Here is a 115,343-nt window from a genome sequence, read left to right as displayed (position 1 = left end):
ATTCCGGGCGTGATCGCTCGATGATCTGCGTAGTCGAAGAACCCAAAGACATCCAGTCCATCGAACGCACCGGCGAATACACCGGCCGCTATCACGTGCTCGGTGGTGCGCTGGACCCGCTGGCGAATATTGGGCCGAAAGACCTCAACATCAGCCAGTTGTTGCAGCGCATCGGCGGTGTCGTGCAGGATCGCGAGCTGGCGGATTCCACCCCGGAACACCCGCTTTACGACGACGCCCCGGAGATTACCGAGGTGATTCTCGCGATGGATCCGAATACCGAGGGCGAGGCGACCGCGTCCTACCTGGTGCGCCTGCTGCGGGATTTCCCGGATTTGAAAATTTCGCGGCTGGCCTCCGGAATGCCGCTGGGCGGCGATTTGGAATTCGTCGACGAGCTCACGCTATCCCGCGCGCTGTCCGGCCGCCTGCCCGTGCGCTAGCGCTGCCGCCATCCGTGTAGCGGCCGCCGCGGGCCCGCTGAGTGCCCGCCGAGGCCAACGATACTTTCGCGACTTAGGGCCGCGGTTTCCCCGCGATCCAATACACGCACCACTGGATCGCCGCGGAATCCAAGCCGAAGACCGTCATACCCAGTTTGCGTGCGGTTTTCGCCATCCCAGACTCCCCACTGGCCCACAGATACTCCGGCTGAAATTCCGGGTGTTGGCGGGCCAGTTCTTGTACGTGGGCAGCCAGTAGTTCCTGGTGCTGCGCATAAGGGCCCGTGACGACGTCCACGCTGGCCAGCGTATTCTGCCACTGTTGCAGCGCGGCAGTTTCAATATCCGCCTCGGTTTCAGCGAGTGCGATCACGCGGGTGGTGCGCAGTGTATCCGGGTGGAAGCGCTGGCAGTATTCCAGAATCGCCCACACCGACGGCAGTGCTGAAGGGTCCGCGATGAGTAGCTGCCTGCTACTGGGGTGGTGCCACAACCCGCGGGAAGCATAGATCGCGCATTCGTCACCTGCTTGTGCACGCAGCACCCAGTTCAATCCCGGGGCGGGGAAGGTGTGGTCGTCGGTGCTTTCTCGGCCCGTGCGTTTGCCGTGCGTGGCCACATCAAAACACGCGGTCGCATTCTCCCGGTCCAGTGCGCGGAAAGTGTACCAGCGCAGCTCTGGACGCCACGCGGAATCGCAGGAGGCAATGACGGCGCGTAGGTTCGCGCGGTCGCCGTCGGCAAGCGCGTTTTCTAAGCCGTCCAAGCTGTGCGCAGCTGTGGGCATGATCAGCCCGAAAAACTCATCAGGTCCAGTCAGGCGCAGATCCGCGAAAGCGGGGGAGTGCAGGTGCACCCGCAGGAGTTCGTCGGCAAGCACCTCCACAGACGTTACCCGGCAACGCACGAAATGATGGCGTGCGTCGCCGGGTGGGTTGGACAGGGTGGTGTCGAGAAACTCGTGGAGTTTGTCAGAGTGCTCGGCGGTATCTTGCGAGGTATGTCCATCAGCCATGTGGTTTATCTTAGGCTAGCGTAAGAATTATTGGCCAGTGGGTAGCGTCTGCGCGCCGCGGCTATAATTTTGCGGCGTGCGCTTAGCGCAGGCGTTCGGTGCGCAGCTGCTCGATGGCCGGGATCTCCAACGGTTCCAGCTCATCCAACGTGCACCCCAATGCCATGGACAACACCAGATCCGCCAACTGCGGATTGCGCGCCAGGGCAGGGCCGTGCATGTAGGTTGCGATGACCGATCCTTGCACCGCGCCTTCGGCTCGAGTTTGCGCAGCAACATCGTCGGCTGCGCCAGCACGGGCAGCATCGGCATCGCAGTTACCAATACCAGTGGTGATAGCACCCAAAGGGTGGGCATCCGGGCCGAGCACACTGGCGCCCATGTGGTTTTCGAAACCAGTCAGCGGGGAAGTCAGGCTACTGGTGACACCGGCTTGCGTTGGTTGCGAAGCGACCTCACCAATCGCACGCTTTTGCAATGTGACGGTCCGGGCGTCAATTAAGCCCAGCCCCTCGACTTCCCGGCCCGCAGCGCGGAAAGTCTCGCCGACCAGCTGAAAACCAGCGCAAATAGCGAAAACTGGCGCACCAGCGCGGGCAGCTTTGTGCAGGCCGCCGTCGGCAAGCAAATGCTCTACTGCCAGGATCTGCGCGCTATCTTCGCCACCGCCCACGGTATAGGCGTCGAGCTGGCTTGGCACTGGCTCGCCGAGCTTGATCGGGTGAATCTGCGCCGAAATCCCCCGCATGCGGGCGCGTTGACGCAGCACCAGCGCATTGCCGTCGTCGCCGTAGGTGCCCAACACGTCCGGCAGCACCAGACCAATATTCAGCTCTGCCTTTTTCGCTGACTCGCTGGCTTCGGCAGTGCGCTCAGCTGCGTTATGGTTGGCCGCAGCGTTGTGCTTATCGTGTGCCATATTCGCTGCTATCTCCTAAGCTTCCTCGGAACGGGCGGTGGAATTTTTCGGCGCGGAATTCTGTACCTGCGCTGCCTGGGATGCAGAAGAATCACCGCGCTCTAAAGCCTTCTTCAAATCCCGGAAGGCAGTGTAATTCGCCAACACCTCAATACGCCCGGCTGGGCACGCATCGATGGCTTTCACCGGATCAGCGATTAACTCGTGGCTGATATCGGCATAAACCAAACGCACCGCCAGGTCTGTGCCACGCTCACCGGAAGCCTTTACGGACTGCTCGGCGAAATCCTCAAACGTGACATCCCACAGCCAGGACAAATCCTCCCCGTCGGCGACTTGCCCGTTCACCGCGATCACCAAACCTTCGGCGCTGCGATCCACCATGGACAACGCCTCTTGCCAGCCAGCCGGGTTTTTTGCCAGCAACAAGCGAATTTCATGCTCGCCGCGGGTGATCGTGGAATAACGCCCGGCGACATCATCCACCTGCTCGGTGGCGGACACAGCCTGTTCGAAGCCGACGCCGAAGGCCTCGACTGCCGCGGCGATGGCCTGGGTAGCGTTGCCCCGATTGGCCCGGCCCGGCAGGGCCAGGTTCATCGGGTGCGCGGCGTCGTCCAGCGACGAGCTGCGCGTAATGCCCTCGTCCGTGATCGTCCAATCTGGGGTGGGGCGTTCGAAGGTGGAGCCGTCGGCAAGCTTTTTCGCTGCGTACCAATGCTCGCCGTCGCGCACAATCGCGCCACCCGTGCGCGGGCAGGTGGTGGATTCACCGAGCCAGCCGCCGCCAGCGGCTACCCACACCACGTTCGGGGCGTCATAAGCCACCGAGGTGATCAGCACGTCGTCGCAGTTCGCGATGACAGTCATGTCCGGGTGCGCCGTAATGGCGCCGCGCAAAGTGCGCTCAATCTTGTTGATCTCCCCGACGCGGTCCAGCTGATCGCGTGACAGGTTCAGCAGCACCAGCGCCTGCGGATTGATCTTGTCCGCAACCTGCGGCACGTGCAGTTCGTCCACCTCCAGGGCGAGGACTTCAGCATGACGGCCCGTCAACAGTGCAGAGATGATTCCGGCATCCATGTTGTCGCCGCCCTCATTCGTGGCGACGGAATACTCACTGCGCAGCGCATTCGCCAGCATGCGGGTGGTGGTGGACTTTCCGTTCGTGCCGGTGACCAGCACAGCCGGGCGATCGTCGGCAAGATTGTGCATGACGTTCGGGTCGATCTTGTCCGCGAGCAAACCGCCGATCATGCCACCCGCTCCCCGGCCGGTTGCGCGCGAGGCTACCGTCGCCAAGCGAGCGACGGTTGTGGCCACCCGCGTGCGGGCACGGGACACGATGGACACCGGCGATGACGGTGATGACGACGCAGAAGACTTAGTCATAGGCATCTAGGATAGTAAAAAGGCGTGGTTACTAGTGGGATGTGTGGTTTGAGCCACTCGCAGGATTCGGTGTTCCTTTGCGCGAAGAGCTGCGGCGCCGCCTATGGGAACGGGATTTTTTCCGTGGCTGCTTTCCTGTTTGATTTTCATTCTGTTTTTCTGCCTGCTTGGGGTGCTGTTTCACGGACGCTTTGCCGGATTGTTGCTTCCCGGATTGTTGTTTGCCGGATGCCTTCCCCGCAGGCTGGCTAGGTACCGCCCGCGGGTGCGTGGATTGTTCCACTGGCGCATCAGGATCCGGGTGTGGCTTCACGCGGGTGAGCGCATCCAAAAAAGCGGTATCCCCGAGCAGCGGAATGCCTTTGCGCACCGCGTGCATAGCCTTGCCCCGCAGGTCAGTGGTCTTATTGCACACTACTACCGATACCCCGCGGTGCAGATGCTCGCGATACACCAACCCGGCCTCAGTCAACGCGGTGACGATGGTATCGGGACTATAACCGATCTCATCAGCAACCACGACCTCCATGCCCTCGACCAAAGACCGGCCCGGCACGTATTTTCCAGGGTTGGCTAAGGTCAGCTCGGCTTCGGCGGATTCCACGCGTATGTGGCTGCGTTGCAAACCACAGCGATCCGCCCGCAGATCATCCGGGTGGTAGCTAGCGATCAGCTCATGGTCAGCGCCCGATGACTTCTGTGCGGCTTCGTGCTGATGCTGAAAAATATCCCACAATAAATGCGTGGTTTCGCGGGTGGTTTCTTCTTGGCTGCGCCCAGCACGCACAGCTGATGCCACCGGACTAATCGCTGACAAACCCATCGCGCGAGCCACGCCGGCAGGTCGAATATCCGTGAACGGAACTTCTTGCCGACGCGCAGTGGCCAGCGTGTCGACGATTGTGGCAGGCTGCGGAACATGCCCGACGCGCTGGCGCTTGCGGTTGCCCTTGCGGGAGCGCCGCCGGTTGGCACGTGCAGCAGCACTCATCGCGCGCTTGGCCTCGGAAACCAGAAAACCCCAGGTTAACGGCAGATCGTGGACGATCAGCGTGCGGTCGTCGATAAGCCGGTCGAGTGGCTTCAGGATCTTGGCAAAGCGCTGGCCGTTGTTCACTTCTTCGCGGGAAAGCCCGTGATAATGCCGGGGGCCAGGGTCTTCGCCCGGGTTGAGTACGGCGTGAAAAGCCTCTCCGGTCTCGCCATCGTCGTTAAAAGTCACGGCATCGACTGCCACCAGGCGAGCAGTCGATGGATGAATACCGGAAGTCTGCACTGTGAGCGCCAAAAAAGGATAGGCGGCAACTGCCTCGCGGCGAGCCTGCTCTTTAGGATGCAGCTCACCCGAGGAGTCCTGGGTATTCGTGACGTTGTTGTCGGTGTTGCCGGTGTCGTCGGTATCGGTATGCGAGGTCATTAGTACAGCAGTCTAGTGCACTCCACAGAGGCCTAGCCTAAGTCTTGCAGGTCTCGTCCTACTGGGAGCTGTCCTATTGGGGCTGCGTCCTGTAGCGGCTACGTACTACAGGCTGGAATGCGCGCGGTTGGCAGCCGAAACCAGTGCCTTCAGTGAGGCGTACGTCGTCGAGCCTGCAATACCCACGCCCCAGACGCTGGAGCCGTTGATCGTCGCCAAGATATAACATGCGGCTTCGGCATCATCACCGGCGGTGCGGGCGTGCTGGGAGTATTCCAATACCTCGATGTCCAAGCCCAAGTTACCCAGCGCATCGGCATAGGCGGCGATTGGTCCGTTACCGGAGCCTTCGATGGTGCGCTCGGTGCCTCCGTGGATGACCTTGGCAGTAACGCTGGCGTCTTTGTCTTCGGTTTCCGCGTTGTTCACGGTGACAGAAACCTGTTCTACCGGGGAGTGTGTCTCCAGGTACTCGTTGGCGAAGATATCCCACATGGCTTTCGAATCGACTTCGCCGCCCTCAGCATCAGTGACGGTCTGCACAACGCGGGAGAAATCGACTTGCATGGCGCGCGGCATGGCGATGCCGTGGTCGGTTTTCATGATGTAGGCGACGCCACCCTTGCCGGATTGCGAATTCACGCGGATGACGGCTTCGTAATCGCGGCCGATGTCCTTCGGGTCGATCGGCAGATACGGAACTTCCCAGGTGGTCTCGCGCAACTCTTCCCATGCCACGTCGGAGCTGCTGGCTTGGGGATGCACGTTGGCAGCCATCGCATCCAACCCCTTGTTGATGGCGTCCTGGTGGGAACCGGAAAACGCGGTAAAGACCAGGTCGCCACCGTATGGGGAGCGCTCGTGCACGCGCAGCTGGTTGCAGTATTCGACGGTGCGACGGATCTGCGCAATATCGGAGAAATCGATCTGTGGGTCCACGCCCTGGGTCAGCATGTTCAGGCCCAAGGTCACCAAATCCACGTTGCCGGTGCGTTCACCATTGCCGAACAAGCAACCTTCGATGCGGTCGGCCCCGGCCAGGTAGCCCAGCTCAGCAGCTGCGACGCCTTCGCCGCGGTCATTATGCGGGTGCAGCGAGATGATCAGCGACTCGCGGTTGTCTAAGTTGCGGTGCATCCACTCGATGGAATCGGCATAAACATTAGGGGTGATCATCTCGACTGTCGACGGCAGGTTGATGATCAGCGGGTTTTCGGGCGTCGGCGCCATGATTTCCGCGACCGCATCGCAGACTTCCTTGGCAAAATCCAGCTCGGTACCGGTGAAGGATTCCGGGGAGTATTCCCAGCGCCAGTTGGTGTCTGGGTAATCCTGCGCGATGGTTTTGATCAGCTCTGCGGCCTCGGTTGCCAGCGCCTTGATTGCCGGGCGGTCTTTCCGGAAGACGACGCGGCGCTGCAACTTCGACGTGGAGTTATAAAAGTGCACGATGACGTTTTTCGCGCCCTCACAGGCCTCAAAGGTCCGCCGGATCAGGTGCTCACGAGCCTGCACCAACACCTGGATGGTGACGTCGTCAGGAATTAAATCCTGCTCAATGATCTCGCGGACAAAGTCGAAATCAGTTTGGGATGCGGAAGGGAAACCCACCTCGATTTCCTTGTAACCCATGTTCACCAGCAGTTCGAACATGCGACGCTTGCGCTCTGGGCTCATTGGATCAATCAAAGCTTGGTTTCCGTCGCGCAGGTCCACCGCGCACCACTGCGGGGCGACGGTGATCTTTTTATCCGGCCATGTGCGGTCCGGCAGCTGGATGTCTTCGACTTCTTGGGCGAAAGACAAGTAGCGATCCACCGGCATAGACGAGCCTTTTTGCTTGTTCCACGCCGGTTGGTTCTCATTACGTGGGCCGTTGGGCTTGCGTACCTGGCGGGGTGCAGAGATGAAAGCGTCGTTAGGGGACATGGTGATTCCTTTTGGTTACAGCGGAGTTCGGATTGAGCAGAGTTCGGATTGAGCGGTGCCTGGTTTTCACAGGAGCTCTGTTCGGCCGGCATATGTGCGTGCCCGGGGCGAGGTGCAACAGCTACGCGAATAACCGCGACGGGGTGCCGACCAAACTGTCGTTGTTGGCTCTAAAACCCGCCGCGGCTGCTAAGGAGAAGAAAGCGTGCCCCGGAAATCATGTGGTACAGACTACACAAAATTTGTTGTGTGTGCGAAAGTCGCCGGATATTTCGGGATGCATATAAGTCTGGGACGCAGGGCACATACTATGATATGAATAAGCATTAACCTGCGTTTTTGAGCCGCAAAGACAGCAGAAACGAACGATCAGGAAGGGCAGCTGGCCTCATGGCACTAGTTGTGCAGAAATACGGGGGTTCATCCCTAGAAAGCGCGGAGCGGATCCGGGCGGTAGCAGACCGTATTGTTGCCACGAAAAAGGCTGGCAATGACGTCGTCGTGGTGTGTTCGGCGATGGGTGATACTACCGACGAGCTGCTAGACCTTGCGGCGTCGGTGAACCCAGTTCCTCCACAGCGCGAACTCGATATGTTGTTGACTGCCGGTGAGCGAATTTCGAATGCTCTGGTGGCGATGGCCGTGGATTCGTTAGGGGCGAAGGCGCAATCATTTACTGGTTCCCAGGCTGGTGTGCTGACAACCGAGCGGCACGGCAATGCCCGTATTCTTAACGTCACCCCGGAGCGTCTGCAGGAATCGCTGGACGAAGGCAAGATCTGCATCGTCGCTGGTTTCCAGGGCGTCAACAAGGACACTCGTGATGTCACCACGCTTGGGCGCGGCGGTTCGGATACTACTGCTGTGGCCTTGGCGGCGGCTTTGAACGCGGATGTGTGCGAGATTTATTCCGACGTCGACGGTGTGTATACGGCTGATCCGCGCATTGTGCCGAATGCCCGCAAGCTGGAACAGCTGTCATTCGAAGAGATGCTGGAAATGGCTGCCGTCGGCTCCAAGATCTTGGTGCTGCGCAGCGTCGAATATGCCCGCGCGCACAACGTCGCACTGCGTGTACGTTCGTCTTATAGCAACGACCCCGGCACTTTGGTGTCCGGTTCAATGGAGGATATCCCAATGGAAGATGCAGTACTGACTGGTGTTGCCACCGATAAGTCCGAAGCCAAGGTGACCGTGCTGGGTATTCCAGATAAGCCGGGCGAGGCTGCCAAAGTGTTCCGTGCCATCGCGGATGCCGAGATCAATATCGATATGGTGCTGCAGAATATCTCCACCGTGGAAGATGGCATCACTGACATCACCTTTACCTGCCCGCGTGAAGACGGCCCACGGGCGGTGGAGATCTTGTCGAAGCTGAGCCGTGAAGGTAACTGGTCGCAGGTGCTTTACGACGATCAGGTGGGCAAGGTGTCCCTGGTTGGTGCCGGAATGAAATCGCACCCAGGCGTGACGGCTGATTTCACCGAGGCATTGCGCGATGCTGGTGTGAACATGGAACTGATTTCGACCTCTGAGATCCGAATTTCCGTCCTGCTGCGCGAATCGGATCTGGAAAAAGCCACCCGTGCGCTGCATGATCGTTTTGATCTCGGCGGTGACGAAGATGTCACCGTCTATGCTGGAACCGGACGCTAACCGCCACCACAACTGCTCTGGGAGGAGACCTCAACTATGACCACACTCGCCGTCGTCGGTGCCACTGGACAGGTAGGCCAGGTGATGCGCCAAATTCTGGAGGAACGCGAGTTCCCCGCAGATAAGGTGCGTTTTTTCGCGTCTGCGCGTTCGGCTGGCACGGAGCTGGATTATCGCGGCGAGCGGATCACCGTGGAAGATTTGTCGAAGGTGACCGTCGAGTCCGTCTCTGACGTTGATATCGCACTGTTTTCCGCCGGTGGCGCCACCTCGAAGGAATGGTCGCCGGTGTTTGCAGAAGCTGGCGCGATCGTGGTGGATAACTCCTCGGCGTTCCGGAAGGACCCAGAGGTGCCGTTGGTGGTTTCTGAGGTCAACCCGGAGGCCGTGAAAGAGGTGCCGAAGGGCATTATTGCGAACCCGAATTGCACCACGATGGCCGCGATGCCGGTGATCAAGGCGTTGCACGACGTTGCTGAGCTGAAGCGGTTGAATGTTTCTTCTTACCAGGCGGTTTCTGGTTCTGGTTTGGCTGGCGTGCAGGCGCTGGCGGCCCAGATTTATGAGGCAGGAGAGCACGCAGTTGATCTAACGTACGACGGCAGCAAACTCAATGGTTTGGACACCGCCCCGTACGTGGCTCCGATTGCTTATAACGCGTTGCCGATGGCTGGAAATCTTGTCGACGACGGTTCTTTGGAAACCGATGAGGAACAAAAGCTGCGCAATGAGTCGCGCCGGATCCTTGGTCTGCCGGATTTGCGCGTTTCCGGAACCTGCGTGCGTGTGCCGGTTTTCAGCGGGCACACCATGACGGTGCATGCGGAATTTGCCCGCGACATCACTCCGGACAAGGCTGTGGAAGTACTGGAGCAGGCTCCGGGAGTGAAGGTCGTCGATGTGCCGACTCCGCTGGCCGCGACCGGCATTGATGATTGCTTGGTAGGACGCATCCGCCAGGATCAATCGCTGGATGGAAACAATGGCCTGGTGCTGGTGGTCTCTGGCGATAACCTGCGTAAAGGCGCAGCACTGAACACGATTCAAATCGCTGAGCTGCTGCTAGAGCGTTAGCGGTTGACACGGCCGCGGCCGACGGCTGTGGCTGAGGCTCGTGCTATTGCTTACGACAACCTAAAAGCAGGCACCCACTCGGTTTTCCGGTGGGTGCCTGCTTTCGTGTGTATTCCTGCTTCGTGCTTGCTCCGGATTAGTCTTTATTCCGGGTAAGTGTTTATTCCGGCTTGGTGTGTTCCACGTAGACCACGCTGCCAGCAGGCATATCGCGGTCGTAGTCAACGTCGGGATCGTTTTCTAGCTCGTCGTCGATTTCTTCTTTGATGCTGTGCAAGAATTCCTCGGAACCCATGTTGGACTGGGCTGCCAGGGTTGTCAGCTCGCGGTCGTTCTTTTTGCTGAAGCGCACGCGCGGGTCAACCTTGCGGGACATGAGTTCGCGGCCGCGGCGACGACGCTGGCCTTCGGTGCGCATGGTGCGGAAATTGCGCACCCAGGCCCAGATCAGTACGACGATCAACAGCATGCCGATATAGCCCAGCACTGGGTAGACGTAGCTGACCAGCTGGCGGAAGCCAACGAAGGACAGCACGAAACCGATCAAACAGGCCGCGACGTAGACGCGGAAGAATTTTTCTGGTGAGTTGCGTGTCAGCCGTTTCGCCAACGCATAGAACATACCGATGGCGGTGTTGAAGACCATGCCGTAGAGCACGACCGTCATGATGTGGCCCAATGCTGGGTGCAGGCTGATCATCAGCGCTAGCATCGGCATATCTGCATCTTTGGTGGTCTCGACTGTGAAGTACATGCTCATGACCAGCAACAGCAGCAACGAGAGGAAGACCGCGCCGCCGATGGCACCGCCGATACCTGCCTCGCGGGTGTCCATGAAGCTACCGCCGATCACAATGGCCATGGACACGGCGACGATCACCTGGAAGGCAATGTTGTTGATCGCAGAAATCCACCAGTTTGGCAGAGTGGTGTGTACTTCGGTGGAAGCTTGCTGAATATTATCCCAGTTCGGGTCTACCGTGATTACCGTGTAGATCGCGGTACCCAGCACCATGATGATCAAAAATGGTGTGATGACACCGATGACCGCGGTGGTTTTTTCGACATCCAGCAATCCCACCAGGATGGTCATGATCAACATCAAGGTCGCGCCGATCCACGTCGGCCAGCCCCAGGCTTCTGTGAGGTTGGAGCCACCACCGGCGAACATCACGAAACCGATGGAAAATAGCGTCGCGATGGTGCCCCAGTCCAAAATTTTCGCGATGATCGGGCTGTTGGTGATGCGGTCAATCACGGCAGTGTGCTCGCGGGCTTGGTAGTAGCTGCCGAGCTGCAAAATGGCGATACCACAGATGATCATGACGACGGAGCCGAGCAATGCTCCGACAATTCCCCAGTTTCCGAAGGCCACGAAATAGGTCATGGCCTCCTGCCCGGATGCGAAACCGGCGCCGGCCAGGGTTCCGACGAAGGCCATCGAGATGGCTAACGATCGTTTGAGCATGAAGACAACAACTCCGAATCTGTGAGCGCGCTGTGAACGCGCATCCGAAAAACTATGAACGTTCAACGGAATATAACAGTTTCTGTGATTAATTGTCGTATTCTGCGAGAATATCTTTCCGTGCCCGCGCCACGCGTGAGCGAATCGTGCCAATGCGAACGCCCGCGATTGCTGCGGCTTCTTCGTAGGAATAGCCCAACACTTGGGTAAGCACCAACGCTTCACGACGCTCATCGGGTAGCGATGCGATCATCTGGCGGGTATCGATCCAGTCGCTCCAGGTGGAGGAATCTTCGTGGGTGGGCTCTAGATCTTCTAATTCAGAGTGTGATTTCCGGGGACGGGCACGCTCGTGGCGGATGTTATCGATCCAGACTCGGCGGGCGAGTGAGAGCAACCACGTGCGCGCGGTTGAGCGCCCTGCGAAGCGGGGGAGTGCGCCCATGACGCGCACATAAGTGTCTTGGGTGAGGTCGTCGGCAAGCTCGGGGCCGGCCAGGTGGGCTAGAAAACGCCAGACGTCGTCATGAGTTTCTTTGATGAACGCGCTCAACGCTGCGCGATCACCACGGCCGGCTTGTAATGCCAGCTGCGTGGTGCGGGCGTCGCGGCTCGCAGGCGAAGGTTGGGCGTTCACTTAGATGAGGTTACCAGCGCCGATATTTATTCCTGAGTAGAGATTTGGGGTCTGCCAGTGTGATTGCGCACTCTTATGTATGCAAGTAGACTATCAATTGACCTCATCCCCATAAGAGTGTCTAATCAATTGCTAACAGGAGTGAGCATTCCATGACTAAGAACATTGATGACAAGCTGGATCAGGGCCAGCGGGAGGACGCCCCAGGCACCACCACTCGCCAGGGTGGCCAGCCAATCGCCTCGGAAAACATTTCCATCACCGCCGGCCCACAGGGTCCCAACGTTTTGAATGATTTGCAGCTGATCGAAAAGCTGCAGTCCTTCAACCGTGAGCGCGTTCCAGAACGCAACCCACACGCCAAGGGCCACGGCGCATTCGGTGAATTCCATGTCACCGAAGACGTGTCTGCATACACCAAGGCTGACCTGTTCCAGCCGAACAAGGTCACCCCAATGGGTATTCGTTTCTCCACCGTTGCTGGTGAGCAGGGCTCCCCTGACACCTGGCGTGACGTCCACGGATTCGCACTGCGTTTTTGGACTCAGGAAGGCAACTTCGACATCGTCGGTAACAACACCCCGACGTTCTTCCTGCGCGACGGCATCAAGTTCCCAGATTTCATTCACTCCCAGAAGCGCACCGGTGCTTCCGGCCTGCGCGACGCTGACATGCAGTGGGATTTCTGGACTCGTACCCCTGAGTCCGCACACCAGGTCACTTACCTGATGGGTGATCGCGGTACCCCGAAGACTTCCCGTCACCAGGACGGCTTCGGTTCCCACACCTTCCAGTGGGTGAACGACAAGGGCGAGGCTTTCTGGGTGAAGTACCACTTCAAGACCCAACAGGGTTGGGAGTGCTTCACTGACGAAGAAGCTGCCGAGATGGCAGGTCAAAACGCTGACTACCACCGTGAGGATCTGTTCAAGGCGATCGAAAATGGCGACTACCCACGCTGGGACGTCTACGTTCAGATCATGCCTTTCGACGAGGCTGAGAACTACAAGTTCAACCCATTCGATCTGACCAAGGTGTGGTACACCGAGGACTACCCACTGCAGAAGGTGGGCTACTTCGAGCTGAACCGCAACCCACGCAACAACTTTGCGCAGATCGAGCAGATCGCTCTGGATCCATCCAACATCGTTCCGGGTACCGGCCTGTCACCAGACCGCATGCTGCAGGCTCGCGCATTCGCTTACGCTGACCAGCACCGTTACCGCATCGGCACCAACTACCGTCATTTGCCGATCAACCAGCCAATCAACCCTGTGAACACCTATAATCACGAGGGTTCGATGCAGTACAACTTCAACGGCCCAGATCAGCCGGTCTACACGCCGAACCGCTTCGACAAGGGCGCTGGCTACCTGGATGATGGCGAGACTTCGTCGTCGAACCACACCAGCTACGGTCAGGCTTCTGACTACTACGTCAACCCAGACCCACACGGCACCGACTTGGTTCGTGCGGCATACGTCAAGCACGAGCAGGATGATGACTTCACCCAGCCACGCAAGCTGTACGAAGAAGTCATGAATGACGAAGAGAAGGACCGTCTGGCGCACAACATCACCAACGCCATGGCTGGTGTTTCCGAAGGCGTCGAGCAGCGTGTCTACGAGTACTGGGACAACGTCCACGAGGACTTGGGCGCAGCTGTACGCAAGAAGTTCGCTGAGAAGTACAAGAACTAATCTTCTCCAACTTCGCAGGCTCGGCTGCGGACGGAGGTCATACGTCTGCTAGCTAGCCCGCGAAACCGCTGAGGGGTCGCAACGCTTATTCGTTGCGGCCCCTTTTCGCATGCCGGATGGCAGGTGGAATCAGCTGGCTAGTGGGCAGATGAACCAGGAATAAGGGCTCGGGGCGTGTGCCTGCATGTGATTGTTGTTGTTTATGTGACTCGCCGGGGTAGCTGCCGCACGGGAAGCTGTTTCGGAACTAAAGTGCCCGGGTATGAACGATTCTTCGTCCACGGCGCACAACCAATTCCCTTCAGCACATGCTGCGGCAGCGGCAGCATGTAATAGTAGGTTTGGGGAACCACCTGCACGCGGGTCGCGTATGCGGGGGCTTGTGGCGCTGTTGGCGGTGGTCTTGCCGTTGGCGGTGGGCGCGGTGATTGCTGCTATTGCTTCGCTGGGTCCAGCAGATAGTTGGTCGTCGGCTGAAGAACCAACGGGAGCACCTGCGGTAGAGAATCCGGGTGTGGATACCAGCAAGTTGGTTGATGCACGTCGTGCCGCTGGACAAGCGTCGTCGCAGGCTGGAATCTTGCAAAATGCGATCGATGAGCTGATTGGTGAGCTCGAAGGCGTCGGGGGAGATACACAGGAATTAGCCGGGGCCGTAGGCGAGGCTGCGGATGGAGCTGACCGTCTGCGCCAGGGGTTGGTCGAGTTGCAAGCAGGTACTGGACAACTAGGCAACGGCGCCAGCGAGCTGGCCAATGGCGTCGGCCAGGCGGTGGATCAAGTCGTTGGTTTTGGTGCAGTGCAAGGCCAACTTGTGGAGGCTGCTGACCGAGCAATTACAGAACTGCGCGGTGTTGATGCGCCTGAGGCGAAACAAGCAATTTCCGATTTAGAAAGCCTGCGCCGGCAGGTGGAGAATTTTAATTTCCAAACCGAGGTAGCTGATGACCTCCTGGCGATGAAAAAAGGCTCACGTGATCTGGCGAATCAGCTGAACGTTCCTGGTTATGGTTTCCACGACGGAGTTTACGAGCTAACTAATGGCTCTAAGAACTTGTCGGCTGGGCTGCAAGAACTTCGTGCGCGCGTCGACGAGGCCACCGCCGGTCTTGGTGAATTCGATAGCGGCGCGGAGCGCTTGGAGACGATGGCGCAGAGCAACAAACAAAAATCTGATGCGGTAAGCCGTGCAATCCCGGCAGGCCCGCGTGGCGAGGAAGGTGCTGAGGAACAAGCAGCACACGGAGTGTTGCCACCAGTGGTGGCCATGTTGGTGGCCGCACTGGTGATGCTGGCAGGTGTTGTCATGGCTGTGATGAGCCAGTTCTTTGCAGCTGCTTGGGCAGTGCAGCTAGGCGGTGGTGTATTGGCCGCTGCCAGCGGCGCGGTATTGGTTGGTCTGCTGGGTGATGGACTCAGCGTGGCGACAGTCGCGATCGCTGCAGGCGTTTCGGCGTTAAGTGCGTGGGTTGCTGCCGGGTTCACCTGGGCCTTGATGCGGATTGCTGGGATGCGTGTGGGAATAGTGATAGCCGCTGTTGCGGGCATTGCGCAGGTCGGCGTGGTTGGCTGGGTTTGGCAGGCTGCTGCGAGTGCAGAGATTTCACAAGCATGGTCTGCGCTGGCTGGATTATTGCCGCTGCATTGGTCCACCACCGCGTTGAGCACAATTTCCAATGACGGCGATAGTCTGGGGCTGTGGATTGCGCTCGTGGCTTTGGCCGTCAGCGCGATGGTTGGGGTTGTTGCGGCGCCGCTGCTGAATCGGCGTCATATGAATTAGTGGTTTAAGTACGAGATGTAGCACTTAGGGCCTGTGCGTGTGAAGGTTATTTTTGCACCGCAGACCAGGTGCGCCACTTCGGGCACAGTGCTACAGCGGGACTATAGCGAGATTTCTTCCGGCTCACCGTAAAACTCTTCCGGAATGGAGAGTGGGGTGGGCCCTTCTTTTTTGAATGCTTCCAGCCGCGGCTTCCACTCCTTGGGCAGTGATCCGAGCTGTTCGAGCTCATTAGTTTTGCGGTTGACCATGATGGGCCCTTTGCCGGCTTCTGGGGTCGCTGGGGCAAAAAGCCACCAGGTTTCAGTTTCAGCAGCGCCAGATAGTTTGCCGCGGCGTTGGTGAACCCATTTGGCGGCGTCGTAAAAAGTTAGTGGTTCTAGTGAGCCTGCGGTATCCATGGGGATAGTCTAGTCCTGGATAGTGATATTGGATACATCGGGGTTGGTTGAGAATTTCAATAAAGCGATACACTGGGAAAGCTTTTCGCGAGCTGTATAAGATGCGAAAAATTGCATTTATGTAATGGATGTCATTATCAATTTTATTGTTTTCTGAATTGATTCAGTGTTTAGTTATTCCCGACTCTATTTCGCAGAAGAAAAATAGAGTTCGTGTACCCACAGAAGTGGTGTTGCACTCGGCTTTTGAAGAGAAACCCGGAGACCACATCGTGGCTAGAAAGAAGTCAGTTGGCGTAACTGCATGCGCAGTTTTCGCACTGAGCCTGGGGCTGCTGACCCCAATCAATACTGCTCATGCACAGGAGCAAGAACCAGCTAATTCAGCAACGCAACTGTGCCCAGTCGAAGATTTTAGAGTTAAATCAACTGGCATCTCTTGGGAAATTAACCCAGCGGCAGGAGATAAGTTTGACACAAAAGATCCTAAAATTGGCGTTGATGACAACCAGCGACCTGTTGCAGCCAACTTTCGTGGTGCCCTTGATGATGCGTCAGTCACGTTAGATGCAAACGATATCCTTATTGGGGGTGCTGTAGTTGGGGAAGGCCGAATCACTGTTGCAGGGACGACCATTGCCCGACCAACTGTGACTATTGGTTCAGGGAAAAGGGTAACAGTCTCTGCGCTGGTAGATGGTGTAGGAAGAACAGTTGCTACAGGAATTCTGGGTAACGAATACGCTGAAAAGCAACAGGTGCTGGATAGTTACACGACTCAGTTTGGAGCGCGCGTTACTAAGCTAATCTTTGCTAGCGACGTTCCTGATGGGGTTAAAGCTGCGTTGTCAGGCGACATTACGATTTATGGCGAGGTAGCGCCGATTCGTAAGGAGAATTGCACCGAAGACGAAAAACGCGGAGTTCAAGGGCCACGTGGCCCAATTGGGCCGCAGGGTAATCGTGGTCCAGCTGGTCCAGCAGGCCCTCCGGGTACCCCGGGTAAAGATGGAGAAACCGGCCCACAAGGTGATCGCGGACCTGCAGGCCCGGCAGGCCCTCCGGGCAGTGAGGGTAAGCCAGGCCCACAGGGTCAACCTGGTAAGCGGGGCCCGCAGGGTGAACCTGGACAGCGTGGTCCGGCAGGCCCTCCAGGTGAAGACCTGAAAATCAAAAAGCAGTACGACGATGCACAAGGCAATATCGTCGTCGAGTTCACCAACGGTCAAAAGATCGTCATTCCGAAGGGTAAGGATGGTGCTGCAGGCCAGGACGGAGCTGCCGGAAAAGACGGTGCAAAGGGGCAAGATGGCAAAGATGCCAAGCCACTGACCATCGTTGGTCAAGAGAGCAAGGACGGCAAAGTCATCGTTAAATTCTCCGATGGCAGCACCGTAGAAATCCCATTGCCGAAAGACGGTAAGGATGGGATGGATGGCAAGCCAGGTAAAGATGGAAAAGATGGCAAGCCAGGACCGCAGGGGCCAAAGGGTGAGCAGGGTGAAGCACCGTCGTCAAGCGTCGGAGGTATCTTCGACTCCATCATGAAGGCGCTGGCAAGCTTGTTCACCGGTCCATCGTTGTTGGGTGGCTTCTTCAGCAAAATTATGGATCTGCTAAAAACCTTAAGTGGTATGCAGAGCTAAACCACCGATTTCATCCCTCCTAGTGAAACACGGGAAGTGCGCGCCTTAAGGGCCTAGACCGAAAGCAACTAGGTCACCAGATGCACGCGCGGCCGCATCCTGCCTCAACAGGGGGCTGGGTGCGGCCGTTGGTGTTTAACCCTGTTTAACCCTTAACCCGGCGTTTGCGTTGGGTGGCACCCGCGCATAGCGAAAACCCGGGAAGAAAAATCTTCCCGGGTCTTCTTGTTGTCGGGGCGACAGGATTTGAACCTGCGACCCTCTGCTCCCAAAGCAGATGCGCTACCAAGCTGCGCTACGCCCCGCCATCGCGATGAAGTATTAATTTCTGCGACTTGGATATCTTATTATAGCGCGCATAAAGAACACAAATCGGGCTACAAAAGGCTAAGAAACCGCAGCGTACGCAAGGGAAACGTCGACAAGCGTTACGTGTCTTTTTCGGTAATGCGTAATAGTGTTGCTGATGGTCGGCAGAACAATCGCACCGGAGCATACTTCGAGGTGCCCAAGCCGTTAGACACATGCATCGCCATGCCATCGAAGTCATGCAACCCCTGTACACGATCGCGATCAATCCCGCAGTTGGTCACCAGCGCCTTGGACCCTGGCAAACACACCTGCCCGCCGTGCGTATGCCCAGACAGCGACAGCTGGTAGCCGTCGGCAGCAAACCGCTGCAACACCCGCGGCTCTGGGGCATGCAACAGAGCCAGCGCCAGATCCGCATCCGGGTTGGGCGCGCCGGCGATCTCGTCGTAGTCATCGAAATCATGGTGCGGATCATCCACGCCGGCGACCGCCAAACGTACATTGCCGACCCGGAACTCGTGACGTCGCTGATTCGCATCAAGCCAGCCGCGCTCAATAAACGCCGCACGCATATCGCGCCACGGCAAATCCACATACGAAGGCGTGCGCTTTTTACCCGTCAGATACCGGAATGGGTTGACCGGCTGCGGGGCCCAGTAATCATTCGTGCCCCACACGAACAACCCCGGGGTGTTGAGAAGCGGATCCAAGGCGCGGAGAACATCGGGAACCGCGTGCTCGTCGGAAAGGTTATCGCCGGTGTTGACCACCAAGTCCGGCTGCAGCCGGGCTAGATCGCGCACCCAGGCGATCTTCGTGGATTGACCGGGAATCATGTGTAGATCTGAGACGTGCAGAATCCGGAATTCGGGCTTCCCATGGGCGCTGCGTTTTTTGCCCAGTGTGCCTTTAGGTAGTAGTGGCAGCGTGTGCTCTTTGAGCTCGAAGCGGTTGAGCTCTGAGACCGCCCAGGCCAGCGTTCCAGCGCCGACCCCAATGGCGGCAGCGGTAGTGGTGGTCAGTGCAGTTTTCCACGTAATAGTCACTCCCCCTAGTCTAGTCAGACTCGGGTGGCGAGCTCATTGCCAAGCCCGACAAGGCGAGTATGTTTGAGCCTATGACTAACAACACCGCTAACAACACTGCTGAAAACACTGCACAGGCTCGTGACCCGCAGGGGTCGCTGAAAGAGCGCATCCGTCAGGACCTGACCACGGCCATGAAGGCGAAGGATAAACCAACGACGTCCGCATTGCGCATGTTGTTGGCTGCTATCCAGGCGGAAGAAACCTCCACCGGCACCCGCACGGAGCTCACCGATGATGACGTGCTGAAGGTCATTGCCCGTGAGATCAAAAAGCGCCGTGAATCCGCCGGGATCTACCGCGACAATGGCCGCGACGAGCTTGCTGAGGCCGAGGAAGCCGAGGTGGCAGTGTTCGAAAACTATCAGCCACGTCAGCTCAGCGACGACGAATTAGGCGAGCTTGTCGACGGCGTCATCTCCGAGGTTGCCGCCGATGCGGGGGAGGAGCTGTCCATGAAGCACATGGGCCAGGTGATGAAGGCCGCGAACGCGAAAGCCTCCGGACGCGCAGATGGTAAGCGCATCTCGGAGGCAGTGAAAGCTCGCTTGCAGGGCTAGAAGTTAAACAAGTTTCGCAATTCCTCGGCGGCGTTTTCTAGTTCCTGTTCAATATCGATGCCGGGTGCTGGTGGCGCCTGGTTGCCGCCGGGTGCTCCGCCACCGGTGCTATTCGTGCCGGATTGTTCGCTTGCCGACGGCGCGCGGCGGGTGGAACCGTCGGAGATGCGCAGAACAACCACGCTATTTGCGGGCCCGGTGAAATCCGCGCTGACCACACGGCCAGCGGGCATGCCGTTGCCGGCGACTCGTTCCGTACGCACTTCTAAACCGGACTCGGCCAAACGATTCCGTGCATCAGATTCACGCAATCCACGCACTTCGTCGAGCTTGGCGGCGTCGAGCCCTTGGTTAAAAGCCGGGTCAAAATTAGCGCTAACGCCGCCGTTTAATGCCGGTGGCAAATTATTCGCCATGTTATAGAACGAGCGCGCTGGTTCGGTACCGCCAAACAGATTGCCGTTTCCGCACTGGCGCACTGGGCTGGTGCACAGCGACATCGTGGTGGTGCTGTCGTTGAAGATATACGGAGCGGCCGCGATGCCGGAGTTGAATGCCAAGAAGGCAGCCGAGAAGTTTTCATTGGTGGTACCAGTTTTTGCGGCCATGGTGCCCGGGAAGCCTTCGGCAGCGCGCGCGTTGGCCGCGGTACCGGAGATTTCATCCTCGGTCATTGCTTGCGACAATGCGGTTGCGGCGTTGGAGTCCATGACGTTTTCGCATGGTGTCCGTTCCAGGTACACCTCTTGGCCATTGCGGTCATAGATCGCATCAATCGGGTTGGGTTCGCACCAGTTACCGCCCGAGGCCAGGGAGGCGCCGACGTTGGACAATTCCAGCGCATTAACTGGGGTGGAACCGAGCACGTAGGAGCCCAAGTTGGCATCTTTTTGGAATTGCGCGATGGAACGTTCACCATCATGGGTGCCTTCTTCGGCGTAGCTGCGCAGCCCCAAATCAACCGACAGGTCCACCACCGCTGGAACTCCCACGCGTTCCATGAGCTGGACAAATGGCGTGTTCGGGGAATGAGCTAAGGCGTCCCGCAGCGTCATCGACTCGGCAAATTCACCGAAGTTTTCCACACAGTAGCGGTTGGCCGGGCAGTTCGGTGCACCGCCATGGCCTAAGCCTTCGGCTTCGTAGCGGCGCGGCACGCTCATGTATTGCTCAATGCCCATGCCGTCTTCAATTGCTGCGGCAGCGGCAAAGACCTTAAAGACGGAACCAGCGCCGTGGCCGACTAGTGAATACGGCTGCGGCAGAATGGTTTCGCCCGCTTCTTGGTCTAAGCCGTAATTGCGTGACGACGTCATCGCCAGGATGCGGCGCGAATCCGGGCTTGGTTCTAGTACGTTCATGACCTCGGCGACGCCGTCGGCATGCGGGTCAGTGTAGGTTGAGACCGCGCGGCGTGCTTCGTATTGCACGCCCGGATCCAGGGTGGTGTGGATGTCGTATTTCCCGGCCAGTAGCTCTTCGGTGCTGATGCCGCGGTCTTCCAAGTATCGCAAGGCAAAGTCACAGAAGAAACCGGCATCACCCGCACCGATGCAGCCATTGGACAGGGTGTCGGGAGATTCCATCACACCAAGTGGTTCAGTTTTAAAGCCGTCGGCAGCTGCCTGCTCCAAATATCCGTGATCGACCATGGCCTGCAGCACGGTGTTGCGCCGATCGGTGGCACCATCCGGGTTGGTATACGGGTTCAGGTATTCCGAAGACTGCACCATTCCAGCGAGCATCGCCGCCTGCGGAACGGACAGTTCTGCCGCCGAGATACCGAAATACGTGCGCGCGGCAGCCTCAATACCGTAGGCGTGGTTACCAAAGGGCACCAGGTTCAAATAGCCAGCCAGGATGTCTTCTTTGCTCAGACGGTCATCCAAATCGGCAGCAACGCGGATCTCGCGCAGCTTACGCGCAATCGTTTGTTCAATGGCTTCTTGGCGCTCTTCGTCGGTGTCGGCGTCGACAAGCAAAGCCCAGTTCTTGGCGTATTGCTGGTGAATCGTCGACGCACCCTGCTGCACACCGCCAGCGGCAATATTGGTGGCTAAGGCGCGCAGGTAGCCCTGGAAATCAACGCCCTCGTGCTCATAGAAGCGGTTGTCCTCGATCGCGACGATGGCGTCTTTCATTGCCTGCGAGATTTCCTCCGGCGGAACCTCATGACGACGCTGGCTGAAGAAATTCGCCAACACATTGCCCTCACTGTCATACATTGTGGACACACCTGGTGCGCCACCTTCTTGAATATCAGTGAGGTCAGATTCCATCGCCTGCTCCGCGCGCGCTGCACTTGCCCCGGTAATGCCGACAACCGGCGCGATGGCCGCGGCGATAACCGCGGACACACCGAGTGTTGCCAGCATTATGGTGATCATCGATTTGGAATAAGACACGATAGATACTTTACGCAGTAAAGGTGTGTGGCAAAAGCACTCACTCCCCCTGGAAGTGTGACACATTCGACAAGAACTGTGTTGCGCCCTAAACTATCCGGAACATCTCAGCGGAAACTACACCCTCGCTGTCAACCTTGAGGAGTCACTTCATGCCTGCCACGCCTGGCAACCCCCAACGCAACTCGAGCTACCGCGGAGCCTACGGCCGGAAAACGGCAAAGATCTCTGCGGCAACTGTGGAGCGTGGTGAATGGGTAGCTCAGGCCAAGTGTCGCAACGGCGACCCGGACGCATTATTTGTGCGTGGAGCAGAGCAACGCAAAGCCGCCATGATCTGCCGACACTGCCCGGTGGTCATCGAATGCTGCGCAGACGCGCTGGATAATGAGGTGGAATTTGGTGTCTGGGGTGGGCTCACCGAGCGCCAGCGTCGGGCTATCTTGCGTAAGAACCCGCACGTGACGGATTGGGCCAGCTACCTTTCTAATGGTGGCGAGATTTAGGACCAACTATGCAGCTGTGGCGCGTTGGTGCTGAGCTCTCGGCGCTGAGCTCTAGTCGTCGGCACGGAGCAGACGGTAGAATTAAGCCCATGAAGAAATGGGAATACGCAACCGCACCTGTCCTTGTCCACGCTACCCAGCAGATCCTCAATACCTGGGGTGAAGACGGCTGGGAGCTGGTAACCATCATCCCTGGCCCGAACCCGGAAAACCTGGTTGCCTACTTCAAACGCGAGTTGGTCTAAGCATGGCTGCCAACATCAAAGATCGCTTGGCAGAACTCGGCATTACGTTGCCGGAGGTGGCTAAGCCACTGGCGGCTTATGTGCCAGCGAAGCGAGTGGGCAACCAGGTGTGGACGTCTGGCCAATTGCCGCTTGTCGACGGCCAGCTGCCGATAACCGGGCTGGTTGGCGATGAGGTCTCAGCAGAAGAAGCTTATTCGGCTGCGCGCACCTGCGCATTGAATGCTTTGGCCGCAGTGGATGCCGAAGTTGGTCTGGACAATGTCGCCAGCATCTCCAAACTCGTTGGTTTTGTTGCGAGCGCTCCGGGCTTTTACGAGCAGCCGGGTGTCGTCAATGGTGCTTCCGAGCTGGTTGGCGAGATTTTTGGCGATGAAGGCGTACATGTCCGTTCTGCTGTCGGGGTAGCGGTGCTGCCGAAAAACGCGCCGGTCGAAGTAGAAATGGTCGTCGAACTGCGGAGTTCTAGTACGGTATAAAGCATGAAGCATCCTGCTTATAGTCAGCTTCGCCCCGTGACTCCATCAGTGGGAGTGGTCCTGTGTGCCAACCCCAGCTATGCGGCACTGGAAGGCACAAATACTTGGATCATTCGGGCAGGGGAGGATGATCGTGCGATCGTCGTAGATCCCGGCCCGGAAGATGAAGGCCATCTCAATGTCGTTCGTGGGCAAGCCCGCGAGGTGGGGCTGACCCTACTGACCCATCGTCATCATGATCACGCAGATAGCGCCGAACGATTCCGGCAGTTAACCAACGCGCCAGTAAGGGCTTTTGATCCTGGCTACTGCGTGGATGGCACAGCTTTGCAGGATGGCGAAGTCATTTCGATCGAAGGGGTCACCCCACAGGTAGAAGTAGTGCACACACCAGGGCATACCTCGGATTGTGTGTGCTTTTTTGTGTGGTCTTCCACCCCGCATGAATCCCAACTTGAGGGCATTATCACCGGAGATACGATCGCCGGACGTCACACCACCATGATTTCCGAGACCGATGGTGACCTTGGCCAATACTTGACGACGTTGCGGATGCTGCAAGAACGCGGCCAGGGAGTGGCTTTGCTGCCGGGGCATGGACCAGACCAAGATAACGTTGCGGAATGGGCCGAGAAATACCTGGAGCGTCGGCAATACCGTCTGGAACAGATTCGGGAAATTCGCGCTGAGCGCGGAGATGACGTCGACCTGCAGACGCTTATCGATGCGATGTATCAAGATGTTGACCCGGTATTGCGCCACGCTGCTGAACAGTCGACTCGGGTGGCACTGCGCTATCTCGACGGGAGACAGCAAGAAAGCCCGGCGAAAACCGGGCAAAGCTCATAACTTAGCCGTTTATCGCTCGGGCTTGGTTTGGGCCGGAATGGGTGTGGGGTGAAACCTTAGCCGCATAGCCGTGGGTTGTGCGGCGCGAGCAATGACGCTGCGCCTGCAGCAAACGCCGGTTGCCACCTGGCAGGGTCAGTATCAAGTGGCAGTGATCCAGGCGTGCCACATGCAATGGCAGAACGCCGAATGCTGAATGTGTTTTTATCGAGCGCGGCGTGCCAAGTGCTCGGTGTCCACGATCAATACGGACTTGCCCTCAAGGCGAATCCAGCCACGGTGCGCGAACGTCGCCAAAGCCTTATTGACGGTCTCACGCGAAGCACCAACCAATTGGGCGATTTCTTCCTGGGTCAGGTCATGGTTGACGCGCAGTGCGCCGCCTTCCTGTACACCGAAACGGTTTGCCAGCTGCAGCAGTGTCTTGGCCACGCGGCCTGGCACGTCGGTGAAGATCAGATCTGCCAAGGACGCGTTGGTACGACGCAGACGACGGGCCAGAACACGCAACAATTGCTGTGCAATCAATGGGTGATCGGATACCCATTTTTGCAGCATTTCGGAGTTCATCGTGGCCGCGCGTACTTCGGTGACGCAAATCGCGGACGAGGTACGTGGGCCCGGATCAAAAATGGAGAGTTCGCCGAACATGTCGGACGGGCCCATGACCGTCAAGAGGTTTTCACGGCCGTCTGGAGCGTGGCGGGCGAGTTTAATCTTTCCGGCAGTGATGATGTACAGGCGATCACCTGGCTCGCCCTCTTCGAAGATGGTGGTACCGCGTGGGTATTTCACGGTTTCCATTTGCTCGATGAGGTTGTCGACTGCTTCCGGGTCTACGCCCTGGAAAATCCCTGCACGCGAAAGGATCTCGTGTACGTCTTCCACTTTTGTCTCCTTGGACTAGGCTCGTTGTAGCTGTGATTGCTGTTGTAATATACCCCACTCTAGTGGGGACGCTGCTCTGGTGGGCGAAAATCCGAAGATCGATTATATTTACGCTTCCGCCTTGCCGCCAGGATTTTCGGTGGTGCTGGCCAAAGCGTTTGCTTCGAGCTTTTCCATCCCCATGGCAAAGACCGCAAGTGCGATCGGGACAATAACGGTAAGAGCAATCATGCCTCCATCATAATAAATATACTGTGTACCAATTCTGTGTGGTCTGAGAATTTGCTTGGGCTAACCCGTGGTTTCACCGTGGTCTTGGCGCGTGCGCATTACGTACGCAGGCTGTATTAATCGACTGTATTATTCTGGATTTTGATGAATAAACAGACTGCCTTAGCCCTTATTAGCGTCATCGCACTGGTTCTTTCCGTAGCGGTGGGCTTCGGGGCGTACACGTTGTTGAGTGGCAATTCGGACGGCTCGGCTGTGGATGCTGCAGATGCCGGAGATGGCGGCCGGGCGAATCAATCCGGGAACGAAGCCACCGGTGCAGGCAGTGATGCGGATCGTGCGAGCGGCGCACTCGACCTGGCGGGCATCGAGCGCCCAGCATGCCCAAGCCCAGCAGTCCCGGGGGTGGGCTTGGAACTACCGTGCCTTTCGGAACACGAGACTGCGCCGGCATCGGGCGTCGGCAAGAGTACTGAACCGGGCAGCACTGAACAAGACAGCGCTGAACAAGGCAGCGCCGAGCGAAGCAGCATAGACCAAGACGGCGCGAATAACGCACAGGATGACGCGGTCACCATCGTGAATATGTGGGCCTGGTGGTGCCAGCCGTGCCGCGAAGAAATCCCTTATTTGGAGGAAGTACAAAAACAGCACCCCGAATGGCAGATTGTGGGGGTTCACGCAGATCAGAACGCCAAAAATGGTGCGGGTATGCTGGACGAGATGGGCGTGGATTTCGTGAGCTACCAAGATTCACACAATAAATTCGCCACGGAACTAGGATTGCCGGGAGTGATTCCCATTACCATTGTGTACGTGGGTGACACCCAAAAGAAAGTTTTTGCGCAACCGTTCCGCTCCGCAGATGAGATTATCGAAAGCATAGAAGGTGTTGTCTAGTGATCGCGAATGCCGACAGCCCTGGTCATAACATCACAGTGCAACCGGAACTCGCACCGCAGTGGTTGCAGAAACTCGCCAGCCTGCAAGAAGATAGCCTGCAGAATTTTTTACCGAATCGCCGCCCGGAAGAATTCAACCTCCCAGAGCCGAAGGCCACCAAACACGCTGCGGTCCTGGTGCTTTTTGGCGGTGGGGCGTCGCCTGCCGACGGCGGGGCTGCTTCTGCTGATGTACCAGCTGATGCCTCCGTGTTGTTGACACACCGGCACCCCGGCATGCGCAGTCACTCTGGGCAGATTGCTTTTCCCGGTGGCCGCATCGATGCCACGGATAGGTCACCGGTGGATACCGCATTGCGGGAAGCCTGGGAAGAAACCGGGCTGAACCGAAATAATGTGACCCCGTTGAAGCAGTTTCGCGACCTGGCCATTCCCGTGACCGGAAACCAGGTGCACCCGGTCTTGAGCTATTGGGATACGCCTTCGTCGGTGGATGTCACCAGCCCGGATGAGGCGGATGATGTCTTTACTGTCGCTGTCTCGGATCTGTTGGCTCCAGAAAATCGTTTTGCCATTAAACATGGGTCGTGGACCGGCCCGGCGTTTTCGGTGCGCGACTACGTTGTCTGGGGTTTTACCGCCGGATTGCTCAATGCGATTTTTCACCTATCTGGTTGGGAGCGGGAATGGGACCGCGAGAAAGTTTTTGACTTACGCGAAACCCTGGAGAAATCACGTAACAATGAGGCGCTGCGCTAGAGCCTGCTAGTGCTGGAAGCGAGTAGAATTTTCCCGTGACAGAATCAATTTTCGTTGATCTCATCCTCATTTTGGTCATTCTGACCAGCATTGGGATCGGCTGGCGACAAGGTGCAATCGCATCCATCCTGTCTTTTATTGGTGTGATCTCCGGTTTGATCATCGGTGGTGCAATCGCGCCACTGTTGATGGGATTGACCGAAAACACGCTGGCCCGTTTCGTGCTCGCGATCGGAAGTTTGCTCATCAGCGCTGCAATTGGGCACCTGGTGGGGGTTTCTCTCGGGCTCAAAATACGGGAAAGCTTACGCCTGAAATCAGTGCAGACAGTAGATTCTGCGATTGGTTCTGTTGCCCAAGCCGTGGCGGTATCAATTCTGATCTGGCTGGTGTCTATCCCGTTGGTCACAGGTACCACGGGTGCGTTTAGTCAGATGCTGCGCAGCTCCGCAGTGCTGTCGACGATGAACTCGTTGGTTCCTGATCGAGCCGAACGTCTTCCAGCGCAGATCTCTGCGATGCTCAACGAATCCGGGTTGCCGCCGATAGTCTCCCCGTTTGAACGGCACCAGGAAAACCACCAGGTTGAAGCTCCGCGCATCAACGTGGATAACGAACAAATGGTGCACGATGCCCGCCCATCGGTGATCCACGTGATGGGGGAATCTGACCAGTGCCGCAGGCGGCTGATGGGCACCGGTTTTGTGGCGCAAGAAGACTATATTCTCACCAATGCCCATGTGGTTGCCGGTACCCACAGCGTGCGCGCCGATACCGTGGTGGGCGTGCGTGAGGCCGAAGTTGTTTACTATAACCCGGATATTGATATCGCGGTGCTGCATGTTCCGGATCTCGGACTCCCAGCGTTGCCATGGGCGGAGCAGCCGGCGCTGAGTGGTGACGACGCCGTCGTCATGGGCTTTCCGCAGTCTGGTCCGTTTGATGCCTCGCCTGCGCGGGTGCGCGACCAGATCCGCATTTCCGGGCCCGATATTTATGCCCAAGGCAGGGTAGAGCGCGAAGTTTATACCCTGCGTGGCAATATCCGACAGGGTAATTCCGGTGGTCCGGTCACAACTGCCGACGGTCGCGTGATCGGTATGGTCTTCGGTGCCGCGGTGGATAACTCGGACACCGGGTATGCATTAACTGCTGATGAGGTGCGCCAGCAAGTCGGTGCGCTTGGCGCGTTGACCGCCCCGGTAGACACCGGAGCTTGCGTCGCACAGTAATTTTCGTGCGTGCCAGTACCCACAGGCTAGTGCTGATTAGTGCCAGAGACGCTGGTCAGCTCGGCGGTTGTCCACTCGCGTATCTGCTGGACCACCGTGCGCACGAAAGCCTGTGGGCGTTCCACGTGAGGCATATTCTTCGCGCCCTGCATGGTCAGCGATTTCCAGGGTGCGCGCATACGACGAGCACTACGTACGGTGAGCTGTTTCCACAAACTCTGGTCTGCGTGAATCATCGTCACCGGAACAGATACCGGCTGGTCCAGCCAGCTCCCGGGGGCGAAGCTTAATAGCTGGCGATTGTGCTGTAACGCGACAGCACGGGTACGTCCAATTTTGGACGCTTGAATGCGCAGGGCAAGTTCGTCGGCAAAAGCCTGGGAAGCACTAAAATCTGCCGTGGTCTCGCTGTGTAAATTGCGCCGGTAAAGCCATTCGAAGCGCCGCGAGAACGGAAGATAGACAAACGACGGCAGCCGCATGATGGCGGCGCGGAGTAAGATCCAGAGGAAATTCCAGGGGCGGCTTTGTACAGTTTTGCGCAGATCCACAGGGTGCGCGCTGGCGACTGCGATGAACCCGCGGACTCGTTCCGGGGATTTGCTGGCGAGCGCCCAACCAAGTGCGCCGCCGATGTCGTAGCCAATAAGATAAGCCGATTCGTAGCCGAGCGCAGAAATCAGACCGGAAATTTGGCCGGAATCGCTACGGATATCTTGCCCCGCAGAAACCGGCGGATGATCCGACATGCCGTAACCGCGCAGGTCGACTGCGACGACACGAAAACCGGCGTCGGCAAGCTCTGCGATGACGTGGCGGTATTCAAACCAACCACTAAAGGCCCCGTGCAACAGCACGATCAGCGGATCGGTACTGGAACCGGCGCTGACGGTGTGCAAACGGAGGCCGTGGGTATGAACGTGTCCGTGCTGGAACGGGCCATCCAACTCGACGATGGATGGTGAAAGCTTAGCGGAACGTTTGGGCATGCACACACTGTACCCCAGGCGCTCCGGCCTGGGGTGGTGGCGTAGCTGGGGAGGGGACGATTAGGTGTACATTCCCGATGGGCCCTCCAGCGACTTGCTGGCAGAACCTGGGCGGAGCTTCTTCAGCTCACCCACAGATTCAATGGTGGCTTTCGGTGCTTGAATCTTCTTTACCTTCTTCACACCCACCAGTGCGACGACTGCGGCGATGACCAGCATCACGAGGAAGACGATGAGGAATGCAGCCCAGCGCTGCAGCCACAGGTGAGCCAAAAGTTCAGCCAGGAAGAAGAACAGGAAAAACGAGCTGTACAAAGCAACGGTGCCGGCTACGGCAAACATTCCGCCGCCGATAGCGCCCTTTTTCGCCTCGCCTGCCAGCTCGGTTTTGGCAAGTTCGATCTCTGCGCGTACCAGGCTAGAGATCTGCGTGGTGGCATTAGAAACTAAATCGCCGATGGAGGTCTCGCCTGGTTTGGCGGTATCAGCATCGCTTAAGGGGATGGAATCTACCTTTGGGTTAAAATCGTCGGCGCCATCGGTGAAAAGTCCTTGCTTGCTCACGCTATACCTTCCCTTGCTTTTCGCAGAATATTCGCAGAAATCGAGTCTTGTGTATTAATTGTACGTCCTTGCGGTTCGCCCGTGGAGTTTAGGCGCTGGACTTTTTGAACCAGCTATCCAAAAACTTCCAGTCTAGCCCTTTAGGCATGGAGATTGCGGGCGTGCGTGTCGACGATACTGCTGCTGGTTTCGCTGTTTTCGCCGGTTTATCCTGGGCATAGAATTTAGTCAGCAACGTTCCTGCGGTTACCAGTGCGACGATTCCGGCGAGTAGCCCTGCGCCGATTCCGATTTCCTTCGCGCCGGGCAGCTGGAAAAGTGGCGCGGGATCTTTGAAGCTGCGGATTTCCCAGCTACGTTCCAGCGCGATCTTTTTTAGTGCGCGATCCGGGTTGACCGCGACTGGATAGCCGACGAGTTCCAGCATTGGAGCGTCGGTCGCAGAGTCCGAGTAGGCATAACTGTGCTCGAGGTCGTAGCCGCGTTCGTCGACAAGCGCGGTGATTGCGTCGGCCTTGGCGCCGCCTTTGCAATAGAACTCGACGGTTCCGGTGAACGCGCCGTCGATAATCTCCAGTTCGGTGCTGATGACCTCCGTGATGCCGAGTTCTTCGGCGATTGGTTCGACGAGTTGGCGTGCCGACGCCGAGATGATGATGACTTCGTGGCCAGCGTCCTGGTGTGCCTGGATGAGTTCCCGGGCCTCGCTATAGATCGCTGGGGTGAGCACAGTATGCATGGTCTCGTGCACGATGTCGCGCACATGTTTTTCAGACCAGCCGGTGATCATGGAGGTGAGCTGGTCACGGGTGGAATCCATCTGGGCGCTGGATTGACCAGCAAACATATAGCTGGCTTTGGCCAGAGACAGACTCAGCGCGTCCTGTGGGGTGATAAGCCCGTTGTGGAGGAATTCGCGCCCGTAGGCGAAGGCCGATGAGGTGGCGATGATGGTTTTGTCCAGGTCAAAAAACGCCGCCACCCGCCCGCGTTGTGGATGTGGGTGTGGGTGTGGGTGCGAGGATGCCTGTTCTTGCTGGGACTGGTCGGCGGTGCTGTGGGGATCATGCATAGGTACCTGCCGTAAGAAGTCTGTGGTTGGTGCAGTGTTGGTTGGCGCAGCGTTGACCACTACTGATGTGGTTGATGTTGCTGTTGTGGCTCGTGTTGTTGATTGTTGTTGCTTGTTATCTCCTGTTACACGAGCCATCTTAGTTGGGTTATCCCTCTGGTGCGTCGAGTTGTTACATAGTTGGCGGCTTCAGCAGAAAAAATTGCGAAAGCTGGCAGAAATCTCAGGGTTGTCCACAGGTCGATCGATGACGTGACAACAGGCTCTTTGAGTTTTCCACAGATTCGGGATGTGCCGTTGAACAGCAGTGTTGTTCCGGCTTGGCTAGAGGCCATGAACACGCAAGATCCTTCCATCGTCCTCGCCATCGCAGATCCCACTTTGCGCACAGAGGCAAGCCACATCGCCGCCGCTACTGGACACCGCGTGGTTACTGCCAGCGATGAGCGCGATATTTATCGGTTGGGTGCACGGGCCGAAGCACTATTTCTCGATTCCGAACACGTGGAACTCTTGTCGACGACTTCTGGTGGTCCGCCACGACTAACCAGCCCTGCGTATCTGGTGTGTTTGGATCCCGGCCCGGTCGATGAACAACTAGTCCAGGCCTGCGCGGCACACGGCGGTTTTGTCATTCCTGCGCAGAATAAAGAGATTCTGGCAGCGCTGGGTGCGCACGCGCAGCAAGACCTGAATCACAGTGCCCAGCAGGGCGGTGATCGGCCGATACCGCAGCGCCCTCGACCGAAAAACCTAACGCGTCCGGTTAGACCCGCCAGTCCGTCCTATTCGACAAGCCCAAGCAGGCAGTTGTCGTCGCGCACTGATCCGCACTTAACCATCGCGGTGATCGCTGCGGGTGGAGGCACGGGTGCCTCGACGGTGGCGGCTGCGATTTCGCGGGTCGCGGCGTACAACAATGCCGGTGCCGTGACATTGATCGACGCCGTGGATTATTCCGGTGGACTGGATTTACTGCTGGGAATAGAAAAACATGACGGGCTGCGGTGGCCAGATCTCAACTTGGGCGAAGGCCACATCAATGCCAGCGATCTTCGTTCCTGTCTACCCAGCACCGATGACGGCATCGCAGTGTTGACAGAACGACGCACCCATGAGGGAACAGAAAGTTTCCGCAACCAGGAAGAAATTGAATCCGTCCTGTCTGCGCTGCACAACGAACCGGGATTGTCGGTCGTTGATGCCAACCCTTTTCAGATTCCACGGTCGATTGATGCAGCAGTGGTGGTGTGCCCCGCGGAATTGCGCTGCGCGGCCCGGGCCGCGCACATCAGCACACAGCTTTTTGCGCGACACATACCCCACAGTGTGGTGGTTCGGCATCGCCAGTGGTCAGCCCTAAGCATTGAGGAAATTGAAGACCTCGTGCGCAGTGATGTCATCGCAGAAATCGGGACTATCAAACGGCTGACGAAAATCACTGAAAGTGGTGGTTTACCTGTGCGTATACCGAAGCCGTTATCCATAGCTGCCTATGCCGTGCTCGCAGAATACGGCTGGAACACAGCAGCTGCGCGATAGCCCGAACGAGATCCAACCACCTGCCCAGAGAAAGCGGCGCACATGTCAGTTGCAGAATACATTGTAGAAACCATCCAACGTCGGGTTGCGGCACAGCCCAGTCTTGTCGACGATCCACCCCGACTGGCCCGCTTGATCCGCGAAGAATCTGGGGTGATTAGTGATTTTGACGTGCTCGAAATCCTACGAAAATTGAAAAATGACACCGTCGGCATCGGTGTTTTAGAGCCGCTGCTGTCCCTATCGGGGATCACCGACATCGTCGTCAATGGCCCAGATTCCGTGTTTTTTGACCGCGGGGAAGGGCTAGAAGCAGCAGGGATCCAATTCCGTGATGATGAAGAAGTCCGCCGGTTAGCAGTGCGTCTGGCGAGTTTGTGCGGCAGGCGACTGGATGATGCGCAACCGTGCGTGGATGGCAGAATTCGTCGCGAAGAAGATATTGCGCTGCGATTTCACGCGGTATTAAGCCCACCAGCGCAACAAGGCACGTGTATTAGCCTGCGGGTTTTGCGATCACACTCCGCAAGCCTGGATTCGTTGCATCAGCGCGGCAGCCTCGATGATTATTCACGACGATTCTTGCACGACCTGATCGCACAACGACGATCCTTTCTTATCGTGGGCGGAACCGGAAGCGGGAAAACCACGTTGCTTTCGGCTTTACTCAGCGAAATTGATCCCGGGCAGCGGTTGGTCTGTATCGAAGACACCCCGGAGCTGACCCCAAATCACCCACACGTGGTCAACCTGACTGCGCGCGGTGCTAACAGCGAGGGCGGTGGGGCTATCAGTATTTCTGATTTGTTGAAACAGGCCTTGCGCATGCGTCCGGACCGCATCATCGTGGGAGAGATTCGGGGTGCGGAAGTCGTGGATCTTCTGGCGGCACTGAACACCGGGCATGACGGGGGCGGAGGGACCTTGCATGCGAACCGTCTCACAGAAGTTCCGGCGCGCTTGGAAGCTCTCGGTGCTTTGGGTGGTTTGGAACGCACGGCGCTGCATGCACAACTTACTGCCGCTGTCGAAGTGGTATTGGTGATGCAGCGCGGGGCAGATGGAACCCGCAGGCTCGCCCAGATTGGGCAGCTACAGGCAAACCCGTTGCGGATTACAACCGTGTGGGAATTTGGGCAAGCAGACACCTCCGCCGAGGTGTCAGCATGATGAGTGCAGCAGTAATGTGTCTGGCTCTGGCAATGGTGATCTCACCGGTAGCAGCGCGGGCACGCATTGGGAAACCACAGCAAGCACTTGTCCCCAAAGAATTTGTACTCACAATTACGGTGGTGTTTTTGGTGGTCACCGTACTCATGGCGGTGGGTACTTTCGCACTCGCGGTTGCCGGAGCCATCGCTGCGGCAACGGTACTGGTAAGTGTGCGACAAGTAGTGCGGCGACGCAGGATCATGGCCGATACCAAGGCACTGGGAGTCTATATTGGTCAGCTAGCAGCAGATATTGATTCTGGTGCGCATCATTTCCATGCCGTCGAAACCGCAGCGGAGCACCTGCCCGACGATACTCCGCCGCGGGTGCGTACCATTGCAGAATCCGCAGCGGCGCAAGCCAGATTTGGCCACAGCCCGGCCTATGCATTCACCCAGCACAGCTCTGCGGAGCTACCACAGCTGCAACGGTTGGCAGTGTTGTGGTCAGCAGCCGGACGCCACGGTATAGCACTTGCCGGGTTATTGGAATCCGTACATCGCAGCATCACTGGGGCCAGCAGGCACCGCAGTGCCACCGAAGCCAGCTTGCAAGGCCCACAAGCAACCGCAGTGATTCTGACGTGCCTGCCACTAGCCGGGATCGCCATGGGGATGGCGATGGGCGCGGCACCGATTAGCTTCTTGCTCACGACACAGCTTGGCGGGATCGCCCTCATATGCGGCGTCGGACTGTCCTGTGCAGGCTTCATGTGGTCGCGCACAATCACCAGCAAAGCAATAGGTGATACGCCATGACTGGGCAGATAATGCTGGCGCTCGGGATGGTTCTGCTTGCAGGGGCGCTCTGTATTCCTGCGGCCCCGACCGTAGGCAGGTTGGCTGCGGCAACGAGCACGACGAAAAACCCGCGGGAGCCGCCACAAGCGCCGCACCCATTGCACATCGCTGCTGATATCGAACTATTCGCCGCCTGCGTGGAGTCCGGTCTTGGACTGCATACTGCGACCAGTGTCGTTGCAGAAGCTGCAGCCAGCGATACGGCCTCGGTATGGCGAAAAGTCAGCCAATTAGAAGCTGTCGGTATTGCAGAGCGCGAAGCTTTTCGCGAGATGCGCACCCATGACGGTTTTGCGGAGCTGGCCACCATTATCGAATCAGCCCGGCAATCCGGAGCACGTATCGCACCCCGGTGTCGTGAGCTAGCGGTCAGCGTGCGTGCAGATGCCACAGATCATGCACGAGCAGCCGCAGAACGTGCGGGGGTGCTCATCGCTTTGCCACTCGCGGTGTGCTTTTTGCCAGCGTTTATTCTGCTGGGCCTGGCCCCAGTCGTGATCAGTCTGGCCACCGATCTGCTTGCCACTTCCGCGGGGTAGCACCGGAAATGTTTCGCGCAGACACACAGAAAATGAAGAACTTTCACCTTAATGAGAAGGAGTCATCATGACCACATCATTCCCATCGTCTCAACCAGACCAGCCAGCAAATCTGCTGCTCACGAAGTCAGGGACACACAACCCACAAGCGAACCCATCCCGGCAACGCCAGGCAGAACGTGGTGTGCAGTCGAAAAAGCCCGGATTGCAGTTGCTTGCCGACGACTCCGGTATGAGCACCATTGAATACGCCATGGGATCACTGGCTGCCGCAGCGCTGGCGGCTGCGCTCTACCTAGTGGTCAGCAGTGGGGGAGTCACTGATGCAATCGAGTCGATTATCACCGATGCGCTGTCCGATACTCCGTCCTAATAGCACGCGCTTGCCGCAGCAGTCGCGCCGTCGGCAGCTGCTTCAGCTGAGGCCGGTGCGACGGCTTCGCGACGAGCGCGGTTCGGTCACGATCGAAGCTGCATTCGCACTGGCTGCGTTGATCATTGTCACGTCGCTGATAATCGGAGCGATCGCCACGGTAAGCGCGCATATCTCCGCCATTGATGCAGCAAGTGCCGCCGCCAGGGCGCATGCCATCGGCGTGGATTACCAACCACCGAACAGCGCAGAGATCAGCGTGCAGGAAGCTGCTGGGCTGGTGACCGTGACCGCGGAAGTTCCCGCGGTCTTCGGAACCCGCAGTGCTAGTGCCGTCTATCCCGTGGAGACACGATGAAGCCCACAAACAATGGTGGTCACAAGCAGCGTCTGCCTCGTTTCCAATGCCTCGCCAATGAGGCCAACGATGATGGATACGCGACCGTGGCAGCAGCCGGGATCATCGTTGCCATCGTGGCGGTGTCCCTGTCTCTGATGGGGGTAGCCAGCCACGTGGTGGCGCAGCATCAAGGGCAACTCGCAGCAGATATGGCAGCGGTCGCTGGAGCAGAAGCCTTCGCCCGCGGTAAGCCACCCTGCCCGGCAGCACAGGAGACCGCGGAAGCCAACCATGCCACCGTGGATTCGTGCCGGACCGATAACCGCGACGTTTTGGTGGAGGTCACCGCCGGGATATCGGTCACGAGTGCATCGGCACGAGCGCGCGCCGGGCCGCTTTAACAGGTTTTAGTCGGGCTTAAACAGGGGTGAGTGCGCCGCGGGCTCGCTACTTTTCCTCACCTTCTTGCTCATGCTCAGCCGTGCTCGCATCCAGCGATACCAGCAATGCATGCAATACTTTGATCGCTCCTGTTTTATTGAGCGGCTCATTGCCATTGCCGCATTTCGGTGATTGCACGCACGACGGACAGCCACTAGCGCAACCGCAGGACGAGACCGCCTGCAAGGTCGCAGCAATCCAGTCGCGGAAACGGCGAAAACCTTCCTCGGCAAAGCCAGCCCCGCCTGGGTAGCCGTCATAGACAAACACCGTCGGCAACTGCGTATCTACATGCACTGCGGTAGAGACCCCTCCGATATCCCAGCGATCACACGTGGCCAACAGCGGCAATAACCCAATTGCGGCGTGTTCGGCTGCGTGCAAACTGCCCGGAATATCGGCTTCGTCTACTCCTGCAGCTGCGAGTGCACGCGGGCTGATGGTATAGGCCGCTGCCTGGGTAAACAGGCGCTGTCGGGGAAGATCCAGGGGCACCTGTTCCGCCACGGAACCGTCGGGAAGCCGCACCATGAACCCGGTCACCTGGTCGATGACTTCCACATCCACCAACGCCACCGACATATCAGGCGAGAGTTGCCGCACGTGCTGCGCGGGTGGGCCTGCCAGGATCCGGATCTGGGTATCAGATAAAGCCTGCGTGGAATAGTCCGGCTGAGCTGGGCGGGCCAGAGCGATGTAGTCGTCGAAATCGAGATCGTCGATTAGAAAACTTTCCCCTTGGTGCAAATACACCGCTCCGGGGTGCAACTGACTGGCAGCACGCGCGGAATCCACGGTGCCCAGCAAACGACCATCGGAGGAATCCACGATTATGACTTGCTGGCCAGAACCACCGCGGATATCCACAGCAGCGTGTGCTGTGTCTGGACGCAGCGGACCGTCTGGCAAGGGGGCGGCAAACCATCCTTGTTCCCGGGCGCGCAAAAACCCATTTTCCGTCAAGCGCTCTACGACGTCGTGGGCCTGCCACTGTTCGATATCGAAGGAGGTGAGAGGTTTTTCCACTGCAGCACAATAAATATGTCCTTCGAGGACATACGGATTCGCTGGGTTAAACACGCTGGCTTCAATAGGGCGTTCCAGCAGCGCAGGAGGATGGTGCACAAGGTAGGTATCCATCGGATCATCACGGGCGACCAGCACCACCACAGAGCCTTGTCCACGCCGGCCCGCCCGGCCTGCCTGCTGCCAAAATGAGGCCACCGTACCCGGGAATCCGGCTCCGACCACAGCATCAAGTCCGCCCACGTCGATGCCGAGCTCAAGCGCGGATGTCGTGGCAACGCCCAACAGCGTGCCGTTGTCCAGATCGCGTTCTAATTTTCTGCGATCCTCAGCCAAATATCCTGCGCGATAAGATGCAATTCGGGCTGCGAAATCCATGCGTCCGCGGGCACTGAGCTCTTCAGCGCAGCGCAGTGCGGTGGTCTCTGCTTGCCTGCGGGACCGCACAAAAGTCAGGGTGCGGGCACCCGCAGCAACCAGATGCGCCATGATCGCGGCGGCTTCCGTTGATGCTGCTCTGCGAACTGGTGCGCCATTCTGGCCTTCTATATCATCGCGAAAACCCGGCTCCCATAGCCCGACGGTGCGTGCACCCTGCGGGGATCCATCGGCGGTGATGCCATGCATGGCGCGCCCGGTCAGTCGCTGGGCATGGGCTACCGGGTCCGCGGAGGTCGCAGAAGCACAAATGATTGTCGGATCAGAACCATAATGCGCACATAATCGCAGCAAACGGCGCAGTACCAAAGAAACGTGGGAGCCAAAAACCCCACGGTAGGTGTGGCATTCGTCGATGATGATGAATTCCAAATGCCGCAGTACCCGCGCCCAGCGTTGGTGTGCACCCAGCAAAGACGCGTGCACCATATCCGGGTTAGAGAAAATAAACCGCGAAGCCTCGCGGATTCCGGATCGGGATTCGGTAGGGGTGTCGCCGTCATACGGTGCTGGGATGATCGTCGACCTGTGCGGCAGTGCAGCAGCATCAGATCCATCATCACTTGAGGCAACACAGCCGAGGCCAGCATCATCTACAGCCCGCAGTAATCGTTCCACCGACAACAACTGATCTGAGCCAAGCGCCTTCGTCGGGGTCAGATACAACGCACAAGCCGTGCGATCTGTACCCAACCGCGACAACACGGGTAACTGGTAGCCCAAGGATTTTCCAGACGAGGTGCCTGTGGCGATCACAGTATTGCGCCCAGCGTGGATTGCCTCGGCAGCTGCGGCCTGGTGACTGAATAATTGCGTGATGCCGCGTTCTTCGAGTGCCGCGCGCAATCGTGGGCTGACCCAGTCCGGCCAAGCAGCATGGCGGGCAGCCCGCGCCGGGATCACCCGGTGGTGTGTCAGGGTGGAATTGGGGAAGTGAGAGGTGAGTTCGTCGAGAAGCTCGTGGCCAAAAGCCGCATCCGACTGGCTAATACTGCCCATTTCTACCCCTTTATGGGTGTGGATAACCCGTTTTTGCTGAATATATTGCGTAAGAGTATCTTCTGCGGCCAAATCGTGCGAGACTAAGCAACGAACGCGGTTTCTAGGTTAGTTCGAGAAGTGCTCGCAGCAAGGTTAGATTCGCGGACACTTTGCAGATCCGTCGCCAAAAGAAAAGGTTTTAACATGGCAAAAGGAACCGTTAAATGGTTTAACGCTGAAAAAGGTTTCGGCTTCATCGCTCCGGAAGATGGCTCGAAGGATGTCTTCGTGCACTACTCCGAGATCCAGGGCAACGGCTTCCGTAGCCTGGAAGAAAACCAGCAGGTGGAATTCGAAATCGGCGAAGGCGCCAAGGGCCCACAGGCGCAGCAGGTTGTTGGCCTGTAATACGGTCAGCCTGTAACAATTTCGCTGGCCGCTTACCTGAGCTGCCATTAAGCGAAAACATTCACCCAGCATTGCCACACGGCATGCTGGGTTTTTGCTTTAGTGCAGAAGCACCATATATTACTGTGTAAATGAAGTAGCGCACTAGTACTCCGCACGCTAAATAAGCACGAAAGAGACGTGATCCCGTGGCAGGCAAGACGCTCGTTATCGTCGAGTCGCAAACCAAGGCGAAAAAAATCCAACCCTACCTGGGCAATGACTACGTGGTCGAAGCCTCCGTGGGGCATATTCGCGATCTGCCACGCGGAGCCGCTGACGTTCCCGCGAAATATAAAAAAGAGCCGTGGGCACGGCTGGGTGTGGATACCGACAACGGCTTCGGTGCGTTGTATGTGGTCAGTCCGGATAAAAAGAAAAAGGTCACGGACCTGAAATCTAAGCTCAAGGACTGTTCCGAGCTGTATCTGGCCACAGACCCGGACCGTGAAGGTGAAGCCATCGCGTGGCATCTGTTGGAGGTGCTGAAACCGAAAGTGCCGGTGCGCCGCATGGTCTTCAACGAGATCACCAAATCCGCCATCCTGGAAGCCGCGAATAACACCCGCGAGCTCGACGAAGACCTCATCGATGCACAAGAAACCCGCCGTATCCTGGATCGCCTGTACGGCTACGAAGTCTCGCCGGTGCTGTGGAAAAAGGTCATGCCGCGGCTGTCGGCAGGCCGTGTGCAATCCGTGGCCACCCGCGTGATCGTCGAACGCGAGCGCGAGCGCATGGCATTCATCTCCGCGGATTATTGGGATCTTTCTGCGACCCTGAATACCGGTGGCGTCGATTCTGCCGAAAACCCCGCGACGTTTGCAGCCCGCCTTGCCACCATCGACGGGCTACGCGTGGCCCAGGGGCGCGATTTTGATGACCGTGGCCAGCTCAAAGGCCAGGCCACCGTCGTCGACAAGCAACAGGCCACCAAGCTTGCCGACGGCTTGCAGAAGGCCAAACTCACCGTTACTGCGGTCGAGCACAAACCGTATACCCGCCGCCCGTACGCGCCGTTTATGACCTCCACGCTGCAACAGGAGGCCGGCCGCAAGCTGCACTACAGCTCTGAGCGCACCATGCGTATCGCGCAGCGGCTCTACGAAAACGGTCACATCACCTATATGCGTACCGACTCGACTTCGCTGTCGCAGCAGGGTTTGTCTGCTGCGCGTAACCAGGCCACGGAGTTGTATGGCAGCGATTTCGTGGCGGATGCGCCGCGTCGCTATGACCGCAAAGTGAAAAATTCGCAGGAAGCCCACGAGGCGATCCGCCCGGCTGGTGAATCTTTTGCGACCCCTGGTGCGCTGCATAATCAGCTGGATACTGAGGAATTCAAGCTCTACGAGTTGATCTGGAAGCGTACCATCGCCTCGCAGATGGCCGATGCCAAGGGAACTTCAATGAAGGTCACCATGGCGGGTACGGCCACCACCGGTGAACAAGCAGAATTCCAAGCGAACGGTCGCACCATCACCTTCCCCGGGTTCCTGCGTGCCTACGATGATGATTCTGCTGACAGCAGCGAAAAGCGCCTGCCGCAGCTGGATAAGGGCGATGGCCTGTCCGTCGACAAGCTCAGTGCAGAGGGCCATTCTACGAACCCACCGGCGCGCTACACGGAAGCGTCGTTGGTGAAAAAGATGGAAGAACAAGGCATCGGCCGCCCGTCGACGTATGCCTCGATCATCAAAACCATCAAAGACCGTGGCTACGTGCATGCCCGTGGAAATGCGCTGGTGCCGTCGTGGGTGGCTTTCGCAGTGGTTGGTTTGTTGGAAAACAACTTCGCTCCGCTGGTGGACTACGACTTTACCTCGTCGATGGAAGATGAGCTCGACCAAATTGCGACCGGCGAGCAAGACCGCACCGAGTGGTTGACTGGTTTCTACTTCGGCAATGAGGCCGACAGCGAGGACGACAAAAACACCGCGGAATCCATCGCGCGCCACGGCGGGCTGAAATCGCTGATCGACGTCAACCTGGAAAAGATCGACGCGCGTGCGGTGAATTCGTTGCACCTTTTCGACGACGAGGAAGGCCGTGCCGTTGTCGTGCGCGTGGGCCGGTATGGACCCTATCTGGAACGCCGCATCGGAACGGATGCCGACGGTGAGCCGGAATATCAGCGCGCGAACCTGTCGGAATCGACGACGCCGGATGAGCTGAACCTGCAGATGGCAGAAAAGCTCTTCGCGACGCCACAGGGCGGGCGCGAGCTGGGCGAAAACCCGGACAACGGTCGGATGATCGTCGCCAAGGAAGGCCGCTTCGGACCGTACGTCACCGAGCAAGTGCGTGACGACGAGCAGGAAAAAGCTGCCGCTGAGGCCGAAGAGATTATCCGCGAAGAACGCGCCGCCGAGGACGCGCAGCGCAAAGAAGAAGGCAAGCGCGCGAAAAACTGGGACACCAAAACCGCGGAGAAGCAAAAAGAAAAGCGCATTAGCGAGTTGGTGGAAGCCAAGCTGAAACCTGCTACTGCCTCGCTATTCCAGTCGATGGAGCCGGCATCAGTCACGTTGGAAGAAGCACTGCGCTTGTTGTCGCTGCCGCGCGAGGTGGGCGTGGATCCGGCAGACGGAGAAATGATCACCGCGCAAAACGGCCGTTATGGCCCGTACCTGAAGAAGGGCTCGGATTCGCGCTCATTGGCCGATGAAGAGCAGATATTCTCCATCGATTTGGATGAGGCGCGTCGGATTTATGCTGAGCCGAAGCGGCGCGGGCGTGCTGCTGCGCAGCCACCGTTGAAGAAGCTCGGTGATAACGACGTTTCCGGAAAACCGATGACGGTGAAAGACGGCCGGTTTGGCCCATACGTCACCGACGGTGAAACAAATGCGTCGTTGCGTAAGGGCGATAAGCCAGAAGCGATGACGGATGCGCGGGCGAACGAGTTGCTTTCTGAGCGCCGCGCCAAAGAAGCCGCTGGTGAGGTGGGCACAAAGACCACCAAGAAAGCTGCGAAAAAGACGACGGCGAAAAAGGCTGCTGCCAAGAAAACTACGGCGAAGAAAACTACGGCGAAGAAAACGACCAAAAAGGCTACGAAGTCTACCGCCAAAAAGACGGCGAAAAAGACCGCAAAAAAGCCTTCACCAGGAACGAAAAACGTGGTGAAGGCGGGTTCACGGCGGACCTAAGAGCTAGGAGATTCTGCGTCTAAGCCCGCGCGCTGTTGCTGCTGAGTCTCCAAGCGCGGGCGCGAGCCTGGCCCGTAGCCGAGACGCCGGTGCACGATTTCCAGGGGGCCGTTCCACCCACATGCCTCCCACAGCCAGGCAAGCAGCAGGGTGGCCAACCAGACCGCGAAGGCGATGACGATCAACCCGGTGACGGTCTGGCCTTCCACCAGGTTCAACGTGAATGGCAGCACCAGAATCACAAAGAACACCGATTGCGCGACATAGCCCGACATGGAGCGCTTACCCAGGGCGATGAATGGGCGCAACAGAAATGGCACATGCTGGGTCTCTGCATACTTCTTTTGCACGCCATTACAGCCCAACGCGATGGCAGCAAGGATGCCCGGACCGGTAAAAATCCCTAGAAAAACATTTGCTGTCATCAGTGGATCGGCCAGCTCATGGTTAATGATCCCTAGTTCCGCCAGGCCCCACGGCAAGCCGATGACGAGACATATCAGAGCAGCGATGACGGCCCAGATTACGAGTTCTTTTCGATGCGTAGTTACGTCGGCAAGCACACCACGGCGCGCCCACACAAAGCCCAACAGAATCACCGGAAGCAACGTGAACGCGACGACAATCGCTTCAAATGGTGCGAATACTGCCACAAACAGGTTCCCGAGAATATACGCGCCGTAATGGGCGGTCGGCTCGGAGGCCTCCCCGAGTGCAAAATTGGACGGGCCTGCTACGTTGACCAGCGTAGAACCCATGCTGGCCAGCGCAATACCGATACCAGTCAAGGCATTGAGCGCAAACAACACCCCAATGATCCAGCCTAAAGTCTTGTTGCGCAGTGACAGCATGGTCGCAACTATCAAACCCATGACGCCGTAAGAGAACATGATGTCGCCGAAAAACAAGAACACGATGTGGGCTAGCCCGAATAGCGCCAGGAAGAAGTACCGGCGGAGAATAATGTGCCGGGCGCGGGGAAGGGGGAAGGATTTCTTCCACAAGCTGATGGTGATCAAACCAATGCCGAAACCGAGCAGCGTGGAAAACATAGGTAGGCCACGCACGTGCACAAACATCGCAGAGAAAATCGTGGCGATGGCATCCAGTAGCGATCCGTCGACGTAGCCGCCGAAATACGACGGTGTGGCGTGCTCAGCCTGCTGGCTTGGGTTGTCGATGATCCATGCCGTTTGTATGTTTGCCAGTGCGATACCGAGCAACGCGATGCCGCGGGCGAAATCGGGGGCGATCATGCGTGGGGTAGGCGATGGCGGGTTCTGCGGTGCAGGGTGTTCCGGCAGTGCGCTGCTTGTTTGCGGGTGTGGTGCAGGGTGATTCTGCATAAAGGCTCCCAGCGTGGGTACTTCAGAGTTGAGTATTTCGGCGCCATCCAAGCGCTAAGGGTAGGTTAGCAAAACCAGTATTGGCTCAGACGGGCGGCGGGCGCGGCCCCGACAAACACAACGCCGCTAGGAACGATCCGCTAACGTCGCGCGCACAGGACGAGCCAGTTGCGTCATCTCGCCTCGCCCGCGCAGCTCGATGGATTTCAGGAATGTCCAGCGAGCTTGTTCTACTTCGTTGGCTCCGCGCAAGGTGGCGGCGTTGGTGAGAATTTGGCCGGGGGTATCTTTGGCTAATTCTGTCAGGCGCGCGGCCTGGTTTACGGCGTCGCCGATGACGGTGTATTCGAAACGGTCCGAACCACCGATGTGTCCGGCGACGACGTGTCCGGCGGCCACGCCGATTCCCGCATGCAGTTCCAGGCCTTTCAGCTCATCGCGCAGTTCGCGGGCGGCCTGCAGGGCAAGCGAATTCGCGTCCGTGAGCTGCAGTGGCGCACCGAATACGGCGAGTGCGGCATCGCCCTGGAATTTGTTGATGATTCCCCGGTTACGGTGCACACACTCCACGACGCGCTCGAAAAATTGGTTGAGCTCATCGACGACTTCTTCCGGAGTGTGGCTAACAGCAAACGTCGTTGAGCCGATCACGTCGACGAACAGCACCGCGACTTCGCGATCTTCTCCACCGAGCTCTGGGCGTTCCTCTAAGGCCTTGGTAGCAACTTCCGTGCCCACGTAGCGGCCGAAAATATCGCGCACCCGCTCACGCTCACGCAGGCCTTTCATCATTTCGTTGAAACCCGCTTGCAGCACGCCCATCTCGGAGCCGTCGTAAATATCGACAGCCACATTGGATTCGCCACGACGCACGCGGTTGATGGCGTCTTGTAGTTCTTTGATCGGATCGATCACGCTCATCATCGCGAACATGGTGCCGGTCAGGCCGGTGACGATGCCGGTGGCCGCCATGAGCAGTACAGGCGGGATCAAATCGGCTGCGTTATCAGTGAAATAATCCGCCTGGTGGGCGAATAGCAGCAGAACAATGCCCAGGATCGGCACGCCGGTGGTCATGACCCAGGTGGTCAACAGACGCACCTTGATGGGTGGTTCCAGGGTGGAATCTTCGAAACGGCGGGCGAGGGCTTCGGCTGCAACGGGGCGGACCAGGCGCTCAGCTTGTAGGTAGGTGATCAGGATGGTGATCATTCCGGTTAGGGACGTCGCCACTGCGACCACCAGCCCCAAACGCGCCGCATAATTGCCGGTAAGGATTGTGGCCACCAAAATGCCGATTATCCACACAAACGCCGCCACCCCAGCCTGGTAGACCGGTATGCGCATGACCAGGTAACGGACCATATTGCGATCGTGCTGTTCTGGGCGCCGCTGCCAATCCAGAACGGGCCGGAACAGCAAATAGGTCGCGCCCATGCCGACGACTATCGCGAATACTAAATATGCGATGCCAATGGACAACAGGTTGGGGATTGCTTGCGTGAAATCCTCGATCTCCGGCATGGGGATGAAGAACCTCACGAACAGCATCACCGCGATGGCGCCGGTGATGTTCGCACCGAGTACTGCGGTAGCAAACAGCGGCCATGAGGTGCCCCACAGCCACTTGATGCCACGCAGAAATCTGTTCATAACTAACTACAATAACTGTCGAATACCCGGCTAGACTAGTGGCGTGAATTATACGCGAGCCGCTTCGGCAACCGCCGACACACCTGCAGCCGCAACACCTGCAACATCTGTCACAAATGGCACAGATTCTGGACCTGCGGTCACCATCGCAGACCGCCTACGGGACCACCCCCGCGTGCAGAAAACCATCATGGCTGCTGCCCGTGCAGCCGCGCAGACCGCCGAGATTCAGCGACGGGGCGGCACAGAGAATGCGCTTGCCGACGCATCAGCACAGGCACAAGCCCAAGCCCAAGCCGGGGCTCATGCGATGTCCCATGCCTGGCTATTTACCGGCCCGCCGGGCGCTGGACGCTCAACCACCGCGTTGAACTTTGCGGCTGCGCTGCTCTGTGAAACCCCGGGTGCCTATGGCTGTGGCGAATGTCAAGCCTGTCGTACAGCGATGACGGGCAAGCACACCGACGTCGTTCATGTGGTGCCGCAGGAATTATCCATCGGTGTGGATTTCGTGCGCGATAACGTTGTCTCTTCTGCTGCCAAGCGCCCCACCGTAGGGTCCTGGCGCGTGGTGATTTTCGAAGATGCGGACCGGCTTACTGACGGTGCCGCCAATGCATTGCTGAAAACCATCGAGGAACCGCCCGCGCACACCGTGATCATCTTGTGCGCACCGTCGACTGATCCCGAAGACTTCCCGCAGACGCTACGATCCCGCTGCCGCCACTTGTACGTGCCGGCGTTACCGGTGGACACTATTGTGCAGATGCTTGTCGACGAAGGCGCGAGTGAAAATCACGCCCGGTTGGCAGCGCATACTTCGTTGCGCCATGTTGGCCGCGCCCGAAAGTTGGTTAATACACCGGTGATCCAGCAGCGGCGTGCGCAGGCCATCAACCTTGCGGAAGCTATCTTCCACGAATCCGGTGGCTTCCAGGCCGTCGGCCAGCTGGTCAAAGCTGTAGAAAAAGAAGCGAAAGAAAGCTACGCCGAGGCGGATGAGGCGGAAAAAGAACGCCTGCGCAACGCCTTAGGCATGGGGGCGAAAGGGAAAGGCACACAGAAGTCTGTTTCTGGTGGTGCCGGTGACTTGCGCGAATTGGAAAAACAGCAGAAAAAGCGACAGACCAGGCGTTTGCGGGATGTATTGGATCTGGCCTTGGTTGATCTGGCTGGGATCTACCGGGATGCGCTGATGGTGAAGCTGGGCGCAGAGGTGGATCTCACGCACCCGGATTTCGAGCCGCTGGCCTCGGAGCTTGCAGAGCACCTGGACGAAGATGGGCTTGTGGAATGCCAGGATGCCATTAGTCATTACCGTGAGCTTTTAGGCTTTAACGTCTCGCCGCAGATTGCTTTCGACGGACTGGTGGGACGTTTACGCTGCGCATACCGGGTGCACTAGCTGTTGCAGCCTCGCTGGTGTGGCGGTCTTAGTCCTGCCGTTTTTCATTGACGGCGTCTATCGGCTAGAATGCCAGTGTTGCTGTGATTGTGCATGAAACCTGCTATGCGGGAATCTTTCACGAATCCACACAAGCAACGTGCCATCTTAGCTCAGTCGGTAGAGCAGCTCCCTCGTAAAGAGCAGGTCAAGGGTTCGATTCCCTTAGATGGCTCCACTACTTAAGTTCTTATTCTGCAGTGATTTTGTTGCTCCGTGTGCGAATGGGGGCTTCCTATCTAATTAGTCAAGTCCGCGGGTTTGCGGCCTTAGGCTACAAAAATTGCTCACGGGGTGGCCTAACCGGCGTGCGATCATGTTTGGATAGCTGTTAAACAATCATGAAATAGGCTTTGGGTAATGGAAAGGCGTTAAACATGCCTCAATGGGGCACGCCTAATTGGATACCGGCTGATGGTAGTGGCATTTCTCGAAGAGATAGACAAGGCGGCAGCTATGAGGCCTACATCCCCGACACGCTTTCAGATGCCAGTCTCGTTATTCCTGCGGAATTGGCGCAAAAAGCTGCGGAAATCGAGAGAAGCATTATTGCTTTAGGGCGGCGAGAAACCTACAAGTGCTTCGTTCCGTAGAAAATTCCTTTGCTACTACACCAGAAATTACCCCAGAGCATCTTGGGCAGCTGCAATCTGAGCTTCTTGGCGCGCATCCAACGGTTCCTGTAGGGATACGAAAGATTCAAAACTGGATTGGCGGATCTGGTCGAACACCCATTGGGGCCGAATTTGTTCCGCCACCGCCTGAAGAAGTTCCCACCTTAATGGCCGATTTCTGCCGGTACTTTAATGGTGCCGCACTTGGAGCTTTGACCCAGGCTGCAATTATTCATGCCCAGTTTGAAACTATTCATCCGTTCGCGGATGGAAACGGCCGTGTTGGTCGTGCCTTGATCCATGGGACTCTATTGCGTCGTGGGTTAACGCATCAAACAATTCTGCCCATTAGTTTAATTTTGGGCACGTGGTCCAAACGCTATGTCGAAGGGCTTACGGCGTTTCGTCAAGGTGATGTTCCTCGTTGGCTCGATACCTTTTTTTGATGCCGCGCAGGAAGCCGTCGCACAGGCGAATTTACTGGCTGATCAGTTATTAGAGATCCAGCAGGATTGGGAGCAACGCTTAGACGATTACCGGAAAAGCCAAGGTAAAACCCGTGCGCTGCGTGCAGATTCGATAGATTTCAAACTGCTCACAGGTCTTGCTGCGCATCCGATTGTGACAGCTAAGACGCTAGAGCGGTTGTACGGTGTGACCTGGTCCAACGCACGCCGATCGCTTGAAGATTTGCAGGCTGCGGACATTTTGCGTGGAAAAGTTATCGGTACTCGAGGCACGACTGGTTATTATGCCGACGACATCTTAAGCCTGATCACTCATGCGGATCGCCAGCTAGCAAGTAGTCAGTTTGATACTCGCTTGGATGCGATCGCCACCCATTAGGCCTTTACTGCCTGATGAGGCAGTGGTGATGGTATGCAGGCGGTAGTCTTCGGCTGCTTTGCTGTTGATTACGTTTTCAAGCTGGGGGAGTTTCAAAAAGGGCGGAGTACTTGAGCCATCCTCAAGCAGGAATGTTGCATACAACTCTGCGCACGATCATCGTTATATGTTCGTTAAGGGTACTTAACAGAATCATATAAAGAATGCTGATTAAAGTTCTCTATTATCAGTTTTGATAGTTGGAGCAATCACGGCATGAGCGCTGAAAGTGAGGTAAGTGAAGATGAGCGCACTGTTGATCTCTATGCAAGGGATAGCGAACTTAGCAGAAGTAAAACGTCCGGCTGTTACGCAATGGCAGACGCGTTTTCCTTCTACCTCTGCGACTCCTTTTCCGCAGCCTGTAGAAACAGATCCTTCGATGAAATTTGATGCTCGTGAAGTAGCGCGGTGGCTTATTGACACGGATCACGGTAATAATGCAGAAGCTGTCGAGGATGCGGCCTTTCATAGCGATCTCTTCTTGGATGCTGTTCATCACCCAGCGGTGTGGGCAGCATTGGCAGTGCATGCTTTAACTGGGGAAGAAGTGACCCCTCAGCTTGTTTATGATCGTTTGTTCTTAGAACCGCTTGTTCCGGAGTCAGTCCTCAATGATGAATTAGATGTGGCGGTCGCTATCGCTAATGAATTGGCAGAGGCAGGTTTCTCCGCGGTCAAAGTCTTGCAGAAGATAATCGAGCATCGTCGTAACGCATCTGCCGAAGGCATGATTACTGGTGCTGAGCTGTGCCTCGATGCCGTGGGATCAGAAATTGCACAGATGTTAAGCATTGACGAGGGCAGCCGAGAAATTGTGGCCTTAGGTGCTGGCGGTGATACGTGGGCTCAACGAGTTTCTGGCGCAATGCCTGTACCTTCCCGTTTAGCTCTGCAGTATTCCCGATTCAGCCCGGAAATGTGTTTGAGCATTGGGCTGGGCATTCCGGTAGAGGTGGACACTGACGAATGGGATCCTTCCGCCGTAGTGTTAATGCGATGGTTGTCCGCTACGGCCGATAACTCTGAAGAGTTTTTCAATCAAGTGGATCTCGCTGTGACCGGTATTGACCAGCGTGGATGCGTATTGGTAGTGGGGCCGGCTGATTTGCTCATTTCTTCTCAATCGGAGTACCTAAACACCGAGCGAAAGAACTGCCTGTGGCCGAGTCGAACCAGCTTGCAAACTTTACTTCGTTTTGCCGCGCTGCTACCTAAAGGATGGACTCGGCATTTGGGGCAAAAGCAACTTGCGTTGTGGGCTCTGCGGAATAGTGTCAATGCCGAAACCGCTAATGACGTGGTTGTTCTTGCGGATTATGCGGTGATGGATTTAGCCCCAGATTCAGTTCGTCATCTAGTCCGAGATGTATTAGCAGCTGTAGATAACCGGGTAAATCCGAGGTCGCATACCTTCCATAAAGCTGAGGTCATCCCGCAGCGTATCGCGCGGACGCGTGATTCTTTGATGCCGACATTGGAACGGCAAGTGTCGATTAGTGAAGCCGTGTCAATGACACAGTTGCGTGAGAGCGCGTCATCGATAGGCATTACTCCTTTCAATAACGCGTCTTTTGCTCAAGCGGGAAATCCGTATGCTCCGCGACGGAAGCAACTGGTCAACTGGGCGCAGGCGACGAACGGGCCCGAAGCGGTGGTGAAGTTGTTGTCGGGGTTCAAGCTTGCCGATATTAATGTAGCCAATCCTGATGGCACTGTGCCGGTGATTGGGCGAAGTGAATTGTTAGGGTTTGTACAGGTCGGTGAGCGAAAAGTGGATTTGCTGGAGTTGGAATTCAAGCTTCGGAATGCTCATTTGACCGAGCCGGGCGATGTTTTGTTTGCCTTTGATGGTAGCCCGCATGTGTTCGTGGAGTCTTCTGGCGGTGCGCTCGTTGAGGCGCCAGTGCAGGTTTTGAGGTGCAAGCAGACTCAGGGACGGACGAAAGAACTGCTGAAGAGGGTGACATCTCCGCATTTGTTGGCGCAGCAGCTCCGCAAGGTGAAGACGAAGAAGAAGGAATCGTGGTTGGTGCCGGTTGTGGATCGGCAGGACGCGGTTGCCTTTGAATCGGCTCTAGTGGAGGTCAATGCGAAGCGGCAGGAACTTCAGACTCAACTAGATCGGCTCGACAGTTTCCAATCGGAGCTGGGAGAGGCACTGGTCAGCGGCGCTATTAGAGCGGCGCCTGGTTAGCTCACGCGATAACTGTATGAAGCTCAGTGCTTCAACGAAACTAGAAAATAGCGAAAAGAAAAGAGCAGTGAGGAAAGAAAATGGTACGGAAGAAGAAGGAAGTGGCGCAGGTCCCTTCCACCTCTAAGGAAATTAAGGACACATTGTGGAAGTCCGCGGATAAGCTTCGCGGTTCTATGGATGCGTCGCAGTACAAGGATGTTGTTCTGGGGCTGGTGTTTTTGAAGTATGTATCGGATTCCTTTGAGGAACGTCAGAAGGAAATCCGTGCGGAGCTAGAAGGCCAAGGCTTCGATGAGGAAGACATCATGGAAGATCTTGGTGATGTTGACGCGTACACCAGCGAGAATGTTTTTTGGGTCGCTCCTATGGCGCGCTGGGAGTTCTTGAAAAAGAACTCTAAGGGCAAGGAGCTGGAAGGAAAACATAAGTCCATCGGCAAGTTGATCGATGAGGCTATGCAGCAGCTCATGGCGGATAACGAATCGCTGATGGGCACGCTGCCGCAGATTTATGGTAAGGACAATATCGACCAGCGCCGTCTCGGTGAATTGTTTGATCTGTTTAGCTCTACGTACTTCGCCAGCACTAAGGATAAGAAGGCCCGCGACCTGCTAGGGGAGGTCTACGAGTACTTTCTGGATAAGTTCGCCAAGGCCGAAGGTAAGAGGGGCGGCGAGTTTTATACCCCGCAGCCGGTCGTGCGGACGTTGGTAGAAATCCTTGAGCCGACTGAGGGGCGTGTGTATGACCCATGCTGTGGTTCGGGTGGCATGTTTGTGCAGGCGGAAAAGTTCTTGGAGGCCACCAAGCGTGACCGCAGCGCAATTGCCGTCTATGGTCAGGAACTCAATGAGCGTACCTGGCGGATGGGCAAGATGAACCTGGCTATTCACGCCATTCGTTCGTCCGGTTTGGGCGAGCGTTGGGGCGATACGTTTGCTCGCGATATTCATGCGGGCACCAAGATGGACTACATCATGGCTAATCCGCCGTTCAACATTAAGGATTGGATTCGCAATGAGGAGGACGCCCGTTGGAAGTACGGTGTGCCTCCGGCGAAGAACGCGAACTTTGCGTGGATGCAGCACATCATTTCGAAGCTGAAGGATCACGGCGAAGCTGGTGTTGTGATGGCGAATGGCACCATGACGTCGCAAAGCTCTGGTGAGGGCGAGATCCGCAAGAACATGGTGGAAGATGACATTGTTTCGTGTGTGATTGCGCTGCCGGCGCAGTTGTTCCGTGGCACGGGTATTCCGGTGTGCGTGTGGTTCTTTGCTAAGGATAAGTCGGCGGGTGTTGGTGGCAGTGTTGATCGCCGTGGTGAGGTGTTGCTTATCGACGCCCGCCAGCTGGGCCACATGATCGACCGCACGGAGCGGGCGTTTAGTGATGAGGACATCGCCAAGATTGCTAACGCGTTCCGAACCTGGCGTGGACGTAGGTCCGCGGATGGGGAATACGAGGACGAGGCGGGCTTCTGTAAGTCCGCGACGATTGAGGAGATCCGCGAAACTGGCTATGCGCTAACACCTGGCCGCTACGTGGGTATGCCTGAGGCCGAAGAAGATGCTGAGCCTATCGACGAAAAGATTGCACGTCTAACTGCAGAACTGACTGCTGCGTTGGATGAGTCTGCACGTTTGGATGCAGTCGTGCGCGAGCAACTGGGGAGGTTGAAGTGAGCTGGGAAGCAATGAAACTTGGAGATGTCTTGCCATTTAAATACGGGCGAAACCTGCCAGAGTCTAAGAGAACTCAGACCGGGGAATACGATGTTGTTACATCGGCAGGAGTCGCAGGTTCCCATTGTGAAGCGCTAACCACTGTCCCTTCGGTCGTTGTAGGTCGCAAGGGTACGATTGGAAAGTTAACTTACTGTGGTGCACCAGTTTGGCCTACTGACACCGCGTTCTTTGTGGAAGAGCGTGATGGGGTAAATCTTCGATTCGCCTACTATCTACTATCAACGTTGCCATTCCAATCAATGAACAATGATAGTGCAGTGCCGGGTCTCAACAGACGTGATGCAGAAGATCTCATCGTTCGTATTCCGTCACTTCAGGAGCAAAATTCAATTGCCGATGTCCTCGGCGCCTTGGATGACAAGATTGCAGCGAATCAGCGGGTTATTCAGCTGTCTGAGCAGTTGGCAATGACCTTTTACCGAAGCACGGAAAAATCGGAATCGTCGCTGACTTTCGCTGATGTTGCCGGAATTTACGGTGGCGGAACGCCATCCACAAAGAATCCTGATTTTTGGGATGGCGAAATCAGGTGGGCGACTCCAACAGATATCACAGCATTAAAAGGTCCTTGGTTATGCGGAACTGCACGTTCAATTACTGAGGAGGGATTATCGAAAAGCTCAGGTTCGCTCCATCCTGAAGGTTCAATCTTGATGACTTCGCGAGCAACGATTGGGCATGTGGCATTCATTGATGCTCCTACTACAACCAATCAAGGCTTCATCAACCTCGTTCCTCAAGAGGCTTATAGATATTGGCTGTACTTTCAACTGAAACAGAGAACTTCTGAGTTTATCGCCTGGGCAAACGGTGCGACATTCTTGGAGCTTTCACGTGGAACTTTTAAGAAGCTTCCATTTCAAGCATGCGCTGAAACTGAGTTGGAAAAGTTCAACTCGCTGGTTGCTCCGTTAATGAAACGTGTGCTCAAAGCACAGAAAGAAAACCAAGCCCTCGCCCGCACCCGCGATGAACTTCTTCCACTGCTCATGAACGGGAAGATTACCGTCGCCGAGGCAGAGGAAGCAGTTTGGGACGTGGGCGTCGTAAAGCAAAAACAGTAGGAGGAAGAAGACAGCGATGTATAGCGAAGACATGCTAGAGCACCTGGCTTTGGACAAGCTGGGTGATAACGACTGGCAGCCACTCCACGGCACTGCGGTCGCGCCGGGTTCTGGTGAGCGCCAAAACTGGAAAGAAATAGTCCTCCGGCAAACGCTGAATGAGGCTGTCTCCAAGCTGAACCCGGAAGTCCCCGAGGAATTCCTGCAGCAGGCCATCGGCGAGCTGCTCACGCCAAAGTCGCAGGACCCCATTGCAGAAAACATGCGGATCCATGAGATCCTCGTGCGCGGATACACAGGCATTGAGTACTACGACCTCGACGGGCAGCGTCAGAATCCGACGATTTATTTTGTGTCGTCCAATGTGGATAAAAACGACTATAAAGTGGTCAACCAGATCATCATCCGCAACGTGGAATATGAGCGTCGTTTCGACGTAGTGGCCTACATCAACGGTTTGCCGGTTGCATTCTTTGAGCTGAAGAAACCCTCTGGTAAATCCACTGCTGAAGAAGCATTCAACCAGCTACAGACCTATGTCCACGAGTTCCCCATGGCATTCCGCTTTGCCAACGTCGTGGTGGCAAGCGATGGCATTGACGCGCGCTACGGCACCCCGTTTACCCCGCTGAACCAAATGTCGCCGTGGAACGTGGATGACGACGGCAAGCCAATCAAGATGGACCAGCCGGATAGCTCCGGTGAGATCCCGCTCGGGCTGGAAAACGTGATCTGGGGTGTATTCAACCAGGTCCGATTCCTGCAGCTCATGCGCGAATACACAGCGTTTGATGACACCGAGCGCGGTCTGTACATGCGTATTGCGAAGCCGCACCAGTACTTTGCTGTGACCAAGGCTGCCGGCACCACCATTCAGGCTGTGCGAAGCGACGGCAGGGCTGGCGTCGTCTGGCACACCCAGGGCTCAGGCAAGTCCATGGAAATGGAAATGTACACAGCCAAAGTGATGCGCGCCCCGGAGCTGGAAAGCCCGACCATCATCGTGATTAACGACCGCACGGAACTAGACGGTCAGCTCTACAGCACCTTCCTCGCCAGCACCCTGTTGCCGGAAAAACCCCGCCAGATTGAGGGCCGCGACGACTTGCGCACCGCGTTGGCCACACGCACCTCGGGCGGTATTTACTTCACCACCTTGCAGAAGTTCGGCCTGACCGCGGACGAGCGTAATGCCCACGCCAAGCACCCGGTGCTGTCGCAGCGACACAACATCATTGTCATTGCTGATGAAGCCCATAGGTCGCATTACGGCTTCGGGGCAAACCGTGACGGATATGCCGCACACTTGCGCTCAGCGCTGCCTAACGCGACCATGATTGCCTTCACCGGCACGCCGATTTCTGAATTGGACCGCGATACTAGGAAAGTATTCGGCGATGACATTGATGTGTATGACCTGCAGCGCGCAGTCGACGATGGCGCGACCGTGCCCGTTTACTTCGAGCCACGGCTAATCCCGCTGGCCCGGGTCCAAGGCATCACCGATGAGTACATCGACGCTACCGCTGATGAGGCACTCGAAGGCCTCAGCGAGTCTGAGCGTGCCCGAATCCAGCGCACCACTGCTGCTCTCGAAGCCATGTATGGTGCCGACGATCGCTTGGACACGCTTGTCGACGACCTACTGCTGCGGTGGGAAGACCGCAAGACCGTCATGCAGGACTTCATTGGATTCCCAGGCAAGGCCATGATTGTCGCATCTACTCGTAGTATCGCAATGAAGATTTACGATAAGATCATCGCGAAGCACCCTGATTGGCATAGCGATGCTGACGATAAGGGCAAGATCAAAGTTGTGTACTCCGCGAATCCCTCGGACACCGCGGAGATCAAGAAGCATATGCGTCGGCCGAGCGCTATTAAGGCTGTCAAAGAACGTGTGAAGAATCCAGACGACGAGCTGGAAATCATCATCGTGAAAGACATGATGCTCACCGGCTTCGACGCGCCACCGCTGCACACGTTGTTCATTGACCGACCATTGCGCGGTGCATTGCTCATGCAGACTATTGCGCGCGTGAACCGAACCTTCCGAGGCAAGCAAGATGGTCTGCTCATCGCATACGCGCCCCTGACCGATAACCTGACGGAAGCGCTCGATGTGTTCACCGTCGATGCAGAGAAATCCGGTGAGAAGGTTATCGGCCAGCATGCCGCGGAGACGCTGGCCATCGCGCAGCAGTTCCTGGGGCACATCCACGAACTGGTGACGGTAGATTGGCGCGCAAAGCTGCAAAGCAGTGACGTGCGCGGGGCACTGGCAACGGTGGTGGGATTCTTACGTTCGCCGCAGACACTAGGGAACACTGACCCAGAAGACCCCATGGCGCGACCGGTGGCGAAGAAGTTCCGAGAACTTTCTAGCGCGCTTGCGCGATCCTGGGCGATTGCCGTGACCGCTGACGGCGCTGATGAGATTCGATCGGAAGTCGAGTTCTACCTTGAGGCGCGCCAGTGGCTGATCAAGATAGAAGCGGCGGACAGAGCAAGTCGCGGTGAACCGATTTCCGATACCGCGCGACGTATCTTAGGCCAGCTCGTCGTCGATGCTGCTGAAAGCCGTGAGGTGTTGGACATCTACGCGGAAATTGGACAGGATGTGCCGAACCTGCAGGAGCTTGCTAGCCAAGGTTTCAGCGAAAAGAACGTCAAGTCCAACATTGAAATTGCGATCGAGGCGCTGAGAGCGAAGCTCCAACAGGGAGTACGTGACGCAACCGGAAATAACGAACTGCGCAGCCAACTATTTTCGGAACGTATCCGAGAGGTGATGACGCGATACACCAACCAGCAGCTCACTGCTGCTGAAGTGATCGCTGAGCTAGTGAAGCTATCGAAGGAAGTGGTTGAGGAATCACGTCGTGGCGAGAAGTTTGCTCCTGCATTGAACAACGATGAACTGACCTTTTTCGATGTAGTGTCGCAGAACGAATCTGCCGTCGATGTGCTCGGTGATTCCGTGCTTGCCGACATCGCCCGTGACTTGGTTGCCACCATGCGTCGTGACACCCGCACCGACTGGACCGTCCGCGACGACGTCAAAGCCAAGCTGCGCCGCACCATTAAGTTGCTGTTGCGTAAATACGGGTATCCACCAGACCGACAAAAAGAAGCCACCCAGTTGGTGTACGAACAGATGGAAAAGTTCGCGCCAAGGTATGCGGGAGGACTTGGAGAGGATGAGAAGTGAGTTTTCAGTTAGACAAGAATGCGATCGAGAAATTGGCGAAGGCCAAGCCGGCAGAAGAAGCAAAGAGCTGGAACAAAGAGCTCGAAAGACTCGCACGGCAAATGAATGGAAAGCCACGAAGCGAGATCAAGACGAAGCTACAAGCATTGATGAACAAACTAGGTCTAAAGCTGGAGCATGCTCAAATTGACTACTTCGCGGAAGCGATTGAGCAAGGCAAGATTCCGCGCTTTGATGCTCGGTAGTAATGTCTCGAAAGGAAAACAATGAACATTTCAAAAGTAAAGTTGCGGGATGCAATTTTGCGGCTCGTGGTCGAGCGAGATAGTGCAGGTTTGGATCAGCCGGATATTGAAGACTCCATGAGCCGTAGTTTTCTCGAAATTAGTCCAGAGGATGTGGATTCTGCGCTGCAGTGGCTGAAAGCAAGGGAATTGGTCGCAGGTATTGGAACTTGGGGTGGCCCCATGTTACGGATCCAAGCGACTGCCGAGGGGGAAGACCTTGTTGAAAGTGGAACTTCAGTGGCTGAATTGATTCGTCCAAATTTGAATACCTCTTCAATGATCAACGTGAATGGTCAAAATGTGCAGTTCAATCAAGGTGACAATGTGCAGATGACGCAAAGTGGTTTGGAATCATTGCCGACTGAATTGCAGAACATTGTTGACATCTTGAAACAGAGTGGCTACGAAACGGCTGCTGAAGAGGTTGTCGAGGTCCATCGGAAGAGCGGCGTTTCCAAGGCGATCGCTTTCCTCCTACAGAAGATTTCAGAACCGGCCTTGGTTCATCTCGGAAAGCAAATTATTCCACTAGCAGGTAAGGCTCTGGAATTGTCCCAATAGACACCCACGCTGTCTGGGTCAGAAGTCGAGAGCCCCAGGTGCATGCTCAGAAGCAGAGGCAACACTGGGGCGTTCGGTAGCATCTTAACATTGACAATTCATGCGAACTTGGAAGTGAAGGAGTCAAGCCCTAATTCACCACTAAACCCGCCGAGCGCCAATTTATTGTTAGAATAGAGGGTCCCTATTCTAATAATTCCCAGGTGGTGATGTGTCGTGACTCTGAGCTTGCCGAACATGGAGGACCGTCGCGAGCAACTTATTGCTCAAGTTGACTCCATCTTGGCCTCGGCTGCCGACGGGCGAGTGCAGAAAACCAAAGAGACGCAGTCGGTTGACTTCAAGGAAGAATCCGGCCGTCGCAATGGTCCGCAGATTGAGCCCGGCAAGCCGGAGAATCCTGAGGCTGCTGATAAGTTGGCGGACGAAGTCGCCTGCATGGCAAACACACCCGGCGGTGGCGCGTTGATCGTGGGAATCGAGGACAAGACGGGCCGGATTATTGGCACTGAGCTAGACATCGATTGGCTGCGTCAAGGTATCTTCACCCGAATTGATGTGGCGCCTGATGTCGTCGAAAAGCGCGTGCTTGGCCAGCGGGTTCTTGCCATCTATGTGGCGGCCGCGGCGGAACCAGTCGAAGACACTTCGGGTCGACTGCGGTGGCGGGTTGGTGACTCCTGCCGGCCTGTTGATCGAGCGGAATGGTGGGAATATCAGCGAGCTCAATCCGGATTTGACCCAATGGCGCAGGTCACCACCGCTACGCTGGGCGACGCCCGCCCTGCTGCGCTTGCCCTGGCCCGAAAATGGGATCCCGCATTCGCAGAACTTACCGATGAAGAACTCTTGCGTGGAATTGGCGCGCTGGATGCCGAAGGATTCCTGTCGCAGGCCGGAAAGCTGCTTTTCACCTCCCTCGACCGCACTGCGATCGAGCTCAGCATCTTTGATGTGCACGGAGGCCAAGTGCTGAACAGAGTGGTGCCGGAACCGGAGAAGTCTTGCCTGGAACAGCTGGATTATCTGGAACAGGCGCTGAATGTAGTGAATAAGAACAACACCGTGGTGGAAGGCTTCGTCCACAAACCAGTACCTGAGATTCCGCGCCTGGCGGTTCGTGAAGCCATGCTCAACGCTATGATTCACCGCGACTGGAATCGAAGCGAGCCAATTGATGTGCGCTGGATTGAACTCGATAGCACACTCATCGTCCGCAGTCCTGGTGGCTTCCCTGCTGCAATCACCAGTGAAAACGTTCTTAGCAACCGTGCTGCTCGCTATCCCGCCCTCGCTGACCTGTATCGTGCGCTGGGGTTGGTGGACAAGCAAGGCGTTGGCGTGGATCGCATGTATCAAGCCATGATCGCACTTGGTCACCGCCCACCAACGATCGAGGAAATCGCAGGGCCGTTTGTAGAAACGACCCTAGTAGGTGGCCGTCCGGTGCTGCCGGTGTTGGAATTGGTTTCGTCGATAGTTCCGGAAGCGCGCCAGGACGATTATCGGATCGCGATTGTCCTTTATCTTCTGTTTCAGAGACCGTTCATAACGATTGATGTAGTTGCGCGCGGTCTGCAATCGGGTAAAGAAGCGGCACGAAATGCGTTGGAAGCGGTGCGTCAAACTACGGTTGCTGGAGCACCCTTGATTATCGCGCACGATGGCGTGTGGTTGCTCGGCAATGCTTGTCGCGAGATTTTGCGTAAGGTCGAGCCTTCACCGTTCTCTCCAGTTCGATATCTGTCCACAGACCAAGCTGAACTAACCAACGCGACGATGCTGTGGCTGAGTGAAGTTGGGGACCTGGCTACCAGTGACTTGATGGCGATGTGTGGAGTTTCTCGGGGAACAGCCAAGGCATGTGTTGATGGATTAGTGGATGAGGAGCGAGTTATCGCTGTGGGTGGTGGCCGGTCGCGGCGCTACAGACTGGTGGAATAAGTCGCCTACTATTCCACCAAGGAATCCGCAATTGCGGGAATCAATGTTAGATTAGACCCCCTCTATTCTGACAATCAGCAGGTCGCGCCAATAAAGGCCACTGGGAAAGTAACAGTGCAACTCTCTAGTTGCACTGTTACGCTCAAGAGTATGAATTGGACTCTGGAGAGTTTGACTTAGCAGCTAGCTGAGCTTCGGCGTTTGCATCGTGACTCCACAGACATCGAAGTCAAACGCGCTAGTGAATTGCCGGGAAACCTGCCAGAAACAACATGTGCGTTTGCCAATATGCCTAGTGGGGGCACAATTATCCTAGGCATCGATGAAAAACGCGACTTTGAAGTCGTCGGCGTTGCGGATGCGGCAGCGCTTGAAGAAGCGCTCATTAGTCAGACTCGTAACAGTGTGAAACCGGCCCCTATGATCGAGTGTGAGACTTTCATTCTAGAGGGTAAGCAGGTGCTTGTGGCACAGGTCAATCCAGTGCCGTTGCAAAACCGTCCGGCGCACTATCGAGGTGTTGCCTACCTGCGGCAATCCGAGTGTTTACTTTCCCGAGCGGGGGCCACTAACCAATCGACGGGCAAATACAAATGCTAGGGGTAATGGGAAGAGCGCATAGACCAAAATCCTAAGACATATATCTACTTCTTCTAATCCTATAGTATGCGCAATCCCACTATCATCTAATACGATTTCAGAAAAACCCCAAATAATAATTTGAGTCAAAAGCCAAATTATTAGCGTCGCCAGGAAGAATTTCAACCTTTTCATTTACGGGCCGCAATTTCCCCGTGCTGAAACCGTCTTAATTTCGTTAGAACCAACTTTCCATTGATAGCAAGTCCCATCATTAATATTCCTTAGGTTGTCAAGGGCAGTCTTTAACGGCCATAAAGCTACTGTAGATCCTGCCGTAAGCCAAAGAAGTCCTGCGATTGCCATAACCGCAGGGTGACGTAGGTTACCAACTTTTGCATAGCCATATCGGTTGCGTACTTTAGCGTGGTGTATCTGTAACTGACGGTGGGCCCTCATGAGTGATGCCGACGGCCACCGTAGTACCTTTCGACTCCTAAAATGACAGTGCAAAAATGGTTTACAGTGTAAAACGCACACTGTAAACCACAGTCTGAAAATTACAGTCTGCAAACTGCAGACTGAAAACTGCACTGTGAATCCGCAGTGTGGGCTAGGCACGGGCCGCGGCCGTGATGGCGGCGCCCTGTCACTAGCAGCGAGCGGGTTTTAAGCCGATAGCTGGCGCGGGATTACCTTGCCGGTGGCGTTACGCGGCAATTCATCGACAAAGTGCACGTCGCGCGGCACGGAATGCTCAGCTAAACGGGTGCGCACCCATTCGCGGACATCGTCGGCAGAAATTTCCGGCCCGTCGGGATCTTTGACGATCCATGCTGCAACGCGGCTAAACGTCTCGTCGTCATCGACGCCCTTGGAATAGTGATCAGCAATGCCAGGCATAGTATCAAGCACGTTATCCACCGACGATGGGTAGACGTTTTCGCCGCCAACGATGATCATTTCGTCGGCACGACCCAAAACGTGCAGCATGCCGTTGCTGTCGATATAGCCGAGGTCTCCGATGGACTGCAGCATGCCGACGCGATCGAGCTTGTGTTTCGGGTTGGTGTAGCCGACCATCGTGGTCGCGTTGCGCAGATAGACTTTGCCGACTTCGCCGCGCGGTAGCTCTTTGCCGTTATCGTCGAGGATCTTCAGCAACGTGCCGTTGGCGACGGCACCACCGATAGTGGCGTCTTCGGCAATCTGCTGGGCAGTGGCTGCGCTGGCCAAGGTAAGTTCTGTGGAGCCGTAAATATTGGCCAGAATAGGCCCGAAACGAGCGATAGTATCGGCCGCGACCTGTGGAGTTAGCGCGTGGCCGGAAGAAGCGATGACGTTGAGCGAAGAAGCGTCATAATCCCAGGTGTTGTCGAGAGCAACCATGGATTTATAAAACACGGGTGAAGAGATGAGGACTTCACAGCGGTGTTTTTGGATGTCGTTCAGGCAGGCCTCGGCGTCGAAAATCCGACGGGTGATGACAGTAGAACGCAGCGCAAAGGCGATATTGAGCATTGCCCAACCCCACGTGTGGAAGATCGAAGCCGTCATCTGCACGTTTTGGCCAGCTTCCCACGGTATGGCGTCCAGGATCGTCGTCAATACCGTGGGCAGCTTTGGTTCCGGGCGGGCAATACCCTTGGGTACTCCGGTGGTGCCGGATGACATGAGCACGATATTGCCGTGCTTGGGAAAGCGCGGCAGTTTCACATCGGTGCGGCGGTGAACGATCTCAGATAGCACTGGGTGCTCGCCGGTCTCCTCACCACCTTCGTGGGCGATGATGATGTGCAGGCCGTCTGCGGTAGCGGAGCCAGCTGCTGGCAGACGGTCAGCGAATTCACTGTCGATGACGAGCACGTTGATGTCATTTTCTTCGATGCACCCGGCAAGCTGTTCTGGCGAGGAACCGATATTGAGCAAAAATAGCGTCGCGCCCGCGTATCCCTTGGAGATCAATGGGGTGACAATACCTCGACCATTGCGGGCCATGATGCCCAAGCGGATCTCCTCGACGGGCAGTTGGTGCAGGTACCGAGCAAAATTTTTGCTCTGCGTTTGCAGGTCGCGGTAGCTAAGGGCACCGTCGTCGTCGATAAGAGCGGTGCGGTCCGGGGACACTAGGGCTGCTTGTTCGATCTCACGGGCGGTGGTTAGCCAATAGCGGGCGAGAATGCCAGGGCTGTGCACAAGCGCGGATATACCCTGTTGCGGTGCGATGATGCCGGACTTCCACAGAGCGGGAACGAGCTTTGCTAGCCCTTTGCCGTTGGTGGCGAGGTATTCCAGCCGGTCGCGCAAAGACACAAAATCACACCTTTAATAATCAGCTTGTCGGGATTAATACAGATATCCATGGCGCACGCTGAGGCTCAGTGAGGACCAGGTGGTTGCGGGGGATCCAATTAGTGGCCAGGATAATAGTTTCTGCTTGGAAAATTACATTACAACTATCGCCACATTAGCGATAATCCGTTACAGATTGCAGGCCAGGGGGATGTGGTGCGACTTCGGATGGCTGCGACTTCGGATGGCTACGGCACATTCCGATTAGTGACGGGACAACAAACACAGGTAAGATTGTTGGCATGACACATAGTGAAGCTCTTATAGAAGACCAGAAAAACACCTCTGCTGGCCAATCCCAGCAAACCGTGAAGGGCGTCATTGCGCGTTCGAAGGGTGCAGAAGTCGAGACCGTCGACATTGTCATCCCCGCTCCCGGCGCACATGATGTCGTTGTTGCCGTAAAAACTTGTGGTATCTGCCATACCGATTTGGCTTACCGCGATGGCGATATTGAAGATGCTTACCCATTCCTGTTGGGCCACGAAGCTACTGCGGTCGTCGAATCCGTCGGCAGCGAAGTTTCCCACGTCAAAGTTGGCGACACCGTCGTACTGAACTGGCGCGCTGTCTGCGGCGAATGCCGGGCCTGCAAGAAGGGCCAGCCACGTTACTGCTTCGATACCCACAATGCTTCTAAGCCAATGACACTTGCCGACGGCACCGAGCTCACCGCAGCTTTGGGCATCGGCGCTTTGGCAGAAAAGACACTGGTACACGAAGGCCAGTGCACCGTTATTGATTCGGACGCCGACGCGGCTGCTTCTGGCTTGCTGGGCTGCGGCGTCATGGCCGGCCTCGGTGCGGCCGTGAATACCGGTGAAGTTACTCGTGGTGAATCCGTCGCTGTCTTCGGCGTCGGCGGCGTCGGCATGGCAGCTATCGCCGGTGCCAGCTTGGTGGGCGCACGCACAATCATTGCGGTGGACCTGGATGCGCAGAAGCTCGAGCGTGCCCGCGAAGAATTCGGTGCAACCCACACGGTCGATGCCAGTGGCAAGTCGGAAGAAGAAGTTATCGAAGCAGTCCGCGAGCTCACCGATGGTTTTGGTCCCGATGTCACCATCGATGGTGTAGGTATCCCAGCTACCACCCGACAGGCTTTCTACTCCCGCGATCTTGCCGGACGCATGGTCATGGTGGGCGTTCCTGGGCCGGATGCGAAATTCGAGATCCCAGCTATTGACTTCTTCTCTCGCGGTGGCGCGTTGAAGCCATCCTGGTACGGCGATTGCCTGCCAGAGCGTGACTTCCCGTTGTACGCTGATTTGGCTAAGCAGGGACGCTTCCCACTGGACAAATTCGTTGACGAACGCATTACCCTGAATGATGTAGAGAAAGCATTCGCAACCATGAAGGCAGGCAAAGTCCTGCGCAGCGTAGTAGAGGTGTAACACACATGCGTATTGACCATCTAGTGACTTCTGGAAAGTTCAAACTCGACGGCAATGAATGGGACGTCGACAACAACGTCTTCATCGTCGGCGACCAGGATTGCTGGATCATCGACCCTTCGCATGAATTCGATACCATCGTCGGTGCCGTGGAAAACCGCAACGTCAAAGGCATTATTTTGACGCATGGGCACAGCGATCACGTCGATATTGCCCCGCAGGTGGCGGATCATTTCGGGGTGGAAATGTACATGCACCCAGACGACGAGATGCTGTGGGAAGAAGCCAACGGCGATCGTTCATTCGCTCGTCTTGCCGACGGCGACACCTTCGACGTAGAAGGCAGCACGCTGAAGGTTCTGCATACCCCGGGACATTCGCCAGGTTCCTGTGTGTTGTACTGCGAAGACGAAGCAAAAATCTTTGCCGGTGACACCCTGTTTTCGGGTGGTCCGGGTGCAACCGACAAGAAGTACTCGGATTTCGGGACTATCATTGAGTCGCTGAAATCCAAGGTATTCACCCTGCCGAACGAAACCACTGTCATGCCAGGGCATGGTGATTTCACCACTGTGGGAGAGGAATTCTCCCACTTGGATGAATACATCGAGCGCGGCTACTAAGAATTAAGTCGTAGCCGCAATCGCGTAATCACGAAATCGCGTCCAGAGGACGCTTATTGAGAGGCGTCAGCAGCTGAAGATTCAGTGTTGCTGGCGTCTTTTTCGTGTTTGTCGTCTTTTTTCCGTAGCCCCACGAACAAGACGATGACGATGAGCACCACGATGGCGATGATGGCCAACGTCAGGTCAGACAAGTTTGCGAACTGCATGGCCCATTCTTGGATGCGTGCCTGGGTATCGGTACTCAGCGGCCCACCCCAGGCCGACGTACCGTGGCTGATGATAAACAGCACACCGATGGCGATGAACAGCGCACCGGAAATCATGGACACCACGTGCGTGGTGAACGGGCCGATTGTGATGGGTTTCGGGCGCATCTTGGAACCCAGATCCAGCTTTTCCCACAATAGCGCCAGGATGAACAGTGGGATGGCCATGCCGACGGCATATGCTGCCATGATCGCTGCGCCATACCAGGCTGAGGCGGATACCGCGGCGGTGGTCAGCACAGCGCCCAGCAGAGGCCCCGCGCAGAAACCGGCGAAGCCATAAACCGCGCCCAAGAAAAACACCGCGCCGGGGCCGGACCCTTTGGCCTTCGATGACAAGTTGGAAAACGGCAGGCTGAATCCGCCGCCGAAGAACGTGTAGACACCCAGTGCGATGATGATGATTCCGCCGACCAGGATGATTGTCGAGCGATGATCAACCATGAATGCGCCAATACTGCCGACACCGGCACCGATGGGTACCAGAACCGTGACCAGCCCGGCCAAAAAGATCAGGGTTTTGAAGACCAAGTGGCGCAGTGAATCGAAAGCATAAGCAAAAAATGCTGGCAGCAAAAGCGCTGAGCATGGGCTGATGAGTGACAGTACACCGGCAAGCAGTGCACCGAACAGACCTACCTCAATCATTTATCGGGCCTACCTTCCTACTGGGTTTCGGGGCGAGGAACAGTGCCATCAGCGACCTTCGCCAACTGGCGGTAAACCTCATCTTCGAAAACTTCATAGGGCTGCGCACCAGAGATGAAGCGATCGCCAAGAATAAATGCTGGGGTACCACGCATACCGATCGACGATGCGTAGTGCAGAGCCTGGCGCACCACATCGCGGTACTGTTCGTTTTCGATTTCCGAGCGGAATTGCTCTAAATCTTGGATGCCAGCTTCTTCGGCAAAACGTACATAGTCAGCAATGTCATAGCCAGGGTGGCCGCCGGTCTGGTTATCGTAGGTGTTGTTGTAGAGCACATCGTGGAATTCATAGAACTTACCCTGGTTACCTGCGGCTCGTCCGGCTTGTGCACCAGTTTCCGCGTGTGGTCCATTAACCGGCAAGTCATTCCATTCGATACGGAGTAAACCGGTATCGACGAATTTTTCCTTCAGTTTCGGCGCCGTCTCTACCGCAAAACGGGTGCAGAAGGGGCATTCAAAGTCTGAGAACTCGGAGAGCACGACGGGGGCGTCAAGCGCGCCCATGGCGAACGGATCTTCGGCATTACGACGGTGCACATTCAGGATGTCGTCGTTCGAGGTGATCTCTTTACCAGGTCCGATGACGGTGGCATCCGGGGACTTTGGTTGTGCGAAATTGGTTCCGGGTTCTACTTTTTCGGCGAGTTCGCGGGCTTTTTCTGGGGAGTATTCGCCGTCATGGGAAGCAGCGTCGGAGCCAGAATTAGCAGAGCTCTTACTAGTGGAGCCAGAATTAGCTGAATCTGGGGCTTGTGGGCCATGGACCGCATCCTGGTCACTTGCACTCGGAGAATCGTCGTCGCCAGAGCGAACCACGGCGACAACAACGAGCACGGCCAGCGCCACTACCAGGGCGATTAACGTCCAGAGCAGCGCGGGCTTGCGCTGGAAAGCGTTACGTGAAGAGGACATGTCAACCTTCGTCTATCGGGAACTGACAGGCGGGTTGGGCCTGCGAGCACATTAATCTTCCCTGGCTGCACGTTCTAAATAAGAGCCATAGCCAGATTTGATTAATGGTTGCGCTAGGTCCAACAACGCTTGTGCGCTAATAAATCCCTCACGGTAGGCAGAAACTTCCGGTGAACCGATGATGGCGCCGGTGCGTTTTTGTAAAACCTCTACGTACGCTGCGGCTTCGGACATAGAATCCACGGTTCCTGTGTCTAACCACACATCGCCGCGTTGCATCCGCTGCACGGATAATTGCCCCCGATTGAGGTATTCCTCGTTGATCGCGGTGATCTCTAACTCGCCGCGTGCCGACGGCGTGATGGATTTAGCGATCTCGATGACAGAATTGTCATAAAAATACAGGCCGACGACCGCATATGATGAGGCCGGGTGGTCCGGCTTTTCTTCGATAGACAACGCTCGACCTGCAGGGGAAAATTCGACGACGCCGTAGCGCTGCGGATCAGCGACTTCATAGGCGAAAATAATGCCCCCTTGCGGGTCATGGCATTGGGGAAGCGCGCCGGAAAATCCGTGGCCATCAAATATATTATCGCCGAGTACCAAAGCGACGTCGTTGTCACCAATGAAATCCTCGCCGATCAAAAATGCCTGGGCGAGTCCCTCGGGGCGAGGCTGGATCGCATAGTCCAACATTAAACCCCACTGCGAGCCGTCGCCGAGTAAACGCTGAAAAGCAGGCGCATCCTGCGGGGTGGTGATGATCAGGATTTCGCGAATCCCGGCCTGGATCAGCGTCGACAAGGGATAATAGATCATCGGTTTGTCGTAGATCGGCATGAGCTGCTTCGAAATGCCCTGTGTAATGGGGTACAGCCGCGTGCCGGAACCGCCGGCGAGGATGATGCCTTTCATAGCCACCTATGTTGCCAGATTGCAGAGTTAACTTTCTGCGGCCTGGCCGGATCGGGTGCGACTAAGCCAGATACAGCGCGAGGCTGGCCCGCCAATTGCTGGGCTTAAAGCCCGTGGCTTTGATCTTGCTCAGGTCCAAAGTCGATTCTGCCGGGCGTCGGGCCTGGTCGGCTCCGTATTCTTGGCTGGTGACAGGCGTGACGTCTGCGGGATCGCCGCCACAGGCAATGAAGGTGGCCATGGCGATCTCATCGCGGGAAGCAGTATCGCCATCCGAACTCACGTTGTACACGCCATAAGGGGCGCTGGTGTCTAGCAAATGCACAATGCCGCGGGCCAGGTCCTGGGCGTAGGTGGGGCGCCCGCGCTGGTCGCACACGACCTTGGGCTGTTTCCCGTCGCGAGCAAGTGCAGCCATTGTAGAAATGAAGTTGGAGCCGTCGCCGAAGACCCAAGAAGTACGGATGACGTAATGCCGTGGGGTGGCTTGCGCTGCGGTATCGCCGGCGGCTTTGCTGGCACCGTAGGCAGAAAGTGGCGAGGCGGTTTCGTCTTCTGTGTGGATTTCGTGCTGGCCGTCGAAAATATAATCCGAGGACACGTGCACCAGTGTGAGGTTGTGCTCAGTGGCGATGGCCGCGAGCTTGGCTGGGGCGTCGGCGTTGACGGCCCAGGCACCCGCACGATCGGTTTCGGCACCGTTGACGTCGTTATAGGCAGCGGTATTAATGATCGCTTGGTATTGTCGCCAATCTCGTGCCGGGGGAGCGGTGATATCGAAGTCTTCGTGTGTGCAGAATTCAACGTTGGTGCGGTTATGCAGAATGGAGCGCAAGGCCCTACCGAGTTGACCGTTGGCGCCGGTCACCAAGATTTTCCGGGGCGGCATCGGGGTGGCGTCGGCAAGCTGCGGGTGTTGTCGGTCTTTGTCGGAAATCTCGCTTGGCTCCAGTGGCCAGTCGATCATGTCCAGGTTGACGCTGGTGTAGTCGGCATCGGGAGAGTAATGGTCGTTGACCAGGTAGGTGTAGCTTGTGGCGTCGCGCAGAGACTGGAAGCCATTGGCGACGCCGCGCGGAACGAACACGGCAGTATCTGGCTCGATTTGTTGGGTGACGGTCGCACCAAACGTCGGCGAGCCCTCCCGCAGGTCACACCACGCGCCGAAGACAGCACCGGTGGCCACAGACACGAATTTATCCCAGGGTTCAGCGTGTAAGCCGCGGGTGACACCGGCTTTTTCGTTAAACGAAATATTGTTTTGCACCGGGCCAAAATCGGGTAGCCCGGCAGCGACGAAAGCCTGCCGCTGCCAGTTCTCTTTGAACCAGCCGCGGGCATCTTTATGCAGATCGAGCTTAATGATCAGCAAGCCCTCGATAGCGGTGTCCTGCACCCGTGCTTGATTGTCTTTCGAACCCTGCCCCATGTGTTCTGACACTGGTTATTGCCCTCGCTTTGCGTAGTTGTTTTCCACTGCTTCTTTGGCATCTCGCCACCAGTTTTCATGTGTGCGGTACCAGTCGATAGTGCGCTCTAGCCCGGCCCGCAAATCCGTGTATTCCGGTGTCCAGCCCAGTTCGGTGGTGATTTTTGTGGGATTGATGGCATAGCGTTGGTCGTGTCCGGGGCGGTCGGCGACGTGTGCAAAGCCAGTGGCACCGTCGGGTTCCATAAGCTCGCAAATGAGTTGGATGACCGAGAGGTTGCTAGCTTCGCCGTGGGCGCCAATATTGTAGGTCTCGCCGATCCGGCCGCGCTGCAGGATTGCGTGTACGGCTCGGTTGTGGTCGTCGACATGAATCCAATCCCGCACCTGCGCGCCGGTGCCATAAAGTTTCGGCGTGCGGCCGGATAGAATGTTGGTGATTTGCCGCGGAATGAACTTCTCGATGTGCTGGTAGGCGCCATAATTATTGGAGCAGTTCGAGATCGTGGCGCGGATGCCGAAGGAACGCACCCAGGCGCGAACGAGGTGGTCGGAGCCTGCTTTTGTCGCAGAATATGGACTGGAAGGCCGGTAGGCGGTGTCCTCGGAGAACAGCTCGTCGGAATCCAGAGCGAGATCGCCAAAAACCTCGTCAGTGGAGATGTGGTGGAAACGCTTATCGTATTTCCGCACTGCCTCGAGCAGGCAATACGTGCCGACGAGGTTGGTGTGCACAAAGGGCGAGGGATCGCGTAGGGAATTATCGTTGTGAGACTCGGCAGCAAAATGCACCACGGTATCGGCTCGTTGCACCAGCTTGTCGACGAGCGCTGCATCCGTGATATCGCCAACGATAAGTTCGCAGTCGGTGCCATTCAGGTTGGCGCGGTTGCCGGAATAGGTCAGTTTATCCAGCACGATGAGGTGAATGTCTGGGTAAAGCCTCCGGGTCAGGTGCACGAAATTGGCGCCGATGAACCCGGCTCCGCCGGTGACAAGCATGGTGGACATGCCACTAGTTTAAGGCAGAGCAGATGGCACGCGATGAGCGGCGGGTGCTGCGTATTGTGCGCCAATGAAAAGCGGCGTCGGTGCAGTCTGCGCCCGAAGCCTTGAAAAGACCGCAGCACAGCAAAAACCACAGCTACCAGCGGCAGAACTTCCGGGTGGGGCCGGAGTCAGTACTGCTTGGCGGCTGTGGTCTAGTGAGCCGTTTTCTACTCGTCTTTATCCAGCAATTCCTTATTCGGTGATGCCGAATGCACGGGCGAAGGTTGGCCAGGAATTACGCAGGTCATCCTGCCAGTAGGACCAGGTGTGAACGCCGGTGGCTGGCTTGTGGTGGTCTACCGGAATGCCCAGGTGGTTGAGCTTGGCGACGAGACGGTGGGTGCAGGCGTTGGTGACGGCCTCGATGCCACCGCCGGCGATAGCCAAGTTGGCCTGGTTGGCGGACAAAGCTTGTTCTGGGATGCCCTTTTCGCGCAAGCCTTGTGCGGTTTCACGCTCGCCAATCAAGCCCGTGGCATTGGATACGTAAATTTCGGTGCCGCGCAGGAACTCAGCCTGTAGGAGGGCATCGTTTTCCAATGCGCGTTGCGAACCCATTGGGCCCCAGACCTGGTCTGGGTGTGCATTCGCGCGGTTGACGGTCAAACCAACGGCAGCGCGTCCCATAGGAGAGTTGGTTTCTGCGCAACCAGAAAAGGAGCCGGTGGCAGCGAACATGCCTGGGTTGTGTGCCGCCAGCAACAGTGAACTGGTGGCTGACATCGACATACCAGCGATGCCGCGCTTCCCGTTTGCGCCCAGGTATTCCTCGATTGGTCCAGGCAGCTCGTTAATCAGGAAGGTTTCCCACTTCTGTGGTCCTGTGAGGTATTTGCTGTCAGCTGGGGTTTCGTTCCAGTCCGTGTAATAGGAAAACGCGCCGCGCATAGGGATCACGACGTTGATGTTTTTCTCCAGGTAGAAATCAACCGCGTCGGTCTGTGCGATCCAGTTGGCGGACTGTTCGCCACCGCCAGCACCATTGAGTAGGTACAGGGTTGGGCGTGGGCCAGCCGACTCATCAGCCTTGATGGTGACGACGGGGATGTCGCGGTCCATGGAAGGGGAGTGCACGGTAACTTCCTGTACGCGGTCACCCTTGTCGGCGATGACGGTACGCCAGGATTCGTCTTCGAATTCTGCTGGAAGGATTTCCTCGCGGACGGTGCCCGCAGGGATCGTAGGTGTGCCTGCTGGTTCTTGCGGGGTGTTCTGGGCGATACCAGTCTGCGGGGCGGTCTGTGCGATACCGGAGACAGGTGTCAGCGCCAGTGTGCTGATGGCAGCGGCGGCAACGACGACGTTGCGAAGTTTCATGCGTGATCCTTACACAGTGAGAAAACGTACATACGTGGAAACGTAAAACTCAGTAACAGTTGGATAGTAGCTTAGCGCATGCAGGGCTACTAGACCCAGGTATTTTTCGTATTTCGGTACTCAAGTTACCTCGTTTTTTCGACACCCCGGGAAGTTCTTTTTCTCGTGTGTCACTAGTGCTGTCGTAAAAACTGGGGTATTTGTTACGACAAAAATTGTTGCAGATGGGGTGTCGCTGGCATAGGCTGATTTTTGCTTCACCCTGTAAAGATGCGCAGGACCAGGACACAGAAAATTCCTATTTCTGAACCAGACATGAAAGAGTACTGACTATGCAGCTAGATAACCTGATCGCTCTGTCCAACAATTTCTTCGGCCCAGCTATCCACGAATTTTTTGCTACTTTTTCGAAGCTGAGCGCTGTATTGCACCTGCTGTAAAACCACCATCCGCCGTCGTTGGAATGACGCTAACGAACAACGCCATCGAACGACGCCGGAATTAATATTGCACCTGCGGTAACTTAAGTCCCGGTAACTCCAGTTACATTCGGGAGATTCTCCCCGCAGGTGCTTTCACATGTTCCCAGCAATTACGTATGCTGGAAGGCGTGACTAAAGAACATTATGATCTCGTTGTACTCGGCGCCGGACCAGGCGGATACGTTGCCGCCATTCGCGCTGCTCAGCTAGGCAAGAAAGTTGCCGTCGTGGAAAAGCAGTATTGGGGCGGCGTCTGCCTCAATGTTGGCTGCATTCCGTCGAAGGCACTGCTGAAAAACGCTGAGGTTGCCCACACCTTCAATCACGAGGCCAAGGACTTTGGTATCTCGGGTGATGTTTCTTTTGATTACCCGACTGCCCACAAGCGCTCGCGCAAGGTCTCGAAGAAGATCGTTGGCGGCATCCACTATTTGATGAAGAAGAATAAGATCCAGGAGATCAACGGCCTGGGCCACTTCAAGGATGCCAAGACCATCGAGGTGAAAGAAGGCGACGACGAAGGCAAGACTCTGACCTTCGACGATTGCATTATCGCCACCGGTTCCGTCGTCAAGACCCTGCCTGGCATTGAGCTGGGCGGCAACATTGTTTCCTACGAAGAACAGATCCTCAACGAAAACGCACCAGAATCCATGGTGATCGTGGGCGCTGGCGCCATCGGTATGGAGTTCGCCTACGTTTTGGCGAACTACGGCGTGGACGTCACCGTCGTAGAATTTATGGACCGCGTGCTGCCTAATGAAGATGCAGACGTGTCGAAGGAAATTGCGAAGCAGTATAAGAAGCTCGGCGTTAAGCTGCTGACCAGCTACAAGACCACCTCTGTCAAGGACAATGGCGACAATGTCACCGTTGAGGTGGAATCCAAGGATGGCAAGAAGCAAGACACTCTGACTGTCGATCGCTGCTTGGTTGCGGTTGGTTTCGCTCCACGTGTTGAGGGCTTTGGTCTGGAAAACACTGGCGTAGAGCTTACTGAGCGCGGCGCGATCGCGATCGACGAGCGCATGCGCACCAACGTGGACGGCATTTACGCCATTGGTGACGTCACCGCGAAACTGCAGTTGGCGCACGTCGCCGAGGCGCAAGGCGTGGTTGCAGCAGAGACCATTGGCGGCGTCGAAACCCAAGAATTGGGTGACTACCAGATGATGCCTCGCGCTACTTTCTGTAACCCTCAGGTTGCGTCCTTTGGTTACACGGAAGAAGCCGCCAAGGAGAAATGGCCTGACCGCGACATTAAGGTTGCCACCTTCCCGTTCTCGGCTAACGGTAAGGCTCTCGGGCTGAATGAGTCCGCTGGTTTCACCAAGCTCATTGCTGATGGTGAATTCGGCGAGTTGCTCGGTGCCCACCTGGTTGGTTCCAACGTTTCTGAGTTGCTGCCACAGTTGACCCTCGCGCAGCGCTTTGACCTGACCGCAGGCGAAATCGCGCGCAACGTGCACACCCACCCAACGCTGTCTGAAGGAATGAAAGAAGTCGCTCACGGCGTTGCTGACGGCCACATGATTAACCTTTAAGCTTGGCTGAAATTTTTCTGTGGCGAAGGATCTCGCATTAGATCCTTGCTTTGGCCGCTCTACCGTTCTTGTCGACGGTGGGGCGGCCGTTTTGTATGTGATGGGTGGGAAACCTGCGATACTGATCAAAAGTTTGACACAGTATGGGTGAATGCTGGCTAGCTGATAATTACCTGTGTCTAACCTCACATAAAAACGGTTTTAGTGACATATCTTGAATTATGTTGCCCTAAGGGTCGTGGCAGCGGCGATATTGGATTTGCGGTTTAAGCCTAGCCTCACATAAAGCGCCTGCGAGATGATGCCCAGTCGGTGCCAAAATCCCACCCAGTGCACCATTTTGGTTCGCATCAACACCCCTTATCGCCGTATGGTTATAGCGACAATGGAGGTGCCATGACAATAAAGAATCCTGATCGTGAGGCAATCGCCCACGGAAAAATCTCGAACGAAAAAATTCGCGAATCGCCGTCAGTCCCAACGTGGGCCATCAAACTGATTATGGCGATTACTGGCCTGCTCTTCGTGCTCTTCACGCTGGGACACATGGCCGGAAACTTGAAGCTGTACGCCCCAGCACACGATGGGGTACCAGCCCTTGATGAATACGGTGAGTTCCTCCGTAGCATTGGTTCGCCACTGCTGCCGGAACAGGCTTTCCTGTGGGGCTTCCGTATTGTCTTGCTGGCAGCGTTGATCCTGCACGTGTGGGGCGCTTTTGTCCTGATCACCCGTGCCAAGCAGTCCCGCGGTAAATTCAACCGCACCAACTTGATGGGCGGCGTAGACTCCTTCGCTACTCGCACCATGCTTGTCACCGGCCTGTTCATCCTGCTGTTCGTGTGCTTCCACTTGCTGGACCTGACCTTGGGCATCGCCCCGGCTGCCACCGAGCAGTTCGTGCACGGTGAAGTACACGCCAACATGGTTGCTACCTTCAGCCGTTGGCCAGTCACCATTTTCTACGTGGTCGCTATGTGCCTGCTGTTCCTGCACATGTCCCACGGTATTCGCTTGGCTGTCTCGGACTTGGGTATCACCGGCCGTAAGTGGCGCCAGACTTTCGTTGTGCTGGCCTACATCATTCCGGCTGTGGTTGTCATCGGCAACATCGTCATGCCTGTGTCCGTACTGTTTGGTTGGGTGAGCTAGAGCGTCGTAAAGCGCTGTAACGCTTGCAGTGCCCCGATATTTCTAGCCTGATCAGAAAGTTAGATTATGAGCAACACTGATACTTCGACTCGTAAAGAGTTCCGCCAGCCAGACTCTATCGTCGATGGGGTCACCCCAGGCGAGATCCTGGACAACGCGGAACCAAAGGGCGTCCCTATGCGGGATATGTGGAATTACCACAAAGACCACATGAACTTGGTCTCCCCGCTGAACCGCCGTAAATTCACCGTCTTGATCGTCGGTACCGGCCTGTCCGGTGGCGCAGCCGCTGCGGCACTTGGCGAGCTCGGCTATGACGTGAAGGTCTTTTCCTACCATGACTCGCCTCGTCGTGCGCACTCCATTGCTGCACAGGGTGGTGTCAACTCCGCGCGTGGTAAGAAAGTCGACAACGACTCCGCTTACCGCCACGTCAAAGACACAGTTAAGGGGGGCGACTACCGCTGTCGTGAGTCTGACTGCTGGCGCTTGGCGCTGGAATCCGGCCGCGTTATCGACCACATGAACGCCATCGGTGCTCCATTCGCACGTGAATACGGCGGAACCCTGGCAACCCGTTCCTTCGGTGGCGTGCAGGTCTCCCGTACCTACTACACCCGTGGTCAAACCGGTCAGCAGCTGCAGCTGTCGACCACCTCGGCGCTGTACCGCCAGATCGGCCTGGGCAACGTAGAGATGTTCGCGCATCACGACATGCAGGACATCATTGTCCGCGACATCGATGGTGTGAAGCACTGCGACGGCATCGTGACCCGTAACCTGATCGACGGTGAGATCAAGGCTTTCACCGGCCACGCGACCGTCATCGCGACCGGCGGTTACGGCAACGTCTACCACATGTCGACGTTGGCGAAGAACTCGAACGCAGGCGCCATGATGCGTGCCTACGAGCGGGGCGCTTACCTGGCATCGCCTGCGTATATCCAGTTCCACCCAACTGGTCTGCCGGTCAACTCCACCTGGCAGTCGAAGACGACGCTGATGTCGGAATCGCTGCGTAACGACGGCCGCATCTGGTCGCCAAAGAAAGAGGGCGACGACCGCGACCCGAACTCCATTCCAGAGGACGAGCGCGACTACTTCTTGGAGCGCCGCTACCCGGCATTCGGTAACTTGGTCCCTCGTGACGTTGCCTCCCGCGCACTGTCACAACAGATCAACGCCGGCTTGGGCGTCGGCCCGATGCAGAACTCCTGCTACCTGGACTTCCGTGACGCCATCGAGCGTTTGGGTAAAGATACCGTGCGTTCGCGCTACTCCAACCTGTTCCAGATGTATGAAGAGTCCATTGGTGAAGACCCATACGAGACTCCGATGCGTATTGCACCGACCTGTCACTTCACCATGGGTGGTCTATGGACGGACTTCAACGAGATGACGTCCATCGACGGCCTGTTTGCTGCCGGTGAGGCTTCCTGGACGTACCACGGTGCGAACCGTCTGGGCGCTAACTCGCTGTTGTCGGCTTCGGTTGACGGCTGGTTCACCCTGCCGTTCACCATCCCGAACTACTTGGCCGAGCACCTGGGCGAAGAAAAACTCTCCGAGGATTCCGCAGAAGCGCAGGAAGTCGTCGAAGAGGTTAAGGATCGCTTGAACCGCTTGATGAGCATCGAAGGCGAAGACCCGCACGGTGCTGAGCACTACCACCGCCAGCTTGGTGAGATCCTCTACTGGGGTTGCGGCGTGTCCCGTAACGTCGAAGATCTCAAGTCCTCAATCGAGAAAATCCGCGAAATCCGTCGTGACTTCTGGGCCAACGTTCGTGTGACCGGCCAGCTGCACGACATGAACCAGGATCTGGAATACGCACAGCGCGTCGCCGACTACCTCGACCTCGGCGAGCTGATGTGCATCGACGCGCTGGACCGCGATGAGTCCGCCGGTGCGCACTACCGTGACGATCACCTTTCCGAAGACGGCGAGGCAGAACGTGACGACGAAAACTGGTGCTTCGTTTCTGCATGGCAGCCAAACGGCCCAGAGAAGTTCATCCGCCACGCCGATCCTCTGTACTTCGACTCGATTCCGCTGATGACAAGGAACTACAAGTAATGAAATTGACACTTGAAGTCTGGCGTCAGGCCGGACCTACGCAAGAAGGCAGCTTCGAGACCGTTCAGGTCGACGACGCCGTCGAGCAGATGTCCATCCTGGAGCTGTTGGACCACGTCAACACCGGACGCATCGAAGAAAACAAAGAACCATTCGCATTCGCCTCGGACTGCCGTGAGGGCATCTGCGGTACCTGTGGTTTGCTGATCAACGGACGCCCACACGGCCCAGGCCAGAACACCCCGGCCTGCCAGCAGCGTCTGTTCCAGTTCAACGACGGTGATACCCTGCGTCTGGAGCCACTGCGTTCCGCCGCATTCCCCGTCATCAAAGACATGGTCGTTGACCGTTCCGCACTGGATGACATCATGCACCAGGGTGGCTACGTCTCCATGGACGCCGGTACTGCACCGGACGCCGATACCCTGTTGCAGAACTCGCAAGATAACGAAATTGCACTGGACCATGCAGCCTGCATTGGCTGTGGTGCTTGTGTGGCGGCCTGCCCAAATGGCGCTGCCCACCTGTTCACCGGTGCCAAGCTGGTGCACCTGTCGATGTCGCCACTCGGTGCCAAGGAACGCGGCAAGCGTGCCCGCAACATGGTCGACGAGCTCGAGCAGAACTTCGGTGGCTGCTCCCTGTACGGCGAGTGCGCCGATGTCTGCCCAGCAGGCATCCCACTGACCGCGGTTTCGGCAGTCACCCGTGAGCGTGCCCGCGCGGCATTCCGCTCGAAGGACGACTAATACGATTCGGGTTGGCGCGGCGTGCGATCCCCACCGCTAATCGGGGTTGTATGCACTGCGTCGGCACCACTTTTGCTGGCAGCACATCTAGACTAGAGTTGTCACTAGTGATACAGAAGAAAGGCTTTGGCACCCCATGAGCACCAATGAACAGGTAGCGGACTTCGCTGCGGAGACCTACCCAAGCTATTCGCAGGAACTGCACCACAGCTACATCGAGGGCTACAACCCAGTGTCGCTGGCTGCGCCGCACTCGTCGCTGTTGCGTAACTCGACGTGGATTGGCATGGGTCTTCTTCTCGGCTTCTTCCCATTCGCCGGTACCCTCATTTGGGGAATCAGCACTGGTATTTGGGATGCCGGCACTGCTGCTAATTACTCCACTATCCTGACCATAATTGGTGCCATCGGCGTCGTCGTTACTCTGGTCGGCGGTTTCGGTTCGATTCATTTCGGCCGCCGCTACTACCGGAAATACGTGAAGGAAACCGGCCGCACCTCCTAGCGCCGCCTTTTCTGCCAGCCTGGCCCCGCACCTGCTTAGATGCTCACCGCGTCTAGGCGGGGCGGGGCTTTTCGTAGCTTTACTCGGAAGCCGCCACCCTAGTCTCTGCAGATCTGGAGTTCATTGAGCACATGAATGCCCCACAACACCGCGCCCGCCCAGGCGCTAGTCCTACCCGGCAGGGTGCTAGCACTATCCGCCCGGACGTTAGTACTAGTCGCCCGGGCGCTAACACCATGCCAGGGTTTAACTCTGGACCCACAGACGAACAACGTGCGGCGGAATTACGCAAGCACAAAATCTTCGTCACCGGCTTGTTGGTACTGGCGGCAGTCATATTCTTGGCCTGTTCCTGGTGGCAAAGCCAACCCGGTGACACCCCAGCGTGGGTGGGCTACGTTCGCGCCGCAGCAGAAGCCGGCATGGTTGGTGGTCTTGCGGACTGGTTCGCGGTCACGGCGTTGTTCCGGCACCCCATGGGGCTTCCGATCCCGCACACGGCCCTGATTCGCAGGAAAAAAGACCAGTTGGGCGATTCGCTGTCGCAGTTCGTCGGCGATAACTTCCTGAATGCAGAGTTGATTACCTCCAAGGTGCGCGAAGCCAAGCTGCCGGAATGGCTGGGGAAGTGGCTGAGTGAGGGGGAGAATGCAGACAAGGTCTCCCGCGAGGCCGGGAAACTCACCACCAATATTGTGCGTGCGATCGATGCGCAGGAAGCGGAGCAACTGATCCAAACGCACCTGATCGATAAAGCCGCCGAACCAATCTGGGGCCCGCCGTTGGGTCGCACGCTCGATTCGCTGATCGACGAGGGAAAGCTAGAACCAGCGGTTGATGAGGTTGTGACCTGGGCGAAAAACAAGATCGACGAGTCGGAAGACTCCATCGTCACCCTTATCAACGATCGCATGCCGACGTGGGCACCGCGTTTTGCTCGCCAGTTGGTGGGCGAAAAAGTCTTCCGCGAAATGGCGTCTTTTATCCGCGAGGTAGAAGCTGACCCACAGCATCCCGCGCGCAAATCCATCCGGAAAGGTTTGCGGCAGTTGGCGTATGACCTGCAGTTTGATGGCACGATGATTAGCCGCGTCGAAGATTGGAAGGCCGATGTGCGGGGTTCCCGTGCAGTACAAGCCCTGCCTGGATTGTTGTGGGAGAAAGGCTCGTCGGGCTTGATCGCTGCCGCTGAAGACCCAGATTCCACCTTGCGACAGAAAATCGTCGAATTGTGTGTTCGGTGGGGCGAAAATATCCAATCTGATGACGAGTTGCGTACGTCATTAGATCGTCGCATCAACTCTGCGGTGGAGTTTCTGGCGAATAATTATTCCTCGGAGGTCACCGGCATTATTTCTGAGACCATCGCGCGCTGGGATGCCGATGAGGCCAGTGAAAAAATTGAGCTCATGGTGGGCAAAGACCTGCAGTTTATCCGTTTGAATGGCACGGTGGTTGGTGCGCTTGCGGGGCTGGTTATCTACACTGTCAATCAACTACTTTTCGGCGCCTAAATTGGTCGAAGCGCTGAACCCGGTAAAACACAGGCCCTGACGAAGCACTGACAGAAGACAGAGGGAGCATAGCGATGACTGATAAACGTCAACGATTTTCGACGAGTGAGATTGTCGAGTCTCTGAAAGAAACAGGTTCGCGGGTCCGTTCCGTGGCCAGCGAATTTTCCGAAAACGCTGCCGAGAACTACCGGGCCCGGGGCACCGCGGAGACTGTCAAGAATGCCGCCCGGCAAACCGTGCGTGACTTCCGCGGCATCGAAAGTTTCGAAGATGCAAAGGATACCGGGGAGAAGCTCTGGAAACGTGGCAAGCACCTGGGCCGAGAGTTTAGTTCTGGTCTGAGCGATGCCGTCGGCAAGACCCGCAACAGTGAGGCCGCACGCAAAGGCAGCAAAGGTGCAACCGGTGAGCACGCGGGTACGACGAACGACGGGCGGCCACGTATCATTGAGGGCGAAGTTATTGACGTTGATGGGCAGAAAGTGAACGGCCAGAGCTCATCCGACAAATCATTCCCGAGGAAAACCCAGAACCCATGATTGTTGACGTATTATCGCAAGCCAGCCTCGCCGCCGAGCAGACCCAACACTTGGCACAATTGCCGCCGAGTGGCCCAATGCTGGAGCCGTGGCAGCAGAACCTGTTTGACGGCGTGTTCTGGCTGCAGCAGGGCCTGTATTCATTGGTGGCCATCGCTGGCCTGGTGGGGGCGATTTCTGCGGCCATGACGCGTGACGACGCCTTTGATGCGGACTCCCGGCAGTCGAAAATGGTCTGGGTCGCGATGCTGGCTGGTTCGGCGTTTATTGTGCCGATGCCCATCCCGATTTTGCCGTGGGTCGGCATGGTGATTATCGGTATTTACTGGTTCGATGTCCGGCCATCGCTGAGGGCGCTCATTAACGGCGAGTATCGCTGGGATTAGTTGATGGAAGATAACTGGCTGCACCGGTTTCTGGCGTGGGACTTTCGTCCCGCGCATTTTTGTCTTCACGACGTGCGCGCTGGGGTGCCTGCCGCGATCGCTGCTGGTATCGGCGCGATTGTGGTCAGCCCGAATCACGTGGCGACGGCAGCGAAAGCGCTGGAAAAATATATCCGAGAAAACCACACTGGCCCAGAGGTTAACTCTGGTGTGGTTGCCAACGACGGGGTGGGAGACAGCGATGGAGCAGGGGACATCGATGAATCCGCGGTGCTGACCATCATCGCGGCGGTGGGGTTTCCGACTGGCCGGCATCATATCTTGGTGAAAGCATCGGAGTCGAGGCTCGCGATTTCCCAAGGCGCGCACCGAGTATGGGCGTGCGTTGATACCAGTACCACTGATGCCAACGCCGCACTCAGTGACATGATTAGTTTGCGGGAGGCAGTACCGTATCCAGCAGACTTAGGAATCGTGGTTCCGGATTATGCCGGATTACAACCCAGCGGGGCCGAGTCGCATTCCGGTGCGCGTGCTAGTGCCCAGCGGCGCGACGAATTAGTCTCTACCTGTGAATTCGCAAAGGTGGACCAGTTGGTGGTCGTGCCCCCGGAACATTCTTCTGCTCCTGCAGCCACGGAAACACCAGCGGCCACGAAATTGCCGTTAGCCACGGGACTGCTGGAAGCCGCGAAACACTTGCCCGACCGGATCCCCATAGTCCTCGACGCGGGGGCAGGCAAGGCAGCAACCACAGAACAGAATGGTTCCCGGCACTCTGCATCGCTGTCGGCAGCGTCGCTGTCGGAATCGTCGTTGGCGGAATGGTTAGTGGCTGAATCGGCGGATTTGGTGGCAAACAAAAAGACTCTAGAAAAAGCAGAAACCGCCAAGCCGATCTTGGCGGTGGTACCGGTGGACCCGGAAGAGATACGAGCTGTCAGCTCCTAAGTGTTTCGGACTGGCGCGTCGGAGTTGCTGCCGGAAGTGCCGCCAGCTTCTGATCCAGCACCAGTACCTGAACCAGCGCCAGAACCAGCACCTGCTTCACCCGAGCCCGGGTCTGCGTTGAGCTCCTTGCTCATGTGTGAAGGGTTCACGTTGTGGCCCTCGAGTGTGATGACTAAGCCGTGATCGTTGAATTCAATCGCCGTGATATCCAACTGCCCACCCGTGGCCTCGCGCAGGTTTTGGTTCAAGGAATTCGCGATGCCATCGGCCGCGCCTTCCGGAAGCGAAAAGCCCAGTACCTTCGCCTCGGAGGCGTCGAAAGCGACGTTGCCGTTGGCGTCGACAAGCGGGCGCAGCGTTAGGTTTGCAGCCCCAGATAAGAATTGCACGGTGATGGTCTCGGCTTCGTGATCCGTGGTGATGTCGGAGACCACGATGTCACCCAAAAAGCCGACCCCGCCGAGCTGCTCGCGCAAGCCTTCCTGGATGGAGTGGGTGAGGTAGTCATCGGGAAGCTCCGAGCGGGTGCGTAAAAACTCCGCCTCCCCGGATTTCAGGGCCATGGATTCCATGTGCACGTGCGAGGCGGGCATGCCCTTGTAGTTGCCCTCGGGATCCTGCTGCAGTGTGGACGGGGTATCGATGTTGACTTCGCTGAGCTTACCGCCGATCAACCCAAACAATACCGGGCTGGAGCCGAAGGAAACCTCGGGGTCTTCGGTCATTTCGATGCCCTGCGCTTCGATATCCTCGCGGAAACTCGAGCGCAGCTGTTGGCCAATGAAATAACGCGCGCCAAATTCCGCCAACAACACCACAACCAATAGCGCCACCAAGACGGCGACGATGACTTTCCAGGCGGTTGCGGCGGATGATTGAGCTTGAGAGTTAGCAGGCACTTGAGAGCTAGATGGCATAGGCACAGTCTAGCGTGAGTGTGCCAGGCCTACAGGTTTTCGTTAATCCACTTTTCGGTCAACTGGCCCTCGTTGTCGAAGAGCTCTTCTAGTGCTTCGCCGACCTTTGGTTCGATGGCTGCGCCCATCATCGGGATGTTGACGGAGACGTCGTTGGTGTAGCTCAAGGTGGTGGTTTCGCCTTGGCCAGCCAGGTTGACGGTGCCTTTGAAGTCGACCGGGGTGCCTTTGACGTCGGCAGTGTAGGAAAGTTCTGCGTTTTCGCCGCTGAGCTCACCAACTTTGACGGTGCGCTTAACCTTCAGCGACTGCGACACCATCGCGCGGACGGCCTCTGGCAGGATGGTGACAGGCAGCAGCTCGAACAGGGTGGCCTCGTTATTGGAAAACTCGTTGAGCTCGCCCGGTTCTGGCGAAAGGTTTTCGGCGATATAAGCCCAGTACTTCTCGTTGGTCAACGCCTGGTGTACTTTTTCGGCGGAGTGATTGATGGTCACTGTGTTTTCGCTACGGGTAGACATGCCCTACAGACTACCCTGTGATAGTGATGAATGATTTTACGACTCAAGCAAATACGGCCTTGGATACCCCGGAATTACGTACGCTTGCCGACGCCGGCGTGATCGAACGCGTCGATGGCGTGGAATTTTCACAGTTGACGACGTTTCACCTGGGTGGTGCCCCGCGCGCTGCCATGCGTGCCGCGACTGGTGAGGCTGCCGCGGCGGTGGTGCGGGCCCTGGATGCCGCTGGGGTGCAGTTGCTGATTGTGGGCGGCGGATCGAATTTGCTGGTGACCGACGAGCCGCTGGATGTGGTCGCGGTGATTATGGGCGATGACCACCTGGAGATCGACGCCAGCACCGGTGTATTGCGCGCGGGCGCGGGTGCTGTCTGGGATGAGGTCGTCGCTGCCAGCATCGATGCCGGGCTTGGTGGGTTGGAGTGTTTGTCGGGCATTCCGGGTTCTGCCGGTGCCACCCCGGTACAAAACGTCGGCGCTTATGGTGCGGAGATCGCGGATGTGCTGACCCGCGTGCAGTTGTTCGATCGTGCGACCGGCACCGTCGAATGGGTGCCTGCCAGCGCGCTGGATTTGGCGTATCGCTATTCGAATTTGAAGTTCACCTCGCGCGGAGTGGTGCTGGCTGTGGAGTTTCAGCTGCACACTGATGGTTTGTCGGCGCCGCTGCGTTTTGGCCAGTTGGCGGGTGAGCCGGGGCAGCGCCGCGAGCCGGCGGCGGTGCGCGAGGAGGTGCTGGGCCTGCGTCGTTCCAAGGGCATGGTGCATGATCCGGATGATCACGATACGTGGTCGGCGGGTTCGTTTTTCACTAACCCCGTGGTGCCGGAGGCCCTTGCCGACGAGATCACCCAGGTGGTTGCCGCCGAGTACGGCGCCGACGAGGCCGCGGGCATGCCGCGCTTCCCAGTGGCCGCCAATGCTGGAGCCACTAGTGATGCGGGGGCGGACGCCGAAAATACCGCCGATACCGAAACCATGGTGAAACTGTCCGCGGCCTGGCTGATTGACCGCGCTGGTTTTGCCAAAGGATACCCGGGCGAAGACGCACCGGCGCGCTTGTCGACGAAGCACACTCTCGCCCTGACCAACCGTGGTGCGGCGCGGGCTGCGGACGTCGTCACGCTGGCCCGGGATGTGCGCGCCGGGGTGGAGAAAAAATTTGGGGTGCAACTAGAGCCCGAACCGTTGTGGATCGGGCTGGAGATCTAGCGCGGGACCTCGATGGTGACGGTTGCGCCTCCGTAACCGTGTTCTTGGTCGTGGCCTTCGACGGTGACCTCGTTGACGTTGTCCGGGATCTCGAAGGGGCCGCGGGAGCGAGTAAAAGGCTGCTCGTTGGCGTGGTCGTGGCCGAGTTCATGTTCGGCTAATACGTTGCCGTCTTCGTCGAGCACGCGCCAGCCGTCGGCGTAGCGCTCCGGGGAATCATAGGGCGAGGACACCGTCACGGAGATGCGGTATTCGCCATCGGAGCCGGAAAGCTCCGCGTCCAGGATGTCCGGGTGCTTCTGGTCGGCGTTCGAAGCGGCGTTCTGGGCAGCGTCTTTCGCCTCGTCGGCTGCGCTGCCTGCGGCGTCGGTAGCGGATTCCACTGCGCTTGAGGCCTGCTCGGTAGCGCTACCGGCCACCTCGTCGGCGGTCTCCTGCGCGTTGGAACACGCGATCAGCGTGAGCACAGACGTGGCGGCCAGAGCAGTAAAAGTGCGCGAAAGTTTCATGCTCGCCCAGTATAACCGCAGATCACGCCTCTAGAGACGGGGGTGTTACTACTCACCCGGGGTCGGGTAGGTGTATTTGCCCTGGGTGATGCTTGCCCAGGCAACCGGCAGCTGTTGCTTGTAATACGGCCAGTCATGGATGCCGGTCGGGGCGAAGTCAAACTCAACCCGGTCGTGCATCATGCGCTTTTCCTGCATTGACTGCTCCAGTTCGGTGGAGCACTGGTTGGTGAGTTTTTCCAGTGTGATGTTGCCGAAGAACGTCGTAATGCCTTCGCTGCGGGCCAGATCGATGTCGCGCTCAGCGGCGTGACCATTGGCGGAATAGATATACAGCGGCATGCTGGCAATGCCCTTGGGGTCGGCGACGACGTCGTTACGCAGGCGCTCCGGGGTTGTACCCGGGCCCCACATCAGGTCCGGGTTGCCGCCCATGACGCGCGAGGCCAAGTTGAAATAGGCACGTCCTGCGGTGCTGGTCGACGAATAGCACCCAGAAACCGAGAAGGTGCCGGAATACAGCTCCGGGTGCAGGTTGGCCAAGCGGATCGCCGCGGAACCACCCATGGACAGGCCGCCGATATAACGCTCGCCGTTAAAAGGGATGCCGGTCTGTTGTTCCAGCACGCCTGGCAGTTCTTGCGTCAGGAAAGTTTCCCATTTTGCACGGCCCAAATACGGGTCGGTGTCGTTCCAATCGGTGTAATTGGTGCCACCGGCTTCGACGGGCATGATCGTGGTGACATGCTCGTTTGCCATGGTGCCCTGCACATCGCCCTTGCGCAGCCAACCGGACTGGCGCGGGGCTGACACACCGTCGAGAAGATACAGCATTGGTGCTGCCGTCTCGCGATCCTTGGGGTATTGCACCTGCACCTGGACGACGCGGCGCATCGCCGGTGATTCCACATAGAGGCGCTCGACGTCGAAACGCTCGTCCGGTTCGCGGTTGATCAGGCGTGGTTGTGCGAAATCCTGTTCTTTGTCGATGGTGTACGGGGTCTGCTCGCCCCACAGGTTCCACATCGGCAGCTGGTGCCAGGGAGTGTCATTCTGGAAGAACTGGATGACGTCCAGAACGTGGCCTTGGACGGCGGGGTCTTTGGACCACTCAGCCATTGGTTCCGATGAGCCGTCGTAGGCGATGCGGGAGCTGGTATCGCTGGAACCCAGTTGTGCGTGGGCCTGCGGGGTGGTGACGGTGGATGAGACAGCTGCGGCTGCAGGAAGGCTGAATGCCGCGGTTAGAGCAAGGGCAGCGGCGCGCCGGGATAACGAGGATGGCATGGGTGGCTCCAGAAGGATTAGTCGTGGGGACGATGTCGCGGCGGCGTGGCGTGCTTGCCGACGAGTTCTGGAGACATCTTAAAAGGGTTCGACGGGAAATGTAGAATCCCAAAAGCTTTCGCGAGTATCTGGGTACTCTAGGTTTATATGATGCTTTAACCCCGGAGGTGTAATCCCCTATGGCGAATCAACAATCTCGTCTACATTCACAAGTTTTTGGATACAATGCTGCTCGCTGGGTTTGGACCGCAGTGACAGTAGCTATCACCATCTGGTTTTTGCTCATGATGAGTTGGATGGCGTTTCCCTTGGTCATCGTGACGGCAATCGTCGTGTTGTTTCACATCGATACTCAGTTGGACCAGGAACAGCAGACTCTAAAAATCAAAGTTTTGTGGGTCCCTGTAAAAACCTGCAATCTTGCAGATATCGAGGAAGCTGCCATCCCACGGGACCCTTTGCCATTGGAACGTAATACCTTCGGCGTGCACTTCATCGGAGGTGCATTGTCTATGCACGCGGGCGCGGCGAACTTGGCGCTGGAGATGAAAGACGGCAAAACCTACCGCGTGACGGTGTACCGGCCACAGCAGTTTGTGAAGCAGCTGAATAACGCCGCTTAACGACGGGGCCGCGCGCAGGTTGTTGAGCCTTATAGTCGTTAAGCCGTGCCGTGGCCCAACGTGTTGCGTAGCCCTAGCGGGTGCCGTAGACCCGTCCAGGTTCTGGGGCACCGTGCAGGCGGTCCAGAGTCACTGGTTCTAGGCCCTTAGCGCGCAGACCATCGATAATGCAGGTGGTCGCATCCGCCGTGGTGTTGTGAATATCGTGCAGAAGCACGACATCGCCACCGTTGGCCTGGTTGACGGAGCGTTCACAGACTGTGTTGGCATTGCGATCACGCCAATCGAAAACGATGACATCCCACAGCGCAACCCCCATCCCGTGCGCACGGGCTGCCTGCACGACGTTGTCATTGTGCGCCCCGTACGGCGGACGTAGCCAACGTGGCGTCGCACCCGTGACTGCTTGCACAGCCTTGGTGTTTTGAGAAATTTCCGCATTCACACGGAACGGGCTGCTCAGCGCGAAATTCACGTGCGTCGTTCCATGATTGCCGATGGTGTGGCCCGAATTGACGATGCGACGTGCCGTATCCGGCAAAGCATGCACCATCGGGGTTTGCACGAAAAACGTTGCTTTCGCGTGTTTCGCGTCGAGCGTATCCAGGATCCGGTTGGTCGGCGGTTGCGGGCCGTCGTCAAAGGTTAATGCCACGCAGTTCGAACAATTACCATTCGGGGCGACTGGTGCCGGTGGGGTGTAACCAGGCTGCAAGTTTGGTGGGGTCGGTTTGCTGCGTGGTTGTGGCGTGGAAGAAAGCTGTTGGACTTCCTTCGGTAGCGAAGCAAAAAACGCGCGGTAGGCCTCGTCCGAGGAATTGTGGAAAAACTCTAGGACTTGCGAGCTCAACTGGAACTGGTCCCAGCGCGGAATCAGCGAACTACCAGGCACTGTGGCTGCAGACGAAGCCAAGTGTGTGGTGGCACCGGACTGAGCCGCATCGCTGGATCCAACAGGATCAGCGTGCGCCTCAAGCGGGGAAGAAAACAAGCTCGCAATGATGGTGAACGAGCCGAAAATTGCGGCGAGTTTTTTCACGTCTGGTGCCTTTCCGGAAATGCTGATGCGACTATCTGACTATAACAAGTTACGGAAGTTATAGAAGTGACGCCGCGCCAGCCGAACCCGGCAGCGGGTAAGTGCCGTCAGCACCCAGGCGAGCATCCTCGTCCAGCAACAGGGCGATCTCAGCTTCCTTCGCACCCCGCTCCGGCAAGCGACGGCCCTCAATCACACTGAACAACGCGCGGCGGCCAATCATGCCAGCCTCGCGGTGCGCGGCACCAGCAGCCAGACGAGCATTCGCCCGCTCGCGCCAGGCACCGGCAGCATCCTCGCCGAACTGCGCAGCCACCGCGGCTTCGAAGACACCTGGGTGGCCATAGACCACCACGGCACCGACGTGACCGAAACCGAGCGAGGTCAACACGGCCGCTTTCACCGGGCGCCCGGCGTCGGCAAGCGATACGCCTTCGCGCAGCCACACCAGGTTCTTTGCCTTCGGCTCGATCAGCGGATCCACGCAATCCAGCGCCGCGTTATGCGGTACTCGGCCGGTGCGGAAGACATCGATGAGCCCGCCGGTCTGGAACAGCGCGGCCCCAGCCTTGGAGTGGCCGGTCAGCGACTTCTGCGAAATCACAAACAGCGGTGCATCAGCATCGCGGCCAATGGCTGGCCACAGCATGGAGTGCAGCTCGGACTCGTTCGGGTCGTTGGCGTTGGTGGACGTATCGTGCTTGGACACCACCGTCACGTCGTTCGGGTGCAAGCCCAGCCCACGCAGGGACTTCGCCAGGCGCGAGTTCTCGCGGCCCCGGCCAGCCCCCAAAGCACCCAAGCCCGGAGCCGGAATCGAGGTATGAGCACCATCGGCATACGATGCCGCATGCGCAACCACCGCATACACCGGCAAGCCCAGCTCCCGCGCCAGCGAACCCCGCACCAGCAGCACGGTTCCGCCACCTTCGGCCTCCAGGAAGCCACCGCGACGCCGGTCATTGGCCCGGGAAATGAAACGCTCGTCGATGCCCTGGTCGGTCATCTTCTTCGTCTCCGCGGTGGCATTCATATCACCGAAGCCAGCCAGCGATTCCACCTGCACGTCATCGATACCACCGGCAACCACCACATCGGCTTTGCCCAGCTTGATCTTGTCGCAGCCTTCCTCGATGGAGACCGCCGAGGTCGCACACGCACCGATCGGGTGGATCATGGAACCGTAGCCGCCCACCAGCGATTGCATGGTGTGCGCAGCGATCACGTTCGGCAGAGCTTCCTGCAGGATGTCCGACGGGCGCTCTTCATCCAAGAAGCGGGACACGAAGACCTTGTGCAGCGATTCCATACCACCGATACCGGTGCCCTGCGTCGAAGCAATATCACCCGGGTGGATCGATTGCAGCAGTTCCGCTGGGCTGAAACCGGCGCCGATGAACGCGTCGACGGCGGTGACCAGGTTCCATACAGCCATGCGGTCCAGCGCGTCGACCATGTGATCCGGGATGCCCCAACGCGTCGGGTCGAAGTTATCCGGCATCTGGCCCGCCACCGTGCGCGTCAGCGTCGCCTTGCGCGGTACCTTCGCGGTAGCGCCCTGCAGGCGGGTGACCTGCCACTCGCCGTCGGCCTCGGCCACGCGGGTGAAGGCTGGGTCAGCAGCTTCGATATCGCGGGCCTGGGCCTCGGTCGGCACAGTGAAGGTGATATCGCGGTCCAAGAAGACCGTCGCCAAGTCGATCGAGCCCTGATCCTGCAGGTGATACTTATCCGACAAGGTGCGCACGCCAGCGCGGGCGACGACCTCATCGCGGAAGCGGGCATAGATGTCCTCTTCGGCGACCTCTGCACCGTTGGCGTCGTACCAGCCCGGGGTTGGGTCTTCGGCCCAGTTGACCAGGCCCGTCATCCAGGCCAATTCCAGAACACCGGCGGCGGTCAGCTCTACCGAGCCATCGCGCTGGATACCGTATTCCGCCTCGAAACGGGTGCGGCCCGAACCCCAGGACGAGACCTCGCCGACGCCCGCGATGACGATCATGTCATCCAGGTCCGTGGTGATCTCCCCGGTGTCCACGCGCTCCGGCTGGGCTGGCACTGCAATATTGGGCAGGGCAGTAATGGTCGCCGGGGCAGTCGGGGCATTGGCTGCTGCTTCTGCCGCGGCCGCTGCGGCCGCTTCTGCATTCGCCGCCGCTTGCGCAGTCAGCTCGGCCATGTTCAACGTGTCACCCAAACCGCCGGTCAGGTCCAGGTGCAGTGGCTTCTGTGCGGCCTGCGCGCGAGATTCCGCGGAAGCCAGGCCCATCAGCTCGTGGGAAATCTCCTCTGGGTTCCACACGCGGATACCCGCAGCTTCCACCGCCGGAACCAGTCCGTCGTTTCCGGCCATCAGGTGAGTACCGGCTACCCAGCCGATCAGAACCTGCGCCAGGGTGACACCGTCGGACCAGCCAGCCTCAACCTTCCACTTGTTCATAATCGCATCCAGCGCGGCCTTGACCTCGCCATAAGCGCCGTCGCCACCGAATACACCACGGTTTGGCGAACCCGGAAGCACCACATGGCAGCGCTTGTCGACGCCAGCTTGCGCCAAACCGGCCAATCCCGCGATGGTGCGCTCGACGGACCACAACAGCAAACGCGTCTGGTTTTCTGCCTGCGGGCCGGCGTCGGCCAGCGATCCCGTCACCGGTGGGGCGGCGAATGGGAAGGCCAGGGTTGGGATCAAAGCTGGCTTGAGCAGCTTCACCTCGTTGCCGACGGATTCCACCTGCTCGGTGCCGATCCAGTTGATGACCGCATCGACATCACGGTACGACGATAGGTTCGCCGGTACCAGCCACAACGCAGCACCCGGGACGGCGTGATCGGCATACAGCTTGCGGGCAAATTCCTTACGCGCTTGGCTCACGCGCGAAGCAGTCATCACGACGGTCGCACCGCCTTCCAACAGGCGCGCGATTAAAGCAGTGGCAATCGAGCCCGGAGCAGCACCAGTAACCAAGGCAATATCCTCGGAGTAGGCGCCTTGCAGCTCGGATTCTGCCAGCGTGGCGATCTTTTCCAGCTCGCCCTGTCCACCATTGGCCGCCCACCAGCGTGCCTGCTTGGCGACGGTCGTGCCGGTGCCGCGGAAACGCTCCAGAGCAATATCTGCTTGCCCCAGCGCGTAGCGGGCGAGATCTTCGCGGGCGCTGGCCCAGCGGTCGTCGAAAAGCACAGCCTTACGAGCATCAAAGACCGGGGTGACGGTTTTCACCCAGCCCGCGCCCAGTTCCGCCTCCACGGTTTCGAACAACGTGTTGTCGGTCTCCGGGGTCTCTGGCGCAGGCTCGGACAATCCCAACTGCGCCAGCACGGTCCGCGCAGCCGTAGCCAACACGCCGTTTTCGCCGGTGACCTGCTCTGCGAATTCGTTGAGCGCCGCGGAATCCACGACGGAGCCACCACCGGCGCTGGCGCCACCGGTTGCTTGCGAAACAGCCACACCATGGCGGGCGGCCACCTGCTGCACGGCGGCGTCGACCAGCTCGTTGACCTCTGCCTTGGAGCTTGCGGTGGTCGGGATCGTCGACAGTGAACCGCCGCGGACCGAATCTTCTTCGCGCGATCCCAGCAGGATCTCTGCTTCGACGTGGGCGATCCAGGATTGCGGCAGCGACCAGGTGCCGGTTACGCGCTCGCCGACGGCGGCTGGCTTGGCACCGGCGGCACCGGTGAGCTGGCGCAGGCGGGCACCGATGGCCTCGCTGAGCACCGAACCAAACGGACTGTAGCCCGGGGCGGCGGTGGCGACGCGGCCACGCAAGGTGGCGACATCGGCCTCGGCGGCGCCATCGATGGCAGGAACACCCAGCTCAGCGGACATGTCCATGAGCAGCTGGTTACGCCGCGAGGACACACCGTTGGTGAGCTCTTCGACGGTATCGGAATCGTTGATCTGATCCAGGCGGATCTTGTTGGAAAACGCGAACAGCGTCATGATGGCCTCGGCGGCGGTGAAGCTGAGCTCGCCGGCCGGGGCGTCGCCACCGGCAGGGGCGGCAGGGGCTGCTGCGGTCGCGTCGTTCGCGGCTGAGCCAGAACCAGCGCTAGAACCAGAACCAGCATCAGCCTGGGAGCCGGCCTCTGCCAGCGGTGCCGGATTTTCCGTCGGACGTGCAGCCTCGGCGCCGACCTCCGGGGTCTGGCTGGCTTGGTCGGCAGCAGCAGAGTTGGAAGCACCGGCACCGTCAGCAGCGCCAGCACCCGCCGCTTCGTCGTCGGCTGGCTCTTCGGTTGGCGCCTCGGTGACGTCGGCAAGCATGACTATATCTTGGTCCCGCTCGACGTTGTACACCGGCAAACTCACCCCAGCCACGGCCATGGAACGCTGCGCCAGGTTGGTCAACGTCGGCGACGAAGCCAAGCCAACCTCGATGATCTGGTCGACGCGACCAAACAGCAATTCCTGGGTTTCGATCCAGCGCACCGGCGAAGCAAACTGCCAGGACAACAACTCGATCAGCAACAGGCGGGCGAGCTTCTGCGGCTCCATCGTGGCGGCGTCGATACCGTCCAGGCGGTCAGACGGGGCCAGAGCCGCGGTGGCGTCCACGAAATCCTGGGTGAGCGCAAACGGGCGCGCCACCAGGTTCGGTACATAGCGTCCGACCAGGGCATCCAGATCCAACGTCTCCGGAAGCAACTCGTCGAGCTTCTCGGCAAAGGCCGGTACACCATCGCGCAGCACGCGGGAGTGGAATGGCACATCGATGCCCGGGACAGTCACGAAGGCACGCGGGGCAATGGCTGTGGCGCGCTTGGCCAATTCCGCCAGGCCAGCCTTGGTGCCAGCAATGGAATACTGCTGGCCGGAGATGTTGTAGTTGACGATCTCCAAGAACTCGCCGGTTTCCTGCGCCACCTGGGCCACATAATCCTGCACCTCATCGGCGCTGACACCGATCATATTCGGGCGCAGCGCACCCATGCCGTAATTGGAATTGCCGTGCTCGTCGCGCTCGACCAACGTGCCCATCGCGGAACCACGCGAATAGACGATGTCGATGACAGCTTCCAAATCGAAGATATTCGCCAGCGAGGCCAGCGCGGTGTATTCACCCAACGAGTGGCCGGCGTACATGGCACCAGTAGCCAGCGCATTGTTCTCGCGCAAACGCTCAGTCTGACCATAGGCGACGACAGCCAGCGCGACCTGGGTGAACTGCGTCAGGTGCAGCACGCCCTGTGGGTGACGGAACGTGGTGCCGCGCACCTTGAGCTCCGTCGGGTTGTCGTCGATGATCTGGCGGATGGAAAAACCATGCTGGGTGCGGGTGTGGTGATCCGCGCGACGCCAGGCCTCACGTGCAGCAGGGGAGGCGTTGCGATCGCCGCGGCCCATGCCTTCTGCCTGTACACCCTGGCCTGGGTAGACGTAGGCGGTGGCCGGTTGCGCCAACAGCGCCTGGCCGACGGAGACGACTTCGCCATCGATACGGCAGGTGACTTCTAAAGCACTGTGGATTCCGGCGCGGCCGACGCGTTCTGCGGTGATTTCCACCTTGTCGCCGAGTTGCACCATGCCGAACATCGAATACGTCCAGCTGGTGACCGTGCCGTGGGTATTAGCCAAGTGCTGGGCGGTGGCTGAGAGCCACATGCCGTGCACTAGGGCGTCGTCAAGATTAACCAGGCGAGCCGCGTTGGTGGAGGTGTGGATCGGGTTGTAGTCGCCCGAGACCAGCGCGAATGGGGTCATATCCTGCGGTGCCGTGACGGTTGCGCGGTCGACGAATGACCGTGGGGTTGGCTCGACTTCAGCGGCTAGGGCAGCACCGCCCCATTCCGGGGCAGGTGCCGGGACGCTGGCGCCAGTGGCACGGCCGCGGATGGCGAAGCGCTGCATCTGGGTGGCCACCAACTCGCCGGATTCGTGATCGCGCAATTCCAACTCCACGGTGACGATGCGTCCGGCGTTGGACTCGTCGATCGCAGAGCACCAGGACTTGACGTCGATGCGGCGCGCAGTGCTTTCGCCCTTGTTGCCGCGGGCGAGCTCGTGGAGCGGCACCCGCAGGTCAATGACGTGATTCAGGTGCACGGCATTGAGAAGGCCTTCGATGACTGGGTAGTCGGTACCAGCAGGCTCGCCGTGCTCTTCGCCGATGCGGCCAGAGCCCAGTGCGGTATAGATCGCAGGCCAGGCTGGGCCCACCAACACGTCCGGGGTGCCCGGGGCGGTGGTGAGCTTGCCGCCCAAACCAGCGCCGGTGACTGCAGTGTGTGCCTGCAACAGGGTGGTAGGCAAGGTGAAGGAATCCTCGGCATAGCCGAATGGGTACTGCTCGCTGACTGAACCTTCCACGATGGTGGGCAGGGCGGTGATCTCATCGCCAGATTCGGAGGTCGAACCCACACCAGCCAGGCCTGCCAGCAGTTCAAAGACGGCCTGCGGCAGACGATCATGGTCCACGACCGGGCTGGCACCGGTGGCGACGGCGTCGGAAAGATCGACAGGGATGGACACGGACTTTACATAGAACGGGCGCTGCTCTTCTGGCAGGTCATCCCAGTAGGAGTCGGTGTTGATGCGAATGGAGTACTGCGGGGCAGCCTCGGTGCCGTCGTTGATGATGTCGAAGGCTTCTGTTGGCAGCTCCACGGCTGGGTTGGCGATGGTGTGCCCGTGCCATTCCAAGCTTGGGGCTTGGCGCAAAAATTCCTCTGCGGTGGTGGCGTTGCCCAGGCGCGAGTACTGCTTGGTTGCTTCCACGCCAGCTTGCTGCAAGGCCTTGGTGGTGCCGGTTTCGAACCGGGCCAGCAACTCGGCGACGGGCTCGTCGACCTTGGTAATGCCTGCTACCGAGACCGGGCCCGGGATGATGCGTACGGCATCGGCGTCGTAACGATCTTCCTGCGCCTGCCACAGGGTGTCTTTGGAGAACCACTTTTTCAGGTCACCATCAATGGCCGTGGTCCACGGCATCGGCTTGTTGTGCTTATGGTTCAGCGAAACAAACCAGGCGGCATCGCGCGCTGCGACGGTAGTGGTGGCAGCCTGCGGGAAGGCCTCGAGCAAGGTGCGCAGGTTGGCTGGGGCATCGGCGACGGAATCCAGGTCTGGGAACAGGGTGTCGATTTCGCCGTGATCCGACGGGTGCAGGCGCGCCTCGATGCGGTGCAGCAGGTCGAACCAGCGATCCTGCCAGGTCGGATCCATGAATGGGAAGGCCAGGTCGACGAAACGCTCTAGCCACTGCTGGTAGGTCATGGTTTCCACGTCACCGAAATACGGCTTGGAGGTCTTGGCCAATGCGGCGATGATCTCTTCGCGGTGGTCCTGGTAGTCAGCTGGATCCAGCGAGGTGATCAGCCGGGCCGCAGCGGCGAAAGAGTTATCGATTTCGTGCAGATCCGCCAGCAGGTGCGACTGACCAGAGGCCACACCACCGTTAGCGCGGCCGCGGCCGACCCAACCGCCGTTGGTCTCCGGGCTGATACCTGGGGTGTCGACGAGCAGCTGTTTGACCTGCGGGGAAGTGGTGGCTTCTTTGGTGGCCATGGCGACGGTGCCGACGAACACGCCGTCGACCGGCATACGGGGCAGCGAATATTTCTGTGACCATGTACCGGTCAGATATTCCGCGGCACGTTCTGCCGAGTAAATGCCACCGCCGACGGTGATGGTGACGTTATCGTGCTCGCGGGCAGCGGCGTAGGTGTCGATGAGCATCTCATCCAGATCCAGCCACGAGTGGTGGCCGCCGGCGTGGCCGTCCTCGATCTGCAGAATCAACTGGTGCTCCGGGTTGGCGTCTGCAATGGCCAGGATGTCGCGGATCTGCTTGGTGGTGCCCGGTTTGAAGGAAATATATGGGAAACCGTCGGCGCGCAGCTGCGCGAGCAGTTCGGTGGCTTCGTCGGCTTCCGGTACACCAGCCGAAATGGTGACACCAGTAATCGGTGCGCCGTTCGCGCGGGCCTTCGGGACGATGCGCGTCTGGCCAAACTGCAAGTTCCACATGAAGCGATCGAAGAACATGGTGTTAAAGGCGACGGTGCGTCCAGGCTGCAGCTGGCGGATCAGCGAATTCTTCAGTTCCGTAAACAGCTCTTCGGAATACATTCCGCCGCCGGCCATCTCCGTCCAGAAACCGGCATTGGCAGCAGCGGCCACGATGGTTGGGTCGACGGTGGTTGGCGTCATGCCGCCGAGCATGATCGGGGACAAACCGGTCAGTGCAGAGAACTTCGTTTGCGTGTACGTCTTGCCATCCGGCAATGTGACCAGGCGCGGGGCGAACTCGGACCAGTCGCGCGCAGTAGGCAATTGCGCGCCGGGGGTAGCGAGGTTATCGCGTTGCGACGGCGTCCAGGCCGGGACCACACTCAGGCCGGTGCCCGCAACCAGCGGGGTGGTGAGTTTGGCCAGGCCGTCGTCAAGAACCAATGCGTGGCTGATGTGTTGGTCGACCATCTGGGCGGTCTGCGCGGTCCAGTCGAATGGGCGGACCAGGATCTCGCGGACGACGGTGGCGATATCGGTGTCGCCGAGGTCCAGTTGGCAGGCCTTAGCCCACTCGATGGTGAGGTCTGCGGCTTCGGTGAGGCTGTCGTGGTGGAAAGGCAGCGCGACCGGTAGGTAGGTGAAGTTCGGAGTAAGTTCTGAGCCGCCGAATTCGCGGGCCTCCAGGGCGTCGTTGTAGGCGCTGGCGCGTTCTGTGACGTTGTTTTCGACCGCTGCGAGCTCGTCCGGGGTGCCCGAGACAACGAAAGCGCGGGTGCCGTTGACCACCGAGATGGCGGCCGAGCCGGTGTTGCTGAGGCACGTGTCGACGAATTCGCGCGGCAGGTCGCGGATGAGCAGCATGTGCGAGCGGGAATCAGTGGAGCCGTGGGCGACGCTTGCTGCTGTGCCCATCAGGATGGCCAGGGCCAGCGCGTGGACTGGGTGTTTGATGGCGGCGATACCGAGGCTGCCCTGGGAGTGTCCGAAGGCAGGGGAGTCGGCGTCGAGCTTGAGGCCTAGGTCGCGCAACTGATCAATGGCGGCCAGCTGGCTGAGCACGATGCCCGGGATGCTGACGGCTGGGAAAACGTCATTGGCGGTGTTCGCGGTGCTGGCTGTGTTCGCGGCCGTTTTGGCGGTGCTGGAGCCGGTGTCTTGGGAACCTGCGTGCACGAGCGCTTCCAGGCGCTCCATGGCTCCAGGGACAGTGGAAGCAATGGTGCGGGCGTAAGGGCTGACCAGGCTGCGGGCCTGGGTCAGGTAATTGTCCAGGCGGCCGACGGCGTGGTGGCTGGCAGCGGCGTTATGCAGCTGCTTTTCCCATTCCGAGGCTTGACCAGCAAAAATGATGGCGGGGGCGCGCATGGAATCAAGCGGTGTCAAAGACATGCAGTGGCATCCTTTACAGAAAATATGAGGAAACGTTCATGTTGTCTTTGGCTACCGTAGTGCATGCGAGTTATCTCACGCGGATAACTCGCGGGAAATGTGAGTAAATTCTCATGATTTTGTTTTAGAAACCACTTGTGTGGGGTGGGGCGTTGCTGAATGGGGTGGCAGGGTTTTACATGCCCGGAGGTGCAGCAGGCACGATTAGTGGAACCGTAGTGCCACGTGCTTCAGACATGACTGGGTCAGGGTTGACGTGGGCATCCAGGTTGAAGACTTCGCTGAGTAATTCAGGAGTGATGACCTGAGCAGGGCTGCCACTGGCGTGTATTGCGCCATCTTTCATCACTACGAGATGATCGGAATAACGGATCGCAAGGTTGAGATCATGAAGCACCATAACGATGGTTCGACCCAAATCATGCTTCAGGCGCGTGACCAAATTCAGAACGTCGATGGAATGCGAAAGATCCAGGTAGGTAGTGGGTTCGTCTAAAAACAACACATCGGTTTGTTGTGCAAGCACCATGCTGATCCACACTCGTTGGCGTTGGCCTCCAGATAATGCCTCTAGCGAGCGTTCAGCTAGATGTGCAGTGTTCGTGAGTTCGAGTGCGCGCAGCACCTCTTGTTCATCGGCAGCGGACCACTGGTTGATCCACGACTGGTGCGGGTGGCGTCCGCGTGCGACCAGATCCGAGACTAATAATCCCTCCGGAGCACTGGGGGTCTGAGGCAAGACACCTACAGTTTTTGCCAGGTTTTTACGCTTCATTGTGGTCGCGTCTTTACCGTCGACGGTCACCGTGCCTTGGCGAAGGGGAATGAGTCGGGAAACTGCGCGCAAGAGGGTAGATTTTCCACAACCGTTGGGGCCGATGATGGTGGTGATTTCTCCACTTGGGAAATCCACTGAAAGATCATCGATGATGATGTTATCGCCATAACCGACACAGATATTTTGCGCATTGACGCTGACACCACGGTTAGGGGGCGTAGAAATTGGATTGTTCATCGTTTTATTCTTAGTGTCTTATTCTTAGTTCTTGTTACGAGTTGTTTTTAATCTGATCATGACGACCTAGACCGCTTGAGATTCGAGCTGATAAGCAGGTAGAGAAGGAATACACCACCAAAAGCGGAAGTCACGATGCCAACCGGGAGATCTACGGGGATATTCGTGCGAACCACGAGGTCAGCTCCTAACAGCAAGATTGCGCCCATGAATGCAGAAGCGACCAGTGGTGGTGTGGAGAGCTTGGTGATGCGTACCGCCAACTGCGGTGCGACAAACGCGACGAATCCGATCGGCCCAGCTGCAGCCACGGCGATTGATGCCAGAGTTACTGCGATAACCAAAAAAGTTAGCTGTGTGCGTGAGACGCGAAGGCCAAGTGCTGCGGCGAGATCTTGTCCAAGCACGGCAGCAGTGAGTGTGTACGCCATCCAAGCTAATAGCGGGACGCAGATGAGGATGACGAGTGCTACCGGAACCGCGCGGTCCCAGTTAGTCGAATTGAGGGAACCTGCTAACCACTGTTGCGCAGTAGCGGCATCCCGTAACTCTGCTCGTGTCATCAAAAAGCCGATATAAGCATTCATGAGAGCCGTGATAATGATTCCGAATAGCACCAGCCGATAGGCATCGAAACTGCCCCGTGATGAAAGGATCCAGACGACAGCACCAGTAATGAGACCACCAGCCAGTGCTGCAAGGGGTAAGCCGAAGGTGGCAACCTTTCCAGCTACCGCAGCAAAAGCTCCAACACCTCCACCGAAGGTGAGCACGGTCACGGCGGCCGCAGAAGCGCCAGAGGTAATACCAAGTATGTCTGGACTAGCAAGAGGGTTGCCAGTCACTGATTGAGTTAGCGCACCAGCCAAACCCAGAGCAAAACCAACCGTCAACGCTGTTAAAGCCCGTGGCATACGCCAATCGAAAACTGCGATACGTTCAATACGAGAACCGTCGCCAAGGAAAATTATGCGCAATACCTCAGGGACAGTTAAAGGATAATCGCCGATGGCGATCGAAGCAGCAAAGATGATCACTGCTGCGCAGATCATCGCGATGGTGCTAAAAAGAACCCATGGGCGCCAGACCAGAGAGATACGCCCCTTGCGTAGCGCTGGCCGCCCCGGCACCACTGGACGGGACAGTAGATGTGGTGAGTTCGTCATAGAGCAACTACCTTCCGCCGATAAATGAGGTACATAAAGAATGGCGCACCGACGAATGCCAGTACGATTCCCACTTGTAATTCACCCGGGCGGGCAATGAGACGGCCCAAAATATCTGAAAGCAACAGCAAGCTAGCACCGGTCAGCGCTGAATATGGAAGAATCCACCGGTAATCAGGCCCGCACAGACTACGAGCAATATGCGGTACAACCAAACCAATGAAGCCGATCGGGCCCGCGGCCGCCGTGGCAGCTCCCGCAAGTAACGCGATGACCACCATGCCGGCCAACCGAGCCCGGTAAGTATTGACGCCAAGCGCACTAGCTGCGTCGTCGCCAAGATTCAGCAGATTCAACGTAGGCGCGGTTGCAAGTGCAACTATGAGTCCGACCGCGATAAACGGCGCGGTGCCCCAAAAAATTGAAAGATCCCTGCCAGATAATGCGCCAACGCTCCAGAAGCGCATCCGGTCCAGACTGTTGTCGTCGATGAGTGTGAGCGCAGTGGTCATGGAATGTAGCACCGCTGTTAGCGCAGCGCCGCCAAGGATTAACGTGAGTGGATTGATCTGTCCCCCACCCAGCGAGGCAAGACCGAAAACTAATGCAGTGGCAAGAACTGCACCACAAAAAGCCACGACGGATGTGCTCAAGGCAGAAGTGAGTCCAAACGCGAAAAAGCCTAAGACGACAGCGAATGCTGCGCCCGCTGAAACCCCCAATAGTCCTGGGTCAGCCAGTGGGTTTCGGGTATGGCCTTGGATTAATGCACCTGCGACACCGAGTGCGGCACCGACAAATAAGCCGATGAGGGTGCGGGGCCAGCGGAGATCTGCGATAACGCGAGCGTCCGCGGAACCAGACTGAGGTTCGTCTAGCAATGAAGGTAGATTAATTAATGCTTGCACGGCATCAGCGAACGCAATAGGCCGGGCACCAAAAAGTAGACTAGCGAGTAAAGCAGCGGCGAGGAGAAGAGCGAGTGCTAGCAACCCTGTAATGCGACGAGTGCGCAGGGACCGCGATGACCGCGTATATTCTCGCGAGTTCTTGCGCATGCTACGTCTCGAAGATAATCTTGTCGATTTCATAGTAAAGACTAACTTATTAGATCATTGAGCCCAGTGATAAACCTTAAGTCTTGGAACAAACACGCGAGTGGCACCATTTAGACACCGTGCAGAGGATTTTCCAGTTCACCAGCGTAGATGAGCGACGAATCTTGGTCACCAAGAGTAACCATAGTATGAGGGTTGCGAAGCTGTAACCGGTTTAGCGTTGAATGTCGGAATCTCGGTGCCAATAGAGCTTGCCAAAGCCTTGCCTGCCGAGAGTCTCCGGTAGTTAGTTCAGGATGATCTTTGGCATATACGGAGGCTACGTGCCGAAGCTGTTCCCAAAAGACGTCTTCCTCGAGAATTGCATGATCGTCAAGCAGTGCTGCGAGATGGCGGAGAACGCCGTCAATAACATCAGTATGTATAGAAAGCGCCTGCTGGGATAAATCTTCGGGTGAGTCAGAACCGCAGCGAGCGCGCAATCGTTCTAGTCCAGAAGGAACTGGCGTTTCATTCGACACCACGGCTATTTCTTCGCCAAGGTCCTTATGATAAATGCCAACCGGTTTATTCTGATTGAGACGTAAAATGACGTTTTCCGTATGAGGCATGAAAACAATTCCGTAACGCACCAGTGCATGAATGAGAGGGCGAACGTACAGAGTCAAAAGCTGGTTGATCCAGTCAACAGCCGATAAGCCGCTCTGATTAATCCAGGCACTTATAAGAGGTAATCCTTCGTCATCAGAGTGAAGTATGCCCGCTAGCGTAGATAAAGTGTCGCCGTCATCCAATGCGGGAGTGGTCTCGGGGCTGAACGGAGATTGTCTCCATAATGCAGCGGTCATTTTAGTGTGAGAACCGTCGTTGGTGACGCGATGGTAAACACTGCCTGTATATCCTACTGACGCAATCTCAGGGAGAAATCCAATGCCTGATTGGAAAAACTCTGGATCATCTCCGATTAAATTCAGCAGCCAGAGATTAACTCGTGGAGTTGACTCCATGTAATGTGCAGAAAGCCCGCGAGTAAAACCCATGTTACGAACTGCGACGGCGGTTTTTACGTATGGTGCAGCTGGAGTAGAAGTGTTGAAGAAAGTGCGCAGAGATTGTTGTGGGCGGTAGGCTTCCCCTTCTCGACCGAGTGGAACAATTCGACCGGCAGCTAAATCAGCGGAGAATGTGGTGGTAAAACGTTGCTCCCACTGCCAAGGGTGAACAGGTAGCGGGATGTAGTCGTCCGGATTAAGGCCAGCTAGTCTACAGCGGTCTTTAAAATCCGGAACCAGAGTCAATATAGCTTCGTTAGAAGAATGAGAAGACCCTGATTCTTGCGCCCTCTCGTATTCGATTGTCGCGAGATGTGCATAGTTTTTGTCTACGGCACACCAAACAAGATCAGTAGTACTACTGAGTTCTGGCGAGAAAGCACGGAGTTGAGTTTCGCCCATTCCTCCGCGACCGGAGTTAGCTAAGAAGCCAGGGTGACCAATTACCATCGCAGATTCAATTGTCTGGAATAGCTCTGCAGGATCTCGAGTAGCGTCGGCCAGTTCAGTAGATGTTGGCCGTGGAAGGGCTAAAGTCCGCGCACGTGCGGCGAAAGTTGCTGAAATTTCTTCGAGGTACGTTTCGCGCGAACTTTCTGCGATACCAAGTTGCTCAGCTGCATCAGCGATACCTGTAATGATATCGGGTGTCCAAGTGAGATCTGCTGGATCGTGGATGCTGAGCGGATCTACGCTGAGATGAAGCAATCTATGCTCGCGAGCCCGAAAAATCAGTTTCCGGGATCCCCAGCTGACTTGATAGGAACGCCATCCGCTGTGATTGCCATCGTTAGACTCAGTCTCATCAGCAGACTCTTTGATCTTTCGCGGGGATATAAGTCTTTCATGGGTGAATTCCCGCAATGCTTTGGCGAAAAGTTCGCGGTGTGCTGCGTCAGCGGTTTTGGCTAAATGGCCGATACCGAGTGTTACGGGGCTGGATGAATCTGTGGGCTTAACTAACTCCCAGGGGGTAGGCGCAATAGGATAACTCAGAGGGGCATTCGGCGAGCCCAGAAAATCAGGACGTGTGCAATATTGGATTAACGCGGTTTTCGGTTTTCCGGACATCGTTAAGGTTGTTGTGAGCCCTGGTTGGGTGAATCCTGTTCGGGCATTTTTTCGATGGATTCCCAAATTAGAGACATCAGGCTCGACGACGATTCGGTTCACTTCACCGTGGCTAAAAATCCAGCGGACTAGAGCAGAGAAGATGTTATCGGTCAGTCCATGGATGCTCTTGCCTATGGGAGGCGAAACTAGGATGTGCATCCCGATATCGCCTTCATGGAGAGTGAATTCAGAACACGTGTTAAGTACAACGTGCTTTGGGTCGTAGGTTTCTGAAAGAGCAATCGGATTTCCGTCGAGATATAGTAGCCAAGCCTGTTCAGCATTGCTTGTTTCGATGCGTCGGTATTCTGCCAAAATCTCTTGTTCACTGGCATCTAAAGCACCCCAAAAGTGCGCACGAGGATGAGTGACCCATGTATGTAGTGTTTTAGCATCCTTCGTTGGTTGCACTGGGCGAATATTGACTGTCCCTAACGAAGTATGCATTGCACCAGGAGTCAAGCTGATTGGGTGGCAGGATTGTTGTGACTTACTCATATGTTTTCTCCTCCAAATTGTTGGAAAGTCCAGGAATCTTCCACTTCGTAGACTGTGCGGCCGCATATGTTGTTGAGAATGATTGAGTTCCGCCAAGCTCCCATTCCCAAGTCTGGGGCATTGAGGCTATGGGTATGTTCTTCGGCATTGAGCACGTATAAGTCACGTCGCTGGTTAACCGTAAAATCGAGATTTACGTCCAGACGTCCTTGTTTGTCTGTGTTGATTTCGCCTGCTTCCGCAGCGGTAATCAAATGCGAAGGTATGGCAGGGCGCCCGTAGCCTGTAGCGAGGATGACGGCATCAGTCGCATGTATGTCGGCATTACCGGTTTCGTTGTTGGTCAGCTTCAGTAGTATTTGGCTCTCTGCGGCCTGCTCGTTGATGTGTCGTTCGTATGAGCTTTTGGGATCACTTTCTGTGAACAACTCCACGGTGACATCTGGGCGTAGCTCTCCGCGTAGCGGAGTGGTAATGGACAGTTGATATAACGTGTCATAAATATCGTTAACTAAATCGCCGGAGATGCCCTTGTACAGGTTTCGCTGCTGGCGATTAATCTGATCGCGTCGCGCTTCTGGAAGCCTGTGGAAGTGGCGCACGTAGTCCGTACTAGTTAACTCCAAGGTGAGCGCAGTGTATTCCATTGGGAAGAAACGGGGTGATCTTGTTAACCAATTAAGACGGCGACCGGTTGCCGCGAAGGGCTCCATCAGGTGACGATAAATTTCTGCTGCAGACTGGCCGGAGCCGACGATGGTCAATGACTGTATGTCTTCACTGTTCGATAAACGTTCTGCATGAAATAGGAAGTCAGAACTGTGAATAATGTTTTTGGTCTGATTTCTAGATTCGACAAGGTTGGGTTGGAGCGAAGTCGGGACGTAAGGCTGAGTTCCCGTTCCGTTGACAAGATTCTTCGCAAGTACGGCCCTGGGGTTTGTGCCTCCAACCTGGACTCGCCAAAGTCCGTCTTTCGTTCGATGAACATCTGTTACGGGGCTAGACCATTGGAGCGTGCTAAGTTGGCCTGCAACCCAAGCGCAATAATTAGAGTATTCCGTACGATATGGGTAAAAAGATTCGCGAATGTAAAACTGATAAATTCGCCCCTGTCTTTTTAAGTAGTTTAGGAAGCTCCAAGGGCTGGTGGGATCGGCCAGACTGACGAGGTCCGCCATGAAGGGAACCTGGATCGTAGAGTTTGGAAACATTACTCCAGGGTGCCAACAAAAATCTTCATTTTCGTCGAAAAATATAGCTTTGAGCTCATTCGATTGCACCAAGGGATGTACGAGTGCCGCCATTCCCAGATTGAAAGGGCCGATGCCGATTCCGACAATGTCGAAAACTTCATCGGCAACAACGCGCTGAGTTGTATTTGTTGACGGTTGTTCGTGGATTTTCTTAGTCATCAATTTCCTCCCGGCTTTGTAGTTTGGCGCATTCATCTGTTCCAGCCGCACAAATTTTCTCTAGTGCGTAGCGAATATCATCCTTAGTGAGACGTGGGTTCAGTATTGTGAATTTCAGGTAGGTTTTGTCGTTGTGCCTGGTGCTGGCTATGACGAGTTCATTCGCGTTGAACAACTGACGACGGATTGCATCGTTGATTGTGTTGATTACTTCGGTCTCCCGCATGCAAGTGCGTGAGCTTGGACTACCTGGCAGTGATGGTAGGAAACGGAAAAGGACTGTACTCAATGTCGGGGTAGTGAGTAATTCTAGTTCCGGGAATTCATGAACTAGCGCCGCTGTATCGGTCGCAATTTCGCAACATCTATCGAATGCTTGGCCTAGCGCTTTGGGTCCGTCGGCTCGTAGGCTGAGCCACAATTTGAGTGCATCGAAGCGTCGGGTTGTTTGTAATGAGCGGTTTGCAAGATTCAATCGAGTGTCGGTCTCTGGATTAAGGTAATCCGAATGCCAAGTGACATGTTCAAGTTCAGTGAGGTCGCGATAGATCAAAGCTGAACATGCGACTGGTTGGAAAAACGTTTTATGAAAGTCAAGGCTAAATGAATTTGCTTGGTGAAGCCCAGAGAGTAGTTTTTGGTTTTTATCGCTCAGCAGAAGGGCACCACCGTAAGCACAATCTACGTGAACGTAAATTCCGTGCTGCTGCGCTATCTGGGTTGCTTGTGCAATCGGGTCAATTGCTCCTAGATCTGTTGTGCCTGCAGTAAGGGCTAAGCAGGCTATGGTGTGTTTGCCATCGGTCTCGATTAAGGAGTTGATTGTGCGGCGGAGAGAGGAAATTTTTAGTGCACCAGCCGAATCACAGTCGATTGTAATGACAGCTTCCTTCGGGAGGCCTAAAATATGGGCGGAGCGCGCAATAGAATAATGCGCTTCTGCGGAGCAAAGAACTCGAAGGGAGTCTAGACTCGATCCCGAGTTCAAAGCTTTTTCACGGGAAGTGTAAAGGGCTTGTAAATTTGACTGTGTACCACCTGAGGTAAACGTCCCAGTTGCGTTATTGGCGTTCATTCCTGCGGAGGCAGCGAACCATTTTATGATTTGGTCTTCGATGATTGCTGCGCCGCGTCCCTGATCCCAGCTTTCGACTGCAGTATTCAATCCTGCAGAAATGGTCGCTCCGGCGAAACCTGCTGCTGTTATAGGGCAATTTAGATGCGCAAGATAACGTGGGGAATCGTACCGGATAGCGTGTGATACCCAAAGATCATTGAGTTCTTTTAGTGCTTCGTCTAGCGACCCTAGCGGTGTGTCAATTTCTACAGCATTGAAAGCTGCAGAAAGTTCGTCGACACCAAGGTCCTTGTTGGGACAAAAAGTCTCGGGTGACGGGCTAAATGTCGGCGCGAGGGCTTGATTGAGCGTTTGTCCGGCGGATGACAAGGCGTGTTGATGACTATAGCCGTCTCCCAGGAATTGTAATCCTGGTTGTGCTTGTGGGACGAACTTGTGTAAATGGGGGTCCATAAACCAAATATTAAGGTAAGCCTTTGGTTAGATCAATGATTGGGCGCTGTGTGTTTCTTGTTATTTTGGTGGGTGCGCTAGCATCTGGTGTCCTGTTTGTTAAATAGGAAAACCTTGCATAATGTGTCGGGCGCCCTATATCCTGAAAATGTTTATCAGACTTTCTGATGACCTTACGGAAAATCGTGCCAACAATGTGTCGTATGGCGGTGCGCGGAATCAACGAAAGAAGGAATGAGCATGTCATCTCTTATGCCCCATTCGGTTTTGCATGCAAGCAACAGTAGAGGCTTAATTGCCCGTCTAGCAGCAGTTGTCTCTTCTATGACCTTAATGCTTGGTCTTGCAGCGTGTGCTGAAAATGGCGAAAGCAATGATGCTGCCGACAACAACTCTGGTGAAACACGCACGATTGAACACGCACTTGGTGTTGCCGAGATTGAGGGCACACCCGAACGTGTGGTTACCCTTGGCCAGGGTTCCACCGAGACTACTCTTGCACTCGGCGTGGTCCCGATCGCCGTTGAATCCTATGAATGGGGTGCAGATGAGTCGGGCTACTTGCCATGGGTCAACGAAGAGCTCGAAGAAATGGGCGTCAAAGATGACGAGAAGCCAGAGCTGATTACCGGCGCCGAAGAACTTAGCGCGGAAGAGATTGCGGCGCTGGAACCTGACCTGATCTTGGCCCCCTGGTCTGGCCTTACGCAAGAGCAGTACGACCAGATCAGTGAGATTGCGCCAACCGTCGCGTACGAAGAAGAGCCATGGGTTATTACTTGGGAAGAACAGATCAATACTGTTGCTGAAGCACTGGGTAAAGGCGACCAAGCGCAGGACTTGATCGACGGTATCAACCAGCAGTTTGACGATGCCAAGGAAGAATCTTACGGCGAGCACACCTTCAGCTTCATCTATAACTCTGGAGTGGGAAACTACGGCATCTTCTTGCCAACGGAACAGCGAGTTCAATTCGTGTCCAAATTGGGCCTCCAGGTAGATCCTGCGGTTGAAGAGTTCCGGGATAGCGTCGTTGCGGGAACTGACTCCGCGACCGTCAGTGCAGAAAACCTGGATAAATTGAATGATTCAGATTTGATCTTCACCTTCTACTCTGACGAAGCCTCGCGGAAAGAACTGCACGCAGACCCTGCGTACTCCAGTATCGCTGCTATCGCACAGGGTGCTGAGGTTGCTCCGACCGACCAGTCCTTTGTTACAGGGTCATCGATGATTAACCCACTGACTGTTCCATGGGCAATTGAACGTTACAAAGAGCAGATTGACGACGCGCTGGCAAAAGCCCAGCAATAGAGTGACGCTGTCCTCTGAATCGTGTGAGTAATTTCGATTTCAGAGACACTAAAAACCGCCGTGGGTGGCCCACGTACATGGCTTTCCATGGCGGTTAACTATTGGAAAAATCAGTGAAACCAGAGCCAGGCCGGCTTGCCGACGTCGGTGTCTGGTCCCTTCACCACACCGGCCAGAAAATGCTCAAGGGCCTGGCCCCGATGGTTTAATCGGAGTCAGGCCCTTTTGGCAGTACGAAAAGCAGAAGTCGCAGAACTAGCAAGTACTAGCCCGGCGAAGCGCTACTTCTTGTCAGCCTCGTCCGGCTGGGCGTCGTCAAGATCTTCTACCTCGACACCCTCCACGTCAGATTCTTGGTGGTCTGGCTGCTCATCGAGCGGCTTCGCCTTACCGGAAGTATCGGAATCATTGGAGCCGTCTGTGTCGTCGTCGGCGGCAGCGTCCTTCTCCTTCGGCACCAGGCCCAACATATCCAGCAGGTCGGCCTGAACTTCGCGGCGCCGCAGCTTACCAATCTGGTCAGTGGCCAGCTCTTCGAAGTGGTAGAAGGTGCGCGGAACCTTGTACGCAGTCAGGCGCTCGCGGCAGTAATCCTTCAGCCCATCCGGGTCCAGTGCAGCGCCTGCCCGCAGAACCACGCAGGCCACGACATCCTCCGAGCCATCCTTGCGTGGGCGGCCGACGACAGCGCATTCTTCCACATCAGGGTGCTGCCCCAGGCAGTCCTCGACCTCACCAGGGTAGACATTGAAACCACCGGTGATGATCATTTCCTTAATGCGGGACACGATGCGCACGAAGCCGTCTTCTTCCATCACGGCCATGTCACCGGTGCGGAACCAGCCGTCGTGGAAAGCGTTTTCCGTGGCTTCCTCATTGTGCAGATAGCCCTTGAACACCTGCGGGCCGCGGCCGAGCAGCTCGCCTTCCTCGCCATCCGGCATGGTCTCTTCCAAATTATCCGGGTTGGCGATGCGAACCTCAGTATCCGGGAGTGGGATACCGATATAACCCGGGCGACGGTTTTCCGAGTGCGGGTTACAACACAACACCGGCGAGGTTTCGGTCAGACCGTAGCCTTCCACCAGCAGGCCGCCGGTGCGCTGTTCCCACTTCTCGACGGTGGCCTCTGGCAACGGGGCGGCACCCGAAATGGAGTTGGCGATACCTTTCAGGTCGATGTCCTGTTTCTCGGCTGCCTCCATAACCTTGGAGTACAGCGTCGGCACGCCAGGCATCCAGGATGGCTTGCGGTTTTTGATGACGTCCATCAGCAACGGGATTTCTGGCTTCGGTACCAGCACCATCTCGCCACCCAGCGAGACCGCCAGGCCGGCGATTAGGGTTAGGCCGTAGACGTGGAACATGGGCAAGGCGCCCAGCACGCGCTCGTCCGGGTTGCGGCCCAAGGTAGGGAAGAACGCCAAGATCTGGGCGATATTCGCGGAAATATTGCCCTGCGTGAGCTCTGCACCCTTCGGTGCGCCGGTAGTGCCCGAGGTGTAGAGGATCAGCGCGGTCGTTTCACTAGTGACACAATCAGGGGTACGGATTTCCCGCCCGTCGCCACCGAAAGCCTCACTGGCCAGGGACTCAAAAGAGATGGTGTTTGGGGCAAACTGGGACAGCTGCTTGCGTTTTTCGCGGATCGACGGCAGTGGCAGGTAGCGCAGGGCCAGCTGCTTGGTGCGCGGCATCGCGTTGATCATGTTGACCGAAATGATGGTCTCCAGCGGAGTCTTGCTGCGCACCTGCTCCAACATGGGGGCGGCCTTGTCCCAGCAAATCGCGATGCGGGCGCCGTGATCCTGGAACAGGCCTTCCAACTCGTGGGCGGTATAGAGCGGGTTGTGCTCGACGACAGTCGCACCAATTTTCTGGATGGCATAAAAAGCAATAACGTGCTGCGGGCAGTTCGGCAACAGCACCGCCACGCGGTCTCCCGGACCTACGCCGAAGGCCTTCAGGCCGGCGGCGACAGCGCGCACGTTCTTGTCGAGTTCGCTATACGTCATCGACTCGCCAAAAAAGTACGTCGCCTGCCGGTGGTGGTTATTGGTCAGGTTGCTGTCGTACAAGCTCAGCAGAGTCTTGTGCTCGTATTCCGGCTTTTCCGGAATATCGCCATAGTACTGTAGCCACGCCTTGGTATCCGAAGCGGTCATTGCTACCTCCTTGAGTGGGGGTGTTGTGCATCACACGATTTGAGATAACCCCACACTACCAATTGGTGAGTCGTTTCACATAACTAGTGTGGATTTCGCGTGAAGTTCCAGAAAACCCCAGCATACCGCGGTAAGTTACGGGAAAGGGGCTTGCCGACGGCTGCGGTGGCGCGTCGACAAGCCCCTTTCTGGTGCGGTTTTTACGAATCTTGATTCGTTAGTTGTCGGACTCTCCCAAACGTTCCAACAGGTCCGCTTGTACCTCACGTCGGCGGATTTTGCCCAGCTGGTCGCGGGCCAATTCCTCAAAGTGGTAGAAGGTGCGCGGAACCTTGTAGCGGGTTAAGCGCTGACGGCAGAACTCGCGCAAACCTTCCGGATCCAGCTCGGCGCCGTCGTTAAGAATCACGCAGGCGACCACGTCTTCGGAACCATCCTTGCGCGGGCGTCCCACCACGGCAACATCGGCGACGTCGCGGTGTGAACTCACAGTTTCTTCCACCTCCGCCGGGTGTACGTTGAAACCACCGGTGATGATGATTTCTTTCAGGCGTGAGACCAGCCGCAAAAAACCGTCTTCTTCCATGACTCCCATATCACCGGTGCGGAACCAGCCATCGTGGAAAGCCTCCTCGGTGGCTTCCGGCTTATTCAGATAGCCCTGGAACACCTGCGGGCCTTTGACTAGGACCTCACCCTCTTCACCATTGGGCATGGTCTCGTCGAGGTTGTTCTGGTTGGCGATGCGGATCAGGGTATTGGGCATAGGCACGCCGATAAAGCCCGGACGGCGATTCTCGTTGACTGGGTTAGCAACGATCACCGGCGAAGTTTCGGTCAGTCCGTAGCCTTCCACCAGCAGGCCGCCGGACAGCTTTTCCCACTCATCGACGGTGGCGGCAGGCAGTGGGGCGGCACCGGCAAACGAGTACCGGATGCCCTGCAAGTCGAGGTCTTTGTTTTGCGCTTCCTCGGCGATCTTGTCGTAGAGCGTCGGCACGCCCGGCAGCCAGGTGGGCTTGCGTTTTTTGATGGCATCCAGCATCAGCGGGATTTCCGGCTTCGGCAGCAGAATGATTTCGCCGCCGATGTAGACGGAAAGCGCTCCGATAAGCGTGAGGCCATAAACGTGGAACATCGGCAACGCGCCCATTAACGTTTCTGGCTTTTCGCCGATGCCCGGTAGCCAATACTTGGCCATCTGCACGTTGGAACAAATATTTCGGTGGCTGAGCATCGCGCCCTTTGGTGCGCCGGTGGTTCCCGAAGTGTAGAGGATGAACGCGATGTCATCTGGGGTAATCGTCGGCTCGGGTTCCAGGTGCTCGCCGGTGCCACCGATCGCGCCGTCGAGAAGCATGCCGTACGGGATGGCGTTGTCGGCTTTTGCGGTGAGCATATCGCGTTTTTCGCGTACCGACGGCAGCGGTAGGTAGCGCAAAGCCAATTGCTTAGTCGTCGGCATGGCCTCGACCATGTTGACCGCGATCAGGTTCTGTAGCGCAGTGCTGTGGCGGAGCGGTTCCAGGGACTCGGCAATTTTGTCCCAGACGATCGCGGTGCGCGCCTCGTGGTCTTTGAAGAGACCTTCCAGCTCATACGGGGTATACAGCGGGTTGTGCTCGACGACGGTGGCGCCCAGGCGGTGGATCGCGTGGATGGCAACGACGTGCTGCGGACAATTGGGAAGGATCACGGCTACGCGGTCACCCTTGCCGACGCCCAGTGATTTCAAACTCGCAGCTACCGCCCGGACCTGCTTGTCGATCTGTGCGAAGGTTTTGGTCTGGCCGAAAAACCAGGTTGCGTTGCGGTCCGGGTTCTTTTTGAGGTTTTCGATGTAGTTGTCGACAAGCGTGATTTCGGCGAGTTCGATTTCCGGTGGGCAGGCTTCGTTGTAGTGCTGGAGCCAGGCGCGGCTTTCGAATGCTGTTGCTGCGCCGGTGGGGTTGGCGGCGTTGGTGGCATCAGAACTGGTGGCGCTGGACTCAGCTGTCGATGCGCTTTCGGTGGTGTCCTTGAGAGCGTGCTTTGGGGAGTTCTGGGCGTTTGAGGAGTCTTCAGATGGAGACATGGGAAACAATCCTCCTGTGGTTGTCCTGTGGCGTTGCTGACCACACCGGGTGCATGTGCTGCGAACCACGTGCATACGAACTAACAACCGGTAGCTAACGACCGCTAGCATTCTGTGACGTAAGTCTGTGATCTAGGTTGCAGTTTTGGTTCTGTAACCACAGTAGGCGATAAAAGTCTGGCTGGCTAGTATTGGTTCGTTTCTACTTACGAAATAGCTAGGTTTCGGCGTGCGGCAGCGTGTGCACCGCACGTGTGCCCCGTGCGGCCGTGTGTGTGCCGCGCGCGGGCCGAGTTCGGGCTAGCTATCTATCCTAGCTCTCATCCTCTAAGCGTTTCAGCAGGTCAGCCTGCACCTCGCGACGGCGGATTTTACCCAATTGGTCTTTCGCCAGATCCTCGAAGTGATAGAAAGTGCGCGGCACCTTGTATGGGGTCAGCCGTTCCTTGGCAAAAGCACGCAGCCCTTCTGGGTTCAGTTCCGCGCCGTCGCGAAGCACCACGCATGCCACGACATCCTCGGCACCATCGGAACGCGGACGACCAACCACGGCGCACTCGACGACGTCGGCATGGCTCAACATGGTTTCTTCCACCTCACCTGGGTAGACGTTGAATCCACCGGTAATGATGATTTCCTTGATGCGCGAAACCAAGCGGATAAAGCCGTCTTCTTCCATGATTCCGACATCGCCGGTACGGAACCAGCCATCGTGAAACGCTGCCTCGGTGGCCTCAGGGTTGTCATAATAACCGTGGAAAACCTGCGGGCCACGGGCGAGTAGCTCACCTTCCTGCCCGTCGGGAAGCGTCTCATCTAGGTTGTCCGGGTTGGCGATGCGCACCTCGGTATCTGGGAACGGTACGCCGATATAACCCGGGCGGCGGTCCTCGCTCATCGGGTTGCCCACCAGAATAGGGGAACATTCAGTCAGGCCGTAACCTTCCACCAGTAGCCCGGAAGTGGCGCGCTCCCAGTTTTCCACGGTGTGCACCGGCAGGGTGGAGGCCCCGGAGAAAGCATTGCGGATCTTCGACAGGTCGATGCCTTTGTCCTCGGCTGCCTCGATGATTTTTTCGTACAGCGGTGGCACGCCCGGGATCCATGTCGGCGGGTGCTTTTTCATAATGTCCATCAGCAGCGGAATCTGCGGCGACGGCAGCAGCACCATCTCGGCACCCAAAAATGGCCCCAGCGTGCCGAAAAATGTCAGACCATAAGCGTGGAACATGGGCAGCGCACCCAGCAGGCGTTCGTGCTGGTCGCCCAGGCCTGGCACCCAGTGTTTGCCCTGCAGGATATTGGCATACAGATTGCCGTGGGTCAGCTGCGCGCCTTTCGGGCTGCCAGTGGTGCCGGACGTGTATAGAAGCAGCGCTGGGGTGTTCTTGTCGACGCCGTCGGCAGGGGTGAAATTGTGTGCGGAACCGCCCATGGAGCCGTCGGCAAGCACGGAAAACGGCACCGTATTCGGAGCTGGGGCGGTCAACTGCTTGCGGGTTTCGCGAATTTTCGGCAGCGGAATGCGCAGAGCCAGCTGCTTCAACTTCGGCATCGCTTCGATCATATTCACCGAGATGATAGTCTCGAGCGCGAGTTCGCGGTCCTGGCGTAGCTTTTCGACAGTTTCCGCGGCCTTATCCCAGACAATCGCCACACGCGCACCATGGTTGGCAAATGGGTCACGCAGCTCGTGGGAAGTATAGAGCGGGTTGTGCTCGACGACGATCGCGCCCAGCTTGAGCACAGCATAAAACGCGGCCACGTGCTGTGGGCAGTTCGGAAGGATTAGTGCCACCCGGTCGCCCGGGCTGACGCCAAGGGAGCGTAGACCAGCGGCAATGCCCCGGACCTGCTCATCGAGTTCCCCGTAAGACATGCCGCGGCCGAAAAACCACGTCGCGGGCTTGCTCCGGTTGATTGCCAAGTTGTTGTCATAAACATCCAACAAGGTCACGTTGCCGTAATCGAGCGTGTGCGGGGTGGATGGCGTGTAATGCTGCAGCCATGCCTGTGATTCAAAAGCCGACATAGAAACTACTGTGCTTCCTTCGTGCTGGGGGTGTACTGGGACTGGTTTAGTAGTGCGGGTTGTTTCGTCCGGACTGGAGAACTCTTTCCAGTGTACTCCCAGCAACGTGGGGTGTTTCTGGGAGCTCGGGCGGGGCTTGAAGTGTTCCGGGATTTGATCCGTTTGAGTAGATGGGAGGCTCTGGAAGAGGCCCCAAAAATTGAGCAGAACGCCACGTTTGAGTGGGTGAATTGGTGTAAAGAGGAAAGGCTCCATCAAAGCTTGGGATACCGCGTCCCGGCTGAGGTTGAAGACGCGTTGTGGGAACACGATGAGTCCCGGGAAATAATGGAAAACAAGGCAAATGCCTAGGAACAAAACTCGGGGTACTTCATCATTGGCCTGGTCAATTCTGCGATGCCGCTTTCTCGCCAACCGCAGAGAAACGCACCCAATTTCCCGGATTCAACTCACCCCGGAGGGCCTGCCGCAGCGCATCACCGCCACCTGCACACATTTAATTCACCCTATAAATGCTCAATTATCAGGACTTTTGTTGTCTCAAGACAATTGCACCTCTTGTGATACCTGTCAGCCGTTAGCATTAATTCCATCAGGGGAGCGGATCCTGATTTCGAGAGAATTTTAGCGCTTCTCATCACGACTCCCAGTGTCTCCGTGAGCGAAGCAGCATCATTCAGTCAAATTCCACTGGAAGAAGTTCTAAACTTCTGGCAGAAAGGCTTTGAAGCTGGGCTCCTGTTTACTCCTTTGATCTAATGGAAAGAAGTCTCTTGCTCAAAACACGCGCTAAAAACTTAGTATTGGCCGTGGTGGCTTCCGCGCTTGGCGATGGCCTTATCCCCACTGCTTTTGCGATCCAATCGTTTAAATTGGACTCCAGCGGTAGGTTGCTTACCTTTGTCCTTATTGCACTGTGGTCCGCCAAACTGATTTCATCACTGGCCCTCGACAAGATTCCAACCCCGGTTTTTCCGGCTAGGATCATGGTTCTATCAGATTTTGGCAGAGCCCTGGCACAGGTTGGGCTCCTTGTTTACCTGTTACTATTCGCGAACTTTTGGGGCCCAGCCCTGATCATTTCATCCTTCCTTTACGGCTTTTTCGCCCCGTGGTTTGGTCCCAATAGATTCTCCCTCCTCGCCTCTATCCTCACCGGGGAAGAGCGTCGCAAGATAAACTCCCTACTTTCTGCCATCGGCGATGCCCTCTTCCTCGCCGGCCCACTCCTCGGCTCCGCCTTAACCCTGGGACTGGGCTTCAAGGCAGTTCTGGTGATCGACACCTTTACCTTCGTCATATCGATGGCATTTATCGCGTCTTATTGGAATGTCCGTAGCAAATCTGGGCAGCAGGAAGCGCCTGAGGAAAAAAACCGCCGAGCCGTCTCCAGAAAAAGCCGCCATCCCGCATATCAGGCTTCCCCGGTGGGCTGTTCACGGACTAGTTACTTGGCTTATCGTAGCCACAACGATTGGCTTTATCGGTTCCGCGGCACCCACCTCAGTGATGGACCGGTTCTCCGAATCTACCTGGGGATGGATCGCATCCATCGGCGCGGCAGGCTCCCTCTTGGGTTCTTTATTATCGTCTTTTCCCATGTGGAAAAAGGTGCACTGGAATCTCCTTCAGATAGCCTTATGCGCCGCTTATGCCGGACATCTTTTAGCACTGTTTTTATCGTCCAGCATTTACGTTATTGCTATCGCCACCTCGCTGAGCGGTGCATTGACTGCAATCTCAGGAATTACCTGGGATGTCTTGGGGCAAGAACTGCCTTCAGATGACTTGGTTAACCGTTTTGCCGTGCGTGACCAAATCGTAAACACCGTCGGCATCCCCGTTGGCATGTTGCTATTCGCTTTCCTCGCAAACGCTAACGGTATCTCGTTATCCATTCTTCTTGTACTTTTGTCTGTCGCCGCGCTTGTATGCTTTGCTCCAAAATCTGTCCCGCAGAAAAGCAGGCCCTAATTCGTATGGGCTATCGATTCATACTGGCCCCAAGGCAAGCTGAGCTATTCAAAAGGGATGAAGTGTCCCACCCGCGAGTATGGATCAACTCGTTCTTGTGAGGGAACGTTGACGTTTGCCGCCAGAGCATTGTCATATCAGTCCCCAAAAATTCCGGTGGAAGCGGTGATTTCGTGCTGGGAAGGCGCTGGTTGTAGACAACGCTGACATACTACTTGGATTCAATCGGTGGTTGCAACACTGTTGTTTTGAATTGATTGTAGTTGTTCATTGAAGACTTCGACTGGGGTTCGAAATCCAAGGACTTTTCTTGGTCTGTTGTTGAGCGTGTAGGCGATGGCGGCGAGGTCTTGGGCTGTCCATCGAGACAGGTCGGTACCCTTGGGAAAGTACTGGCGTAGGAGTCCGTTGCTGTTCTCATTCGTGGGACGTTGCCATGGCGAGTGTGGGTCCGCGAAGAACACTTTCGTGCCCGTGGCTAGAGTGAAAGCGGCATGGTCAGCGAGCTCGGTTCCGCGGTCCCAGGTCAACGTTTGACGCAGTTGTAACGGTAGATCTTTCATCACGGTTTGTAGGGCGGTGTTCATCGCTTCAGCACCGTACCCACCCAAGGCAGGTCCGTTCTTCGTCCTTGGTTGTTCACCCCAGCCGTCCAACCGGGGCAGGTGCACCAGCAGGATCGACCGGCTGTAGCGTTCGACCACGGTCCCGATCGCTGACCTGCCGGTACCGATGATCAAGTCTCCTTCCCAATGCCCGGGCACCGCCCGATCCGAGGCTTCCGGGGGCCGGTTAGAGATGACAACATCGGCGGTGACATGACCTTCAGGCTTGCTCTTGGACCGGGCGCGGGGTTTACGCAGGGCCCGCCCAGTCCGCAGTGCGGCCACGAGTTCACGCTTCAGCGCCCCGCGCCCCTCGATATAGAGCGCCTGGTAGATCGCTTCATGGGAGATTCTCATACTCTCATCATCAGGGAAGTCGATCCTTAACCGCTGCGATATCTGCTCCGGGCTCCACGCGGTCAACCACCGTCGGTCTGCCCTGTGAGGTTTGCTCCGGCCCTTCCACGCAGGCGTATCAGGCCCCGCCATGACGACCCCGTTTTCATCTCGGACCGTCCCAGCAAGACGCTCCTGAACATAGTCCCGCAGGCGCGGATTATCCACGAGTTTTGCTTGTTTGGGACGCTTAGCGGCTTCCTGAGCTTTCCACTG

General features: G+C 57.1%; 88 protein-coding genes, 2 tRNA genes and 1 pseudogene (2 of these 91 cut by a window edge). 49 read left to right on the top strand and 42 right to left on the bottom strand.

The window, feature by feature from the left end; translation table 11 throughout:
• Window positions 1-443: the 3' portion of a recombination mediator RecR gene (recR, locus tag ACP8MI_RS09930; protein ID WP_018121070.1), read on the top strand. Its footprint begins 217 nt before the window's first position; only the last 443 of its 660 coding nucleotides appear in the window; its start codon lies off the left edge, out of view; its stop codon occupies window positions 441-443.
• Between the two features lie 73 nt (window positions 444-516).
• Here recR and ACP8MI_RS09925 read toward each other — a convergent pair whose 3' ends face one another.
• The 5 genes from ACP8MI_RS09925 to leuA all read right to left on the bottom strand — a co-directional run bounded on the left by ACP8MI_RS09925 (window position 517) and on the right by leuA (window position 7,115).
• Complete coding sequence (locus ACP8MI_RS09925; protein ID WP_249606103.1) at window positions 517-1,458, bottom strand: siderophore-interacting protein; 942 nt, start codon at window positions 1,456-1,458, stop codon at window positions 517-519.
• Between the two features lie 82 nt (window positions 1,459-1,540).
• A complete protein-coding gene (locus ACP8MI_RS09920; protein WP_018121072.1) occupies window positions 1,541-2,377 on the bottom strand; it encodes a type 1 glutamine amidotransferase in 837 nt (278 codons plus the stop codon).
• A gap of 15 nt (window positions 2,378-2,392) precedes the next feature.
• Window positions 2,393-3,769: a Mur ligase family protein gene (locus ACP8MI_RS09915; protein ID WP_284589893.1), complete on the bottom strand. Its 1,377-nt coding sequence runs from the start codon at window positions 3,767-3,769 to the stop codon at window positions 2,393-2,395.
• A gap of 31 nt (window positions 3,770-3,800) precedes the next feature.
• Window positions 3,801-5,186, bottom strand: a complete 1,386-nt coding sequence (locus ACP8MI_RS09910; RefSeq protein ID WP_284589894.1) for a DNA polymerase III subunit epsilon — start codon at window positions 5,184-5,186, stop codon at window positions 3,801-3,803.
• A 105-nt stretch (window positions 5,187-5,291) separates the two neighbouring features.
• On the bottom strand, window positions 5,292-7,115 hold the full coding sequence (gene leuA, locus ACP8MI_RS09905; RefSeq protein WP_201810185.1) for a 2-isopropylmalate synthase: 1,824 nt from the start codon (window positions 7,113-7,115) through the stop codon (window positions 5,292-5,294).
• A gap of 390 nt (window positions 7,116-7,505) precedes the next feature.
• On the opposite strand from leuA, the gene ACP8MI_RS09900 reads away from it, so the two are divergent.
• A complete protein-coding gene (locus ACP8MI_RS09900; protein WP_284572080.1) occupies window positions 7,506-8,771 on the top strand; it encodes an aspartate kinase in 1,266 nt (421 codons plus the stop codon).
• 36 nt (window positions 8,772-8,807) lie between these two features.
• Window positions 8,808-9,845 (top strand): aspartate-semialdehyde dehydrogenase, encoded by a 1,038-nt coding sequence (locus ACP8MI_RS09895; RefSeq protein WP_018121079.1) that lies wholly within the window; start codon window positions 8,808-8,810, stop codon window positions 9,843-9,845.
• Window positions 9,846-10,005: 160 nt separating this feature from the next.
• On the opposite strand, the gene ACP8MI_RS09890 is transcribed toward ACP8MI_RS09895, so the two are convergent.
• Together ACP8MI_RS09890 and ACP8MI_RS09885 are read right to left on the bottom strand one after the other, a co-directional pair.
• Window positions 10,006-11,313, bottom strand: coding sequence for a YkvI family membrane protein (locus tag ACP8MI_RS09890; RefSeq protein WP_018121080.1), 1,308 nt, complete (start codon window positions 11,311-11,313; stop codon window positions 10,006-10,008).
• An 88-nt stretch (window positions 11,314-11,401) separates the two neighbouring features.
• Window positions 11,402-11,950: an RNA polymerase sigma factor gene (locus tag ACP8MI_RS09885; RefSeq protein ID WP_018121081.1), complete on the bottom strand. Its 549-nt coding sequence runs from the start codon at window positions 11,948-11,950 to the stop codon at window positions 11,402-11,404.
• Between the two features lie 152 nt (window positions 11,951-12,102).
• Between ACP8MI_RS09885 and ACP8MI_RS09880 the strand changes: the two genes are divergently transcribed.
• Both ACP8MI_RS09880 and ACP8MI_RS09875 read left to right on the top strand, forming a co-directional pair.
• Window positions 12,103-13,650 (top strand): catalase, encoded by a 1,548-nt coding sequence (locus ACP8MI_RS09880; protein WP_018121082.1) that lies wholly within the window; start codon window positions 12,103-12,105, stop codon window positions 13,648-13,650.
• Window positions 13,651-13,912: 262 nt separating this feature from the next.
• Complete coding sequence (locus tag ACP8MI_RS09875; RefSeq protein WP_284589895.1) at window positions 13,913-15,433, top strand: hypothetical protein; 1,521 nt, start codon at window positions 13,913-13,915, stop codon at window positions 15,431-15,433.
• A gap of 101 nt (window positions 15,434-15,534) precedes the next feature.
• On the opposite strand, the gene ACP8MI_RS09870 is transcribed toward ACP8MI_RS09875, so the two are convergent.
• Complete coding sequence (locus ACP8MI_RS09870) at window positions 15,535-15,834, bottom strand: peptidase M23 (protein ID WP_284589896.1); 300 nt, start codon at window positions 15,832-15,834, stop codon at window positions 15,535-15,537.
• A gap of 128 nt (window positions 15,835-15,962) precedes the next feature.
• Here ACP8MI_RS09870 and ACP8MI_RS09865 point away from each other — a divergent pair, with 128 nt between their 5' ends.
• Entirely contained in the window at window positions 15,963-17,480 is a 1,518-nt protein-coding gene (locus tag ACP8MI_RS09865; protein WP_284589897.1) for a collagen-like domain-containing protein, read from the top strand.
• A 231-nt stretch (window positions 17,481-17,711) separates the two neighbouring features.
• Here ACP8MI_RS09865 and ACP8MI_RS09860 read toward each other — a convergent pair.
• Window positions 17,712-17,785, bottom strand: a tRNA-Pro gene (locus ACP8MI_RS09860).
• 123 nt (window positions 17,786-17,908) lie between these two features.
• Window positions 17,909-18,832: a metallophosphoesterase gene (locus ACP8MI_RS09855; RefSeq protein WP_375544303.1), complete on the bottom strand. Its 924-nt coding sequence runs from the start codon at window positions 18,830-18,832 to the stop codon at window positions 17,909-17,911.
• Between the two features lie 77 nt (window positions 18,833-18,909).
• Between ACP8MI_RS09855 and ACP8MI_RS09850 the strand changes: the two genes are divergently transcribed.
• Window positions 18,910-19,437, top strand: a complete 528-nt coding sequence (locus ACP8MI_RS09850; protein WP_259816438.1) for a GatB/YqeY domain-containing protein — start codon at window positions 18,910-18,912, stop codon at window positions 19,435-19,437.
• Here the strand turns inward: ACP8MI_RS09850 and ACP8MI_RS09845 are convergent.
• Window positions 19,434-21,842, bottom strand: a complete 2,409-nt coding sequence (locus ACP8MI_RS09845; protein ID WP_018121088.1) for a transglycosylase domain-containing protein — start codon at window positions 21,840-21,842, stop codon at window positions 19,434-19,436. The genes ACP8MI_RS09850 and ACP8MI_RS09845 overlap by 4 nt on opposite strands.
• Window positions 21,843-21,979: 137 nt before the next feature.
• On the opposite strand from ACP8MI_RS09845, the gene ACP8MI_RS09840 reads away from it, so the two are divergent.
• From ACP8MI_RS09840 to ACP8MI_RS09825, 4 genes are all read left to right on the top strand, one after another.
• Entirely contained in the window at window positions 21,980-22,348 is a 369-nt protein-coding gene (locus ACP8MI_RS09840) for a WhiB family transcriptional regulator (protein ID WP_375544302.1), read from the top strand.
• 89 nt (window positions 22,349-22,437) lie between these two features.
• Window positions 22,438-22,593: a Sp36 family protein gene (gene sp36, locus ACP8MI_RS09835; protein ID WP_018121090.1), complete on the top strand. Its 156-nt coding sequence runs from the start codon at window positions 22,438-22,440 to the stop codon at window positions 22,591-22,593.
• Between the two features lie 2 nt (window positions 22,594-22,595).
• The gene (locus ACP8MI_RS09830) at window positions 22,596-23,072 is read left to right on the top strand and encodes a RidA family protein (RefSeq protein WP_126844336.1); all 477 of its coding nucleotides are present in this window, start codon (window positions 22,596-22,598) and stop codon (window positions 23,070-23,072) included.
• Window positions 23,073-23,075: 3 nt separating this feature from the next.
• On the top strand, window positions 23,076-23,921 hold the full coding sequence (locus ACP8MI_RS09825; RefSeq protein WP_126844334.1) for an MBL fold metallo-hydrolase: 846 nt from the start codon (window positions 23,076-23,078) through the stop codon (window positions 23,919-23,921).
• Between the two features lie 204 nt (window positions 23,922-24,125).
• Here the strand turns inward: ACP8MI_RS09825 and glxR are convergent, their stop codons facing one another.
• Both glxR and ACP8MI_RS09815 read right to left on the bottom strand, forming a co-directional pair.
• Window positions 24,126-24,809, bottom strand: a complete 684-nt coding sequence (gene glxR, locus ACP8MI_RS09820) for a CRP-like cAMP-activated global transcriptional regulator GlxR (protein WP_018121093.1) — start codon at window positions 24,807-24,809, stop codon at window positions 24,126-24,128.
• A 108-nt stretch (window positions 24,810-24,917) separates the two neighbouring features.
• Window positions 24,918-25,040 (bottom strand): hypothetical protein, encoded by a 123-nt coding sequence (locus ACP8MI_RS09815; protein ID WP_018121094.1) that lies wholly within the window; start codon window positions 25,038-25,040, stop codon window positions 24,918-24,920.
• A gap of 144 nt (window positions 25,041-25,184) precedes the next feature.
• Here ACP8MI_RS09815 and ACP8MI_RS09810 point away from each other — a divergent pair, with 144 nt between their 5' ends.
• Genes ACP8MI_RS09810 through ACP8MI_RS09800 form a run of 3 tightly spaced genes read left to right on the top strand, consistent with a single transcriptional unit; the run spans window position 25,185 to window position 27,933 of the window.
• A complete protein-coding gene (locus ACP8MI_RS09810; RefSeq protein ID WP_126844330.1) occupies window positions 25,185-25,940 on the top strand; it encodes a TlpA family protein disulfide reductase in 756 nt (251 codons plus the stop codon).
• A complete protein-coding gene (locus ACP8MI_RS09805) occupies window positions 25,940-26,701 on the top strand; it encodes an NUDIX hydrolase (protein WP_126844329.1) in 762 nt (253 codons plus the stop codon). The genes ACP8MI_RS09810 and ACP8MI_RS09805 overlap by 1 nt, the downstream gene beginning before the upstream one ends.
• Window positions 26,702-26,736: 35 nt before the next feature.
• Entirely contained in the window at window positions 26,737-27,933 is a 1,197-nt protein-coding gene (locus ACP8MI_RS09800; protein WP_049149185.1) for a MarP family serine protease, read from the top strand.
• Window positions 27,934-27,959: 26 nt separating this feature from the next.
• Here the strand turns inward: ACP8MI_RS09800 and ACP8MI_RS09795 are convergent, their stop codons facing one another.
• From ACP8MI_RS09795 to ACP8MI_RS09785, 3 genes are all read right to left on the bottom strand, one after another.
• Entirely contained in the window at window positions 27,960-28,922 is a 963-nt protein-coding gene (locus ACP8MI_RS09795; protein WP_144736950.1) for an alpha/beta fold hydrolase, read from the bottom strand.
• A 60-nt stretch (window positions 28,923-28,982) separates the two neighbouring features.
• Window positions 28,983-29,486 (bottom strand): phage holin family protein, encoded by a 504-nt coding sequence (locus ACP8MI_RS09790; RefSeq protein ID WP_018121099.1) that lies wholly within the window; start codon window positions 29,484-29,486, stop codon window positions 28,983-28,985.
• 88 nt (window positions 29,487-29,574) lie between these two features.
• On the bottom strand, window positions 29,575-30,558 hold the full coding sequence (locus ACP8MI_RS09785) for an HAD family hydrolase (protein WP_284589898.1): 984 nt from the start codon (window positions 30,556-30,558) through the stop codon (window positions 29,575-29,577).
• 333 nt (window positions 30,559-30,891) lie between these two features.
• Between ACP8MI_RS09785 and ACP8MI_RS09780 the strand changes: the two genes are divergently transcribed.
• From ACP8MI_RS09780 to ACP8MI_RS09750, 7 genes are all read left to right on the top strand, one after another.
• Window positions 30,892-32,100: a CpaE-like family protein gene (locus tag ACP8MI_RS09780; protein WP_425654539.1), complete on the top strand. Its 1,209-nt coding sequence runs from the start codon at window positions 30,892-30,894 to the stop codon at window positions 32,098-32,100.
• Window positions 32,101-32,142: 42 nt separating this feature from the next.
• Window positions 32,143-33,270 (top strand): TadA family conjugal transfer-associated ATPase, encoded by a 1,128-nt coding sequence (locus ACP8MI_RS09775; protein ID WP_490290664.1) that lies wholly within the window; start codon window positions 32,143-32,145, stop codon window positions 33,268-33,270.
• Window positions 33,267-34,070 carry a type II secretion system F family protein gene (locus ACP8MI_RS09770; protein ID WP_284586034.1) on the top strand — a complete coding sequence of 268 codons (804 nt, stop codon included), beginning with the start codon at window positions 33,267-33,269 and terminating at the stop codon, window positions 34,068-34,070. Before ACP8MI_RS09775 ends, ACP8MI_RS09770 begins: the two co-directional genes overlap by 4 nt.
• The gene (locus ACP8MI_RS09765) at window positions 34,067-34,651 is read left to right on the top strand and encodes a type II secretion system F family protein (RefSeq protein ID WP_236588426.1); all 585 of its coding nucleotides are present in this window, start codon (window positions 34,067-34,069) and stop codon (window positions 34,649-34,651) included. The genes ACP8MI_RS09770 and ACP8MI_RS09765 overlap by 4 nt, the downstream gene beginning before the upstream one ends.
• 184 nt (window positions 34,652-34,835) lie before the next feature.
• Window positions 34,836-35,024 carry a DUF4244 domain-containing protein gene (locus ACP8MI_RS09760; RefSeq protein WP_283774548.1) on the top strand — a complete coding sequence of 63 codons (189 nt, stop codon included), beginning with the start codon at window positions 34,836-34,838 and terminating at the stop codon, window positions 35,022-35,024.
• Between the two features lie 55 nt (window positions 35,025-35,079).
• Window positions 35,080-35,382, top strand: coding sequence for a hypothetical protein (locus ACP8MI_RS09755; RefSeq protein WP_018121106.1), 303 nt, complete (start codon window positions 35,080-35,082; stop codon window positions 35,380-35,382).
• The gene (locus ACP8MI_RS09750; RefSeq protein WP_284572095.1) at window positions 35,379-35,765 is read left to right on the top strand and encodes an Rv3654c family TadE-like protein; all 387 of its coding nucleotides are present in this window, start codon (window positions 35,379-35,381) and stop codon (window positions 35,763-35,765) included. Before ACP8MI_RS09755 ends, ACP8MI_RS09750 begins: the two co-directional genes overlap by 4 nt.
• Before the next feature lie 46 nt (window positions 35,766-35,811).
• Here ACP8MI_RS09750 and ACP8MI_RS09745 read toward each other — a convergent pair whose 3' ends face one another.
• Entirely contained in the window at window positions 35,812-38,268 is a 2,457-nt protein-coding gene (locus ACP8MI_RS09745; RefSeq protein ID WP_284572096.1) for a Zn-binding domain-containing protein, read from the bottom strand.
• A 186-nt stretch (window positions 38,269-38,454) separates the two neighbouring features.
• On the opposite strand from ACP8MI_RS09745, the gene ACP8MI_RS09740 reads away from it, so the two are divergent.
• Both ACP8MI_RS09740 and topA read left to right on the top strand, forming a co-directional pair.
• A complete protein-coding gene (locus ACP8MI_RS09740; protein ID WP_018121109.1) occupies window positions 38,455-38,658 on the top strand; it encodes a cold-shock protein in 204 nt (67 codons plus the stop codon).
• Window positions 38,659-38,846: 188 nt separating this feature from the next.
• Window positions 38,847-41,849, top strand: a complete 3,003-nt coding sequence (topA, locus tag ACP8MI_RS09735; RefSeq protein ID WP_284585591.1) for a type I DNA topoisomerase — start codon at window positions 38,847-38,849, stop codon at window positions 41,847-41,849.
• Here topA and ACP8MI_RS09730 read toward each other — a convergent pair.
• Window positions 41,846-43,195: a DUF418 domain-containing protein gene (locus tag ACP8MI_RS09730; protein WP_284585592.1), complete on the bottom strand. Its 1,350-nt coding sequence runs from the start codon at window positions 43,193-43,195 to the stop codon at window positions 41,846-41,848. The two genes, topA and ACP8MI_RS09730, sit on opposite strands and share 4 nt — an antisense overlap.
• Before the next feature lie 126 nt (window positions 43,196-43,321).
• Window positions 43,322-44,848, bottom strand: coding sequence for an adenylate/guanylate cyclase domain-containing protein (locus ACP8MI_RS09725; RefSeq protein ID WP_018121112.1), 1,527 nt, complete (start codon window positions 44,846-44,848; stop codon window positions 43,322-43,324).
• Between the two features lie 43 nt (window positions 44,849-44,891).
• Between ACP8MI_RS09725 and ACP8MI_RS09720 the strand changes: the two genes are divergently transcribed.
• From ACP8MI_RS09720 to ACP8MI_RS09670, 11 genes and pseudogenes are all read left to right on the top strand, one after another.
• The gene (locus ACP8MI_RS09720; protein WP_238635836.1) at window positions 44,892-46,253 is read left to right on the top strand and encodes a DNA polymerase III subunit delta'; all 1,362 of its coding nucleotides are present in this window, start codon (window positions 44,892-44,894) and stop codon (window positions 46,251-46,253) included.
• A 141-nt stretch (window positions 46,254-46,394) separates the two neighbouring features.
• Window positions 46,395-46,470: transfer RNA gene (locus tag ACP8MI_RS09715), tRNA-Thr, on the top strand.
• A 199-nt stretch (window positions 46,471-46,669) separates the two neighbouring features.
• A pseudogene (locus tag ACP8MI_RS09710) lies at window positions 46,670-47,752 on the top strand (Fic family protein).
• 283 nt (window positions 47,753-48,035) lie between these two features.
• Complete coding sequence (locus ACP8MI_RS09705) at window positions 48,036-49,988, top strand: hypothetical protein (protein WP_049149213.1); 1,953 nt, start codon at window positions 48,036-48,038, stop codon at window positions 49,986-49,988.
• An 80-nt stretch (window positions 49,989-50,068) separates the two neighbouring features.
• Window positions 50,069-51,676: a class I SAM-dependent DNA methyltransferase gene (locus tag ACP8MI_RS09700; protein ID WP_049149216.1), complete on the top strand. Its 1,608-nt coding sequence runs from the start codon at window positions 50,069-50,071 to the stop codon at window positions 51,674-51,676.
• A gap of 11 nt (window positions 51,677-51,687) precedes the next feature.
• Complete coding sequence (locus ACP8MI_RS09695) at window positions 51,688-52,803, top strand: restriction endonuclease subunit S (RefSeq protein WP_082150544.1); 1,116 nt, start codon at window positions 51,688-51,690, stop codon at window positions 52,801-52,803.
• A 16-nt stretch (window positions 52,804-52,819) separates the two neighbouring features.
• Complete coding sequence (locus ACP8MI_RS09690) at window positions 52,820-56,014, top strand: type I restriction endonuclease subunit R (protein ID WP_490290663.1); 3,195 nt, start codon at window positions 52,820-52,822, stop codon at window positions 56,012-56,014.
• Entirely contained in the window at window positions 56,011-56,259 is a 249-nt protein-coding gene (locus ACP8MI_RS09685; RefSeq protein WP_018121122.1) for a hypothetical protein, read from the top strand. Before ACP8MI_RS09690 ends, ACP8MI_RS09685 begins: the two co-directional genes overlap by 4 nt.
• Before the next feature lie 21 nt (window positions 56,260-56,280).
• On the top strand, window positions 56,281-56,862 hold the full coding sequence (locus tag ACP8MI_RS09680; RefSeq protein ID WP_018121123.1) for a hypothetical protein: 582 nt from the start codon (window positions 56,281-56,283) through the stop codon (window positions 56,860-56,862).
• A 216-nt stretch (window positions 56,863-57,078) separates the two neighbouring features.
• Entirely contained in the window at window positions 57,079-58,806 is a 1,728-nt protein-coding gene (locus tag ACP8MI_RS09675) for a DUF5635 domain-containing protein (RefSeq protein ID WP_049149223.1), read from the top strand.
• 201 nt (window positions 58,807-59,007) lie between these two features.
• Entirely contained in the window at window positions 59,008-59,406 is a 399-nt protein-coding gene (locus ACP8MI_RS09670) for an ATP-binding protein (RefSeq protein WP_488892903.1), read from the top strand.
• Window positions 59,407-60,054: 648 nt separating this feature from the next.
• Here ACP8MI_RS09670 and ACP8MI_RS09665 read toward each other — a convergent pair.
• Entirely contained in the window at window positions 60,055-61,698 is a 1,644-nt protein-coding gene (locus ACP8MI_RS09665; protein WP_049167830.1) for an AMP-binding protein, read from the bottom strand.
• Between the two features lie 281 nt (window positions 61,699-61,979).
• Between ACP8MI_RS09665 and ACP8MI_RS09660 the strand changes: the two genes are divergently transcribed.
• Window positions 61,980-63,131 carry an S-(hydroxymethyl)mycothiol dehydrogenase gene (locus ACP8MI_RS09660; RefSeq protein ID WP_284572098.1) on the top strand — a complete coding sequence of 384 codons (1,152 nt, stop codon included), beginning with the start codon at window positions 61,980-61,982 and terminating at the stop codon, window positions 63,129-63,131.
• A gap of 5 nt (window positions 63,132-63,136) precedes the next feature.
• Entirely contained in the window at window positions 63,137-63,754 is a 618-nt protein-coding gene (locus ACP8MI_RS09655; protein ID WP_018121128.1) for an MBL fold metallo-hydrolase, read from the top strand.
• A 53-nt stretch (window positions 63,755-63,807) separates the two neighbouring features.
• On the opposite strand, the gene ACP8MI_RS09650 is transcribed toward ACP8MI_RS09655, so the two are convergent.
• From ACP8MI_RS09650 to ACP8MI_RS09625, 6 genes are all read right to left on the bottom strand, one after another.
• Complete coding sequence (locus ACP8MI_RS09650; RefSeq protein ID WP_144736973.1) at window positions 63,808-64,671, bottom strand: cytochrome c biogenesis CcdA family protein; 864 nt, start codon at window positions 64,669-64,671, stop codon at window positions 63,808-63,810.
• Between the two features lie 17 nt (window positions 64,672-64,688).
• Window positions 64,689-65,648: a DsbA family protein gene (locus ACP8MI_RS09645; RefSeq protein WP_284572100.1), complete on the bottom strand. Its 960-nt coding sequence runs from the start codon at window positions 65,646-65,648 to the stop codon at window positions 64,689-64,691.
• A gap of 51 nt (window positions 65,649-65,699) precedes the next feature.
• Complete coding sequence (rfbA, locus tag ACP8MI_RS09640; RefSeq protein WP_284572101.1) at window positions 65,700-66,566, bottom strand: glucose-1-phosphate thymidylyltransferase RfbA; 867 nt, start codon at window positions 66,564-66,566, stop codon at window positions 65,700-65,702.
• Window positions 66,567-66,627: 61 nt separating this feature from the next.
• Complete coding sequence (gene rfbD, locus ACP8MI_RS09635) at window positions 66,628-67,995, bottom strand: dTDP-4-dehydrorhamnose reductase (RefSeq protein WP_284572102.1); 1,368 nt, start codon at window positions 67,993-67,995, stop codon at window positions 66,628-66,630.
• Window positions 67,996-68,010: 15 nt separating this feature from the next.
• Entirely contained in the window at window positions 68,011-69,006 is a 996-nt protein-coding gene (rfbB, locus tag ACP8MI_RS09630; protein WP_284572103.1) for a dTDP-glucose 4,6-dehydratase, read from the bottom strand.
• A 231-nt stretch (window positions 69,007-69,237) separates the two neighbouring features.
• Window positions 69,238-70,362 carry an alpha/beta hydrolase gene (locus tag ACP8MI_RS09625; RefSeq protein ID WP_049149242.1) on the bottom strand — a complete coding sequence of 375 codons (1,125 nt, stop codon included), beginning with the start codon at window positions 70,360-70,362 and terminating at the stop codon, window positions 69,238-69,240.
• Window positions 70,363-70,960: 598 nt separating this feature from the next.
• Between ACP8MI_RS09625 and lpdA the strand changes: the two genes are divergently transcribed.
• The 9 genes from lpdA (at window position 70,961) to ACP8MI_RS09580 (ending at window position 80,263) form a co-directional block, all read left to right on the top strand.
• Window positions 70,961-72,388 (top strand): dihydrolipoyl dehydrogenase, encoded by a 1,428-nt coding sequence (gene lpdA / locus ACP8MI_RS09620; protein WP_018121136.1) that lies wholly within the window; start codon window positions 70,961-70,963, stop codon window positions 72,386-72,388.
• A gap of 396 nt (window positions 72,389-72,784) precedes the next feature.
• On the top strand, window positions 72,785-73,540 hold the full coding sequence (locus ACP8MI_RS09615; protein WP_018121137.1) for a succinate dehydrogenase cytochrome b subunit: 756 nt from the start codon (window positions 72,785-72,787) through the stop codon (window positions 73,538-73,540).
• Between the two features lie 66 nt (window positions 73,541-73,606).
• A complete protein-coding gene (locus ACP8MI_RS09610) occupies window positions 73,607-75,616 on the top strand; it encodes a fumarate reductase/succinate dehydrogenase flavoprotein subunit (protein WP_425654551.1) in 2,010 nt (669 codons plus the stop codon).
• Complete coding sequence (locus ACP8MI_RS09605) at window positions 75,616-76,365, top strand: succinate dehydrogenase/fumarate reductase iron-sulfur subunit (RefSeq protein ID WP_018121139.1); 750 nt, start codon at window positions 75,616-75,618, stop codon at window positions 76,363-76,365. The genes ACP8MI_RS09610 and ACP8MI_RS09605 overlap by 1 nt, the downstream gene beginning before the upstream one ends.
• 136 nt (window positions 76,366-76,501) lie before the next feature.
• The gene (locus ACP8MI_RS09600; RefSeq protein WP_049149247.1) at window positions 76,502-76,870 is read left to right on the top strand and encodes a hypothetical protein; all 369 of its coding nucleotides are present in this window, start codon (window positions 76,502-76,504) and stop codon (window positions 76,868-76,870) included.
• 236 nt (window positions 76,871-77,106) lie between these two features.
• On the top strand, window positions 77,107-78,384 hold the full coding sequence (locus ACP8MI_RS09595; protein ID WP_126844365.1) for a DUF445 domain-containing protein: 1,278 nt from the start codon (window positions 77,107-77,109) through the stop codon (window positions 78,382-78,384).
• 74 nt (window positions 78,385-78,458) lie between these two features.
• Window positions 78,459-78,926, top strand: a complete 468-nt coding sequence (locus tag ACP8MI_RS09590) for a hypothetical protein (protein WP_049149249.1) — start codon at window positions 78,459-78,461, stop codon at window positions 78,924-78,926.
• Window positions 78,923-79,312, top strand: a complete 390-nt coding sequence (locus tag ACP8MI_RS09585; protein ID WP_018121143.1) for a DUF2516 family protein — start codon at window positions 78,923-78,925, stop codon at window positions 79,310-79,312. The genes ACP8MI_RS09590 and ACP8MI_RS09585 overlap by 4 nt, the downstream gene beginning before the upstream one ends.
• Before the next feature lie 3 nt (window positions 79,313-79,315).
• Window positions 79,316-80,263, top strand: coding sequence for a hypothetical protein (locus tag ACP8MI_RS09580; protein WP_284585594.1), 948 nt, complete (start codon window positions 79,316-79,318; stop codon window positions 80,261-80,263).
• Here ACP8MI_RS09580 and ACP8MI_RS09575 read toward each other — a convergent pair.
• A complete protein-coding gene (locus tag ACP8MI_RS09575) occupies window positions 80,260-81,180 on the bottom strand; it encodes an LmeA family phospholipid-binding protein (protein WP_049167835.1) in 921 nt (306 codons plus the stop codon). The two genes, ACP8MI_RS09580 and ACP8MI_RS09575, sit on opposite strands and share 4 nt — an antisense overlap.
• Before the next feature lie 29 nt (window positions 81,181-81,209).
• The gene (locus ACP8MI_RS09570) at window positions 81,210-81,701 is read right to left on the bottom strand and encodes a DUF2505 domain-containing protein (protein WP_049149254.1); all 492 of its coding nucleotides are present in this window, start codon (window positions 81,699-81,701) and stop codon (window positions 81,210-81,212) included.
• Window positions 81,702-81,727: 26 nt separating this feature from the next.
• On the opposite strand from ACP8MI_RS09570, the gene ACP8MI_RS09565 reads away from it, so the two are divergent.
• Complete coding sequence (locus ACP8MI_RS09565) at window positions 81,728-82,915, top strand: UDP-N-acetylmuramate dehydrogenase (RefSeq protein WP_284572478.1); 1,188 nt, start codon at window positions 81,728-81,730, stop codon at window positions 82,913-82,915.
• On the opposite strand, the gene ACP8MI_RS09560 is transcribed toward ACP8MI_RS09565, so the two are convergent.
• Both ACP8MI_RS09560 and ACP8MI_RS09555 read right to left on the bottom strand, forming a co-directional pair.
• A complete protein-coding gene (locus tag ACP8MI_RS09560; protein WP_049149256.1) occupies window positions 82,912-83,424 on the bottom strand; it encodes a hypothetical protein in 513 nt (170 codons plus the stop codon). The genes ACP8MI_RS09565 and ACP8MI_RS09560 overlap by 4 nt on opposite strands.
• 48 nt (window positions 83,425-83,472) lie before the next feature.
• Window positions 83,473-84,711 carry an alpha/beta hydrolase gene (locus ACP8MI_RS09555; RefSeq protein WP_144736987.1) on the bottom strand — a complete coding sequence of 413 codons (1,239 nt, stop codon included), beginning with the start codon at window positions 84,709-84,711 and terminating at the stop codon, window positions 83,473-83,475.
• A 179-nt stretch (window positions 84,712-84,890) separates the two neighbouring features.
• Between ACP8MI_RS09555 and ACP8MI_RS09550 the strand changes: the two genes are divergently transcribed.
• Window positions 84,891-85,334 (top strand): hypothetical protein, encoded by a 444-nt coding sequence (locus ACP8MI_RS09550; protein ID WP_147579127.1) that lies wholly within the window; start codon window positions 84,891-84,893, stop codon window positions 85,332-85,334.
• Between the two features lie 73 nt (window positions 85,335-85,407).
• Here ACP8MI_RS09550 and ACP8MI_RS09545 read toward each other — a convergent pair whose 3' ends face one another.
• The 8 genes from ACP8MI_RS09545 to ACP8MI_RS09510 form a co-directional block, all read right to left on the bottom strand.
• The gene (locus ACP8MI_RS09545; RefSeq protein WP_284572474.1) at window positions 85,408-86,373 is read right to left on the bottom strand and encodes a polysaccharide deacetylase family protein; all 966 of its coding nucleotides are present in this window, start codon (window positions 86,371-86,373) and stop codon (window positions 85,408-85,410) included.
• 58 nt (window positions 86,374-86,431) lie between these two features.
• Complete coding sequence (locus tag ACP8MI_RS09540) at window positions 86,432-95,719, bottom strand: type I polyketide synthase (protein WP_049149263.1); 9,288 nt, start codon at window positions 95,717-95,719, stop codon at window positions 86,432-86,434.
• Between the two features lie 175 nt (window positions 95,720-95,894).
• Entirely contained in the window at window positions 95,895-96,734 is an 840-nt protein-coding gene (locus tag ACP8MI_RS09535; protein ID WP_018121153.1) for an ABC transporter ATP-binding protein, read from the bottom strand.
• A 56-nt stretch (window positions 96,735-96,790) separates the two neighbouring features.
• Window positions 96,791-97,900: a FecCD family ABC transporter permease gene (locus ACP8MI_RS09530; protein ID WP_049167842.1), complete on the bottom strand. Its 1,110-nt coding sequence runs from the start codon at window positions 97,898-97,900 to the stop codon at window positions 96,791-96,793.
• Window positions 97,897-98,958, bottom strand: coding sequence for a FecCD family ABC transporter permease (locus ACP8MI_RS09525; protein WP_049149272.1), 1,062 nt, complete (start codon window positions 98,956-98,958; stop codon window positions 97,897-97,899). Before ACP8MI_RS09525 ends, ACP8MI_RS09530 begins: the two co-directional genes overlap by 4 nt.
• Before the next feature lie 110 nt (window positions 98,959-99,068).
• On the bottom strand, window positions 99,069-101,621 hold the full coding sequence (locus ACP8MI_RS09520; protein WP_161796685.1) for a GNAT family N-acetyltransferase: 2,553 nt from the start codon (window positions 101,619-101,621) through the stop codon (window positions 99,069-99,071).
• Window positions 101,618-103,036 carry a lysine N(6)-hydroxylase/L-ornithine N(5)-oxygenase family protein gene (locus tag ACP8MI_RS09515; RefSeq protein WP_049149278.1) on the bottom strand — a complete coding sequence of 473 codons (1,419 nt, stop codon included), beginning with the start codon at window positions 103,034-103,036 and terminating at the stop codon, window positions 101,618-101,620. Before ACP8MI_RS09515 ends, ACP8MI_RS09520 begins: the two co-directional genes overlap by 4 nt.
• Window positions 103,029-104,567: a pyridoxal phosphate-dependent decarboxylase family protein gene (locus ACP8MI_RS09510; RefSeq protein ID WP_082150549.1), complete on the bottom strand. Its 1,539-nt coding sequence runs from the start codon at window positions 104,565-104,567 to the stop codon at window positions 103,029-103,031. Before ACP8MI_RS09510 ends, ACP8MI_RS09515 begins: the two co-directional genes overlap by 8 nt.
• Before the next feature lie 240 nt (window positions 104,568-104,807).
• Here ACP8MI_RS09510 and ACP8MI_RS09505 point away from each other — a divergent pair, with 240 nt between their 5' ends.
• Entirely contained in the window at window positions 104,808-105,881 is a 1,074-nt protein-coding gene (locus ACP8MI_RS09505) for an iron-siderophore ABC transporter substrate-binding protein (protein ID WP_152671654.1), read from the top strand.
• Window positions 105,882-106,162: 281 nt separating this feature from the next.
• Here ACP8MI_RS09505 and ACP8MI_RS09500 read toward each other — a convergent pair whose 3' ends face one another.
• The 3 genes from ACP8MI_RS09500 to ACP8MI_RS09490 form a co-directional block, all read right to left on the bottom strand.
• Window positions 106,163-108,046: a long-chain-fatty-acid--CoA ligase gene (locus ACP8MI_RS09500; RefSeq protein WP_425654557.1), complete on the bottom strand. Its 1,884-nt coding sequence runs from the start codon at window positions 108,044-108,046 to the stop codon at window positions 106,163-106,165.
• A 217-nt stretch (window positions 108,047-108,263) separates the two neighbouring features.
• Entirely contained in the window at window positions 108,264-110,120 is a 1,857-nt protein-coding gene (locus ACP8MI_RS09495) for a long-chain-fatty-acid--CoA ligase (protein ID WP_249606078.1), read from the bottom strand.
• 313 nt (window positions 110,121-110,433) lie between these two features.
• Window positions 110,434-112,152: a long-chain-fatty-acid--CoA ligase gene (locus ACP8MI_RS09490; protein ID WP_249606077.1), complete on the bottom strand. Its 1,719-nt coding sequence runs from the start codon at window positions 112,150-112,152 to the stop codon at window positions 110,434-110,436.
• Window positions 112,153-112,910: 758 nt separating this feature from the next.
• On the opposite strand from ACP8MI_RS09490, the gene ACP8MI_RS09485 reads away from it, so the two are divergent.
• The gene (locus ACP8MI_RS09485) at window positions 112,911-113,939 is read left to right on the top strand and encodes an MFS transporter (protein WP_249606076.1); all 1,029 of its coding nucleotides are present in this window, start codon (window positions 112,911-112,913) and stop codon (window positions 113,937-113,939) included.
• 408 nt (window positions 113,940-114,347) lie between these two features.
• Here ACP8MI_RS09485 and ACP8MI_RS09480 read toward each other — a convergent pair whose 3' ends face one another.
• Window positions 114,348-115,343 carry the 3' portion of an IS30 family transposase gene (locus tag ACP8MI_RS09480; protein ID WP_049149747.1) on the bottom strand. The gene runs 408 nt beyond the window's last position, so only the last 996 of its 1,404 coding nucleotides appear in the window; its start codon lies beyond the right edge, outside the window; it ends in the stop codon at window positions 114,348-114,350.

The organism is Corynebacterium sp. LaCa_70, assembly GCF_058182015.1.
Note: the sequence above shows the minus strand (reverse complement) of the source record. Positions and strands in the feature narration are given on the sequence as shown.

What these genes read in the sequence shown, in the direction of transcription:
- ACP8MI_RS09925 (WP_249606103.1), bottom strand. Translation starts at nt 1,458, where the DNA reads ATGGCTGATGGACATACCTCGCAAGATACCGCCGAGCACTCTGACAAA.
- ACP8MI_RS09920 (WP_018121072.1), bottom strand. Translation starts at nt 2,377, where the DNA reads ATGGCACACGATAAGCACAACGCTGCGGCCAACCATAACGCAGCTGAG.
- ACP8MI_RS09915 (WP_284589893.1), bottom strand. Translation starts at nt 3,769, where the DNA reads ATGACTAAGTCTTCTGCGTCGTCATCACCGTCATCGCCGGTGTCCATC.
- ACP8MI_RS09910 (WP_284589894.1), bottom strand. Translation starts at nt 5,186, where the DNA reads ATGACCTCGCATACCGATACCGACGACACCGGCAACACCGACAACAAC.
- leuA (WP_201810185.1), bottom strand. Translation starts at nt 7,115, where the DNA reads ATGTCCCCTAACGACGCTTTCATCTCTGCACCCCGCCAGGTACGCAAG.
- ACP8MI_RS09900 (WP_284572080.1), top strand. Translation starts at nt 7,506, where the DNA reads ATGGCACTAGTTGTGCAGAAATACGGGGGTTCATCCCTAGAAAGCGCG.
- ACP8MI_RS09895 (WP_018121079.1), top strand. Translation starts at nt 8,808, where the DNA reads ATGACCACACTCGCCGTCGTCGGTGCCACTGGACAGGTAGGCCAGGTG.
- ACP8MI_RS09890 (WP_018121080.1), bottom strand. Translation starts at nt 11,313, where the DNA reads ATGCTCAAACGATCGTTAGCCATCTCGATGGCCTTCGTCGGAACCCTG.
- ACP8MI_RS09880 (WP_018121082.1), top strand. Translation starts at nt 12,103, where the DNA reads ATGACTAAGAACATTGATGACAAGCTGGATCAGGGCCAGCGGGAGGAC.
- ACP8MI_RS09875 (WP_284589895.1), top strand. Translation starts at nt 13,913, where the DNA reads ATGAACGATTCTTCGTCCACGGCGCACAACCAATTCCCTTCAGCACAT.
- ACP8MI_RS09870 (WP_284589896.1), bottom strand. Translation starts at nt 15,834, where the DNA reads ATGGATACCGCAGGCTCACTAGAACCACTAACTTTTTACGACGCCGCC.
- ACP8MI_RS09865 (WP_284589897.1), top strand. Translation starts at nt 15,963, where the DNA reads ATGTCATTATCAATTTTATTGTTTTCTGAATTGATTCAGTGTTTAGTT.
- ACP8MI_RS09850 (WP_259816438.1), top strand. Translation starts at nt 18,910, where the DNA reads ATGACTAACAACACCGCTAACAACACTGCTGAAAACACTGCACAGGCT.
- sp36 (WP_018121090.1), top strand. Translation starts at nt 22,438, where the DNA reads ATGAAGAAATGGGAATACGCAACCGCACCTGTCCTTGTCCACGCTACC.
- ACP8MI_RS09830 (WP_126844336.1), top strand. Translation starts at nt 22,596, where the DNA reads ATGGCTGCCAACATCAAAGATCGCTTGGCAGAACTCGGCATTACGTTG.
- ACP8MI_RS09825 (WP_126844334.1), top strand. Translation starts at nt 23,076, where the DNA reads ATGAAGCATCCTGCTTATAGTCAGCTTCGCCCCGTGACTCCATCAGTG.
- ACP8MI_RS09815 (WP_018121094.1), bottom strand. Translation starts at nt 25,040, where the DNA reads ATGATTGCTCTTACCGTTATTGTCCCGATCGCACTTGCGGTCTTTGCC.
- ACP8MI_RS09810 (WP_126844330.1), top strand. Translation starts at nt 25,185, where the DNA reads ATGAATAAACAGACTGCCTTAGCCCTTATTAGCGTCATCGCACTGGTT.
- ACP8MI_RS09795 (WP_144736950.1), bottom strand. Translation starts at nt 28,922, where the DNA reads ATGCCCAAACGTTCCGCTAAGCTTTCACCATCCATCGTCGAGTTGGAT.
- ACP8MI_RS09785 (WP_284589898.1), bottom strand. Translation starts at nt 30,558, where the DNA reads ATGCATGATCCCCACAGCACCGCCGACCAGTCCCAGCAAGAACAGGCA.
- ACP8MI_RS09780 (WP_425654539.1), top strand. Translation starts at nt 30,892, where the DNA reads ATGAACACGCAAGATCCTTCCATCGTCCTCGCCATCGCAGATCCCACT.
- ACP8MI_RS09775 (WP_490290664.1), top strand. Translation starts at nt 32,143, where the DNA reads ATGTCAGTTGCAGAATACATTGTAGAAACCATCCAACGTCGGGTTGCG.
- ACP8MI_RS09770 (WP_284586034.1), top strand. Translation starts at nt 33,267, where the DNA reads ATGATGAGTGCAGCAGTAATGTGTCTGGCTCTGGCAATGGTGATCTCA.
- ACP8MI_RS09765 (WP_236588426.1), top strand. Translation starts at nt 34,067, where the DNA reads ATGACTGGGCAGATAATGCTGGCGCTCGGGATGGTTCTGCTTGCAGGG.
- ACP8MI_RS09750 (WP_284572095.1), top strand. Translation starts at nt 35,379, where the DNA reads ATGAAGCCCACAAACAATGGTGGTCACAAGCAGCGTCTGCCTCGTTTC.
- ACP8MI_RS09745 (WP_284572096.1), bottom strand. Translation starts at nt 38,268, where the DNA reads ATGGGCAGTATTAGCCAGTCGGATGCGGCTTTTGGCCACGAGCTTCTC.
- ACP8MI_RS09740 (WP_018121109.1), top strand. Translation starts at nt 38,455, where the DNA reads ATGGCAAAAGGAACCGTTAAATGGTTTAACGCTGAAAAAGGTTTCGGC.
- ACP8MI_RS09730 (WP_284585592.1), bottom strand. Translation starts at nt 43,195, where the DNA reads ATGCAGAATCACCCTGCACCACACCCGCAAACAAGCAGCGCACTGCCG.
- ACP8MI_RS09725 (WP_018121112.1), bottom strand. Translation starts at nt 44,848, where the DNA reads ATGAACAGATTTCTGCGTGGCATCAAGTGGCTGTGGGGCACCTCATGG.
- ACP8MI_RS09705 (WP_049149213.1), top strand. Translation starts at nt 48,036, where the DNA reads ATGAGCGCACTGTTGATCTCTATGCAAGGGATAGCGAACTTAGCAGAA.
- ACP8MI_RS09700 (WP_049149216.1), top strand. Translation starts at nt 50,069, where the DNA reads ATGGTACGGAAGAAGAAGGAAGTGGCGCAGGTCCCTTCCACCTCTAAG.
- ACP8MI_RS09695 (WP_082150544.1), top strand. Translation starts at nt 51,688, where the DNA reads ATGAAACTTGGAGATGTCTTGCCATTTAAATACGGGCGAAACCTGCCA.
- ACP8MI_RS09690 (WP_490290663.1), top strand. Translation starts at nt 52,820, where the DNA reads ATGTATAGCGAAGACATGCTAGAGCACCTGGCTTTGGACAAGCTGGGT.
- ACP8MI_RS09680 (WP_018121123.1), top strand. Translation starts at nt 56,281, where the DNA reads ATGAACATTTCAAAAGTAAAGTTGCGGGATGCAATTTTGCGGCTCGTG.
- ACP8MI_RS09660 (WP_284572098.1), top strand. Translation starts at nt 61,980, where the DNA reads ATGACACATAGTGAAGCTCTTATAGAAGACCAGAAAAACACCTCTGCT.
- ACP8MI_RS09655 (WP_018121128.1), top strand. Translation starts at nt 63,137, where the DNA reads ATGCGTATTGACCATCTAGTGACTTCTGGAAAGTTCAAACTCGACGGC.
- ACP8MI_RS09650 (WP_144736973.1), bottom strand. Translation starts at nt 64,671, where the DNA reads ATGATTGAGGTAGGTCTGTTCGGTGCACTGCTTGCCGGTGTACTGTCA.
- ACP8MI_RS09645 (WP_284572100.1), bottom strand. Translation starts at nt 65,648, where the DNA reads ATGTCCTCTTCACGTAACGCTTTCCAGCGCAAGCCCGCGCTGCTCTGG.
- rfbA (WP_284572101.1), bottom strand. Translation starts at nt 66,566, where the DNA reads ATGAAAGGCATCATCCTCGCCGGCGGTTCCGGCACGCGGCTGTACCCC.
- rfbD (WP_284572102.1), bottom strand. Translation starts at nt 67,995, where the DNA reads ATGGGGCAGGGTTCGAAAGACAATCAAGCACGGGTGCAGGACACCGCT.
- rfbB (WP_284572103.1), bottom strand. Translation starts at nt 69,006, where the DNA reads ATGTCCACCATGCTTGTCACCGGCGGAGCCGGGTTCATCGGCGCCAAT.
- ACP8MI_RS09625 (WP_049149242.1), bottom strand. Translation starts at nt 70,362, where the DNA reads ATGAAACTTCGCAACGTCGTCGTTGCCGCCGCTGCCATCAGCACACTG.
- lpdA (WP_018121136.1), top strand. Translation starts at nt 70,961, where the DNA reads ATGCTGGAAGGCGTGACTAAAGAACATTATGATCTCGTTGTACTCGGC.
- ACP8MI_RS09615 (WP_018121137.1), top strand. Translation starts at nt 72,785, where the DNA reads ATGACAATAAAGAATCCTGATCGTGAGGCAATCGCCCACGGAAAAATC.
- ACP8MI_RS09610 (WP_425654551.1), top strand. Translation starts at nt 73,607, where the DNA reads ATGAGCAACACTGATACTTCGACTCGTAAAGAGTTCCGCCAGCCAGAC.
- ACP8MI_RS09605 (WP_018121139.1), top strand. Translation starts at nt 75,616, where the DNA reads ATGAAATTGACACTTGAAGTCTGGCGTCAGGCCGGACCTACGCAAGAA.
- ACP8MI_RS09600 (WP_049149247.1), top strand. Translation starts at nt 76,502, where the DNA reads ATGAGCACCAATGAACAGGTAGCGGACTTCGCTGCGGAGACCTACCCA.
- ACP8MI_RS09595 (WP_126844365.1), top strand. Translation starts at nt 77,107, where the DNA reads ATGCCAGGGTTTAACTCTGGACCCACAGACGAACAACGTGCGGCGGAA.
- ACP8MI_RS09590 (WP_049149249.1), top strand. Translation starts at nt 78,459, where the DNA reads ATGACTGATAAACGTCAACGATTTTCGACGAGTGAGATTGTCGAGTCT.
- ACP8MI_RS09585 (WP_018121143.1), top strand. Translation starts at nt 78,923, where the DNA reads ATGATTGTTGACGTATTATCGCAAGCCAGCCTCGCCGCCGAGCAGACC.
- ACP8MI_RS09580 (WP_284585594.1), top strand. Translation starts at nt 79,316, where the DNA reads ATGGAAGATAACTGGCTGCACCGGTTTCTGGCGTGGGACTTTCGTCCC.
- ACP8MI_RS09575 (WP_049167835.1), bottom strand. Translation starts at nt 81,180, where the DNA reads ATGCCATCTAGCTCTCAAGTGCCTGCTAACTCTCAAGCTCAATCATCC.
- ACP8MI_RS09570 (WP_049149254.1), bottom strand. Translation starts at nt 81,701, where the DNA reads ATGTCTACCCGTAGCGAAAACACAGTGACCATCAATCACTCCGCCGAA.
- ACP8MI_RS09565 (WP_284572478.1), top strand. Translation starts at nt 81,728, where the DNA reads ATGAATGATTTTACGACTCAAGCAAATACGGCCTTGGATACCCCGGAA.
- ACP8MI_RS09560 (WP_049149256.1), bottom strand. Translation starts at nt 83,424, where the DNA reads ATGAAACTTTCGCGCACTTTTACTGCTCTGGCCGCCACGTCTGTGCTC.
- ACP8MI_RS09555 (WP_144736987.1), bottom strand. Translation starts at nt 84,711, where the DNA reads ATGCCATCCTCGTTATCCCGGCGCGCCGCTGCCCTTGCTCTAACCGCG.
- ACP8MI_RS09550 (WP_147579127.1), top strand. Translation starts at nt 84,891, where the DNA reads ATGGCGAATCAACAATCTCGTCTACATTCACAAGTTTTTGGATACAAT.
- ACP8MI_RS09540 (WP_049149263.1), bottom strand. Translation starts at nt 95,719, where the DNA reads ATGTCTTTGACACCGCTTGATTCCATGCGCGCCCCCGCCATCATTTTT.
- ACP8MI_RS09535 (WP_018121153.1), bottom strand. Translation starts at nt 96,734, where the DNA reads ATGAACAATCCAATTTCTACGCCCCCTAACCGTGGTGTCAGCGTCAAT.
- ACP8MI_RS09530 (WP_049167842.1), bottom strand. Translation starts at nt 97,900, where the DNA reads ATGACGAACTCACCACATCTACTGTCCCGTCCAGTGGTGCCGGGGCGG.
- ACP8MI_RS09525 (WP_049149272.1), bottom strand. Translation starts at nt 98,958, where the DNA reads ATGCGCAAGAACTCGCGAGAATATACGCGGTCATCGCGGTCCCTGCGC.
- ACP8MI_RS09520 (WP_161796685.1), bottom strand. Translation starts at nt 101,621, where the DNA reads ATGAGTAAGTCACAACAATCCTGCCACCCAATCAGCTTGACTCCTGGT.
- ACP8MI_RS09515 (WP_049149278.1), bottom strand. Translation starts at nt 103,036, where the DNA reads ATGACTAAGAAAATCCACGAACAACCGTCAACAAATACAACTCAGCGC.
- ACP8MI_RS09510 (WP_082150549.1), bottom strand. Translation starts at nt 104,567, where the DNA reads ATGGACCCCCATTTACACAAGTTCGTCCCACAAGCACAACCAGGATTA.
- ACP8MI_RS09505 (WP_152671654.1), top strand. Translation starts at nt 104,808, where the DNA reads ATGTCATCTCTTATGCCCCATTCGGTTTTGCATGCAAGCAACAGTAGA.
- ACP8MI_RS09500 (WP_425654557.1), bottom strand. Translation starts at nt 108,046, where the DNA reads ATGACCGCTTCGGATACCAAGGCGTGGCTACAGTACTATGGCGATATT.
- ACP8MI_RS09495 (WP_249606078.1), bottom strand. Translation starts at nt 110,120, where the DNA reads ATGTCTCCATCTGAAGACTCCTCAAACGCCCAGAACTCCCCAAAGCAC.
- ACP8MI_RS09490 (WP_249606077.1), bottom strand. Translation starts at nt 112,152, where the DNA reads ATGTCGGCTTTTGAATCACAGGCATGGCTGCAGCATTACACGCCATCC.
- ACP8MI_RS09485 (WP_249606076.1), top strand. Translation starts at nt 112,911, where the DNA reads ATGGAAAGAAGTCTCTTGCTCAAAACACGCGCTAAAAACTTAGTATTG.